Below are 103,503 nucleotides of genomic sequence, written 5' to 3' on the forward strand. Positions count from 1 at the left end.
ATCACGATCAGGTCGCCAAGCCGGTGCGTGGCGTTGGGCGCGCGGGGATCAGGCACCGCGCCAAAGTAGCTCTCAAGACAGGAAATGGCAGTCGCTCCTTCGCTCAACTGCCTCTCCAAAGAATCCTTTCTCAGCCTAAACTCAACCCCAAAAAACGCCATATGCGATTCCCCTGCCTGCCAGCCGGAGAAGTTTGAGACGCCGACATAGCGCAGCTTACCTTGGCGCACGAGGTCGTCCAGCGTCGACAGCACCTCCTCGACCGGTGTCGAGGCGTCGAAGGCATGGAGCTGCAAGAGGTCGATATAGTCGGTGCCGAGGCGCTTCAGCGCCACGTCGACGGAGCGGATCAGGCGCGACCGCGACGAGCCCCAGTCGGCCGGGCCGTCGCCCATCGGCAGGGACGTCTTGGTCGAGATCAGCACCGCGTCGCGGCGACCCTTGATGGCCTCGCCAAGCACCTCTTCCGAGGCGCCGTTCGAATAGACATCGGCCGTGTCGAAGAGATTGACGCCCGCCTCCAGGCAGATGTCGACCAGCCGGCGCGCCTCCTTGGCGTCGCTGTTGCCCCAGTGGCCGAAGAGCGGGCCGGAGCCGCCGAAGGTACCGGCGCCGAAGGAAAGCGCCGGCACTTTCAGGCCGGAGGCGCCGAGAGGTCGATAGTCCATGATTTTTCTCCTTGGGATGTCGAAGGCGGAATTCGGCCGCTCAGCCCTGCGCCGTGACCGGCTTGCCGATGGCGCGGCCGCGTTCGAGGCGCAGCGCCACGAGCACCACGCCGAGCGCGGCGAGCGGCACCAGGCCGGCAACGAGAGGGACGGCGCCGAGGCCGGGGCCGTGATCGATGACGAAGCCGCCGAGCCAGGCGCCGATGGCGTTGCCGAGATTGAAGGCGGCGATGTTGAAGGAAGACGCAAGGCCCTGGCCGGCGCCCTTGGCCTTCTCCAGCACCCACATCTGCAGCGGCGCGACGGTGGCGAAGGCGGCGGCGCCCAGCAGGCCGACGGCGACGACCGCCGCGACCGGCTGATGGATCGCCGCGGCCATGAGGAACAGCACCGCCGACAGCGCGACCAGAGTGCCAATAACCGTCGGCACCAAATGCCGGTCGGCGAGGCGTCCACCGAGCAGGTTGCCGGCGACCAGTCCGCCGCCGAAGACCAGCAGGATCGGCGACACGGCTCCCTCGGAAAAGCCGGTGACGCGGGTGAGGATCGGCGCCAGATAGGTGAAGGCGGCAAAGACGCCGACCCAGCTCAGCACCGTGGTCAAAAGGCCAAGCAGCACCGGCCGGCGGCCGAGCACGGCAAGCGTGCCTTCGGCGCTTTCCGCCTCGTCCGTGGCGGCCGGTTCGTCGCGCGGCACCAGCAATGCGATCACGGCGAAGGCGACGACGCCGACCAGCGTGACGGCGAGGAAGGCGGAGCGCCAGCCATAGGCCTGGCCGAGCCAGGTGCCAAACGGCACGCCGAGGATGTTGGCGACGGTGAGGCCGGTGAACATCAGCGCGATGGCCGAAGCCTTCCTGTTGGGCGCGACGAGGCTGGTCGCGACGACCGAGCCGACGCCGAAGAAGGAAGCGTGGGCGAAGGCGGTAAGCACACGCGCCGCCATCAGCGTCCAGTAGTCGGGCGCCAGCGCACAGGCGAGATTGCCGACGGTGAAGACAACCATCAGGGCAAGCAGCAGGGTCTTGCGCGGCAGACGGCCGGTCAAGGCGCCAAGCAGCGGCGCGCCGACGACGACGCCCAGCGCATAGCCGGAAATGAGCAGGCCCGCGGCCGAGATCGAGACGCCGAGATCGGCGCTGACATCGAGCAGCAGGCCCATGATGACGAATTCGGTGACGCCGATGCCGAAGGCGCCGGCGGTGAGGGCATAAAGAGCGAGAGGCATGGCTGCGGTCCGGTTGATCAGGAAGGGACGCCCAAAGTCCCGCGCCCCGGGCGGAAGATCGTGATCCGCCAAGCTGTGAACCAGCCTTGCGTCCGGCATATTTTCTGTGAAATAGATTCACGAATGGCGAGACCCGACATCAACCGCTCCGGCGAGATCGAGGTGTTCGTCCGCGTCGTCGAGGCGGGCAGCTTCTCGGCCGCGGCGCGGGCGCTGCGGATGACGCCGTCGGCGGTGAGCAAGCTGATCGCGCGGCTTGAGGCGCGGCTTGGCGCACGGCTCATCAGCCGCTCGACACGCAAGCTGCAGCTGACGCCGGAAGGGGCTGCCTTCCATGACAACGGCCTGCGCATCCTCGCCGATCTCGACTCGGCCGAGCGCGAAGCGGCGGCGGGTGCAGCGCCGCGAGGCCGGCTCAGGGTCAATTCCTATGTGCCGTTCGGCCAGCACCGGCTGATGCCGTTGTTGCCGCGCTTCCTGGAGAATTATCCCGAGATTTTCGTCGAAGCCGTGCTGACCGACAGTGTGATCGATCTTCTGGAAGAGCGCGCCGATGTCGCTATCCGCGCCGGGCCGCTACGCGAGTCACGCCTGGTTGCGCGCAAGCTCGGCCAGAGCCCGATGGTCCTGGTTGCGTCGCCTGCGTATCTTGAAGCACGCGGCACGCCACGCGCATTGTCCGACCTCGCTCGCCACAACATGCTGGCCTTCGGCTTCGCCAGGCATATCGAGGGCTGGCCCTTTGTCGATGCGACAGGCAAATCGATCATCATGCCGATTGTCGGAAACATGTCGCTCACCGACGGCGAAGCGATGCGGCGAACGACGCTGGCAGGAGCCGGCATAGCGCGGCTGGCGCGCTGGCATGTCGAGCCCGACATTGCCGCCGGACTGCTCGTGCCGTTGCTCGAGGAGTTCAATCCTGGCGACGAGGAGCCGACGCATGCCGTCTATGTCGGTCACGGCAAGCATCTGCCTGCCCGCGTCCGAGCCTTCCTCGACTTTCTCGCGGAGACCGTTCGTCTCTGAATGAGGAAAGAGGCGCGCGCCAATGGCACGCGGCTCTGACCTGTCTGCTCCAACGGAATTACGCCTTCGGCACGAACGGCGCCGGACGCCGGCCGGCGCCTTGCCGCTCCAGCATCCAGCCGGGATATTCGGCAGGCAGCGCGCTCACCTCATCGAGCCTGGCGAGGTCGTCGGCGTCGAGCTTCAAACCGGTCGCGGCAAGATTTTGCTCGAGTTGGTCCATGCGGCTGGCGCCAATGATGACGCTCATCACGAAAGGCTTTGCCAGGACATAGCCAAGCGCCACGGTGGCGACGCCGACATCGTGTTTTTTGGCAACCTCGCGCATGCCGGCGACCGCCGCCCAGGCGCGGTCCTCGTTGACCGGCGGGAAATTGAACGAAGCGCGGCGGCCCTCGCCGTTGCCCGGCGCGCCGGGACCGTATTTGCCGGAGAGCAGCCCGCCGGCCATCGGCGACCAGACCATCAGGCCGAGCTTCTCTTCGTTGATGAGCGGCACGATCTCGCGTTCGAGATCGCGGCCGGCGATCGAGTAATAGGATTGGATCGTCTCGAAGCGGGCAAAGCCCTTGCGCTCGGCAATGCCCAGCGCCTTGGCGATGCGCCAGGCCTGCCAGTTGGAGACGCCGACATAGCGGACCTTGCCGCTGGCGACGAGATCGTCGAGCGCGCGCAGCGTCTCGTCGATCGGCGTCACGGTGTCGGTGCCATGCAGCTGGTAGAGGTCGATATGATCGGTTTGCAGCCGCTCCAGGCTGCGGTCGACCGAATCCATGATGTGGCCGCGCGAGGAGCCGCGCTCGTTGGGCCCGTTGCCCATGGCGCCATGCACCTTGGTGGCGATGATGACGTCCGAACGCTTGACGCCGATGTCCTTGAGCGACTGTCCCAGCAGCTGCTCGGACTGGCCGAAGGAATAGACGTCGGCTGTGTCGAAGAAATTGACGCCGGCGGCGATCGAGCGGCCGACAATTTCATTGACGCCCTTCTGGTCGAGGCTGGCGATCAGGCCCCATTGGGCATTCTGGCCGGCGGCGCCGAAGGTCATTGTGCCGAGGCAGAGTTCGGAAACGAACAGGCCGGTGTTGCCAAGCTGGTTATAGCGCATGGTGAGCTTTCCCCAAGAAAAGGATTGAATGACATCGGGGAAATAGGAACGGACCGTTTCGTTTCAAGCGCGGGCGCAAAGAATATCGTCCGGTTGGCGGGTCGGTAACGAGATCGTGACGATTGCCAGGGCGCTCAGCTTTCCACCAAAGCGAGGATCGCGAAGGCAGTCATGCCGAATGCGACGGCGGCAAGGGGCAGCAGTATTTCGATCGTCGCCGTGCTGGCCTTCACGGGATGATCGCCAGTGTCGAACTCGCCTGCCATCCAGTCGGCGAGCGTCGTGGGTCTGCCGGCAGCGCTGATCCGGTGATGGCGCCAGACACGGCCGGCGATCGCCGGCAGCACGACCGACATGACGATGAATCCAGTTACGACGAACAGCAAATAGTCGTCGGCGCCGCTGCCCGCGAAGCCGATCCAGGCCGACAACGCATAGCAGGCCGCAAGTCCAATCATGGCGAAATAGACCCAGCGGTGCAGTCCGCGGGAGACTTGCCGGTTTTGCATGGTGTGCTGGCTGTGGCGTGTGGCGGTCATAGGGACCTCCTTTGCTATGAAAGGAGCCACTTGCTTCCTGTGCACGGAGCTAGCGCCAGGATTCTAGGCGACAATGCGGTGGTGTGACGCGGTCGGCCCAAGGAAAGGCCTACGCTTCCTTGAGGCGCTCCTTGCTACCGGCTGCCGAAGATCGCCGAGCCGACCCTGACGCTGGTCGCGCCGAAGGCGACGGCTGTTTCGTAGTCGCCGGACATGCCCATCGAACGCCTCGCGACAGCCGCTTCGCGAGCGAGCTTCTCCAGCAACGCGAAATGCGGGCCAGGATTCTCATCGGCCGGCGGGATACACATCAGGCCTTCGATGGCGAGGCCGTGCACGTCGCGGCAGCGCTTGACGAAGGCGACCGCGTCGCGCGGCTCGATGCCGGCCTTTTGTGGCTCGGAGCCGGTATTGACCTGGACGTACAGCTTCGGCGCGCGGCCTTGCCTGGCGATCTCCTTGGCAAGCTCCGCGGCGATCTTCTCGCGATCGACGGTCTCGATGACGTCGAAGAGAGCGACGGCTTCCTTGGCCTTGTTGGACTGCAGCGGGCCGATCAGATGCAGCTCCAGATCGGCAAATGCCTCTCTCAGCGCCGGCCATTTTCCCTGCGCTTCCTGCACGCGGTTCTCGCCGAAGACCCGGTGGCCTGCCTCGATGACGGGGCGGATGTCCTCGGCCGCGAAGGTCTTCGACACCGCCACGAGCGTGACGGCGCCGGCCGGGCGCTTCGCCTCGCGTTCGGCGCTCGCGATCCTCGCCTTGACCGCGTGAAGCTGCTCTACGGCGCTCGTCATGCCACTATCCTGCCCATAGTTTTAAAGCTCGCGCCGGCTCGCCGCAGTTGACGGGTCCGGCAATCCATGGTGAACACCGCGACGACATAGTCTCGGCTGCCGGCCTAGGCGTGTCGATATTCAGGTGATGCCGGCCTGCAAATGCCGGTTTCCTGCGCTTCCGGTGCTCACGTACTTTAAGTACGCTCCGCTCCGGTTCTCGGAACCCGCCATTTTCGGCTCGGCCTGACCTGAATATCAACACGCCTTAATCCAGCACCGCGCACCTGCTTTTAAGTGAAAAACATCCGATGGCAACCGAACGATACAATCCGCGCACCTCAGAGCCCAAATGGCAGAAGGCCTGGGCCGAAAAGAAGCTGTTCGAGGCCCGCAACGACGACCCGAAGCCGAAATATTACGTGCTCGAGATGTTCCCCTATCCGTCGGGCAAGATCCATATCGGCCACACCCGCAACTACACGATGGGCGACGTGGTGGCGCGCTACAAGCGCGCCAAGGGTTTCAACGTGCTGCACCCAATGGGCTGGGATGCGTTCGGCATGCCGGCCGAAAACGCCGCCATGCAAAACAAGGTCCACCCCAAGGACTGGACCTATGAAAACATCGCGGTCATGCGCGAGCAGCTCAAGATGATGGGCCTGTCGCTCGACTGGGCGCGCGAGTTCGCAACCTGCGACGTCGGCTATTACCATCGCCAGCAGATGCTGTTCCTCGACTTCGTCGAGAAGGGGCTGGTGACGCGCAAATCCTCCAAGGTCAACTGGGATCCGGAGGACATGACGGTGCTCGCCAACGAGCAGGTCATCGACGGCCGCGGCTGGCGCTCGGGCGCGCTGGTCGAGCAGCGCGAGCTGACGCAGTGGTTCTTCAAGATCACCGACTTCGCGCAGGACCTGCTGGACTCGCTCAACGGGCTCGAAGAGTGGCCGGAAAAGGTCAAGCTGATGCAGCACAACTGGATCGGCCGCTCGGAAGGGCTGCTGATCCGGTGGCCGCTGGCGGCGCCGGTCGGCGACATGAACGAACTGGAAGTATACACGACCCGGCCCGACACCATCTTCGGCGCCTCCTTCATGGCGGTCGCCGCCGACCATCCGCTGGCGAGAAAAGCCGCCGAGACCAATGTCGAGCTGGCCAAGTTCATCGACGAGGTCCGCCACATGGGCACCTCGGTGGCAGCGCTGGAGACGGCCGAGAAGAAGGGCTTCGACACCGGCATACGCGTCGTCCATCCGTTCGACGAGAACTGGACGCTGCCGGTCTATGTCGCCAATTTCGTGCTGATGGAATACGGCACCGGCGCCATTTTCGGCTGCCCGTCGGGCGACCAGCGCGACCTCGACTTCGCCAACAAATACGGCCTGCCGGTGATCCCGGTGGTGATGCCGGAAGACGCCGACGCAAAGACCTTCCAGATCATCGAGGAGGCCTATGTCGACGATGGCGTGATGATCAATTCGCGCTTCCTCGACGGCATGAAGCCGCAGAAGGCTTTCAACGAAGTCGCGAAGCTGTTGGAAGAAAAGACGATCGGCGGCCGGCCGATGGCGGAACGCAAGGTGAATTTCCGCCTGCGCGACTGGGGCATATCGCGCCAGCGCTACTGGGGCTGCCCGATCCCGATGATCCATTGCGAGCATTGCGGCGTCGTGCCGGTGCCGAAGGCCGACCTGCCGGTGAAGCTGCCCGACGACATCGAGTTCGACCGTCCGGGCAATCCGCTCGACCGGCACCCGACCTGGCGGCATGTGAAATGTCCGCAATGCGGCCGCGATGCGCGGCGCGAGACCGACACGATGGACACCTTCGTCGATTCGTCCTGGTATTTCGCGCGCTTCACCGCGCCCTGGGCGAACGAGCCGACCGAGCCGAAAGCGGCTGACGAATGGCTGGCGGTCGACCAGTATATCGGCGGCATCGAGCACGCGATCCTGCATCTGCTCTATTCGCGCTTCTTCACCCGCGCCATGCGCGAGACCGGTCACCTCGATCTGGCCGAGCCGTTCAAGGGCCTGTTCACGCAAGGCATGGTCGTGCACGAGACCTACCGCGTCGGCGGCCCGTCCAACAACGGACGCTGGCTGTCGCCAAGCGAGGTCAGGCTCGAGGACGTGGGCGGCAAGCGCCGCGCCGTCGAGATCGCCACCGGCGAGGAGGCGACGGTCGGCGCGCTGGAGAAGATGTCGAAGTCGAAGAAGAACACGGTGAGCCCCGAAGAGATCACCGACGGCTACGGCGCCGACACCGCGCGCTGGTTCATGCTGTCGGACTCGCCGCCGGAGCGCGACGTCGAATGGACCGACGACGGTGCGGCGGGCGCGCACCGCTTCGTGCAGCGCGTCTGGCGCCTGGTGCAGATCGCGGCCGAGCAGCTTGCCGGTGTGAAACCGGCGGCGGCGACGGATGGCGAGGCGGGCGCCGTGTCCAAGGCCGCGCACAAGATCCTGAAGGCGGTCGGCGACGATATCGAGAAGCTCGGCTTCAACCGGGCGATCGCGCGTATCTACGAGCTGGCCAACGCGCTGGCGACGCCGCTTGCCGACGTTGCCGAGGGCAAGGCCGATGCCCCGCTGAAAGGCGCCTGCCGCGAGGCGGTGGAGATCCTGGTGCATATTATCGCGCCCGTCATGCCGCATCTGGCGGAAGAGTGCTGGCAGGAACTCGGCGGCGGCGAGATGGTCGCCGAACGGCCCTGGCCGGTCTACGATCCTGCTCTGGTCGTCGACAACGAGATCGTGCTGCCGGTACAGGTCAACGGCAAGAAGCGGGGGGATTTGACAATTGCGCGCGACGCGGATCAAGGTGCCGTCGAAAAAGCGGTGCTGGCCCTCGACTTCGTGCAAAAAGCACTGGAAGGTAAGGCCCCGCGCAAGGTGATCATCGTGCCGCAGAGAATCGTCAATGTCGTTGCCTGATCCGGTGAAGTCAGAAGCGGCCCGCCTGCGCGGCCGCTTGGCGGTCTGCGGCATGGTCGCCGCGCTCGCGCTGGTCTCGGCCTGCACCGTGCGGCCGCTCTATTCCAACCAGCCGCTGTCGCCCGGATCGCGGCTCAGCGCGTCCGCCGAGCTCGGCTCGATCTCGATCAAGCCGGTCAATACCCGCTACGCGCAGCAGGTGCGCAACAATCTGATCTTCGCCTTCGGGCAAGGCTCGGGCGAGCCGGCCTCGCCGGCCTACACGCTCGATCTCGGCGTCACCGAGCTCGTCGAATCGGCGGCCATCGTGCAGGTGCAGACCCAGGAAGACGAGCCGACGGCGGGCACGGTCACGCTGACCGCCAATTACGTGCTGCGGGACACCGCGACCAACACGGTGATTGCCGTCGGCAAGCGCTCTATCCCGTCGTCCTTCGACCGGCCGCGCCAGGAATTCGCAGCCTACCGCGCGCAGATCGACGCGGAGAACCGCGCCGCGCGCGAATTGGCCGACCTTCTGCGGCTGTCGATCGCGCAGGACCTGGCCAAGCACGGCAAAAGGGCCTAGTTCCTCGCCGGGGATTGGCTGAAGCCTTCCGAACTTCGTCATCCTAGGGCGGAGCAGCCGCGAAGCGGCGTCGCGTAGACCCGAGGATCCATTCCGTTACCTCGGCCCGAAGGTGCAGCGGAGCAGAATTTCTGCACCGTTGCGACGCTAGTATGTCACGGAATGGATCCTCGGGCCTGCGCGCGTCGCTTCGCTCCTTGCTCCGCCCGTGGATGACGATCGCGATAGGCGTCCCGGCCAATCGCCAAGGCATGTGACTTGCCAAGGCATAGACACTTTGCCACGAAAAAGGCCGGTTGCCGGCCTTCTTCGCTACTTTTTGCCTTGCGCAATTCCCAGACGGAAAATCGTTACATACTTTTCCTGGAACTGTTCCGGCCTCAGCCGATCTTCTGGCCGGTCTTGGCCCAGTCGGCGAGGAAGGCGGCGAGGCCCTTGTCGGTCAGCGGGTGATTGACCAACGCCTTCAGCGTCGCCGGCGGCGCGGTGACGATATCGGCGCCGATCAGGGCGGCCTGCTTGACGTGGTTCACCGTGCGCACCGAGGCGGTCAGGATCTCGGTCTTGAAATCGTAATTGTCGTAGATGGTGCGGATTTCCGAGATCAGCTCCATGCCGTCCGAGCCGGTGTCGTCGATGCGGCCGACGAAGGGCGAGATGAAGGAGGCGCCGGCCTTGGCGGCCAGCAACGCCTGGTTGGCCGAGAAGCAGAGCGTCACGTTGACCATGCGGTTCATCTCGGTGCGGATGGTCTTGCAAGCCTTCAGCCCGTCCAGCGTCAGCGGCACCTTGATGGCGATATTCGGCGCGATCTTGGCCAGCACCTTGGCTTCCGCCATCATGTCCTCGTACTCGGTCGCCACGACCTCGGCCGAAACCGGACCCTCGACGATGTCGCAGATCTGCTTGGTGACGTCGATGATCTTGCCACCCGATTTCAGGATCAGCGACGGGTTGGTGGTGACGCCGTCGAGCAGCCCAAGATCGTTGAGCTCCTTGATTTCCTTGATGTCAGCGGTGTCGACAAAAAATTTCATGGCGGTCTCCTTGGGGATTGCCGGGCGCCAGCCAGGCAGATGCGAGGGTCCCCTTTGATCTAGACCAAAGTCAGGGCAAGGTCACGCCTGATGATGGAAGATTCGCCCTTTGTCGCAGCCGCGCCCGTGCTGGTGCCGATGCCGGCCGAACGGCCCTACACCTATGCCGTGCCGCCGGGCATGCGCGTGGTGCCGGGCTCGATCGTGCGCGTGCCGCTCGGGCCGCGCCAAGTCGCGGGCATCGTCTGGGATGGCGCCGTCGAAACCGTCGATGCGAAGAAACTGCGGCCGATCGAGGAGGTGTTCGACTGCCCGCCGATCGATAGGGCGATGCGCCGCTTCGTCGACTGGATCGCGCAATACACGCTGTCGGCTCCCGGCATGGTGGCGCGCATGCTGCTCAGGGCCCCCGAGGCTTTCGACCCGGAGCAGTGGATCGAAGGGCTGCAGCGCACGCTGGCCGAACCGGACCGGTTGACGGATGCGCGCCGGCGCGTGCTGGAGACGGCCGAGGGCGGACTTGCCTGGACGCGCTCGGGGCTGGCGCATGCCGCGGGCGTGTCCTCGACCGTCATCGACGGGTTGCGGGCACAGGGCGTGTTCGAGACGGTGATGATCCCGCCGCGTCCGGTGGTGGCGGCGCCTGATACCAGCCATGCCGTGCCGGAGCTGATGCCGGACCAAAATGTTGCGGCGGAGAAGCTGCGCGCGGCAATCGCGGCCGATACTTTCAATGTCACCCTTCTCGACGGCGTCACCGGGTCGGGCAAGACGGAAGTCTATTTCGAGGCGGTGGCGGCTGCGCTCGACAAGGGCAGGCAGGTGCTGATCCTTTTGCCGGAAATCGCGCTTACCCACGCCTTCCTGGAACGCTTCCAGGATCGCTTCGGCGCCAAGCCGGCCGAGTGGCACTCCGACCTGCCGCCCCGGATGCGCGAACGCGTCTGGCGGCAGGTTGCGGAGGGCGGCGTGCGCGTCGTCGCCGGGGCGCGCTCGGCGCTGTTCCTGCCGTTCAAGGAACTCGGCCTGATCGTCGTCGACGAGGAGCACGATCCCGCCTACAAGCAGGAGGACCGCGTCTTCTACAATGCGCGCGACATGGCGGTGGTGCGCGGCCATATCGGTGCTTTCCCGGTCGTGCTCGCCTCGGCGACGCCGTCGGTGGAAAGCCGGGTCAACGCCGGCCAGGGCCGCTACGGCCGGGCGGTGCTGTCGTCGCGCTTCGCCGAGGCGGCGCTCCCCGACCTGAAGTCGATCGACATGCGGCGCTCGCCGCCGGCGCGCGGCGGTTTCCTGTCGCCGGTCTTGCTGGAGCAGATGCAGCGCACGCTGGAGAGGAAGGAGCAGTCGCTGCTCTTCCTCAACCGGCGCGGCTATGCGCCGCTGACGCTCTGCCGGGTCTGCGGCCATCGCTTCGGCTGCCCGGTCTGCTCGGCCTGGCTCGTCGAGCACCGGTTTCGCGGCCAACTCGTCTGCCATCATTGCGGCCATAATGAGCGGCGGCCCGAGGCATGCCCCGAATGCGGCACGCTCGACCATCTGGTGGCCTGCGGCCCCGGCGTCGAGCGCATCGCCGAGGAGGTGGTGGCGCATTTCCCCGAAGCCCGCACCATCGTGCTTTCGTCCGACCTTCTGGGCGGCGTGCGCCGTCTGCGGCTCGAACTCGAGGCCGTCGCCAATGGCGAGGCCGAGATCGTCATCGGCACGCAACTCGTCGCCAAGGGTCACAATTTCCCCGGCATGACGCTGGTCGGGGTGGTCGACGCCGATCTCGGGCTCGCCAATGGCGATCCGCGCGCCGCCGAGCGCACTTTCCAGCTGCTCAGCCAGGTGACGGGGCGCGCCGGCCGCACCGGCAAGAAGAGCCTCGGCCTCTTACAGACCTACCAGCCGGACCATCCGGTGATGCGGGCGATCGTCTCCGGCGATTCGGAAGCTTTTTACGAGCGCGAGATCGCCGAGCGCGAACGGGCGGCGCTGCCGCCCTTCGGACGGCTCGCCGGCATCATCGTCAGCGCCGCGACACGGGGCGAGGCGGAGAGCCATGCGCGGGGGTTAAGGCGCGCGGCGCCGCAGGCTTCCGACCTCTTCGTGCTCGGGCCGGCCGAAGCGCCGTTGTCGCTGATCGGCGGGCGTCACCGTTTCCGCCTGCTGATTCAGGGCGAGCGGCGCGCCGACATGCAAGGCTTCATCCGCGCCATGCTGGCCGACGGGCCGAAGCCGCGCGGCTCGGTCAGGGTGCAGGTCGACATCGACCCGCAGAGCTTTTTGTAAGAATGGGGTGACTAATCGTCGCTCGGCGGGTCTTGCAGTATATTCCAACACCAAACACCAAGCGCCTCAAAATGCCTGATGTTTGCAGTTATCACGGTGAGCTCGTTGGTTGCCGCCGTGGCCGCGATCAATATGTCTGCTAGACCGGGATTCTTCCCTTGTGCAGAGGCTGCCTCCTCCATTTGACCCGCCCTTCGCGCTATATCGGCATTGACCTCTAGAATCTGATCAGCGAAGTCTTCAATGGTTTCATTGAGCCAGGCAGTGAGACCCTCGGCGCGTTTTGTGGCCCCGGCGCGGGCCAGCTTGCATATGCCTTTCTCGATTTCAGTGATCGCTATAACCGGTATGAAGAGTGCCTGCTTTGCACCTTGGGTCACGATCCAGGTGGCGACGTCTTTTGCAAGCGGCGGCCTTCCAGGCGCGAATGCCGATAAGATGGAAGTATCCACGAGATAGCCGCTCAAAGGTCGATATCCCGCGACGGCGACTCATTCCTTTCAAACTCGATTCCTCCCGGATAGGTCAGAAGGAATTCCCCGAAATTTCGACGCTCGACCGGATAAAGCTTTTGCAAGTCTTCGACCGAAACGATGGCGGCTGCTGGCTTACCATGCTTTGTGATGATGGTGGGCTCGCCGCCCTCCGCGGCCTCGACGAGCGCCGAGAACCCTGCCTTGGCTTCCCGAACTTGCATTGTTTTCACAGCAACCTCCTTGTGGTCTCATGTAGTCATAATATAGGAATTGCTGAGGAAAGGACAGCGCTATCATGAAAACCCTCGGCCTCATCGGTGGCATGAGCTGGGAATCGACCGCGATCTATTACCGCCTGCTCAACGAGATCGTGCGTGAACGGCTCGGCGGCCTGCGCGCGGCGAAGCTGCTCCTGTGGTCGTTCGATTTCGCCGAGATCGCCGAACGGCAGCATGTCGGTGACTGGGAAGGCGCCGGCGTCCTTCTCGTTGAAGCCGCGCGCAGGCTGGAGGCGGGCGGCGCCGAGGGCCTGCTGATCTGCACCAACACCATGCACAAGCTCGCCGACGCGGTGCAGGCGGCCATATCGATCCCGCTTATCCATATCGCCGACGCCACGGCGCATGCCGTCGTCGATGCCAGCGTGAGGCGGCCGGCGCTGCTCGCGACGCGCTTCACCATGGAGCAGGATTTCTACAAGGGTCGGCTTGCCGACAAATACGGCCTCCAGCCGGTGGTGCCGGACCAGGCCGGCCGCGACATGGTGCACCGGGTGATCTATGACGAGCTTTGCCAGGGCGTCGTCAAAGGCGAATCGAAATCCGCCTATCTCGACGAAGTCGGCCGGATGCGGCGCACCGACGACGTGGACGGCGTCATCATGGGCTGCACCGAGATCACCATGCTGATCGGCCAGGGCGATTTCGACGTTCCGGTGTTCGACACGACGCGGATCCATGCCGAGGCCGCAGTCGATTTCGCGCTCGCTTGATGCGCTGTACCTAATGTGCCCGCCATCCTCTGGCGCGGTTTCATTCCCTCGCTAGAATGCCGGTGTTTCAGAACAAGAAATACGAGGGGGATTTTATGGACTTCGCGTTTCCGTGGCCCGCGAGCCAGGGTGAATGGCTGGCCTGGTCGAGCGCCGTCGTGACCCTGGCCCTCGGCCTGTTCCTGTTCCTGGCGCCGGGGCTTGCCTTTCGCGCGCTGCGCCTGCAGCCAAGGCCTGAGAAAGCGGCGGCGATCGCCGAAGGACGCGGCCGCATGTCGGGCTTCTATCTCGGCGTCAGCCTGTGCTGCATCCTCCTGGCGCAGCCGCTGCTTTACATGGCGCTGGGCTTCTCCTGGCTGTTCACCGCCTTCGGCAGGCTCTTGTCGATGATGTCGGACGGCGCCAACACCCCTTTCAACTGGGTTTCGATCGTGGTTGAATTGGCATTGGCGGCGCTGCCGCTGGCCTTTGCCTTCGGCTTCGTTCCGTGAATTCGACGCTTGAGCTTGGCCTTCGCCGCCTGATGCGACAAAAGTGCCTGAAAACCATGCCGGACGATGCATTGCGGTCTTAAAAAGCCTGTGCTAGACGGCAATCGACTTTCGACCGGGGATAGCGGAAGCCGCGCCTCCGTGCTTGGAAAAATGCAGTAAGGTCAAAGATTTAGCCAGAGTTTTCGCTCGCGCCAACAATCTGCGGCCTGTCAGACAAGAGAAAAGACGGTCCGTGGCCCAATCGTCATCGCCAATCTCAGCTGTCGCCGAACGCTACGCAGGCTCGCTGTTCGAGCTCGCGCTGCAGGACAATTCAGTCGCCAAGGTCGAGGCCGACCTCGGCGGCTTCGAGGCAATGCTCAATGACAGCGACGATCTCTCGCGGCTGATCAACAGCCCGGTGTTTTCCAGCGAGGACCAGGCAAAGGCCATTGCCGCCATCGCCGACAAGGCCAAGATCACCGGCCTGGTCGGCAATTTCCTGCGCGTCGTGGCCAAGAACCGCCGCCTGTTCGCGGTGCCCGGCATGATCAAGGCGTTCCGCCGGATCGCCGCCGACCATCGCGGCGAGACGTCCGCCGAGGTCACCTCGGCGCATGCGCTGACGACCGCGCAGCAGGATGAACTCAAGGCGGCGCTGAAAGGCATCGCCGGCAAGGACGTGGCCATCGCCATGACCGTCGACCCGTCGCTGCTCGGCGGGCTGATCGTCAAGATGGGCTCGCGCCAGATCGATACGTCGCTCAAAACCAAACTCAATTCGCTCAAGCTTGCACTGAAAGAGGTCGGCTGATGGACATCCGCGCCGCGGAAATTTCCGCAATTCTGAAAGACCAGATCAAGAATTTCGGCAAGGAGGCCGAGGTCTCCGAAGTCGGTCAGGTTCTGTCCGTCGGTGACGGCATCGCCCGCGTCTACGGCCTCGACAACGTCCAGGCCGGCGAGATGGTCGAGTTCCCGGGCGGCATCCGCGGCATGGCGCTGAACCTCGAAGCCGACAATGTCGGCGTCGTCATCTTCGGTGCCGACCGCGACATCAAGGAAGGCGACACCGTCAAGCGCACCGGCGCCATCGTCGACGCGCCTGTCGGCATGGGCCTGCTCGGCCGCGTCGTCGACGCGCTTGGCAATCCGATCGACGGCAAGGGCCCGATCAAGGCAACCGAACGCAAGCGTGTCGACGTCAAGGCGCCCGGCATCATCCCGCGCAAGTCGGTGCATGAGCCGATGTCGACCGGCCTCAAGGCCATCGACGCGCTGATCCCTGTCGGCCGCGGCCAGCGCGAGCTGGTCATCGGCGACCGCCAGACCGGCAAGACCGCCATCATCCTCGACACGATGCTGAACCAGAAGTCGGTGCACGACAACGGCCCCGAAAAGGAAAAGCTCTACTGCGTCTACGTCGCCGTCGGCCAGAAGCGCTCGACCGTCGCGCAGTTCGTCAAGGTGCTGGAAGAGCGCGGCGCGCTCGAATATTCGATCATCGTCGCCGCCACCGCGTCCGATCCGGCGCCGATGCAGTTCCTGGCGCCGTTCACCGCCTGCACCATGGGCGAATATTTCCGCGACAACGGCATGCATGCGCTGATCAGCTACGATGATCTGTCGAAGCAGGCCGTCGCCTACCGCCAGATGTCGCTCCTGCTGCGCCGCCCGCCGGGCCGCGAAGCCTATCCGGGCGACGTCTTCTACCTGCATTCGCGCCTGCTCGAGCGCGCCGCCAAGCTCAATGACGACAACGGCAACGGTTCGCTGACCGCGCTGCCGATCATCGAGACGCAGGCCAACGACGTGTCGGCCTACATCCCGACCAACGTGATCTCGATCACCGACGGCCAGATCTTCCTCGAGACCAACCTGTTCTTCCAGGGCATCCGCCCGGCGGTGAACGTCGGCCTGTCGGTGTCGCGCGTCGGCTCCTCGGCGCAGATCAAGGCGATGAAGCAGGTCGCCGGCTCCATCAAGGGCGAGCTCGCGCAGTATCGCGAAATGGCTGCCTTCGCGCAGTTCGGCTCCGACCTCGACGCGGCGACGCAGCGTCTGCTCAATCGCGGTTCGCGCCTGACCGAGTTGCTCAAGCAGCCGCAGTTCTCGCCGCTCAAGGTCGAGGAACAGGTCGCGGTGATCTTCGCCGGCGTCAACGGCTATCTCGACAAGCTGCCGCTGAACCAGGTCGGCAAGTTCGAGCATGGCCTGCTCAGCCACATGCGCTCGGCCGGCAAGGACGTGCTCGACGCTATCCGCAAGGAGAAGGCGCTGTCGGACGATTTGCGCGCCAAGCTCAAGGCCGAGATCGACGCCTTCGCCAAGACCTTCGCCTAACAACAAGCCGGACGCACGGGATCAGGTTTGAAGCATGCCTTCATTAAAAGACCTTCGTAACCGTATCGCCTCGGTCAAGGCGACGCAGAAGATCACCAAGGCGATGCAGATGGTCGCCGCGGCGAAGCTGCGTCGCGCGCAGGAAGCGGCGGAAGCGGCGCGCCCCTATTCCGAGCGCATGGGCGCGGTTCTGGCCAACATCACCCAGGCGATCGGCGGCGGCGGCGATGCCCCGGCGCTGATGACCGGCACCGGCAGGGACGATGTGCATCTGCTCATCGTCTGCACGGCCGAGCGCGGCCTGTGCGGCGGCTTCAACTCGCAGATCGCGCGCCTCGCCCGCGACCACATCCGCCGGCTTCTCGCCGACGGCAAGCAGGTGAAGATCATCTGCGTCGGCAAAAAGGGCTATGACATCCTGCGGCGCGATTACGCTTCGATGATCCTCGAACGCGTCGACCTGCGCGAGGTCAAGACACTCGGCTTCGTCAATGCCGATGCGATCGCGCGCAAGATCATCCACCTCTTCAACGAGGGCGGCTTCGACATCTGCACGCTGTTCTATTCGCAGTTCAAATCGGTGATCAGCCAGATCCCGACGGCGCAGCAGATCATCCCGGCGGCACAGGCTTCGGCCGTCGCCGAAACGGGCAACGGCGCCACCGCTGTCTACGAATACGAGCCGGAGCCGGGCGAGATCCTCTCCGACCTCATCCCGCGCAACATCGCCGTGCAGATCTTCCGCGCGCTTTTGGAAAACGCGGCCGGCGAGATGGGCGCCAAGATGAGCGCGATGGATAATGCGACGCGCAACGCCGGCGACATGATCAACAGGCTGTCGATCACCTACAACCGCCAGCGGCAGGCGCAGATCACCAAGGAACTGATCGAGATCATTTCGGGCGCCGAGGCGCTCTAATCGCGCGCCGCGCGGGACACCCGGCGGACGGCGTGAACAACGGATAGACGAAAAGGGCAAAGACGATGGCGAAAGCAGCTACCCCGAAGACCGCCGCCAAGGCGGCAGAGGTCCCCAAAGCGGCGACGAAGGCCGCTCCGGCCAAGAAGGCGGCCGCTCCGGCCAAGGCAGCAGCCCCCGCCAAGGCGGCAGCGACCGCCAACGCGCCGGCCTTTGCGGCCGAGCGCGTCGGCGCCGCCGGCAAGGTCCGCCAGGTCATCGGCGCCGTCGTCGACGTGCAGTTCGAAGATCACCTGCCGGCCATTCTGAACGCGCTTGAAACCGACAATGTCGGCAACCGCCTGGTGCTTGAGGTCGCCCAGCATCTCGGCGAGAACACCGTGCGCTGCATCGCCATGGACTCGACCGAAGGCCTGGTCCGGGGCCAGGACGTCTTCGACACCGGCGCGCCGATCTCGGTCCCGGTCGGCCCGGGCATGCTCGGCCGCATCATCAACGTCATCGGCGAGCCGGTCGACGAGGAAGGCCCAGTCGACGGCGTCGAACTGCGCTCCATCCATCAGCCGGCTCCGGCCTATGTCGACCAGTCGACGGAAGCGCAGATCCTGGTCACCGGCATCAAGGTCCTCGACCTGCTGGCGCCTTACGCCCGCGGCGGCAAGATCGGCTTGTTCGGCGGCGCCGGCGTCGGCAAGACCGTGCTGATCCAGGAACTGATCAACAACGTCGCCAAGGCGCATGGCGGCTTCTCGGTGTTCGCCGGCGTCGGCGAGCGCACCCGTGAAGGCAACGACCTCTATCACGAGTTCATCGAATCGGGCGTCAACAAGAAGGGCGGCGGCCAGGGCTCGAAGGCAGCACTTGTCTACGGCCAGATGAACGAGCCGCCGGGCGCGCGCGCCCGCGTCGGCCTGACCGGCCTCACCGTCGCCGAATATTTCCGCGACCAGGGCCAGGACGTGCTGTTCTTCGTCGACAACATCTTCCGCTTCACCCAGGCTGGCTCGGAAGTGTCGGCGCTGCTCGGCCGTATTCCTTCCGCCGTGGGTTACCAGCCGACGCTGGCCACTGACATGGGCGCGCTGCAGGAACGCATCACGACGACGACCAAGGGCTCGATCACCTCGGTGCAGGCCATCTACGTTCCGGCCGACGACTTGACCGACCCAGCGCCGGCGACATCGTTCGCCCACCTCGACGCCACCACCGTGCTGAACCGCGCGATCTCGGAAAAGGGCATCTATCCGGCCGTCGATCCGCTGGATTCCACCTCGCGCATGCTCGACCCGATGGTCGTCGGCGAGGAGCACTACCAGGTCGCCCGCCAGGTGCAGTCGATCCTGCAGCGCTACAAGTCGCTGCAGGACATCATCGCCATCCTGGGCATGGACGAGCTGTCGGAAGAGGACAAGCAGACCGTGGCCCGCGCCCGCAAGATCGAGCGCTTCCTGTCGCAGCCGTTCTTCGTCGCCGAAGTGTTCACCGGTTCGCCGGGCAAGCTGGTCGACCTCGCCGACACCATCAAGGGCTTCAAGGGCCTTTGCGCCGGCGACTACGATCACCTGCCGGAAGCCGCCTTCTACATGGTCGGCGGCATCGATGAGGCGGTCGAGAAGGCACAGCGCCTCGCGGCTGAAGCGGCATAGGAAAGCGAATAGGGAGTAGTGAGTAGTGAGTAGAGAATAGCGGTGTGATCCGGGCGGTTGCCTGCCTTCACTACTGACTACTCACTATTCCCTACCTGCTAAGTTTTACATGGCTGAAGCTTTCAAGTTCGAACTGGTCTCGCCGGAGCGGCTGCTCGTTTCCGAGCAGGTGGAGTCCGTGGTCATTCCGGGCGCCGAAGGCGAGATGACCGTGATGGCGCGGCATGCGCCGGTCATGACCACCATCAAGCCTGGCGTCGTCACGATAAAGACCGCGGGCGGCAAGGAAGAGCGCTTTGTCGTGTTCGGCGGTTTCGCCGACATCCTGCCTTCCGGCTGCACGCTTCTTGCCGAATCGGCGACGCATGTGAACGACATCGATCGCGCCGATCTGGCTCGCCGCATCCAGGAGGCCAAGGAAGACGCGGCCGACGCAAAGGACGACGAGAGCCGCAGCAAGGCGGAGCAGTTCCTCAGCCAGCTCACCACGCTGGAAGGCGCGCTGCTGCCGGCCTGACGACCCGAAGAGCGGTTCCCTATTGAGTGGTTTGTTGCGTAGGGTGCGCGTCGGCGATTTCAAATCTCATTGAGCTTTGTTACCCTCAGAGAACAAATTCCCGGGGGCGTTGTCGTGCTTGGCTTAGACCTTAAAACTTGGCTGGGGTTTGCTTTTGTCGGTGCGCTGGTATCGACCATTGGGTCGATTCTTGGCATCGTTATAAAGGAGTACTTCTTTTCCAGATCCTTTGAACTGTGGAAGCAAGATCGGGCTCTTGAGCAAATCTATCAAAAGTACCGTGATCCTCTGAGGCTCTCCGCGCGAGAACTCGGACACCGCCTAGTCGAAATCTGTGACACCTATCCCACGGTATTTCTATCGCAACGAGTCTTCGATTCACGGCCGTTGAGACAGGAAAGAAACAGTGACCAGGACCCGTATTACCAGCGTTACAAATTTGTCAGTACTCTGTATCGCCTCTGTGCGTTCTTGGGGTGGCTAGAGCTATATCGTCAAGAGCTTACGTTCTACCAAGCTTCGGGAAATCGACATACCGCCAAGGTTGACGAATCTTTGTCCGCTATAAGGTCCGCTTTTGCAGACGGACACATTAATACAGCTAGCGACTGGGATAGCTGGCGTGACACGCTTGTCTTTCGTGAAGAATTGCGCGCAATCGGGGAATCGATGATTGAGAGTAGAGGTTCGAACCGATCGGTTATAGGATATGGGTGCTTTGTCGACCTAATAAATAGCGACAACCTGAGTTCGACGAAGTCATGGTCGCTGGTTGTTCTCAACTTTTTGCTGAATTTGGAGGACGGCGGTAAGGATTTCAGGAAGATCCGACTACAGCGTATTCTCTGTCACGTTGTTGATTTTATCGGCCTTATTGACAAGCGCGGCCTTGATGAGCGGCTAAAAGGTGCTCGTAAGAAATGGAGCGCTGCCTGACGTTTCCTTCTAAGCGCGCCCTGCCGGAAACCATTGCTGGTCCTGCACCATGATCATTCGCTCTCCAAATCAAGTGCGGCGAAGGCAAGAGCCGGACCGCCCTGCTTGAAATGGACGAGATGTGTGGCGACAAATTCGATCAATTTCCGCCGTTCCGGGTGACCCTTGGCAAAGCCGGCGAGATCGAACACCGCCGCCGTCATTTCTGCCGTCGGCAGATTGCGGCCGAACAGGTCGCCGAGGGCGGCATCGAGCGGATCGGTGAAGTGGCCCTCGGGCAAAGTCTTGCCGCGAGCGGCGCAGGCGGCGATCCAGGCGGCGACAACCAGCGACAGATATTCAGGAAGCAGCCCGGCTTCCAGCCTCGCAAGGGCGGAGGCGACGATGCGTTGCGGCAGCTTCTGGCTGCCGTCATTGGCGATCTGCGCAGTGCGGTGGGCGAGCGCCGTGTTGGAAAAGCGCTCAGCGAGCTCGGCCGTATAGGCGCTTGTGTCGAGCCCGGCATCCTGCGGCAGGGTTGGAATGGCCTCGGCCCAGAGCCAGTCGACGAACTGCCGGATCGACGGATCGGCAAAGGCGCGATCGACGGTGGCGTGGCCGCTGAGCAGGCCGAGATAGGCGATGCCCGAATGCGCGCCGTTGAGCAGCCTCAGCTTCATGTCCTCGAACGGGCCGACATCCTCGACCATGGCGACGCCGAATTTCTCCCAGGCCGGCCGCCCGGCGGGAAAGCGGTCCTCGATCACCCATTGCCGGAACGGCTCGGTCATCACCGGCCACGCGTCATCGAGGCCGAGTTCGCCGGCGATGCGGGCGCGATCGGTATCCGTCGTCGCCGGCACGATGCGATCGACCATGCTTGACGGGAAGGCCACGTCGTCGGCGACATGGCGCGCGAGGTCGGCATCGCCCTGACGGGCGGCCCCGGCATCGCCCTGGCGGGCGAGCCGTAGATCCCGGAGCTTCGCATATTCGATCAACAGCCGGTGCAGCGTGGCGCCGTTGGCCGGCAGGTTGTCGCAGCAGAGCACGGTGAAGGGGGGTATGCCGGCGACGCGCCTGCGCGCGAGCGCCTCGGCCAGAAAGCCATGCGCCGTCTTCGGCGATCCGGGGTTGGCGAGGTCGTGGACAATATCGGGATGCGCGCTGTCGAGCGTGCCGTCGGCCGCCCTGAGATAGGCCTTTTCGGTGATGGTGAGTGTGACGATGCGGATGCGCGGATCGGTCAGCGCGGCGAGCACCGCGCCTGGGTCTTCCGGGGCGACGAGCAAGGACTGGATCGAGCCGACGACCTGCAGCCGTTCGCCGGCGCTGTCCCTGATTGCCAGCGTGTAGAGCCCGTCCTGCGGCTTGAGCGCATCGCGCGTGTCGGGACTGCGCAGCGAGACGCCGACGATGCCCCAATCGCTCTCGCCGTCCGCCAGGCAGGCATCGACATAGGCGGCCTGGTGGGCACGGTGAAAGGCGCCGACGCCAAGATGGACGATGCCGGGCGCGACGGACTTGCGGTCGTAGCGAGGCACCACAACTTCGGGCGGCAGCTCCGCAAGGGTAGCGTTGGACAGGCGGCCGCTCATGGAAGCCAGTCTCCGATCGGAAAACGACGGCAGCGACGTAACACCCACTGTCACCGTACACAATGGCCGTACTCATTTGGAAAGTCATCATACAACTGCATAATATTTGTATGTTGACATTATCTCTGACCGATCTACCAATAGCGAAGCCTGGGAGGAGCCGCGTGGCCGCATTGACCGATCCGGACCTGCTGTTCGCGCCGGAAACGCGATCATTGGCGCGCGACCTTTACGCGGGTGTGAAGGACCTGCCGATCGTCAGTCCGCACGGCCACACCGACCCGCGCTGGTACGCGCTCAACGAACCGTTTCCCGATCCGGCGCAGCTCTTGATCGTGCCGGACCATTACATTTTCCGCATGCTGTTCAGCCAAGGCGTGCGGCTGGAGGAGCTCGGCGTGCCGACGCTCGACGGTTCGCCGGTCGAGACCGACGGCCGGGCGATCTGGCGGCGCTTCGCCGAACATTATTATCTCTTCCGCGGCACGCCGACACGGCTCTGGCTCGACCATGTGTTCGAACATCTGTTCGGCATCGAGGAGCCGCTCACCGCGACCAGCGCCGACCGCATCTACGATACGATAGCCACGCTGCTCCAGCGCGACGACTATCGGCCGCGCGCGCTGTTCGAACGCTTCAACATCGAGGTGATCGCGACGACCGAAGGCGCGCTCGACGATCTCAAATGGCACCGGACGATCCGCGACAGCGGCTGGAACGGCCGTGTCGTCACCGCCTACCGGCCGGACGCCGTGGTCGATCCCGATTTCGAAGGGTTTGCTTCCAATCTCGATCGCCTCGGCGAGATCACCGGATGCAACACCGGAAGGTGGTCCGGCTATCTCGATGCGCATCGAAAGCGCCGCGCCTATTTCAAGGAATTCGGCGCGACCTCGTCCGATCACGGCCATCCGACGGCCGAGACCGCCAATCTTTCCGACGCGGCGGCCGAAGATCTGTTCAACCGCATCCGGAGCGGCTCCGAGGATGAGCGCGAGCGAAAACTGTTCCGAGCCCAGATGCTGACCGAGATGGCCAAGATGAGCCGCGACGACGCCCTGGTGATGCAGATCCATCCTGGATCATGGCGCAATCATTCGCCTTCTGTTTTCCAGAGATTCGGCCGCGACAAGGGCTTCGATATCCCGACCCGGACCGATTATGTGACGGCGCTGAAGCCGCTGCTCGACTGCGTCGGGCTGGAGCGCGACCTCACAATCATCCTGTTCACGCTCGACGAGACGAGCTATGCGCGCGAGCTTGCGCCGCTCGCCGGCGTCTATCCGGCGCTCAAGCTCGGGCCGGCCTGGTGGTTCCACGACAGCCCGGAAGGCATGCGCCGCTTCCGCGAGATGACCACCGAGACGGCCGGCTTCTACAACACCGTCGGCTTCAACGACGACACGCGCGCCTTTCCGTCGATCCCGGCGCGCCACGACGTCGCGCGGCGTGTCGACTGCGCCTTTCTGGCGCGGCTGGTCGCAGAGCATCGCCTCCGGGAGGAGGAGGCGCATGAGCTGGCGCGGGAGCTTGCCTACTCGCTTGCCAAGAAAGCGTACCGGCTCTGAGCCAGGGCATCCGTGATTTTTGAAGGGAGGAAAGAACATGTTGCGTATTTCGAGATTGCTGGCGGCGACATTCGCCATCGGGTCCTTGATGATCGGCACCGCGCGGGCCGAAACCGTCCTGCGCTCTTCGGACACGCATCCGGACGGCTATCCGACAGTCGAGGCGGTCAAATATATGGGCGAACTGATCAAGCAGCGCACCAACGGGCGCTATTCGATCGAGGTCTATCATTCGGCGCAACTCGGCGAGGAAAAGGACACGATCGAGCAGACCCAAGCCGGCGTCATCGACCTCGATCGCGTCTCCATGGGGCCGTTCAACGGCATTGTGCCGGAAACCGCTGTGCCGTCGTTGCCCTACATCTTCCGCTCGGTCGAGCATATGCGCCATGTCATGGACGGGCCGATCGGCGACGAGATCCTGAAGGCCTTCGAAGCGCATGACCTTGTCGGACTCGCTTTCTACGATTCCGGCGCGCGCTCCTTCTACAACACCAAGAAGGACATCGCCTCGATGGCAGACATGAAGGGCATGAAGTTCCGCGTCATCCAGTCGGACGTCTTTGTCGACATGGTGAACGCGCTCGGCGCCAACGCCACGCCGATGGCCTACGGCGAGGTCTATTCGGCGCTGCAGACCGGCGTCATCGACGGCGCCGAGAACAACTGGCCGAGCTTCGAATCCGCCAAGCACTACGAGGTCGCCAAGCACTACACGCTGGATCAGCACCAGATCGTGCCGGAGGTGCTGGTGATGTCGAAGGCAAGCTGGGACAAGCTCGCGCCGGAAGACCAGGCGATCGTGCGCCAGGCGGCCAAGGACAGCGTCGTCAAGATGCGCGAGCTGTGGGACGCGCAGGAAAAGAAGTCACGCGACATCGTCGAGAAGGCCGGCGTCAAGGTCAGCGAGATCGACAAGCAGCCGCTGATCGACGCCATGAAGCCGGTCTACGACAAATATCTGTCGACTCCCGAGCTCAAGGACCTCGCCGCCCGTATCCAGGCGACGAAATGACCGGGATGGGCAACGGGCCCGGTGGCACGGAGGTTTCCGCGCTGCCATCCAGCCGGTCGGGTCCGAAAGGGTTCTGGCTGCGGGTGGAACGGACCCTTTCCGGGCTTGCGCGGTTGGCGTTATGGGTAAGCGGCACCGGGCTGACGCTGATGACTGTCATCATCTTCTGGCAGGTTTTCTCGCGCTACATGCTGAACCGCTCGCCGAGCTGGACCGAATCCTCATCCGTGCTGCTCATGGGCTGGTTCATCTTTCTCGGCGCCGCCGTCGGCGTGCGCGAGCGCACGCATCTCGGCTTCGACGTGCTGCTCTATGTCTTGCCTGCCTCGGCCAAGGCGGTGCTGCGCAGCATTTCCGATCTCGTCGTGCTGGCCTTCGGCGCCGGCATGATCGTCTATGGCGTACAGCTGGCCAGGCTGACCTGGAACACAGTGATGCCATCGCTCGCCTTGCCTGGCGGCGTCAGTTTCCTGCCGGTCATCCTGGGTGGCGGGCTGGTCTGCCTGTTTTCACTCGAGCGGCTGGCGGGGCGCTTTGCCGGGCTGCCGGTCGATGCCGACATCTACGCAACCGGCGAGGAGCTTTGAACCATGGCGCTGATCGTGCTTTTCGGCACTTTCGTCTTCCTGCTGGTTATCGGCACGCCGATCGCGTTCTGCCTCGGCGTCGCCAGCTTCGCGACGATCCTCACGATCGGCCTGCCACCCGTCGTGGTGTTCCAGCGGCTCAATTCCGGCGTCAGCGTCTTTTCGCTGATGGCCATCCCGTTCTTCATCTTCGCCGGCGACCTTATGGTTCGCGGCGGCATCGCCGCCCGCCTGGTGGCATTGGCCGGGTCTCTGGTCGGCCATCTGCGCGGCGGTCTGGGCCAAGTCAACATTGCCGCGTCGACCATGTTCGGCGGTATTTCCGGTTCGGCGGTGGCCGATGCCTCAGCGGTCGGCGGGCTGATGATCCCGCAGATGAAGGCGCGCGGCTACGGCGTCGACTATGCCGTCAACATCACCTCAGTCGGCGCCATCATTGCGCTGCTGATCCCGCCGTCGCACAACATGATCATCTATTCGATCTCCGCCGGCGGCCGCATCTCGATCGCGGATCTGTTCACCGCTGGCGTTCTGCCGGGGCTGTTGCTGGCCTTGTCACTGATGGTCACCGCCTATCTGGTGGCAAGCCGGCGCGGCTATCCGACGGAACCGTTTGCCGGTTTCGGCCGGGCCTTGCAGTTGCTTGTCGCCGCCATTCCCGGGCTGATCCTGATCGGCATCATCTTTGGCGGCGTCCGATCCGGTATCTTCACCGCCACCGAAAGCTCGTGCATTGCCATCGTCTATGCTTTCCTGGTGACATTGATCATCTACCGGTCGATGAGCTGGAACGATTTCGTCACCGCGACCACCGCGGCGGTGCGCACGACAGCGATGGTGCTGATGATTATCGGCTGCGCCGCGGCCTTCGGCTGGCTGCTGGCCTATCTCCGGGTCCCGGCAGCGCTTGTCGCGTTTTTGCAGTCCGTGTCCGACAACAAGCTGGTCATACTGCTTCTGATCAATGTCGTCCTGCTTATCCTCGGCACATTCATGGACATGTCGCCGCTCATCATTATCACCACGCCCATCTTCCTGCCGGTGGTCATGGCCTATGGCGTCGATCCCGTGCATTTCGGCGTCATCCTGATCCTCAATCTCGGCATCGGCCTTTGCACGCCGCCGGTCGGCGCGGTGCTGTTCGTCAGTTGCGCCATCGGTCGCATTCCCATCTGGACGGCAATGCGCTCGATCTGGCCGTTCTATGGAGCGGCCTTCGCGGTGCTGATGCTTGTCACCTACATACCGGAAATCTCATTGTGGCTGCCGAGCCTGTTCCATTAGGAGGGCACCACGTGTCCCAAACAGTTGCCGACCTCAGGGTCGAACGCAAGCCGAAGCTGTCGGAGACAGTGGTCGCGGCGATCCGCAAGCAGCTCTTGGCAGGCGAGGTTCCGCCCGGACAGAAGCTGCCAACCGAAGGCCAGCTGACGGAGACTTTCGGCGTCAGCCGCACGGTCATCCGCGAGGCGCTGGCCAAGCTTGCCGCCGATGGCATGGTCGAAGCGCGGCAAGGCGCCGGCGTCTTCGTCAGCGAGCACATCTCGACGACCTTCGGCGTTTTGGCCGCCGACATGGGAGCCAAGGATTCGGTCGCGCTCAACGTGCTCGAGGTCCGCCTCGCGATCGAGATCGAATCGGCGGGCCTAGCCGCCATCCGACGCAACGCCGCCCAGGAGGCCGCGATCCAGGAGGCCTTCTTCGAGTTCGAGCGGCTGCTGCTCGCCAGCCAGCCGACCGGCCCGGCCGACCTCGCCTTCCACCGCACGATCGCCAGCGCCACCAACAACCCGTTCTATGTCGAGATGCTCGATGTGCTGGGACGCCGCGCCATTCCCTGCGACGTGACCTCGCCCTGGTCGACAGAGCTCGTCCAGTCGGACGAGTACCAGCGCGGCCTGCAGCGCGAGCACCTCGTCATCCTCAATGCGATCTCGGCGGGCGATGCCGAGGCCGCGCGCGAGGCGATGCGCACGCATCTGACCCGCAGCCAGCAGCGCTACCGCGAGCGGCTGCAGGCCAGACAGGCCTATTATGCCAATTCGCTGAAAGCGGCATCGACCGAGTGACCGTCAGACAAGGCCTAGAAATGGACCAGACACACACCGAATTTTCCTCGCGCTTCGCCATCGATCCTATCGCCGCCGCGGCCATGGGGACCGACGAGCTGCGCCACCATTTCCACGTCGAGGGGCTTTTCCAGCCGGGCCTTGTCAGCCTGACCTACACGCATTACGACCGCATGATCGTCGGCGGCGCCATGCCGGTCGACAAAATCCTGCCGCTCGAGGCGATCAAGCCGACCGGAACCAAGGCTTTCCTCGACCGCCGCGAACTGATCGCCGTCAACATCGGCGGCGCGGGGACCGTCATGGCCGACGGCCTGCCTTACGAATTGGCGGTGCGCGACATGGTCTATCTCGGCATGGGCACTGAGCAGGTGTCGTTCGCCTCGGCGGAGCCCGATAAGCCGGCAAAATTCTACCTGCTGAGCGCGCCGGCGCATCGGACCTATCCCAGCCAGTTGATCCGCATCGGCGACGCCAGGCGGCTCGACCTCGGCAGCCAGGCGACCAGCAACGAACGCTCGATCTTCCAGTTCATCCACGCCGACGGCGTCAAGACCTGCCAGCTCGTCGTCGGCATGACGCAATTGGCGCCTGGATCGGTGTGGAACACCATGCCCTGCCATGTGCATGACCGGCGCATGGAAGCCTATCTCTATTTCGATCTGCCGGAAGGGCAGCGCGTCTTCCACTTCATGGGCGAACCGGACGAGACGCGCCACATCGTCATGCGCAGCGAGGAGGCGGTGCTGTCGCCGGGCTGGTCGATCCATTCGGGCGCCGGCACATCCAACTACGCCTTCATCTGGGCGATGGCCGGCGACAATGTCGACTATACCGACGTCGACCAGGTGGCGATGGATCAATTGCGGTGAGCGATCTTTCCGCCTTCAGCCTCACGGGCAAGCGCATCCTGGTCACCGGCGCCAACACCGGCATCGGGCAAGGCATCGCCGTGTCGGTCGCGCGCGCCGGCGGCGTGGTCGTCGGCGCAGGCCGCTCGGCGATGGACGAGACGGCCGGGAAGGTCGCTGCGGCGGGTGGCAGCTTCGAAGCGGTACGGGCCGATCTCGGCGATCCGGCCGAGGCAGTTGCGATGCTCGACCGCGTCTGGGGCGAGAGCGGCCCGCTGGACGGCCTCGTCAACAATGCCGGCATCATCCGGCGCGCCGACGCGGTCGACCTCAGCGAAGCCGACTGGGACGAGGTGATGGACGTCAATTTGAAGACGGTCTTTCGCCTCTGCCAGGGTTTCGCGAGGCGCGTGCTTGCCGAGCCGGGGCGGCGCGGCAAGATCGTCAACATAGGCTCGGTGCTGAGCTTCCAGGGCGGCATCCGCGTTGCCTCCTACACGGCCTCGAAGCACGGCGTGCTCGGCCTCACAAGGCTGCTCGCCTGCGAATGGGCGGCAAAAGGCATCAACGTCAACGGCATCGCGCCGGGCTATATCGAGACCAACAACACCGAAGCCTTGCGCGCCGATCCCGACCGCAGCGCCGCGATCCTCGGGCGCATCCCGGCCGGACGCTGGGGCCAGCCCACCGATATCGGTGACGTGGCGGTGTTCCTGCTCGCGCCGGCGTCGGACTACGTGCACGGCGCGGTCATGCCTGTCGATGGCGGCTGGCTGGCGCGATGACAGTTTCCTGCTCCTTTCGAATGGACGTTGAGTGATGACCGATATCTTTTCCCATGTAGGCGAAAAGGCCTGGGAGCCGACGCCGGACGGCAACAGGCGACGCGTGCTGGTGCACACCGATGAGTTGATGATGGTCGAGTTCGCCTTCGACAAGGGCGGCATCGGCGCGCTGCATTCGCATCCGCACGTCCAGGCAAGCTATGTCGCCGAGGGCCGCTTCGAGGTCACCATCGACGGCCGATCGGAGATCCTCGAACCAGGAGGCAGCTTCATCGTGCCGTCCAATCTCGTGCATGGCGTCAAGGCGCTGGAGGCCGGGCGGCTGGTCGACAGTTTTGCGCCCTGCCGAGCCGATTTCCTGGGCTAGATCGTGATGGCGTTTCGTTGAATCGCCGTCACGATCTAACTCTTTGCTGGAGCATGATCTTTCTCCGAAAACCGGTTCCCACTTTTCGGGATCATGCTCTAGAGCGTTTCAGCGTTTCACGGAAACGCCGGACTGCACCGGAGCGGCTTCACGCCTTTCCGGCACCGGCGCGGCCGCCGCGTGGTCGCGGCAGCCTGCCGCGAGCAGGCGATGCGCGGCATCGAGTATGGCCTCGACCGGCGTGTCGGCGACATTGGCCGAACGGCCTCGCCTGGGCGCCGTGACGACCTCGACCGTATTCGAAAGCGGCCGCCAGCGCTCCATATTGGCGCCGTTGTTGACGATCACCGCCGGCGTCATGACGGTGGCCATGAGATGCGCCAGCCCGCCCTCCATGCCGATATAGGCGACCGCCATCTCGCCCAGCGCCAGCAGGAGATCGTCGAAGCCTGCGACGTCCGGCGCGAGTTCCGGGCTGGCCACTTGGAGGCGGCTTTCCCTTGCGACCAGAGCCTGCGGGGTCGGTCCGCTGCCGGGGGTCGCCAGATACAGCACCCGGTAGCCGGCACCGATGAGATTGCCGGCGACGGCCACCACTTGATTTTCGCTCATGCACTTCCTGCCCTGGGCATTGCCGCCAAGCAGGACGAGCGGACGCCCGCAACCGTCCCGCAACTGGCGCGCCCGCGCGCGGGCGGCGTCCGGAACATCGAGCCTGTGATCGAAAGGCAGATGCCGGCCCGCCAGGCGCTCGATGAGCCGGTGATAGCGCCAGGCATTGTGTTCCGGCCGCAGCGTCAATCGCGTGCCCCAGCGCAGCGACAGAAGATGGCCGGCAAAATTCGCTTCATAGCGGATGCCCCGGCCCGCGAGTTGCAGAGCCGTGAGCATCAGGCCCGGCACGCCGGTCCGCAGATCGACGACGATGGCCCTCCGGCCGCGCGGCGCGAATTCGGCGAGGATGGCGGAAAGCGGCGTCTTCGTCCTGAAGTCATCGACGAGATGCGCGACATGCTTGCGCAACGCCTGCGAGAGCGATGAACCGCGCATGGCGCCGTAGACGATATGGCTTTGCGGAAAGGCCGTTCTTGCCGCACGCAGGGCCGGAATCCGCAGCAGGCCGTCGCCAAGCGCGTCGTTGCGGGCATAGAAGATCAGCATGGGCGCGGACGAATCCATCGTGACGGCGAATTCCATTGATGTGTGATGCCGCAGAAGCTGGATCGCAAGAATTCTTGCAAGAAAAATCAGCACCCCCGGCTGAAATCCCGCAAGAACATGCCTGGTTTCTTGTATAAGGAAAAGCTTGGCTTTGTCATCCCGCCGGCGGGGACCGGGTTGGCGATGTCAGGCTCGACATGGCCCGGGGGTTCCGGCTTCAAACAAGGCTATTTCGGCCAATGAACCGAGGGCGGCTGGGGCAAGTCGTTCCACGCGATGGGGGTGGATATGCCAAAACTCGGGGCGGCCGTCGGTTTTCTGATGGTCCGGTCAAGCAGGGAGCTTGATCGCCTTGTGACGGCCGTCAAAATTCGCTGGCGGTCGAGGCCGAATGCGTGGGCCGCGCGGGCCAACAAGATATTCATAGCCGGGTGCGCGCGCAGCGGAACGACCCTGACGCAACGCATCATGAAAAGCTTCGAGGACACTTTCGTCTGGCCGCCCGAGGCGCGGCACACGAAATTCTATCTGCTGGACCGCCGGGAAAACAATCTGGTCGTCAAGCGCGATTCCCGGGCCTTCGCCCACCTTGCAAAATTGCCTGCCGACATCGGTCTCGTCTATTGCGTTCGACATCCTTTGGATGTGCTCACCAGCGTGCATCCGCAGACCATGGGGGAACGTCGATTTCACACCACGGCGGACCGCTGGGTGCTGGAATACGCGCTGCTGAGCCTGAGAAAGGCGCAGCCGGCGCGCGATATTCTCTACGTGCGCTACGAAGACACGATCGCCGGCCCGGACGCCGTGCAGCGAATCGCAGATCGGTTCGGGCTCCGCCCGAGAGTGCCGGTGACCGGGGACGGGCAGCGCCCTATCCACGCGCGCTCGCTGCGCAAGTGGGAGCGCAACGAAGACTATCGCGCCTATCTTCAAGGTCAGCTGTCACCGGCCGTTCTTGGACCCATGCATGCCTTCTGTCGCGAATTCGGCTACGACATGCCTGCCTGGACCGGCGCTACCGGGTGAAGCATTTCAGCGCTGCTGCAGCGCCAGGCGTATGCCGAGCGCGCAATAGATGCCGCCGACCGCCTTGCCCTGCCATTTCAGCACTGCCGGATTGCGGCGCAGTAAGGAACCCAGGCCGCCCGCGCTGACGGCGAAGACGACCGTGCTGAAGAGCCCGAGCAGGACAAAGATGATGCCCAGCGTCATCAGCTGCAGCACCACGAAACCGGATTGCGGGTGCACGAATTGCGGCAGGAAGGCCAGGAAGAACAGCGCGGTCTTCGGATTGAGCACTTCGGTCAGGATCGCCTGCCGGAAGGCCCTGCCCGCCGAGACGGGCAACGACCTAGCCGACGGATCGGCTGGCGCCTTTTCGAAAATGGCGCGGATGCCGAGGTAAACGAGATAGGCCGCGCCGATATATTTGACGATGCTGAACAGCGTCGCCGAAGCGGCGATGACGGCCGAGATGCCGACGATGGCCATGATGGTGTGGATCACATCGCCTGCGGCGACGCCGGCGCCGGTGGCGATGCCGACCTTCGTGCCCGAACTCGTCGCCCGCGCGACCGTGAGCAGCGTCGCCGGCCCCGGGACGAGGACGAAGCCGAACACGACCGCGATATAGGTGATGAGCGTGACGGGGTCGATCATGCGAGGGTTCCTTTGCGCCAGCCGCCGCCCTTCATCGGGCGGCCTGGCGTCATAGCACCGCAGAACGGGCCGGCGAAACTCCGGCGGCGATGCCGGCGTCGCCGCGAAGCGGAACGGCCTGGCGGCCCGTCAGGCTTCGACGATTTCATCACAGCGTCCTCGCCTTGGCGGTGCGTGTTCGGGCAGGCCCAGGCTTTGGCTTCCGTTTTAACGCACGCCGTTGTATCGAAACGACAAGGCCGAACGATGCCGGACCGGCCATCGCCAAGGCGCCTGCCGCGCGCGGCGGCGGCAGGATCAATCCTTGAAGGGGGCTGGCTTGGAAGAGCAAGCGACACGTGACACCCAGCGAAACCGGGCTGGAACGTGCAGGCTCCACAACAGGCTGGCTGGTCGTCGGAACGGAACCGGCGACCGGAAGCAGCCCGCCGCATGATCGCGCAACCCGTTCTCACCGCAAGGCGGCATGGGCTCATCGTGACGCCGGACATGTTGCCCGGCGGCGATGGGATCAACATCAACGGACCGTCGCTGATCGGCATGCCCGACTGGGCGCCCGGGCGGCTCGGCGCCTATTATCTCTATTTCGCCGACCACAATGGCTCCTATATCCGCCTCGCTCACGCGGATTCGATCGAGGGTCCGTGGCGCATCCATCCCGGCGGGGTGCTGTCGCTCGATCAATGCCCCTTCATCGAAGGCCACATCGCGTCTCCCGACGTTCACGTCGATCAGCGCCGGCGTCGCTTCATCATGTATTTTCATGGACCGGCAAAAGGCAGGGAAGGCCAGATGAGCTTTGCCGCGACATCCGGTGACGGCCTTCATTTCAATCCGCTTTCCGAGCCGCTCGGGCCTTCCTATGCCCGGTTCTTCCACCACGGCCAATGGTGGTACGGTCTTCTCGGGACAGGGGCCGTCACCGTCTTCCGCTCCAGGACCGGCATCTCCGATTTCGAACGGGGCCCGGCCGTTCTTCACGGCATGAACCGTCTCCCCGTCCCACGGCATCTGGCGCTGCAGAAATCCGGTCGCTGGCTGCGGGTCTATTACACGCGCAGGGGCGACGCGCCGGAACGGATCCTTCACGGCACGATCGATCTCGCCGAGGACTGGCGAAACTGGACGGTGCGGGGTGAGACCGAACTGCTGCGGCCGCAGATGGATTTCGAAGGGGCGGGCTTGCCGGTCCGTCACAGCCGGGAAGGCCCTGCCAAGGGCAGGGAGAACGCGTTGCGCGACCCCGCCATTTTCGAAGAGGACGGGCGAAGCTGGCTGCTCTACGCCGTCGCCGGGGAGAGCGGCATCGCCTTGGCCGAGATCATTTCGAGGGACGTTCCTGCCAAAGCAGTCCGGACGCCGGCGACCACTCTGCGGCGTGGCGCAAGACGGCTGTTCTGGCGCTTGCGCAAGGCTGCGCCCTGGCTGCCCTCGGCAATGACGTCTCGCAAAAGAATCTTCATTGCCGGCTGTGCCCGCAGCGGAACCACGCTCAGCCGTCGCTTGATGGGGTGCTTCGACGATATCTATGTCCATGCGGACGAAGCGCCCTACCGGACGCTGCTCGAACTGGATCGGCCCGAATTCAATCTGGTCGTCAAACGCACCTATGAGAGCCATAAGGACATCGAGCATTTGCCGGACTCGATCGGGTTGATCTATTGCGTGCGGCATCCTTTCGACGTGCTCACCAGCTCTCATCCCGAGACTGTGAACGAGCGGCGCTTTCATGTAACGACCGAGCGCTGGGAGGCGGAGTATGACGGATTGATGCGCCTTAGAAAAGCTCAGCCTGAAAGAGCCGTTTTCCATCTGCGCTACGAGGACTTGATCGCTGAACCCGATATCGTCCAGGGCAGGATCGCTCGGTCGTTCGGTCTTTCACCGGTCACTCTGTACAGCCGGGATGCGGACAATCCGATACGGCCGACGTCGCTGAAAAAATGGGAGCGCAATGAAGAATTCCGGACCTATCTGCACGGGCTGCCGGCGGCGTTCCTCGCCCGCGTGGAAAGCTTCTGCCGCGAATTTGGCTACGACATGCCGGCCGACGCCTTGAACGCGGGAACGGCGCGGTGATGCCGGCACAGGCAGCGGGCCTGCGGGCCGAGGACCACAAGCGGCGCGTCCTGAAGGATGTGTTCGGCTTCGACGATTTTCGCCCGGGGCAGGCGAGCGTGATCGAGGCGTTGCTGGCCGGGCGCCATGTGCTGGCGGTCATGCCGACGGGCGCCGGCAAGTCGCTCTGCTACCAGGTTCCGGCGCTGGTCAAGGGCGGGCTCACCATCGTGGTGTCGCCGCTGGTGGCGCTGATGCAGGACCAGGTCGCCGCCTTGCGCCTTGCCGGGGTGGCCGCCGACACCATCAATTCCTCGCTCGACCGCGACGCCAATGTCGCGGCCTGGCGCCGCGTCGCGTCCGGACAGACGCGGCTGCTCTATATGGCGCCGGAGCGGCTGATGACGGAGCGGATGCTCGAAGCCCTGTCCCGGCTCGATATCGGCCTGATCGCCATCGACGAGGCGCATTGCATCTCGCAGTGGGGCCCGGCCTTCCGGCGCGAATATGAGGACCTGTCGCGGCTGCGCGGGCTGTTTCCGCAAGCGCCCATCATCGCGCTGACGGCGACGGCGGACGAGGCTACCCGCGCCGACATCGAAGCGCGGCTGTTTGCCGGGCGGGCCGAGACCCTGGTGCTGGGCTTCGACCGGCCCAACATCAAGCTGGCGATAGAGCCCAAGCAGGACAGCAAGCGCCAGCTGCTGCGCTTCATCGAGCGCCACCAGGGCAAGAGCGGCATCATCTATTGCCTGTCGCGCCGCAAGACGGAGGAAATGGCGGCCTTCCTGGACAAGAACGGCGTGCGCGCGCTCGCCTATCATGCCGGCATGAGCAAGGACGCGCGGGAGGCGAACCAGAACGCGTTCATGAGCCTCTCCGGCGTCGTCATGGTGGCGACCATCGCCTTTGGCATGGGCATCGACAAGCCCGATGTCGCCTATGTCTTCCACACCGACCTGCCCGGCAGCCTGGAGGCGTATTACCAGGAGATCGGCCGTGCCGGACGCGACGGCCGGTCGGCGGAAGCCCACATGCTCTACGGTGCCGGCGACATCCGCACGCGGCGGATGTTCATCGACGACGAGGACACCTCGCCTGAGCACAAAAGACGTGCGCATCGCCGGCTCGACATGCTGATCGGCTATTGCGAGACGGCGCAGTGCCGGCGCCAGGTGCTGCTCGGCTATTTCGGCGAGGAGGCGCAGGCCTGCGGCAATTGCGACAACTGCCTCGACCAGGCGCCGCGCGCCGATGGCGGGACGGAGGCGCGGATCATCCTCGCGGCGGTCGCGCAGAGCGGCGAGCGCTTCGGCGCCGCCCATGTCATCGACATCCTGCTCGGCCATGAGACCGAAAAGGTGTTGGCCAGGGGCCATCAGAAGCTCGCCAGCTTCAAGACCGGCATCGTGCACAGGAAGCCGGTCTGGCTGTCGCTCATCCGGCAACTCGTCGCCGGCGGCTTCCTGATGCCGGATCCCGACGGCCATGGCGGTCTCGCCATCTCGGAAGCTGGCCGCGCGCTCGGGCGTGGCGAGGTTGCGTTCGAGTATCGTGTCGAGGGCCGGGACCGTCTCGCGCGCGGCAGGAAGCGGGCCGCGCAGGGTTCCGCCATGGGCGGCGAGGGCGTGGACACTTCCTTGCTGGCCGCGCTCAAGACGTTGCGGCTGCGGCTCGCCAAGGAACGCCAGGTGCCGGCCTATGTGGTGTTTTCCGACCGCACCCTGATCGACATGGCCGAGCGCCGTCCGCGCGACATCGACGATTTCGCCGAAGTCAACGGCGTTGGTGCAGCCAAGCTCAAGGAGTTCGGGGAGGCGTTCTTGAGTGCGATCGCGGCGCACCCGTCAGAAAGCTGACAAGACGTATATCTCAGCCTACTGCCGCCGGAGTCTGCCGCTCAACCCACGCCTTGGATGGCCTGAACCATGGCATTTGCGGCTTCAACGGACTGGAGGCCAGCTTCGCGCACCAGCGTGCGCCAGGTGAAGAAGCTCAGCGCCACGCGCAGCATCGCTCGCTGGCTGCCGCCAAGGCCTTCGCCGAGCACTCCCTGGCAGGTCGCGAAATACGGAACGATGCTCGTCTCGACAGCCTCCCGGGTTGGCGGGTGATGTTCGGCGTCGCGCAACACGCTGGCCACCACGCTTTCATTGCGCCCGTACCATTCGTAGATCGCCAGCAGCGCGATCCTCATCCGTTCGCCTGGATCGGCCACAACTCGCCACGGCTCCGGGCTCGGCAGCGGATGCGTCTCCATGTGCGTGCTCGAGCAGGCCTGCAGCAGGCTGCGCTCGTCGGGAAAGTGGGCGTAGAGCGTGTGTCGCTGAACGCCGGCACGCTCGGCGACCAAGCTGAAGGTCGTTGCTGCGGGACCAACGCTACCGTGCAGGTCGATCGCAGCTTCGACGATGCGCCGCCGGGTTTCCGCCTGCTGCTCGGCACGGCGTTTTAGGGTGTATTTGCGGGTCATGTATTTAAATGCACACGTATGTGCACCCATTGTTGACAGGGCTCTAATATTTCGCTACACACATATGTACTTCGATTTTGGTCGAAGTCCAGCCCGGGATCAACCGGGAGAGGGAACGCAACCATTGTTTTGCAGGAGATTCCATGGAAACGAAAATCGACGAAATCGCCGAGGGCATCTACCGCCTATCGACCTATGTATCGGACATCGCTCCGCCCGTCGGCTTCACCTTCAACCAGTTCCTGGTCATGGGCGATGAGCCGCTCATGTTCCACACCGGTCTGCGGAAGCTGTTCGCGCTCAACCGCGACGCGCTTGCACGTATCATCCCGCCGGAGCGTCTTCGCTGGATTGGATTTGGCCATTTCGAATCCGACGAATGCGGCGCCATGAACGAGTGGCTCTCCGTTGCGCCGCAAGCAACGGCCGCGCACGGACAGACAGGCGTTTACGTGTCGCTCGACGATTTCGCGGATCGTGCGCCGCGGGTGCTGAAGGATGGCGAGGTGGTGGACATCGGCGGCGGCAAGCGCGTGCGCTTCATCGATACACCGCACACGCCGCATGGCTGGGACGCTGGCGTCATGTACGAGGAATCGACCGGCACCCTGCTCTGCGGCGATCTGTTCACCCAACTCGGCAACGACCGCGCGCTGACCGACGGCGATGTTGTCGGCCCGGCGATCGCCGCCGAGGATCTGTTCAAATACTCGGCACTCAATCCCGGCATGGGCACGACGATCCGCGAGCTTGCCAAGCTCGCGCCACGCACTCTGGCGCTCATGCACGGTCCGTCATTTTCCGGCGACGGGGCTGCGGCCCTGCGGGCGCTTGCCGACGACTACGACCGCCGTGTCTCGGCTCAGATGGCCGAAGCCATGCAGAGGCTGGCAGCATGAGCGCGCTCGTAGAGGGTACAAAGACGGACTGCCGGATCACCGGCGTTTGCGGCCGGCAGGAGCGCACCTGCCCGAACGCCGGCTTCGTATGCCGCATCCTGCTTCGGGCTCAGGATGTCAGTCCTGCGAAGGGCGCCGCGCGAATGCGTAGCCTGAAATGAATGAGCGGCCTCCTTCGCCAAGGCTTCGGAGGCCATCTTCGCGAAGGATCGCCAATCAGCTGGCGAGGCAGCATTTCTTGAATTTCTTGCCGCTTCCGCAAGGGCACGGATCGTTGCGCCCGATGTCGCGCCAAGGGTTGGTGGCTGGTGTGACGCTGGAGAAGGCCTGGTCCAGCCACGAGGCTTGCCCATCCTCGTCCTCGTCAAGATCGAAATCGTCGTCGCCAAACTCTAAGCCGTCGTCATCGTCAAGGCCGCGGGTCCAATCCAGCGCCACAAGGACATCCTCGATATAACTCAGACTGGCGCGATCGAACCGGCCAATGTCGCCGGGTTGCTGCTCGGCTTCCCGCAGGTCGTTTTCGAAATCACTGCGTTCAAGCGCATCTTCCGGGATACGGCCCTCGTCCCAAGCGCTGTAGACAAGCGGAACGAGGTCTCGCAGGTCAAGCATCGCGATGGCTTGCAGCCAGCCGACCCACGCGTAATCCCAGTCGTCGGCAAGCCTCTCCCTGTAGAACCGTTCCACGAAATCCCTTGTCCGGTCGCGCTCGATGCGACCTTCCCAGGTCAAAAAGGTCACCGCGCCAAACGCCGCGTCGCGAATGAATTCGTCGGCGGAGCGGTCGGCAATGATGCCGAACAGCGCTTCGGCGTCGCCGTCGAATACGCCTACGATGATGCGCGACAAGGTTTCGGTTATGGCGTCGCCAAGCAGCCGGTCGGCTTCCTTCCCAGGGCGGCGCAGCAGACGCAGCAAAGGTTGGCATGCCTGGGTGTCACGGGCGCCGCCGAGGATATACACGCCCCTGAAGAGCAGCATCTCTTCATCGTCCGACAAAGGCTGTCCGTTGGCGGCGCGTTCAAGGACGGCGCGCAGCGCAGGCGCTGATTCTTCTATCCTGATCGTGCAGACCGCGATTGCGAGATTCGGCACCTCGCGTTCGGTCGCCACGGCATGGAGATAGCGGTCTATCGGATACAGCTCGAAGTCGCTGCTGTCGTCGGAAAGCAGCTTTTCCAAATCTTCTTTTTTCATCGCGTCCAGTCGCGTCGATGGAGCCCTGGCTAGGCGGCGTGCTATCGATTCCCCAGCCACACACTTGTGTCAATCATGAGAGCGACGATGAGCGAATACCAATACTACGAATTCCAGGCGGTCGATCGTTCCTTTAGCAATATGGATCGCCAGGGGCGCTTCCTCGAACGTTTGACGTTGCTGGGATAGATGGCGCTTCCCTGAGAAAGACGAACGGTCATCAACGCTCTGGGATCCGTAGGACGCACGCCTGCACCGTCGGATTCAGGCTGGGTCACTGGAGGGTGTCCTCCCGGACAGCTGCACAGACGCGAGCGGACTACCGGCGACGCCCCGAGGCGGGATGCCCTTCGGAAGCGTCGTCCGTTCCGATGCCGTCGATATCATCAACAGGCGATTGTGCCGCTCCATGCCCAGACACGCCAGTCGCGCCCCCGATGGCCGGCAGTCTCACGACAAAACGCGGCTGAAGCAATGCGGATCGCTCGGCGGGCGATCGATGGCTGTGGCCGCCGAGCTGCCGCTCCGACGTCTCTGGCGAATAGCCCCGGTGCCCGCGGGCCACCGCTCAGCCCTCGCCGAGCTTGTTGGCGAGCTCCGCCTGGATCTGGCGCAAAACAACGGAGGCGGTCTCGAGCTCTTCGTCGCCGATCAGCGAGACCAGCTCGTGCCTGAGCTCGGCAAGCACCGCGTTGATGGTTTTCATCCTCGCCTCACCTTCCTTGGTCAGCGACACGATCTTGGCCCGGCGGTCGCTTGGATCCTCCCGTCTCGCGACAAGGCCTTCCGCCACCAGAAGGTCGATAAGACGGACCAGCGAAGGACCTTCGAGGCCGGCCTGTTCGGCAACCGCGCCTTGGCGGGCTTCGCCGCCCAATTGCCACAGCGCCAGAAGGGGCATGGCCATGGCGTGGGACAGGCCGCACCGATCCAGCCGCTCGTTGGCGGTACGGCGCCAGAGGCGCGCCACGTTGGTTATGATCTGGCCGATCGTTTCGCGGCTTCTGGACCGTCCATTTTCCATTGCTAATCGTTCGCATACAATCTATTAGGATGCAATCTATATCGGCGAGACAACACGATCGATCCGTTGTATCCGGACAGATCCGTTCTCACCAAGTCTCCGTTCTCAACACGGGGGACCGGCCTCGGCCCGTTCCCCCAAAGGTGTTTTCGATGTCCGTTGCCTTCGACGCAGTGCCAGCAGCTTTCCCCGCCAATCCCCGCTCCAGGGTGATCCTGGCGAGCCTCATAGGCACCACGATCGAGTTCTACGATTTCTATGTCTATGCCACGGCGGCGGTGCTCGTGTTCCCGCATCTGTTCTTCCCCGCCGGCAACGACACGACGGCGCTGCTCGCTTCCTTCGCGGTGTTCGGCGCGGCCATGATCGCGCGGCCGCTGGGCGCGATCTTCTTCGGCCATCTCGGCGACCGGCGCGGCCGCAAGATCACGCTGGTCGGCGCGCTGCTCACCATGGGCCTGGCGACATTCCTGATCGGCCTGCTCCCGACCTATGCGAGCGCCGGATGGCTGGCGCCGGCCCTGCTGGTGGTACTGCGCCTCGCTCAGGGGTTTGCGCTCGGCGGGGAGTGGAGCGGCGCGGCGCTGGTCGCGACCGAGAACGCGCCGAAGGGCAAGCGCGCCGTCTACGGCACTTTTCCGCAATTGGGCGCGCCGATCGGCTTCATCATCGCCAACGGCCTGTTCCTGATCATCGCCGCCGTGCTGCCCTCGGACGACCCCTCGCGGCCGTCCCTGGCCTTCCTGTCCTGGGGCTGGCGCATCCCATTCCTGTTTTCGCTGATCATGGTGGCCATCGGCCTCTGGGTGCGGCTGAACCTCGTCGAAAGCGCCGCCTTCGACAACGCCGTGCGCGCCGGCAAGGTCAGGAAGGTGCCGTTGGCCTCGGTCGTCAACACGCATTGGAAAGAGCTCGTCCTCGGCACGTTCTACATGCTCGCCACCTATGTGCTGTTCTACCTGATGACGACGTTTTCACTGAGCTACGGCCGCGCCGCGCCCTCGGCCGCCGTGCCCGGCCTCGGCTACGGCTACACGACCTTCGTTCTGATGATGATCATCGGCGTGGTCTTCTTCGGCGTCTTCACCATGGTCTCGGGGCCCTGGGCCGATCGCTGGGGCCGGCGCCGCACGCTGATCTGGATCACCATCGCCATCGCGATCTTCGGGCTGTCATGGGTGCCGATGCTGCATGCCGGCACCGTCGGCGTCATGGCTTGGCTGATCATCGGCTTCAGCCTGATGGGCATGACCTTCGGCCCGATGGGAGCGCTGTTGCCTGAACTTTTCCCGGCCAATGTGCGCTACACCGGCTCGGGCATCTCCTACAACGTATCGTCCATCCTCGGCGCCGCGGTCGCGCCTTTCATCGCCGTGGCGCTGTGGAGCACGGGCGGCGGGCCTCTCTGGGTCGGCGTCTATCTCTCGGCCATGGCGGTGCTCACGCTGGTCGCCCTGCTGATCGGGCGCGAGACCAAGGATGTCGACATCAACCGCTAGCCAACCGTGGCGCCCGCCAGTGAGCAGGCGGGCGCGAGAGCCAAACCCATGACGCTTCCCTCCTGGCAGGACTGGCTGTTTTCGATCAAGGCGTTCCTCGCCTCGATGCTGGCGCTCTATATAGCGCTTTCGTTCGACCTGCCGCGGCCATACTGGGCCATGGCCGCCGTCTATGTGGTGGCCAATCCGCTTGCCGGCGCGACCTCGTCCAAGGGGCTCTACCGCGCGCTCGGCACGCTGATCGGCGCGGCCGGGGCCGTCCTGCTGTTGCCGACCTTCGTCAATTCGCCGCTCTTGATGAGCATCGCCGTGGCGCTGTGGACAGGGGTTCTGCTCTACATCTCGATGCTCGACCGCACGCCGCGCAGCTATGTCTTCATGCTCGCCGGCTATTCGCTGCCGCTGATCGCGCTGCCGGCCGTCGACGCGCCGCAGACGATCTTCGACATCGCCTCGGCGCGCAGCCAGGAGATCATCCTCGGCATCGTCTGCGCCAGCGTGGTCGCGCAGCTGGTATTCCCGATCGGGCTGTCTTCCCTGATGTCGTCGCGTATCTCCACTTGGCTAGGCGACGCCGCCCAGTGGGCCGGTGAGATCCTGCGCGGCGAGGGCACTGCGCGGCCGGCGCCTGCGGTCCGGCAGAAGCTGGCATCCGACATTTCCGGCTTCGACATCCTCATCAGCCAGCTCGGATACGATCACCAGACGCACGGGCTTACGCGGCAGGCGCGGCAATTGCGCGGACGTCTCATGCTGCTGCTTCCCCTGCTTTCCTCGCTCGATGACCGGCTTCATGAACTGAGATCGCAGGACCGGGCGCTGCGCGACGATCTCATCGCCCTGCTCGACGACGTCGGGTGCTGGCTGCAGGGCGTGGCCGATCCGGATCGCGCCGTCGCGCTGCGTTCGCGCATCGCCGATCTGCGCCCGCCCGCCTATGCCGTCGACTGGAGGAGCCTGATCCTAGACAGCGCGCTCGCCCGGCTGCGCGAGATCGTCGATGCCTGGCACGATTGCCTCGTCCTGAAGAAGCAGATCGCGACCGGCGAATCCAACGGTGAAAAGCTTGCTTTCCGCCGGCGCCGGACCTTCTCGCGCACCCGCCATCACGATTATGGAATGCTGTTCTTCTATGCCGCTTCGGTGATCGTCGCCGTCCTGATTGCCTTCGCCCTGTGGATCTACTCGGGCTGGGCCGAAGGCTCCGGATTCGTGCTGATGGTGGCGGTCGCCTGCTCGTTCTTCGCGGCGACCGACCGGCCCGCGCCGCTTCTCCTGTCGATGTTCATCTGGTGCACGGCGAGCCTTGTGGTCACCGCGGCCTATCAGTTCGCCATCCTGCCCTCGATCCAAAGCTTTCCGTTGCTGGTTCTCGTGCTGGCGCCGCCGTTCCTTGTGCTCGGCACTATCATTCCAAGGCCTCAGCTCAACATGCTGGCGATGCTGCTCACCGTGAACACGGCGTCGTTCATCGCGCTCAGCGACAGGTTTTCCGCCGATTTCACCTCCTTCGCGGGCGGCGGGCTCGCAGCCCTGGCCGGCGTCGGTTTCGCGCTTGTGTGGACGCTGGTGGTCCGGCCTTTCGGCGGCGAGATCGCCGCCCGGCGACTGGTGCATGCCGGCTGGTCCGACCTTGCCCAGCTTGCCGCGGGCGAGCGCGCCGAGGACCAGCGCAGGCTCGCGGGGCGCATGCTGGATCGCCTCGGGCAACTCGTTCCCCGGCTCGCATCCATGGAAAACAAGGAGCTGTCGACGATCGACGGCTATGCCGAAATCAGGCTGGGGCTGAACATCGTGGAGCTGCAGCGGCTGCGCAACCGGCTCACCTCGGACGAAAGGACAGCGGTCTGCGAGGTTCTGTCCGCCATTGCCGTGCTGTTCAAGGAGCGGCTCCGGCTCGGCGAGCCTGTTGCGGCGTCACCGGGGCTGCGCGAGCGCATCGACGCCGCGCTCGCCCTCGTCGCGGGCCGTCAGGCCGCGCCTGCGCGGCGATCCGTCGACGCGCTGGTCGGGCTGCGGCGCGCGCTGTTCCGAAACGCCGCGCCGCCCGTTCATTCGACAGTGCCGGAGCCGATGCTCCTGGTAGCGGAGTAGGTCACATGCAGAACGATATCAGCATTGGCGGTGTCTACCTGCCGGGGCTTCTGGTCACGATGCTGGCGGCCTTCGTCGTGGCCCGGATCGTCTGGCAGGTCCTGTCATGGACCGGCCTCTATTCGCTCGTCTGGCACCGGGCGCTTTTCAACCTCGCGCTGTACATCCTCATCCTCGGGGCAATGTCCTCGCTCTCAAATCGGCTGTTCTCATGAAATACCGTCTTCTTCGATTGACCGGCAGGGTCCTCGTCACGGCCGCCGTCGTCGCCGTCGCCTGCGTCGCCGCCTGGAAGCTGTGGGACGACAACATGAACGCGCCATGGACGCGCGACGCGCATGTGCGCGCCGATGTCGTCGGCGTCACGCCGGATGTTTCAGGTCTCGTGGCCGAGGTTCTGGTCAAGGACAACCAGGCGGTCAGGAAGGGCGACGTGCTGTTCCAGGTCGACCGCCAGCGCTTTGCCGTCGCCCTCGCGCAGGCGCAGGCAGTGGTCGAAGGCCGGCAGGCGACGCTCGACCAGGCGAGGAGAAATCTGGAACGTCTTAAGCGCCTGACGGCCTCGGCGGTCAGCGTCCAGCAGATCGAGGAGGCGCAATCGAGCGTGGCCGAGGCGGAGTCGGAAAGCCTGCAGGCAAGCGCTGCGCGCGACCTGGCGCAGCTCAACCTCGACCGCGCGGAAGTCAGGGCGCCGGTCAACGGCATCATCACCAATCTCAGCCTTCGCCCTGGCGACTATGTCACGACGGGCGCGGCCACGATGGCGCTGGTCGACACCGACACGGTCCGCATCGACGGCTATTTCGAGGAGACGAAACTGCCGCGCATCGAGGTCGGCGCCAGTGCGTCGATCAGGCCGATGGGATGGAAGTCGTCGCTTTCGGGCCACGTCGCAAGCATAGCCGCCGGCATCGAGGACCGCGAGCGCACGTCCGGGACGCTGCTGGCGGACATCAACCCGACCTTCACCTGGGTGCGGCTGGCGCAGCGCGTTCCGGTGCATATCGTGCTCGACGGCGACGCCGCCACCAAGGCGAGGCTGGTCGTCGGAACCTCCGCGACAGTGACCATCGACCGGGCGGCGGCCGACTGAAGGCGAGAGGTCAAATCATCGAACGGATCGAGGGAATAAGGGAGGGGGCTAACGCCAAAGGCAGACCTTGACCTCATTTCCAACATAGCAGGCGCCTTCGCGGTGAAGCTCTCTCCAATCTTGTCCGTCGCCATGGGTGTCGCGAATATCCCCGTTCGCATAGCCTGCCCAAAGATCGCCGTCCTTGTAGACAACGGCCCAGTAATCCTTGGACATTTCGCCCGCCCCGCTATGCGTGTCGGGATAGTCGATGCCGGCAAAGACCTGATGAGTCCCTGGATGTTGAAATCGCCGCCCTGCTCGATCTGATAGGAGCATCTTCCGGAGATGCGGGTCTCGCCGTGAACAACCAGCAGGCAGCGGCCCCATTTGTAACCGCTCGGTAGACGATGCTGTGCAGCGTGCGAAGGCGAAACGGAAAACGCAATTGCCAGCGCAACCGCGATGGTTCGCCCAGTCAACGGCCGATCCGAAGAGCGACCGGACACCGTTGGATTCCGCCCAGAGTGCATGTCGAACGATCCTTCGCAGGATGATCCCCTGAGATATATTATCGACCATGGTCGGATTTCTGGCACGCGACTGTGTGCTGCTTCACGACCCGGGTATGGATCGATCGAAACGCGTTGGTCTGGACTCGAGGCGTTCTTAAGTCGGGCGAGCCCTCCTTCGCTAAAGCTTCGGAGGGCATCCTGCTTCGCGCCGAAGACTGCGCTGATCCCGCGAAGCTCGGAGAGCGAAGCAGGATGGCGGAGAGGGAGGGATTCGAACCCCCGATACCCTTGCGAGTATGCCGCATTTCGAGTGCGGTGCATTCGACCACTCTGCCACCTCTCCGCGAGGTCATGGTCGGCCGTTGCCGGCGCGGCGCAGTAGATAACGGCTGACTGCTTCGGTTACAAGGCCCTATTCGACCTATTTCCAGCTTCCGCGAAAAGCGGCGGAGAGGGGACGGGCCGATATTTGCCGGCAACGTTGCTCAATGTATCTCCAGGAGCAGCCTGCTTGCCTTGACTCCGGCGCAACCTTCGGTTAGGGACAGCCCGCATTCGGCGTGGAGGCTCTTCCGCGCCGCTTGTTTTTTGAACCCGCAGACTGACAAAAAGACGGCCGAACCGCCTGACGCGGTTCATCGAGGCCGACCGAACAGCGAAAGGCAAAAAATGTTCGCAGTCATCAAAACGGGCGGCAAGCAGTATCGCGTCGCCGCCAACGATCTCCTGAAGATCGAGAAACTCGAAGCCAAGGTCGGCGATATCGTCGAGATCGGCAACGTGCTCGCGCATGGCGAGGGCGAGAATGTCACCTTCGGCGCACCGTTCGTCGATGGCGCTCTGGTCACGGCGGAAGTCGTCGAGCAGGGCAAGAACCGCACCGTCATCGCTTTCAAGAAGCGCCGCCGCCAGAATTCGCGCCGCAAGATCGGCCACCGCCAGCTTCTGACCACCGTCAGGATCGCCGAGATCCTGCTGGGTGGCGCCAAGCCGTCGAAGAAGGCCGCCGCCAAGCCGGAGGCCAAGGCCGAGGCAAAGGCTCCCGAAGCCAAGGCGGAGGTCGCCGCCGAGGCGAAGGCCGAAGCCGCGCCGAAGGAGCCGAAGGCCAAGAAGGAACCCAAGGCAGAGGCCGCTCCGAAGGAAGAGGCTAAGGCCGAGACCGTCGCCGCGCCGCTGTTCAAGGCGCCGAAGGGCGAGCCGGACGACCTGACCGTGATCAAGGGCATCGGCCCGGTCGCGGCGAAGGACCTCGCCGAGCAGGGCATCGTCACCTTCGCGCAGCTCGCCAAGCTCACCGACAAGGATGTCGCCAAGATCGACGAGCACATGCCCTTCAGCGCCGACCAGATCAAGGACTGGCGCGAGCAGGCCAAGGAACTGGCGAAGAAGTAATTCTTCCGGCGACGATCGTCGCCGGTACGGGACTTGAAACGGAACGCGAACGCGTTCATAAGACCATTCAAGCGCCTCAGGGCGCATCGGAGTTAGTCAAATGGCACACAAGAAAGCTGGCGGTTCGTCGCGCAATGGTCGCGATTCGCACTCCAAGCGTCTGGGCGTGAAGAAGTTCGGCGGCGAAGCCGTCGTCGCCGGCAACATCATCATCCGCCAACGCGGCACGACCTGGCATCCGGGCACCAATGTTGGCATGGGCACGGACCACACCCTTTTTGCGCTCGACGCCGGCGCAGTCACCTTCAACAAAAAAGCCAACGGCCGAACCTACGTATCGGTGAACCCGATTACCAAAGCAGCGGAGTAGCCGGTTCCGCACCATAACACCGGCGCCCATCTCGGGAACCGGTGTCTGGCCAGGCCAGGAAAAGGATCAGGAGAGATGGGCTTGCCCTCTCTCCTTTTTCATTTTTCTTTGCCCTGGAGGACTAAATGGTTGCCGAAGCGGAAGATACCGAAGACGAAAGTTACGCGATCGATTGCCCGGTGCTGGCCACCGAGCGGCTGGTCATGCGCGCCCCGCGCGAGAGCGATCTCGAGCAACTCGTCACGCTTGCCGACAACCGGCATGTCGCCGAAATGCTGGCCCGCATGCCGCATCCCTACGGCGAAGCCGAGGGCCGCACCTTCCTTGCCATGGCGGCGTCGCGTCGCGCCGGCATCGTCTATGCGCTCACCCTTGCCGGCACCGGCACCTTCGTCGGCTGCGCGGGCTTGAACACCACCGATCGCGGACTGGAGCTCGGCTACTGGATCGGCGAACCCTACTGGAAGCGCGGTTATGCGACGGAGGCCGCGCATGCGCTGGTCGACCTCGCGTTCCAGAACACTTCGATCCAGGTGCTGCATGCCTCGACCCGGGTGATCAATCCGGCCTCGCGCCGGGTCATCCACAAATGCGGCTTCCAGTATGCCGGCCAGGGCATGCTGAACTCGATCGTCGCCGGCCAGGTGCCGGTCGAGCGGTATCGGCTCGACAGGAAGACGTGGACCAGTCTGCGCAACTGGGTCCACTTCTAGGCATATTGAAATTCAGGTGAGGCCGGCCTGCAAATGCCGGCTTCCTGCGCTTCCGGTGCTCACGTACTAAGTACGCTCCGCTCCGGTTCTCGGTAGCCATCATTTTCGGCTCGGCCTGACCTGAATAGCAACACGCCTAGGCGTCGGCGCTCGAAGGCGACTCAGCTCAGTTCGGCCCAGAGCGGCAAATGATCGGAGCCGACAGCGTCCCGGTCGGACCACAGGCGCTGCAGCGACTTGGCCAACGAGGCGCTGGTGAAGACATAGTCGATGCATTTGTAGCGGCTTTTGTCGCCGGGGCGGTCGGGGTCGACCCAGGTGACGAGATCGGCGACGGCCAGGCGCTGGGCGACGTCGACGGCGAGATCGGCGGTCAACGGCATGCCGAACTCATGGTCCGGGCGGCCCGCGAGCTCGACATATTCGGGCGAGCCCGGCAGCATGTTGAAGTCGCCCATGACGATGAAGGCTTCCGGATAGGGCAGGTCCGGCAGGCCGATCTCGGGAATGCCCGACAGGCCGCCGCCTTCCAGCGCATAGTTCAAGAGGCGCTGGCGCAGGAAACGGATCTGGCCCTGGCGCTCGACCGGGCTGCGGTGGTCGAGATGGGTGGAATAGAAGCGGATGAAGCCGAGCGGCGTCTCGATCAGCGCCTCGAGCGCGCCGCGCTGGAAGTTCATGGTCTCGAGGCTGCGGCTGCGCGGCAAAAGGAGATTGCGCGACAGATGGATGGGCGTCTTCGACAGCACCATGTTGCCGAGCTGGAAACTGGTCGAGACGGCGCGGCCGTTCTCCAGGCGCGAGCCGATATTGACCTCGAAATTGCTGCCATAGGCGGCAAAATAATCGGGCAGCGCCTCGCCGATCTCGGCCACCATGTCGCGATCGCCGTTGCGCGGATTGTTGCGGGTCACCTCCTGCAGCGCGATCACGTCGGCACCGCGTACCGCATCGGCGATGCGGCCAAGATCGTATTTGCCGTCGAGGCCGATGCCGAACTGGATGTTGTAGGTGACGACCTTCATTCGAGCATTTCCCCAACCCTGGCTCGCGAACAGTGCTACTGCGTCCTTTGCAAAAGAGCATCAGGCGCTTTAGTCGCAAAACAGCCTCGCCCTTCGTCCCGCCTTGGTTTAGAGCAATCCCGCAAGGCCACCAGCAGAAACTTGAAACGCAGATGAAATTCCTCGACCAGGCAAAGGTTTACATCCGCTCCGGCGATGGCGGCGCCGGATCGGTGTCGTTCCGGCGTGAAAAATTCATCGAGTTCGGTGGACCGGACGGTGGCGACGGCGGCCGCGGCGGCGATGTCTGGATGGAAGCGGTCGACGGGCTGAACACGCTGATCGACTATCGCTACCAGCAGCATTTCAAGGCCAAGACCGGCATGCACGGCATGGGCCGCAATATGACGGGCGCCAAGGGCGCCGACGTGACGCTGAAAGTGCCGGCGGGCACGCAGGTCTTTGCGGAGGACAATGAAACGCTGATCTGCGACCTGACGATCGTCGGCCAGCGCTTCCTGCTCGCCAAGGGCGGCAATGGCGGCTTCGGCAACCAGCATTTCAAGACCTCGACCAATCAGGCGCCACGGCGCGCCAATCCCGGCTTGCCCGGAGAGGAGCTGAGCATCTGGCTGCGGCTCAAACTGATTGCCGACGCCGGCCTGGTGGGCATGCCCAATGCCGGCAAATCGACCTTCCTTGCCGCCGTCACCGCCGCCAAGCCGAAGATCGCCGACTATCCTTTCACCACGCTCTATCCCGGCCTCGGCGTCGCCCGCATCGACGGCCGCGAATTCGTGCTGGCGGATATTCCCGGGTTGATCGAGGGCGCGCATGAAGGGGTCGGCATCGGCGACCGTTTCCTCGGCCATGTCGAGCGCACGCGCGTATTGCTTCACCTGGTCTCGGCGCAGGAGGAAAATCCCGGCAAGGTTTACAAGACCGTGCGCGCGGAGCTCGATGCCTATGGCCATGGGCTGACCGACAAGGTCGAGATCGTCGCGCTCAGCCAGATCGATATCCTCGACGCGGATCAGCGCAAGAAGAAGACCGCCTCGCTGAAGCGCGCCGCCGGCCGCGCGCCGCTGCTTGTCTCGGCCGTCACCGGCGAAGGCGTCGAGGCAGTGCTGCGCGCGCTGATGGCGGTGGTCGCGGAAGCGCGCGATGCCGTTCCGGCTCCTGTCGACACGCGCTGGCGATAAGACCCATGAAATCACTGAAATCATACCGGCGCATCACCGTGAAGATCGGTTCGGCGCTGCTCGTCGACCGCGCGACCGGCCTGAAGCGCGACTGGCTGACCTCGCTTGCCGACGACATTGCGGCGCTTGCCAATACCGGCGCGGAAGTGCTTGTCGTATCCTCAGGAGCCATCGCGCTTGGCCGCACCATTCTCGGCCTCGGCAAACGCGCGCTGAAGCTCGAGGAGAGTCAGGCCGCCGCTGCGGTCGGCCAGATCGCGCTTGCCGGCGCCTGGTCGGACGCGCTCGGCAAGGACGGGCTGAAGTCGGGCCAGATCCTCTTGACGCTTGGCGACACTGAAGAACGCCGCCGCTACCTCAACGCGCGCGCGACGATCTCGACCCTGCTCAAGATGAAGGCGGTGCCGGTCATCAACGAGAACGATACGGTGGCGACGTCGGAAATCCGCTACGGCGACAACGACCGGCTGGCGGCGCGGGTGGCGACGATGATGGGCGCCGATCTCTTGGTGCTGCTTTCCGATATCGACGGGCTCTACACGGCGCCGCCGGCTAAGGATCCGCAAGCAAAATTCATCCCCGTGGTCGACCGCATCACGCCGGACATCGAGGCGATGGCGGGCGTGGCCGCATCCGAGCTGTCGCGCGGCGGCATGCGCACGAAACTCGACGCCGGCAAGATCGCCAACGCCGCCGGCACCGCCATGATCATCACCTCGGGCACCAGGCTGTCGCCGCTGATGGCGATCGAGCGCGGCGAGCGCGCGACCTTCTTCAAGCCGAGCGCCAATCCGGTGAAGGGTTACAAGACCTGGATCGCCGGGCAGCTCGAGCCGGCAGGCCGGCTCACGGTCGATGCGGGCGCCATCGGCGCGCTCAAATCGGGCAAGTCGCTGCTGCCGGCGGGCGTTAAACTGGTCAGCGGCAACTTCTCGCGCGGCGACACGGTGGCGATCCTGTCGCCCGAGGGCCGCGAGATCGCGCGCGGCCTTGTTGCCTATGATGCCGCCGATGCCGTAAGGATCGCGGGCTTGAAGACGGCCGAGATCGAAAACGTGCTCGGCTACGAGGCGCGCTCGGCGATGATCCATCGCGACGACCTTGTGGTAAGCGTCGGCGGCGACCAAGTATTGGCCGACGACTAGAGCATCGGCCGACGACCGAGCGGAGGGATGAACCATGCTGAAGCTGCATGAAAAATCCGGCGAAGACACCGTGGCGCTGATGGCCGATATCGGCCGCCGCGCCCGCGCCGCCGCGCGACCGTTGGCCGTCGCTTCCACCAAGGCCAAGAATGCCGCGCTCGTCGCCATGGCCGATGCCATCCTGCGCAACGAGCAGGCGATCCTCGACGCCAACGCCATCGACATGTCGAATGGCGGGGAGGCCGGGCTGTCGGGCTCCTTCATGGACCGCCTGAAGCTCACCCCCTCGCGCATCAAGGCGATGGCCGACGGCATACGCGAGATCGCCGCGCTCAAGGACCCGGTCGGCGACGTCATCGCCGAATGGGATCGGCCGAACGGCCTCCATATCGAGCGCGTGCGCACGCCGCTCGGCGTCATCGGCGTCATCTATGAAAGCCGCCCCAACGTGACGGCGGACGCCGGCGCGCTTTGCCTCAAGGCGGGCAATCCGGTGATCCTGCGCGGCGGCTCGGATTCGAACAATTCGTCGTCGGCGATCCATGCCTGCATGGTCGAAGGGCTGAAGGCCGCCGGCCTGCCGCAGGATGCCATCCAGCTGGTGCCGACCACCGACCGCGCCGCCGTCGGCGAGATGCTCAAAGGCTTGAGCGGCAATCTCGACGTCATCATCCCACGCGGCGGCAGAAGCCTGGTCGGACGCGTGCAGAACGAGGCGCGGGTGCCGGTCTTCGCGCATCTGGAAGGCATCTGCCATCTTTATGTCGACCGCTCGGCCAAGCTCGACATGGCGGTAAAGATCGCCGTCAACGCCAAGATGCGGCGCACCGGCGTATGCGGCGCCGCCGAGACCTTGCTGGTCGACCGCGCGGTGGCCTCCACGCATCTGGTGCCGATCCTCGAAGCGCTGCGCGCCGCCGGCTGCGAGATCCACGCCGATGCCGAGGTGACGGAAGCCTTTGCCGACGCCAGCCCGGCGACCGATGCGGACTGGGTGACGGAATATCTCGACGCCATCATCGCGGTGAAGCTGGTCGACGATGTCGCCGGCGCGATCGAGCATATCGAGACCTTCTCGTCGCACCACACCGAGGCGATCGTCGCCGAGGATGCGCAGGCGGTCGAGAAATTCTTCAACGAGATCGACTCGGCGATCCTTTTGCACAACGCCTCGACGCAGTTCGCCGATGGCGGCGAGTTCGGCATGGGCGCCGAGATCGGCATCGCCACCGGCAAGATGCACGCGCGCGGGCCGGTCGGCGTCGAGCAGCTCACCTCATTCAAATACCGCGTGCGCGGGTCTGGGCAGGTGAGGTCTTGACGCTTGCCGCTAGAGCGTGAGCCTTTGCGCCAAGGCCCCCCCCTCTGGCCTGCCGGCCATCTCCCCCTCAAGGGGGGAGATTGGCAGCTTCGGCGCCGGCGCTCGGCTTGCAACGCCGGCGATTGGCGAAAGCATAGGCAACATCTGATCTCCCCCCTTGAGGGGGAGATGGCCGGCAGGCCAGAGAGGGGTGCCTAGCACCATGCTTTCGTCCCCTCAGCCCATCGTCCCCGCCCGCTACCTCCGCATGCCGCACGCCGCCAAGGGCCTGACCGTCGGTCTGTTCGGCGGTTCGTTCAACCCGCCGCATGCCGGTCACGCGCTGGTCGCCGAGATCGCGCTGAGAAGGCTCGCGCTCGACCAGCTGTGGTGGATGGTGACGCCCGGCAATCCGCTGAAGAGCGCCCGGGAACTGGCGCCGCTCGCCGAGCGCATCGAGCTGTCCGAAAAGATCGCCAGGAATCCGAGGATCAAGGTCACCGCCTTCGAGGCGGCGCAGCACGTGCGCTACACCGCCGACACGCTTGCGCTGGTCAAGGCGCGCAACCCGGGCGTCGATTTCGTCTGGATCATGGGCGCGGATAGCTTGCGCGACTTCCACCGCTGGCAGCGCTGGCGCGAGATCGTGCTGACTTTCCCGATCGCGGTCATCGATCGCCCGGGCGCCACGCTCTCCTTCCTGTCGTCGGTGGTCGCCAAGACCTTCGACTATGCCCGCGTCGACGAGGGCGACGCGCCGCTGCTTGCCCGCATGCCGGCGCCGGCCTGGACTTTCATCCACGGTCCGCGCTCCTTGCTGTCTTCCACCGCGATCCGCAAGGCGGCGAAGGGGTGAGCGCACTCCTTCTCCTGCAAGGGGAGAAGGTAAGTCCGGCCATGTCGCTTTTGCGGCGGCTTTTTGCCTGTTCGTAGGTCAAGTTTGCGTGGACATGCTGAAGCAGAATCAATCCGCGAACGATCCCAGTCGCGCCGCGCAATCGGCGCCACTGATCGCCATTGCCAGCGTCATCGTGTCGATGGCGCTGATCGCGATCGGCAACGGGCTGATGTTCGCCTATATCCCGGTGCGGCTCGGCGCCGACGGTTTCGACCCGACCTGGGCAGGGCTGATCGTCACCGGGCTTTCGGCCGGCGGGCTTGCCGGCTGCATCCTGACCGGGCCGCTCGTCAAGCGAGTGGGCCACGCCCGCGCCTTCATGGTGCTTTCGGCGCTGATCGCGCTTTCCAATGCCGCGATCGGCGCCGGGCCGATCCCGTTGCTCTGGATCGCGGCCCGGGCGCTCTACGGCTTCGCCATTTGCGGGCTGTTCATCGTCGCCCAGAGCTGGCTGAACGACGCCTTGCCGAATTCGATCCGCGGCCGGATCATGGCCGTGTTCTACGTCGCCTATATTGGCGGATTGGGCGTTGGCTATGCGACGCTCGCCGCGATCGACATCCATACAGCCGCCGCCGCGCTGATCGGCATCACCTTCACCGCGCTTTCCATTCTGCCGGTCGGCATGACGCGGCTTGCCCAGCCGCCGGCGCCGCAGGCCGCGTCGGTGGCGCTTCGCCGCGCCTGGCGGATCTCCCCGGTCGGCGTCGCCGGCATGCTGGCGGTCGGCGGCTTGTCGATGATCGTTTCCGGTTTTGCGCCGATCCATGCCACCGCCAAGGGCTACAGCCAGGCCGACGTGGCGCTGCTGTTGTCGGCGATGCCGGTCGGCACGCTGATCCTGCAGATCCCGCTCGGCTGGATTTCCGACCGCACCGACCGTCGCTACGTGCTGGCGGGCGCGGCGGCGCTCGCGACCGTCGCCAGCGTGCTCGCCATCGTCTTCGACGGCGGCGCGCTGATGGCGCTGGTGGTGATCTATCTCATCTGGGACGGGGCGTCGGAATCGATCTACGCGCTCTCCAGCGCGCATGCCGCCGACCGCGCCGGCAAGGACGAGCTTCTGGCGCTGTCGAGCTCGATGCTGTTTGCCTGGTCGCTGGCCGGCTTCATCGTGCCGGGCATCGTGACGGCGCTTTCCGCCGTCTTCGGCACCGCGACCTTCATCTATGTCGGCATCGTCATCGCATCGGCCTTCTGCCTGTTCGTGCTGTGGCGCGTGATGGCCGGCCGGCCGACGCCCGCGGCCACAAGCGGCAGTTTCGCGCCGATGTCGGCGCAGACGCCCTTGCCGGTGGAACTTGCCTTCGCGCCGGACGAACAGCAGCGACACGTCAAGGATTGACAAGCTGCGCATCTTCGCGACTTTTTGGCCCAAATTCGAGCAAGATCAGAGATGTCGAAGAGCTATAATCCCGCGGCGGTGTGGAAGCCTTTTGGCGCGTTCTCCATGGTGAAAATCCATGAGGGCGGGCAACTCGTTCACCTAAAAGGCCAAGTTTCGCTTGACCGTGAAGGGCAGATTGTCGGGAAGGGCGATATGCGGGCTCAGGTCCGCCAAACCCTCGAAAACATCAAGGCCGTGCTCGCGGCCATCGGTGGGGAGATGGCCGATATCGTATCGCTGGCCCAGTATACGACCGACATAGAGCGGTTCATGGCGTCGGGAGACATCCGCAAGGAGTTCTTTTCAGAGTCCTATCCCGTAACGACAACCGTCGAGATCGTGCGACTTTATCATCCGGACTTGCAGATCGAAATCACGGCAATAGCCGAGATACCTCGAAATCGGTTCAGAATGCCGGCAGATTGAAAATCGCTGTTGCGAGGCTACTGCTTGCGCGCCTCCGGCGCCGGCATTTCCGGCGGCGGCAGCGGGATCGAGATGCCTTCGCTGTCGAAAGCCTGCTTGGCGCGCTTGGTCATGTCGGTCTGGGTCGAGAAATAGTCGGCGGCCGACGTCCAGTAGCGCAAGGTGAGCGAAACGGTGGTGTCGCCGAGATTTGCCACGAAGGCGATCGGCGCCGGTTCGCGCCGGATGCGCTTTTCGGCGCCGGCGATGGCAAGCAGCGTCTTTTGCGCGCGGTCGATGTCGTTCCAGGAGCCGATGCTCAAGCTCACGTCGGTGCGGCGCACGCCGTTGCGGGTGAAATTGCGCACCGGCTGGTTCCACAGCGTCGAATTGGGCGCCAGCACATAGACGCCGTCGACGGAGCGCAGCTTGGTGGCGAAGAGGCCGATCTCCTCGATGGTGCCGGCAATCGAGCCGACCTCGACATATTCGCCGATGCGGAAGGGCCGGAGCGCCAGAAGCATGATGCCGGCGGCGATGTTCTGCAGCGTGCCTTGCAGAGCCAGCCCGATGGCCAGGCCGATTGCGGCTATTGCCGCGATGATGGAGGCGGTCTGCACCCCGAACTGGCCGAGCACCATGATGGTGACCAGGATCAGGATGGCGTAGCGGACGATCTTGGAGAAGAAATGACGCAAGGTCGCGTCGAAGCCGTGGATATGGCCGAGGCCGGCGGAGATCGAGCGCTCGGCGACACCAGCGACGAAATAGCCGACAACCAGCAGGATTATGGCGCCGATGGCCGAGAAGGAATAGGAAACGATCAGCGTGCTCAGCTGCGCAAGCCCGGCCTGGATGGTGATGAGGGCGCTTTGCGGGTCGGTTGGCATGGATGAAGTCCCCATTGGTCAGTGAGCCGATAACCTATGCAAAGCGCAAAGGGTTCCGATTTTTTCGGGACGACGGAGCCTGCCAAGCAGAGCCGCGTTGGCGCGGGCAGGGCGCGCCCGTCTTGAAACTGCAATGGAACTCTGCCTATCTATGTGGTGTCACCTTTTGCATGGTGATTTGGTTGTTCTTGTTGGGAAAGGAAACACACTGAGAACAGCACTGCGGAAGAAGGCTGACATCATGCCTTCGCCGGCAGGGATCAGCGGAAACGACGCCGCGTCCCTCGCCATCGACACAGTCCTTGCCAGTCTGGAAGACTCCAAGGCCGAAAACATCGTCTCAATCGACATCCAGGGAAAATCGAGCCTCGGCGACTACATGGTCATCGCCTCGGGCCGATCGCACCGTCATGTCTCGGCTGTCGCCGATCACCTCCTCAAGGCGCTGAAGGATGCCGGCCTCGGCACGGCGCGCGTCGAGGGGCTGGCGGGCGCCGACTGGGTCCTGATCGATTCGGGCGACATCATCGTCCATGTCTTCCGCCCCGAAGTCCGCGAATTCTACAATCTGGAAAAGATGTGGCAGGCGCCGGATCTCGAGGAAGAGACCTTGCACTGAGCCTTGATCCGTGTGCCGTGAACCGTCACGGTGCGCGTTAAGACAAGCTCGCCGGGGCGAGGATGAAGATCACCGTTCATGCCGTGGGCCGGATGAAGACCGGCCCCGAGAGAGAGCTCGTCGACCGCTATTTCGAGCGCTTTTCGAAGAGCGGGCCCGCAGTCGGGCTGGAATTTGCCGGCATTGTCGAGGTTCCCGAGAGCCGCGGACAGAGCGCCGACGAGCGCCGCCGCGAGGAAGCCCAGAGGCTGCAGGCCCAGTTGCAGCCGGGCACTGTTCTCATCCTGCTCGACGAACGCGGCAAGTCGCTCTCCTCGGAGGACCTGGCCGCCCGCATCGGCCAGTTGCGCGACGGCGGCCGCAAGGCGCTCGTCGTCGCCATCGGCGGCGCCGACGGCCATGACAGATCCTTGCGCGAGCAGGCGGACCTGGTGCTGTCGTTCGGCGCGCTGACCTGGCCGCACCAGCTGGTGCGCGTGATGCTGGGCGAGCAGCTCTACCGGATCGCCACGATCCTTTCCGGTCATCCGTATCATCGATCGTGAATAACGGCATCGGCCGAAAAGCTGGGGATTGCCGGCCTGCGCCGCGATTTCCGCCTCAATCGCGCGGCAACCGGGTTATTGGGCGCTTCCAACATGGTTGATGGTTCGTTAACGAAGCGGCGGATACAGTCGAGGCCTGATGTCTGAAGGCTGGAATTCCAGAACGCGCGCTTGGCGCAGCCGCTGCGGTTTGACCCTTGTCGCCGCCGTGGTCACGCTCGGGCCGGTCCGGGCGGCCGAAAATTCGCTCGACCTTGCACCCGATCCGGATCAGAGCCGGGCCGAATACGAGCAGGTTTCCAAGGAGATTACCTTGTCGTCGGAGCGGCTGGGCAAGCTCGCCGCCGACATCGCCTCGGTGCGGAAGGACTATGCCTCGATCACCGCGGCGCTCATCCAGTCGGCGATGACGGAGCAGAAGCTCGGCCAGGATATCGAGGATATCGGCGCCAAGCTCGAAGGGCTGAAGGCCGAGCAAGGAAAACTGCGCGCCTCGCTCATGGCGCGGCGCGACGTGCTGGCCGAGGTGTTGGGCGCCCTGCAGCGCATGGGGCTCAATCCGCCGCCGGCGATCCTGGTCAAGCCCGAAGATGCGCTGTCGTCGGTGCGCAGCGCCATCCTGCTCGGCGCCGTCGTGCCGGAATTGCGCCAGCAGACCGACAGGCTGATGGCCGACCTCAAGGAGCAGACCCGGGTGACTGCCTCGATCGAGGCAGAACGGGCGAGACTCACCACCGCCGTCACCGACCAGACGGCCGAGAAGAAGCGGCTCACCATGCTGCTCGAAGCCAAGAAGAAGCTGCAGGCCGACACCCAAACGGCGATGGCGGTCGAACAGCAGCACTCGCAGCAGCTGGCGGCGAAGGCGAGCAGCCTCAAGGACCTGATCGCCTCGCTCGAAGCCGACAAGGCGCGCAAGGGGCAGGACCAGGTCAAGGCGGGCGAGCGGAAATCGACGGACAACGACACGACGGCCTCGACCACCGAGCTCGCCGCGCTGCCGGTGCCGGAGGCCAACCGCCTCACCGGATCGGCGCCGTTCTCGGCATTGCAAGGCCAGATCGCGCTGCCTGTCATCGGCAAGATCAAACTGCGTTTCGGCGCCGACGACGGCAATGGCGAGGCGATGCAGGGCGACATGGTTGCGACACAATCGGGAGCCATCGTCACCGCGCCGGCGGATGGAAACGTGCTTTATGCGGGGCCGTTTCGCTCCTATGGTCAACTCTTGATCCTCAATGCGGGCGACGGTTATCATGTCGTCCTGGCGGGGATGAGCAGAATCAGCGTCGCGACCGGACAGTCGGTGCTCGCAGGAGAGCCGATCGGCGCGATGGGAGAGGCCCGGGTGGCAAGCACCTCGGCCTCGCGAAATGGAAATGCGGCGCTGGAACTCTATGTCGAGTTCCGCAAGGATGGAAAACCCGTCGATCCGGCCCCATGGTGGGCGGACCGATTTTCTGGAAGGACGTGAAATGATGCGGAAACTGTCGCTTCTGTTTGCCGGCGCGCTGATGGGCGCATCGGCAATGAGCCTGGTCTACGGCGCACCGGGTTCGGCGGCGAACGCTGCGGGTTCGGAAACCTACAAGCAGCTGGCGATCTTCGGCGACATCTTCGAGCGCGTGCGCGCCAATTACGTGACGCCGCCGGACGACAAGTCGCTCGTCGAGAACGCCATCAACGGCATGCTGGCCTCGCTCGACCCGCACTCCTCCTACATGAACGCCGAGCAGGCGCAGGACATGCGCGTGCAGACCAAGGGTGAGTTCGGCGGCCTCGGCATCGAGGTCACCATGGAGAACGACCTCGTCAAGGTCATCACGCCGATCGACGACACGCCGGCCGCCAAGGCGGGTGTGCTGTCAGGCGACTACATCGCCAAGATCGACGGCGAAGAGGTGCGCGGCCTCACCCTCAACGACGCGGTCGAGAAGATGCGCGGACCGGTCAACACGCCGATCAAGCTCACCATCCTGCGCCAGGGCGCCGACAAGCCGATCGAAATCACGGTGGTGCGCGACGTCATCAAGGTCAAGGCGGTGAAGTACCGGGTCGAGAACGACATCGGCTACATGAAGATCACCTCCTTCACCGAGAAGACCTATGATGATCTCGAGAACGCCATCGAGAACATCAAGAAGCAGGTGCCGAACGACAAGCTGAAGGGCTACGTGCTCGACCTGCGCCTCAATCCGGGCGGTCTGCTCGACCAGGCGGTCAGCGTGTCGGATGCCTTCCTCAAGCGCGGCGAGATCGTGTCGACCCGCGGCCGCGATCCGAAGGACGTCACCCGCTTCGACGCCAAGCCGAAGCAGGTCGACGACATCAACGGCAAGCCGATGATCGTGCTGGTCAATGGCGGCTCGGCGAGCGCCTCGGAAATCGTCGCCGGCGCGCTGCAGGACCTGCGCCGCGTCACGGTGGTCGGCACGCAGTCCTTCGGCAAGGGCTCGGTGCAGACCATCATCCCGCTCGGCGAGAATGGCGCGCTGCGGCTCACCACGGCGCTCTATTACACGCCGTCGGGCAAGTCGATCCAGGGCAAGGGCATCACGCCCGACATCAAGGTCGACCAGCCGCTGCCGCCGGATCTGCAGGGCCGCGACCTGACCCGCGGCGAATCCGATCTCAAGGGCCACATCAAGGGCGCCGACGAGAGCTCCACCGGTTCGGGCTCGGCTGCCTATGTGCCGCCGGATCCGAAGGACGACCTGCAGCTGATTTATGCCGAGCAGCTTCTGCGCGGCGAAAAGACCGATCCGTCGTTCCCGCCGAATCCGGACAAGGCCGTGCTGAACCAGTAATGCGGTCCGGCTCTGGCCGGCTGCGCGAAGCAATGCAATGCTGCCGGGGCCGCGAGGTTCCGGCAGTTTGATTCGGGGACCGCGGTTGGGGCGCCACGCGTCTGGGGTATCGCGCCAGCGATTGCGAAGTTTACGCGAGATGTCACGAAAAAGTGACCCTGGCGGGCTTCCGGGGAAACACGACTTGGCTGAGATCGGCAAGGACATCGAACGCCCGCTCGGACAGACGCTCCGGCCTCAGCGCAAGGCCTCGCGCGGCATCGGCTCCGGCTCGCTCGTCGCTGTGCTGGCCGTGCTTGCCGTGATCGGTGTTTCCGGCGCTATCGCGCTGCGTGAAAAGCCGTTCCGCAAGCCGGAAGAAGTGGCTGTTTCGACGCCGAAGGTCACCGCTGCGCCTGCGGCGGCAGCGGCGCCCGCGCCGGCTCCGGTAGCCGCGGCGACGCCACAGGCCAGCACGCCGATGAAGAGCGGCGGCCCGCAGATCATCCACGTCCAGACCGAAGAGGGCGACGGCCCGCCCAAGGCGGCGATCGTGATTCGCGATCCGTCGACGCTCGGCCAGAACCTCAAGGTCGCCCATATCCCGGACAGGGCGCTGATCGAGGCCAGCGACACCGGTCCGCTGCCGATGCGCTCCGCCGACGGCAGGCGGCCTTTCGACGTCTATGCGCGGCCTTGGTCGGGCGCGCGCGGGGCACGGGTGGCGATAGTCATCGGCGGACTCGCCGTCTCGCAGACCGGCACGCAAGCCGCGATCGCCAAGCTGCCGGCAGAAGTGACGCTGGCTTTCGCGCCGCAAGGCAACAGCATCGGCCGCTGGATGCAGGCGGCAAGGCAGAGCGGGCATGAAATCGTCATGCAGGTGCCGCTCGAGCCGTTCGATTATCCGAATGTCAATCCCGGCCGCAACACGCTGACGGTGTCGGCCAGCCCGGACGAGAACCTGAAGAGCCTGCACTGGGCGCTGTCGCGCACGACCAACTATACCGGGGTCATGAACTATATGGGCGCGCGCTTCTCGACCGACGCCTCGGCGATGGAACCGTTCATGGCCGAGCTAGGCAAGCGGGGGCTCGCCTATATCGACGACGGGTCGTCCGCCCGTAGCGTTGCGCCTGACCTTGCGCTCAAGGACGGCGTGCCGTTCGTTGCCGGCGACATGGCGATCGATGCCGTGCAGGACCGCGGCGAAATCCTCAAGAAGCTGGACAGCCTGGAAGCCACGGCGCGGGCCAAGGGCAGCGCCGTCGGCATCGGTTCGGCCTTCGATATCACCGTCGACACGGTGACGTCCTGGATTGCCGAAGCGAAGAAGCGCGGCATCGAGATCGTGCCGATCTCGGCGGTGGCGATCGATCCGCAAAAAGGCTAACCCTACCCGCCTCGCCGAAGTCAATCCTCAAAGACGGCTGGAACGCTGACCCATGGCCAAGAAGATCGATCCTGAAACGCTGCCTTACCGTCCGTGCGTCGGGCTGATGATCCTCAACGGAGCAGGCCTGGTCTGGGTCGGGCACCGCATCGCCGAACCGGACAGCGAGTTCGCCGGCACGACGCAACTCTGGCAGATGCCGCAAGGTGGCATCGACAAGGGCGAAGAGCCGATCGAGGCCGCGGGCCGCGAGCTCTACGAGGAAACCGGCATGCGCAGCGTGTCGCTGCTGGCCGAGGCGCCGCGCTGGATCAATTACGACCTGCCGGAGCATCTGGTCGGCGTCGCCTTCAAGGGCCGCTATCGCGGCCAGACGCAGAAATGGTTCGCCTATCGCTTCGAGGGCGACGAAAGCGAGATCGAGATCAATCCGCCGCCCGGCGGCCATACCGCCGAATTCGACGAATGGGCCTGGCGGCCGATGCGGGATCTGCCGGAGCTGATCGTGCCGTTCAAGCGCAAGGTCTACGAGCAGGTCATCGCAGCATTCCAGCATCTCGTCCGCTGAGCGGTCGTCCGCCCCGGTTGTCGCGCCGGCCCTGTGGCCGTATTGATTGCCGATGCAATGAGCGGGGGTCGCCATGAACGACGACACCGGACGCGGGTTTCCGGCACATGATTCAAGCAGCGGTTCGACGGTGAGCAAGGCGGCCGCCGGCGCGATCCTGACGATCGACCTCGGGGCCATCCGGGAAAACTACCGCCGGCTAAAGGTGCGACTCGACGGCGTTCGCTGCGCGGGCGTGCTCAAGGCTGACGGCTACGGGCTTGGCGCCGCGCAAGTGGCATCGGCGCTGGCGAAGGAGGGCTGCGACATCTTTTTCGTCGCGCTGCTCGGCGAGGGCATCGCGCTGCGCAAGGCGATCGGGCCCGGGCCCGACATCTTCGTGCTGAACGGGCTGCCTCCGGGTTCTGAACCGGAAGCCGCGGCGGCTCGGCTTTGGCCGGTCATCAACAGCGCCATGCAACTGAAGGCCTGGCGCGAGATCGCGCGAGGCATGGGCCAAAGCCTACCTGCCGCGATCCAGGTCGACAGCGGCATGGCCCGGCTCGGCATGGCGCCGGCGGAAGTCGAGGCGGTCGTGGGCGAGGCCGGCGCCTTCGACGGCGTCGACATCCGTTTCGTGATGAGCCATCTCGCCCGCGCCGACGAGCCGCAACAGGCGGCGAACGAGAAGCAGCGACGCGAATTCGAATTGCTGCGCAATATGCTGCCCGCGGCGCCCGCCTCCCTGGCCAACTCGTCTGGGATCTTTCTCGGACCGGCCTACCACTACGACCTTGCCCGCCCGGGAGCCGCGCTCTACGGCGTCAATCCGACGCCCCATGCACCCAATCCGATGCTGCCGGTGATAGGGCTGCAAGCCAAGGTGGCGCAGACGCGGCGGGTCGGCGCGGGCGCGGGCATCGGCTATGGCCACACCCATCAAGCCGAGGGGCCGCTTGGGCTGGCGACCATTTCGCTGGGCTATGGCGACGGCTGGCACCGGCGCGCCGCTTCGGCCGCCTGGTTCGAGGGCGTGCGGTTGCCGTTCATCGGGCGCGTGTCGATGGACTCGATCGTCCTCGACATTTCGGCGCTTCCGGCCGGCCGGCTCAGGGAAGGCGAGCTCGTCGAGCTCATCGGTCCCTCGCAAAGCGTCGACGACGCGGCCGGCCACGCCGGCACCATCGGCTACGAGATATTGACCAGCCTGGGTGCGCGCTTTCACCGCCGCTACCTAGGAGCTTGAGACAGGCGCCTTGCTTGACAAGCCGGGGCTTCTCGGCAAGGTTCGGAGCATGAGCAACCTCGCTTATACCAAAACCTGCTTCAGGGTTTGCCCCATCGCGGGAGCGTAGCCCCGACGTGGCCGCCAATGCCGGCGGCCGCGTGAACCGGGGCGTTTAATTCCAGACATTTTCATCGAGCCGGCGGCCTTTGCGGCCCGGCTTTGTTCGCCGCCTTCGACGTGGCGGCTTGCGCGCATTCGCTTCGCCGATGCGCCAGCATATGAGGTATGCCATGCCCACAGCAACGCAATCGCGTTCCACCATCCTTGTCAGCGCGGCGGAACACGACCGGCTGAGCAGTCTCGCCAAGGCCTTTCTCAACCGCACGCCCGATATGGCCGAGGACCTGCTTGCCGAGATGGACCGCGCCCGGGTCGCCACCGAGGCGGCAATGCCCGCCGACGTGGTGCGGATGGGCTCGACGGTGACGCTTCAGAATCCGGAAGGAAGCCTTCAGACGGTGACGCTGGTCTATCCGGCCGAGGCCGACATCGCCGAAAGACGCATATCGGTGCTGACGCCGCTTGGAACCGCGCTGATCGGCGCGCGCGCCGGCCGCACGGTCTCCTGGCGGAGCCGCGACAGCCGGGTTCTCTCGGCAACGATCGACGCCGTCGAACAGACGCGGAGGGCGCCATGACCAGGGCCGTCTACCGGCTGACGGCCAAGGACTTCGCGGTGATCGAGGCGATGCTGATGCGCCGCCGCGCGTTTGCCGATCCGATCGCGCCGATGCTCGAACGCAAGCTCGCCGAAAGCCGCGTCATTGCGACGGGAGCCGTCGATCCCGACCTTGCCACGCTCAACAGCCGGGTGATCTTCCGCGTTGGCGGCGGTTCACTTCAGACGCGGACGCTGGTGCAGGCCGAAGCATCCGCTCCCGTCGGCTCCGGCCTGCCGGTCGCCACGTGGCGCGGCCTTTGCCTGCTTGGCATGAAAGCGGGCCAATCGGCGCTGGCCGAGCGGCCCGACGGCCCTGCCGAGGAGATCCTTCTCGAGGATGTGGCCTATCAGCCGGAGGCCGCGCGGCGAGCGGCGCAGGATCGCGCCGCCGAGCGACCTCGCCACGGCCTCAAGCTGGTCCACAGCACATCCGCCGGTGACTGGGCCCTTGGCGGGCGCGGCAAAATCCGGCAGACAGAAGGGGACGATCCGGGCCCTTCCGCGGCATGATCGGCCTTTGAGGGAGCATGGAATGAAAGTCATCGTGCTGGGCGGCGGCGTGATCGGAGTCACCACCGCCTACTTCCTCGCCGAGGCCGGTCATGAAGTGACCGTCTACGATCGCCAGCCGGGGCCGGCGCTCGAAACCAGCTTCGCCAATGCCGGCGAAGTATCGCCGGGCTATGCCTCGCCCTGGGCCGGGCCCGGCATCCCGGTCAAAGCCGTCAAATGGCTGTTGATGAAACACGGACCGCTGGTGGTGCGGCCGGCCTTCGACCCGAATATGTGGACGTGGCTCCTCAAGATGCTGCGCAACTGCACGGCCGAGCGCTACGCGCTCAACAAGTCGCGCATGGTGCCGCTTGCCGAATACAGCCGCGACACGCTGAAAGCGCTGCGCGAGGCGACGGGCATCACTTACGACGAACGCAGCAAAGGCACGCTGCAGCTCTTTCGCAAACAGAAGCAGCTCGACGGCACCGGCGGCGACGTCGAGGTGCTGAAGAAATATGGCGTGCCCTATGAAATCCTCGATCGCGACGGCTGTACCGCGGCCGAGCCGGCCCTTGCGGCGGTGCGCGATAAATTCGTCGGCGGCCTCAGGCTTCCGGGTGACGAGACCGGCGACTGCAAGATGTTCACCGACAAGCTCGCAGAACTCTGCGTAGCGCGCGGCGTGACCTTCGAATACGGCTCGACCATCCGGCGCATCGTCAGGAACCGCAATCGCCTCACCAATGTGCTGACCGATCGCGGATGGAGATCCGCGGACGCCTTCGTGATGGCGATGGGCAGCTATTCGGCGCAGTTCATGCGCTCGCTGGGGCGCCCAATTCCGGTCTATCCGGTCAAGGGCTATTCGATCACCGTGCCGATCAGCAATGCCGAGGCAGCACCGGTGTCGACCGTCATGGACGAGACCTACAAGGTGGCGATCACCAGGCTCGGCGACCGCATCCGCGTCGGCGGCACGGCGGAGATTTCGGGCTATGATCTTCGCTTGCAGGAATCGCGCCGCCGCACGCTCGAACACTCGGTCGGCGATCTCTTTCCCGGCAGCGGCGACCTCAAGGCGGCGAGCTTCTGGTGCGGCTTGCGGCCGATGACGCCGGACGGACCGCCCTTGATCGGGCAAAGCGAGGTCGCCAACCTCTTTCTCAACACCGGCCATGGCACGCTCGGCTGGACCATGGCTTGCGGCTCGGCCAAGGTGCTGGCCGACATCATGTCGAACCGGGTGCCGGAGATCAACGCGCGCGACCTTAGCCCGGAACGCTACCTCAAACCTATCTGACGGGCTTTGCAGCTGCTTCGGCGGGGCTCGCGTCAGAATGCCTGCCGGACCCAGGTGTCGCTGAACAGCAGCCGGTAGGCCCAACCGATGGTGACATTGGTGGCGACCGGGCGCGAATGGGCGAGGTAATCGTCATAGACCGGCTTCATGCGGCGGTAGAAAGCCGGATCGAGCACGACCATGCCGTTCTCCGAGTCATGGAAGAAGCTGCGGTTGTTGAGGTTGACCGAGGAGATGGCGACCAGCCTTTCGTCGATCATCATGATCTTGGAATGCAGCACGACATCCGGCGCCTTGAACTCGCGGATGTCGATGCGGTCGCCATATTTCTCGACGAACAGCTTGTTGAGCGCGGTGAGGAATCGCCCGCCGATGTCGCCCTTGAGGTCGATACGGCCGACGACGTCGATCTTCACGCCCCTGGCCAGCGCCCGGTCGAAGGTCCGAGCGATATCCGGCGTCAGGTTGAGATAGGGATTGACGATCTCGATGCGATGCTCGGCGGTGTCGATCAGTTCGACGAAATAGGCCTCCAGCGCGTGCCCGTCCTCGTAGGGAACGGAAATGAAATGCCGCGCCACGCCGCGCGGGCTTCCACCGGGAACCGGAATGGAAAACGGCCGCGACAGGTTGGTGTCAGCGTCGCGCAGCCAGATTGTCGACAGATGCGCGGCCAGCGTCTCGACGGTCGCCGGGTCGGCGATCTCGATGTCGAAATCGCTCCAGTTGGAATAGTAATTCAGCGAGAAGCCGTCGGTCTTGCCGTATTGCTCCAGGTCCGGATAGCGGGTCAGGTCGACGGGCTTGTGGAACAGGAAGCCGTCATGGATGTTGCGCCCGCCGATGATGACGCGCGAGCGACCGGGCTCTTCGGCCAGCGTCGCCAGCATCTTGATATGGTGAACCTTGTGCAACTGCGAGATCTGCTCGTCGAACGGCGCGCCGTGGTCCGCCTGCCAGCGATATTCCTGTAATTGGACGTTGGGGAACTCAGCCGCCAGCCGGTGCAGCAGCGCGTCGTCCTTCTCACGCTCCAGCACGTCGGTCACCAGGATGCGCACCTTGGTGCCAAGTGCTGCGTGATGGCGGATCAGCCGCTCCATGATGCGGCCGGAGAAATCCGCCTTGAACTCTAGCGACGACAGATAGATCAGCCGGAGTTTCGGCGCGCTTGAGAAATCGAGCGGCAGTTCGGGGTCGGCCTTGTCGATGGCGCTGTCGGGCAGCGTCCTGCCGAGCAGGGCCTCGACCTTGGCGTTGAAGCCGTCGCGCGATTTGCGCAGCAGGGTCGGCGACCCCAGCGCCAGCGCGCAGGTCTGCGACAGCCAGCGGCTGGCATAAAAGACGCGGTCGAGTTCCTCCATCCCCGCCGGGTCGGGCACCGGGCAGCGGTCGTAGCGGCTGTCGAGCCCCGCGATCCAGGGATCGGCGGTCTCCTCGCGCAGCAAGGTCAGCGGCGCGCCGGCCGGCGCCAGGGTGGAGCCGACGCGTAGATCGCAGCGGGTCAGCGCCTGGTCCGGAAACAGGCTGACGGAGGTTTCGGCGACGGGCAGGCTTAGATGGAATGGAGAGGCCGCTGCGACGGTGATGGATCGCCCCGACGCGCGGATCGCGAGCGGGCCGTTGCAGGTGCCGCCGATGTCGACTTGCAGGTGCCCCGCCTGGCGCAGCACGATCTCGACCGAGCGCGCCTGCAGGCCGGAGAAGCTGAAGGTCTTGGGCGCCGAGGGCCGCGCGGCGGCATCGAGATAGAGCGTCTGGCGCGACATGCGCCAACGGCCGGTGAACCGGCCTTCGCCCGGCTTGCCTCGTGTCGGCGCCAGCTCGGTGTCGTCGAGCGGTTTGGCGAGCCGTTGCAGCGTCGGATAGGTCGTGTGGAAGCCGCTGTTCTGGACATCGCGCCAGTCGCGGCCGAAACGGCCGGTGCCGTTGGCGCGGTCGAGCGCATCGAGGCGGCTTTGGGCGAGCAGCGCCTGGAACTGCTTGTCATAGGCGCTGTTGCCGTCGCCTGCGAAGTAGTGGGCTCCGGCTATCTCGGCGCCGCTGCTGTCTGCCGAGACCGGCAGGCGGCCGCAGGCGCCGTCGCCCGGAAAGAAGGCGCAGGCCGAATGCCCAGGCATGCCGGCGCAACCGGCAAGCGCTGCCAGCGCCAGTCCAAGCAACGCCCTGGTTATGGCCGACCCGAGCTTCATCCAGTTGCCCCGTTCATGGCCTTGAGCTGGGCCGGATCACGTGGCGGCATGAAACCTTGCGGAAAGATCCTGCAGACCGGAAACGCGAAGGTGGCGATCAGCAATTCTGCCTCGTTTCGCATTTTGCGCGGCGCCGTCCGGTCGTCGCGGATATTCCTCGCGGAGGCGACGAGCGTGCCGTCGCAGTCGCAATGATTGTGCCGGGCAATGTAGCAGGCGTCGTGGACCTGGCAGGCGGCGTCGAGACGGTCGACCGGCTTTGCCGACAGATCGCCGGTGCGCGTGCCCGGGCCGCAATAATTGCCGATGACGAAAGGCGAGGGGCGCGCCATGGCGTAGCGGATCGGCTTTGGCAGCTCCGCTTCCGGAACCTTGGTCCAGGGGTTGGCGCAGTCCGACAGAAAAATCAGCGGCAAAATGGCAAGTACGGCTCGCATTTCTCCGCCGGCGTTCCGAAGATTGTCCCCCTTGCGCCCGGTCATGACATGGCCAGGCGCGCTGGTGCCACAGTGGCTGAATTTGTGGCGGAGGCAAGGCGGCAACGACCAACTGCCTGTGATAGGATCGGCCGCGGCGAGGGGACTTTGGGATGCGTCTTTTTCTTTTGGCGACGGCGGCCGCATATCTGACCTGCGCCACGGCGGCGCTTGCCGCGGACAAGACCGTTCGCGACAAGGAGCACGGCTTTTCGCTGACCTATCCCGAGGAATGGACGAGCGAAACCACCTTTGGCAATACCATGCGGCTCAAGGTCAAATCTGGCGAAGAAGGCCTGACCTGCAGGGTGTCGCAAAATCTCTACGACCCGACCGCCCCGGACAATCCGCCCGATCCCAGGGCATTCATCGAGAAGGAGTGGTCGGCGGAAAACTGGCAGACCATGATCGGCGTCGCTTATCAGTCGGCCGGCTTCAGCCAGGACCGGCTGACGCATTTTCCTGACGGCTATCCGGTGCGGATCGCCGACATGGATTTCCACTACGCCGACGACAATGTCAGCTTCTACGGCCATTCCCGCATCGCGCTGACGCTGCGCAGCTCGCATTACGGCTTCGTCGATTGCGGGGTCACGGGCGACAGCGCCGACGAGGCGGCGCGCAAATGGGCGCCGCTTGCGGACGAAGCCGGGAAAGTGGTGAGTTCGTTCGTGCTCGACGCGGATTAGACAAAAAGACCGCGCTCGCGTTCCACCACTTTGGTGATGAAATTGGCGACGAGCTGGACGCGGCGCAGCGGCCTCACCGATTCATGATAGACCAGCCAGTAGGCGCGGCGGATGGGCGCGACGATGTCGACGGACACAAGCTCCGGCATCGAACGGGCGACGAAAGTGTGCAGGATGCCGATGCCGGCGCCGGAGCGCACCGCCTCGGCCTGGCCGAGCGCCGAGGAGATGGCGAAGCTGGTGCGCCATTCGGGGCTGAACTCGGCGGCATAGTCGAGCGACGGGCTGACGATGAGGTCCGGCACATAGCCGATCAGCGTGTGCCGGCCGAGTTCGGCCGGCACTTTCGGCAGACCGTTGGCTTCGGCATAGGCGCGGGAGGCGAAGAGGCCGAGCGTGTAGTCGACCAGCTTGCCCGCCACCAGCCGCCCTTCGCTCGGCCGCTCGACGGTGATCGCGATATCGGCCTCGCGCCTGGACAGCGAGAAGGAGCGCGGCACCGGCACCAACTGGATGGTGAGCTCACGATGCAGCGCGGTCAGTTCGCCCAGCCGCTTGGCCAGGAAGGCGACGCCAAATCCATCGGGCGCGCCGATGCGCACGGTTCCCGAAACATCGTCGCCCTCGCCGGCAATCGTCGAGCGCGCGGCGATCATGTCGCCTTCCATGCGCTCGGCTATGTCGAGGAAGCGCTCGCCGGCCGGCGTCAATTCGCTGCCGGTGGTCAGGCGGCGGAAGAGCTTTGTCCTCAGCGCTTCCTCGAGCGCGGCGATGCGGCGCGAGACGGTGGCGTGGTTGAGCTCAAGGCGCTTGGCCGCGCCGAGGATCTGCCCGGCGCGCGCCACGGCCAGGAAGATGCGGACGTCATCCCAGTTCATAAGAAATCCCCGACGACAGCGCACCTGTCATTTGCGACAATTAATGCACACTCCATTGTCGTTGTCTATTTTCCGCACAACGGTTGCGTTTTGGCTCGCGTTGCCATCGCCGCCGCAAAGGCGGACAATGCGTCAATCACCAAACAAGGGAGAGAAGGCATGATCGAATACGGTCATTTCATCGGCGGCAAGCGTGTCGCCGGCACCAGCGGCCGCAAGCAGGATGTGATGCAGCCGATGGACGGCTCCGTGCGCGGCACGGTGGCGCTCGCCTCGCAGGCGGAACTGCGCGCCGCGGTCGAGAACGCCAAGGCGGCGCAGCCGAAATGGGCCGCCACCAACCCGCAGCGCCGCGTGCGCGTGCTGATGAAATTCCTCGAGCTGGTCGCCCGCGACTATGACGAACTGGCCGACATACTGGCGCGCGAGCACGGCAAGACGATCGCCGACGCGCGCGGCGACATCCAGCGCGGCCTCGAAGTGGTCGAGGTCTGCATCGGCGCCCCGCACATGATGAAGGGCGAGTTCACCGACGGCGCCGGTCCCGGCATCGACGTCTATTCGATGCGCCAGCCGCTCGGCGTCGTCGCCGGCATCACGCCGTTCAATTTCCCGGCCATGATCCCGCTGTGGAAGATCGCGCCGGCCATTGCCTGCGGCAACGCCTTCATCCTGAAGCCGTCGGAGCGCGATCCGGGCGTGCCGATCCGTATCGCCGAACTGTTCATCGAGGCCGGCCTGCCTGCCGGCATCCTCAACGTCGTCAACGGCGACAAGGAAGTGGTCGACGCCATCCTCGACGATCCGGACATCAAGGCGATCGGCTTTGTCGGCTCGACACCGATCGCGCACTACATCTATTCGCGCGGCACCGCGGCCGGCAAGCGCGTGCAGTGCTTCGGCGGCGCCAAGAACCACATGATCATCATGCCCGACGCCGACATGGACCAGACGGTCGATGCGCTGATCGGCGCCGGCTACGGCTCGGCCGGCGAGCGCTGCATGGCGATCTCGGTGGCGGTGCCTGTCGGCAACGACACCGCCAACCGGCTGATGGAGAAGTTGGTGCCGCGCGTGGAAAGCCTGAAGGTCGGCCCGTCGACCGATTCGGCGGCCGATTTCGGCCCGCTGGTGACGGCGCAGGCGCTAGAGCGCGTGAAGGGCTATGTCGATATCGGCGTCAAGGAAGGCGCCAAGCTCGTCGTCGACGGCCGCGGCTTCAAGATGCAGGGCTATGAGAACGGCTATTATATGGGCGGCTGCCTGTTCGACAACGTGACGGCCGACATGCGCATCTACAAGGAAGAGATCTTCGGGCCGGTGCTATCGGTGGTGCGCGCGCCGCGCTACGAGGACGCCATCAAACTCGCCAACGACCACGAGATGGGCAACGGCGTCGCCATCTTCACCCGCGACGGCGATGCCGCGCGCGACTTCGCCAGCCGCGTTCAGGTTGGCATGGTCGGCGTCAACGTGCCGATCCCGGTTCCGATCGCCTATTACACCTTCGGCGGCTGGAAGGCGTCGTCCTTCGGCGACCTCAACCAGCACGGTCCGGACGCCTTCCGCTTCTACACCAAGACCAAGACGGTCACGTCGCGCTGGCCGTCCGGGATCAAGGACGGTGCGGAATTCGTCATTCCGACGATGAACTAGCCGGACGGTTTCCTTGTTTGCGCGTCCTCGCCACTTCGTGGCTGCGGGCGCGCGGCGAGGCATCAAGGACGGCGCGGAATTCGTCATCCCGACGATGAACTGAGCCCGGACAGGTCGTCCAAGCCAACATTGGGGAGGCGCGGTGCAAGCCGCGCCTTCTTTTTGTGGATGCAGGTGGAATGCTGCGGCTTTCGTCCACCAGCCTTGCACTGTCCAGATCACGCCGCCAAAGGCGAAGCGCAACTTCAGGTGCATGAATTCTGATGCATCGCGCGAGGAGAGCATCCGCACCTTCTAATAATTCCATCGCCGTGTGATGGAACCAACAGACCACCCTCCGTCTTAGGCTGTATTCCTGCCATGCGTGCAGGCAAATCAAACAGCGCCGGTGGCAGCCGGGGTTCGCGTCTGGCGCGAGGAGGTGTCAGATGACACGATTTCTTATGGCGACAATGCTGGCGGCGGCGGTGGTCACCGGTGGATCGGCGTCGGCGAACGCGGCGGCGCAATGCGCTCCGCGCGCCGACATCATCAAGGCGCTCGGCGACAAGTTCCACGAAAGCGAGGCCGGGCGCGGTCTGATCAATCCTAACGTCGTGCTCGAGATCTTTGTGTCGGATCAGGGCAGTTGGACCGTGCTTGCCTCCGACACCAAGGGGCAAAGCTGCATCCTTTCCGTGGGCGAGGGCTGGGACAGCCCTACGATCGCGGCAGCCATGCCAGGCGCATGAGAAATTCGCCGTAGAGTGTCCGCTCCCGGGTTGGTTGCGGGCGGCTCAGGCGCTGTCAGCGCCCCCGCTTGTTTACGGAGCGAAGCTTCACCATATCGAATCCAGGGAGTCATGATCTCCCTGGGACAGACCGGAAACCAGAAGGAGCGACGTGATGAAGACGTCCAATCCGGCCTGGAGCCTTCCGGCACACTGAGGCGGCCGAATGTGCCTCCCTTGCCGGAATGCGAAGGCGAAGGAGGTGCCCCCCCATGGCACGCGATTTTTCGTTTCGATGGGTCAAGCTTGCAGTCGTTGGCGCCCTGATGGCGCTATCGGCTATCCCGGCGCGGGCGCAAGTCATCTGTGGCGGCCATGACTATCTGGTTGCGAGGCTGGCGGAAGCATTCGAGGAGAAGCGGCTGGGATATGGCGTGGCCGGTCAAGCCGCCCTCTTCGAAGTGTACGTCTCGGCAAGCGGAACCTGGACCATCCTGATGACCGACGTCAAAGGCCAGAGTTGCATCCTGGCGGCGGGCGACGGGTGGGAAGACACGCAGGGCCACCGCGGTCGGGCAGCCGGGCGGCTGAGGACGCCTCGGGCAGGCGCTGACCCCGCTCAGCGCGTGGCGGCCACCTCGGCATGACCGCGCAGCAGCGCCATCAGTTTCTTGGCGTCCTTGGCGGCGCCTTCCTCGTCGCCGTCGAGGATGGACCGGATCAGCGCCACGTGGTGCTCTGCTGATTCGGCCAGCCCGGTGTCGGCCTTGTAGCGATACCAGAAGCGGCGGCTGTGCGTCTGCAAGGGGGCGGCCACGCGCGCCGCGAAAGGGTTGTCGGCGGCGATTGCCAGCGCTTCGTCGAGCGCCTTGTCGGCCTGGATGAAGGCAAGCACGTTGCCGGAGATCACCGCCTTCTGCATGGCCAGGGCCGCCTCGTGGAACAGGTCGGCGGCCTCGCGGGTGACGAAGCGTGCGGCCGAGCGGGCGAGCACCACCTCGATGCCGCGCCGCGCATCCAGCACCCGCAGCCAGTCGCCGGCGTGAAGCGGCGCGACCGCGATGCCAGCGCGGGGTCTTATGTCGAGAAGGCCTTCCCAGGCGAGCCTCTGGATCGCCTCGCGCACGGGGGTGCGTCCGAGACCCAGCCGCTCGATCAGTGCGCCTTCGGTGACGAAGCTCGACGGCGCCAGCTCGAGCGTGACGATCATGTGCTCCAGCGCGCGGTAGGCCTTGGTCGCCGCCGGCTCGAAGGTCGCGTTCGTGTCAGCGGATATCAGAGGGGAGATCAATGGCAGGCTCCTGATATATTTTTCATATATCATAGTGGATTCAGCATTGACGAGCCAGCTTTTAATAGATATACGACTGATATATCAATCGGAGAAACAAACCATGTGGACCGGAGTTTTCCCCGCCGTCACGACCAAATTCACAGCCGACGACCGACTCGACCATGCCGAGATGGAGCGCTGCTACGGACTGCAGATGGAGGCCGGCTGCGACGGCATCATCGTGTGCGGCTCGCTCGGCGAAGGGCCGATGCTGTCGCCGGACGAAAAGATCGAAGTGCTGAAGACGGCGCAGAAAGTCGCCGGCAAGAAGCCGGTGCTTTTGACCGTCAACGAGCCCGGCACGCGCGAGGCGGCTGTTATCGCCAAGCGCGCCGCCAAGGAAGGCGCCGATGGGCTGATGGTGGTGCCGAGTCCGATCTACCACACCGACCCGCAAGAGACGGTCGCCGCCCTTCGTGCAGTTGCGGAAGCCGGCGACCTGCCGGTGATGATCTATTCCAACCGGCTCGCTTATCGCGTCGACGTGACCGTCGAGCTGATGGAGGAGCTGGCGTCGGACAAGCGTTTCGTCGCCATCAAGGAATCGTCCGACGACATCCGCCGCTCGACCGAGATCATCAACCGGTTCGGCGACCGCTACGACCTCTTCACCGGTGTCGACAATCTCGCCTTCGAGGCGCTGTCGGTCGGCGCCATCGGCTGGGTCGCCGGCCTCGTCACCGCCTTCCCGCGCGAGACGGTAGCGATCTACCAACTGATGAGAGAGGGCCGCCGCGAGGAAGCGCTGGCGATCTACCGCTGGTTCCGGCCCTTGCTCGACCTCGATGTCTCCACCTATCTGGTCCAAAACATCAAGCTTGCCGAAGTGCTGGCGATCGGTACCAATGACCGTGTGCGCATGCCGCGCCAGCCGCTGTCGGGCGAACGCCGCAAGGCGGTCGAGAAGATCGTCCGGGATGCGCTGGCGGTGCGGCCGAAGCTGCCGTCGTTCCAGAACTCTCCTCGATCGACGGAAAAGCTGGTGGCGGCCGAATAAGGGAACAGCCTTCACGTGCAGAAAAATTCCGAGGAGGGGCGCCGCCCCTCATCCGCCCTTCGGGCACCTTCTCCCCGTGAACGGGGAGAAGGGGAAGACATCGCCATCATCGGTGGCGGCATCGTCGGTATCTGCGCCGCGACCCTGCTGTCTGAAGCGGGTCGCGGCGTTACCGTCTTCGATCGTACCGGCATCTGCGAGGAGACGAGCTCCGGCAACGCCGCCGCTTTCGCCTTCTCCGACGTGCTGCCGCTGGCGCATAAGGGCATGATCCGGCAATTGCCGAAATGGCTCGCCGACCCGCTCGGACCTTTGGCCATCCCGCCGGCCTATCTGCCCAAGCTGCTGCCCTGGCTGATCCGCTTCTGGCGCGCGGGCGCCGCCAAACACTACGAAGCGAGCCTGGCGGCGCAGGTCGGTATGATGAAGCTCGCCGAAGCCGAATGGATGGGACTGCTCGACCGCTCCGGCACGCGGCCGATGCTGCGCGAGGATGGTTCGCTGGAATTCTATGAGAGCGAGGCGGAGTTCCGTGCCTCGCTGCCCGGCTGGGCCGAGCGCGGGCGTTTCGGCATCGGCTTTCGCCATGTCGAGGGCGAGGAAATGGCAGCGCTCCAGCCAGGTCTGGCGCCGCGCTTCGTCAAGGGGACCTTCGTGCCAGGCTGGAAAACGGTCGCCGATCCCAAACTGCTCGGCAAGGCGGTCTGGGCCTATGCGGAGAGGCTCGGCGCCCGTTTCGAGCATGCGCGTATCGAACGCGTGGAAGCGGACGCAAACGGCGCCACGATCGTCCTGGCCGACGGCACCAGGCGGAGGGCAAGGAAACTCCTGATCGCCGCGGGCGCCTGGTCGCATCTCCTGGCGAGGAATCTCGGCGACCGCATTCCGCTCGAAACCGAGCGTGGCTACAACACGACGCTGCCGGTGTCCGCCTTCGACGTGAAGCGGCAGCTGATCTTTTCCGGACATGGCTTCGTCATCACGCCGCTGGAGACCGGCCTGCGCGTCGGCGGCGCGGTCGAGCTCGGCGGCATCGAGCGGCCGCCCAACTTCGCGCGGTCGAAGGCAATGCTGGAGAAGGCGAAGCGTTTCCTGCCCGGGCTCGACCCGTCGGGCGGACGCGAGTGGATGGGTTATCGCCCGTCGCTGCCGGACTCCTTGCCGGTGATCGGCGCGGCGCGCGCGCCGAATGTCTTTTATGCCTTCGGGCACGGCCATCTCGGCCTGACCCAGTCGGCGGCGACCGGCCGCTTGATCCGCGATCTCGTTGTCGGGCAGACTCCGCCGCTCGATCTCACCCCATTCCGTCCAGAGCGTTTCTGAAAAGAGAATATGATGGCCAAGAAATCCTTCTTCTGCATCGACGGCCACACCTGCGGCAATCCGGTGCGGCTGGTCGCCGGCGGCGGGCCATTGCTCGAGGGCTCGACGATGATGGAGCGGCGGGCGCATTTCCTCGCCGAATATGACTGGATCCGCACCGGGCTGATGTTCGAGCCGCGCGGCCATGACGTGATGTCGGGCTCGATCCTCTATCCGCCGACGCGCGAGGACTGCGACATCGCCATCCTGTTCATCGAGACCTCGGGTTGCCTGCCGATGTGCGGCCACGGCACCATCGGCACAGTGACGATGGCGATCGAGCATGGGCTGGTGAAGCCGAAGACGCCGGGCGTGCTGAGGCTCGACACGCCGGCCGGCCTGGTCATCGCCGAATACAAGCAGGTCGGCGAATATGTCGAGGAGGTGCGCATCACCAACGTGCCGTCGTTCCTCTATGCCGAAGGCCTGACCGTCGAATGCCCGGTGCTCGGCGAGATCAACGTCGACGTCGCCTATGGCGGCAATTTCTACGCCATCGTCGAGCCGCAGCAGAATTACCGGGACATGGCCGACTATTCGGCGGGCGACCTCATCGCCTGGAGCCCGGTGGTGCGGCAGCGCCTCAACGAGAAATACTCCTTCGTGCATACGGAGAATCCCGGCATCAACCGGCTGTCGCACATGCTGTGGACCGGCAAGCCGAGGCATGCCGAGGCCGACGCCCGCAACGCCGTGTTCTATGGCGACAAGGCGATCGACCGCAGCCCTTGCGGCACCGGCACCTCGGCACGCATGGCGCAGCTCCATGCCAAGGGCAGGCTCAAGCCCGGCGACAGTTTTGTCCACGAATCCATCATCGGCTCCCTGTTCAAGGGCAGGGTCGAAAAAGAGGTCAGCGTCGCCGGCAAGCCGGCGATCATCCCCTCGATCGGCGGCTGGGCCCGCATGACCGGGCTGAACACGATCTTCATCGACGACCGCGATCCGTTCGCGCACGGCTTCGTCGTCACCTGATACGATCAGGGGCATGCGCTTTGGCTTCGCTTTCCGCTTTCGCCGTCACCTGATCGCGGAACCAGTTGGCGAATTGACTTCGGCCGCTGAGGGCCGAGCCGACATCGTCAGAAAATAGGGCTTGTCGTCATCGATCGCCACCCGAGGGGGCCGAAAAGCACAGTCTCAATGGAGAGGGAGGCTCTGCTTGCTGAAACGTCGCTTCAAGGCTTTTCTATTTCGGCGAGACGCCTTCCGCCGAAGGCGTCTCGCCGTCACATGGCCGTCACAGATGGCGCAAACCTCACCCAACGGAAGCCGCGGCGGTCGAAAAAGCAGCGCCTCGGTTCTTGCAAGAATTCTTCTCATCAAATTATTTTGACGCCGATTTCTTCGACATGAGGCCCATCATAAGGTTGAATCGTCAAAGACATTGCGTTGTGCCAATGCTACGGTCCGCGATAGTCCAGGGGTCGGGCGCAAAAAAACGGGCAATCGGACGGCGTGCTTCCAAACCACGCAGAGCGATTGAAAAATCACGTTGCAATCCGGGCTCGAAACTTTACGACTAGGGGAAATACGAAAAGGAATGCGTCCTGAAAGGCGACATTCCAGGGGAGCCGCATAAATATGCAGTACTTCGTCCAGCAGCTTATCAATGGGCTGACGTTGGGATCGATCTATGGCCTGATCGCGATCGGCTATACGATGGTCTATGGCATCATCGGCATGATCAATTTCGCCCATGGCGACATCTTCATGGTCGGCGCCTTCACCGCGCTCATTGTCTTCCTGATCCTTGGCGCATTGTTCTATTCGGTGCCGGTCGTGGTGGCGCTTCTGATCATGATGATCGTGGCGATGCTGCTCACCAGTCTCTACAACTGGACGATCGAAAAAGTGGCCTATCGGCCGCTGCGCGGATCGTTCCGGCTGGCGCCGCTGATCACCGCCATCGGCATGTCGATCGCGCTGTCCAATTTCGTGCAGGTCACGCAAGGCCCGCGCAACAAGCCGATCCCGCCGATGGTGTCGCAGGTTTACACGATCGACGGCATCAGCATCTCGCTGAAGCAGATCATCATCGTGCTGGTCACCGCCGCGCTGCTGGTGATCTTCTGGTATCTCGTCAACAGGACGGCGCTCGGGCGGGCGCAACGCGCCTGCGAGCAGGATCGCAAGATGGCGGCGCTGCTCGGCATCGACGTCGACCGCACCATCTCCATCACCTTCATCATGGGGGCCGCCCTTGCCGCCGTCGCCGGCACGCTGTTCCTGATGTATTACGGCGTCGTGGTGTTCTCGGACGGCTTCGTGCCGGGCGTGAAGGCCTTTACGGCAGCCGTGCTGGGCGGCATCGGCTCGCTGCCCGGCGCGGTGCTCGGCGGACTGCTCATCGGCTTCATCGAGAGCATGTGGTCGGCTTATTTCTCGATCGACTACAAGGACGTCGCCGCTTTCTCGATCCTGGCGATCGTGCTCATCTTCCTGCCCTCCGGCATCCTCGGCCGGCCTGAAGTCGAAAAGGTCTGATCTCATGGCCGTTACCGTGTCTTCGGAGCGCGACACCGTCGCTACTCCAGTCCAGCGCGCTTTTCGCGAAGCGCTCTATGCAGGCGCCATCTCGCTTGGCCTGTTCGTGCTGTTCATCGGTCTCAGGACAGACCAGAACATCAGCAACGAACTGATCCTGGTGCAGCGCTGGGGCCTGCTGGCCATTGTGGTCATCGCCACTGCCCTGGGCCGCTTCCTGTATATCGCCTATGGCCAGCCCTTCGTGGCCAGCCTGAAGATCGCCGACATCGACACAGGCCTGCTGCCCGACACCATGGCGGCACGATTCTTCAGGACGCCTTACTTCATAGCAGCGGTCGTTGTCGCAGCCTTGCTGTTTGTGCTGGCCGGCTCGCTTGACGGGCTGCTCGGACCCGACCTTGCCGGCTACGCACGCTTCGTGCGGGCGCTGGCGATCATCTATGCCATCGCCTGGGTAATGTATTATTTCCGGGCCTTCATCCACGCCCACTTCTCGGCGTTGGGCATCAGCGCGCTGGCGCTCTATCCGATCGTCGTCGTGCTGGTGCTTGCGCTGATGACAGGATCGATGGCGGGAGGCTTTCAGGGTTCTCTGAAGTGGGTCGACAATTTCGGCATACAGATCCTGATCTATGTGATGCTGGCCTGGGGGCTGAACATCGTCATCGGCCTCGCTGGTCTGCTCGATCTCGGTTATGTCGCTTTCTACGCTGTCGGCGCGTATGCCTACGCGCTGCTGGGCACGCATTTCGGCCTGTCGTTCTGGATCCTGCTTCCGGCCGCCGGCTGCATGGCCGCCTTCTGGGGCGTCATGCTCGGCTTCCCGGTGCTCAGGCTTCGGGGCGATTATCTGGCGATCGTGACGCTGGCCTTCGGCGAGATCATCCGCCTCGTCCTGATCAACTGGCGCGAAGTGACCAACGGCTCGGCCGGCATTTCCGGCATTCCAAAGGTCTCCTTCTTCGGCCTGATGTCGTTCAACGTCTCTGATCCGAACTACATCGCCAAGGTGCTGCACATCGCCACATCGAGCGCCTATTACAAGATCTTCCTTTACTATCTGATCCTCGGACTCTGTCTTTTGACCGCCTTCGTTACCATCAGGCTGCGCCGGTTGCCGGTCGGCAGGGCGTGGGAAGCGCTACGCGAGGACGAGATCGCCTGCCGCTCGCTCGGCATCAACACCACCACCACCAAGCTGACGGCGTTCGCCACCGGCGCCATGTTCGGCGGCTTCGCCGGCTCGTTCTTCGCCGCACGGCAAGGTTTCGTCAGCCCTGAATCCTTCGTCTTCCTGGAATCGGCGATAGTCCTTGCCATCGTCGTGCTCGGTGGCATGGGTTCGCTGGTCGGCATCGCCGTAGCGGCGCTGGTGATGATCGGCGGCACTGAAGCGTTGCGAGAACTCGACTTCCTGAAGCGGGTCTTCGGTCCCGATTTCACGCCTGAACTGTACCGCATGCTTCTGTTCGGCATGGCCATGGTCATCGTCATGCTATGGAAGCCGCGGGGCTTCGTCGGCAGCCGAGAACCGACAGCCTTCCTGAAGGAGCGAAGAGCGGTTTCAAGCTCCTTCACCAAGGAGGGTCACGGCTGATGAACGCGACCCCTTCCTCGAAAGACTTCATCCTGCAGGTCGAGCATCTGTCGATGAAGTTCGGCGGCCTGGTCGCCATCGGCGACCTGTCGTTCCAGGCCAGGCGCGGCGAGATCACGGCGCTGATCGGGCCGAACGGCGCCGGCAAGACCACGGTGTTCAACTGCATCACCGGCTTCTACAAGCCGTCTGAGGGCATGATCACTCTCAACCGGAACGACGGCTCGACCTATCTGCTCGAGCGCCTGCCCAACCACGAAATCCCGGCGCGCGCCAAGGTGGCGCGCACTTTCCAGAACATCCGCCTGTTCTCGGGCATGACGCTGCTGGAGAACCTTCTGGTCGCGCAGCACAACAAGCTGATGAAGGCTTCGGGCTATACGCTTCTTGGCCTCTTCGGCTTTCCGAGCTATCGCCAGGCCTCGGCCGAGTCGATCGAGCTCGCGAGGCACTGGCTGGAGAAGGCCGATCTCGTCGACCGCGCCGACGATCCCGCCGGCGACCTGCCCTATGGCGCGCAACGGCGCCTGGAAATCGCGCGCGCCATGTGCACGGGGCCGGAGCTTCTGTGCCTCGACGAACCAGCCGCCGGCCTCAATCCGAAGGAATCGGCGGCGCTCAACGAGCTGTTGATGGGCATCAAGAGCACCGGCACCTCGATCCTGCTCATCGAGCACGACATGTCGGTGGTGATGCAGATCTCCGACCATGTCGTCGTGCTCGAATACGGCCGCAAGATCTCCGACGGCAATCCGCAGTCGGTGCGCACCGATCCGCGCGTCATCGCCGCTTATCTCGGCGTCGACGACGAGGAGGTCGAGACCGTGCTGACCGAAGTTGGCGACGAGGACGTCATCGAGCAGCTCGATACCGGGCCGGATGCGGCACACGGACCGGGCAATTCCGCTTCGATGATGGCCGGGCCGGTTTCCGACAGCGTCGAACACGCCGACGAGGGCGAGCGGGTCACGGTGTCGAAGGGTGCCTCGAAAGCGGCGCAGGTCGATGCGCGCGCCGCGGCGATCGCCAGCAAGCCGATCGCGGCTCCGGCAGCGCCGAAGCCGGCGGCGAAGAAACCGGCCGCAAAAGCGCCGGCGAAAAAGGCAGCCGCAAAGGCCCCGGCCGCGAAAGCCGGCGGCATCTCCAATCGCCTCGACGCGCCGCGCGGCGGCAAGGCGGACAGTCTGATCCGCATCAAGGGCATCGGTCCGGTCAACGAGCGCAAGCTGAACGAGCACGGAATCTTCCATTTCGACCAGATAGCGGCCTGGAAGAAGGCCGACATCGAGGCGGCGGAGGCCTATCTCGCCTTTGACGGGCGTATTGCCCGCGAAGACTGGATCGGCCAGGCGAAGACGCTGGCGAAGGAAGTGGCGGCCAAGCCCGCGACGCGTGGAGGGCGTAAATAATGGCCGGCACAACGCTGCTCGACATCAAGGGTGTCGAGACCTACTACGGCAACATTCGCGCGCTGAACGGCGTCGATGTCAGCGTCAACCAGGGTGAGATCGTGGCGCTGATCGGTGCCAACGGCGCCGGCAAGTCGACGCTGATGATGACCATCTTCGGCGCGCCGCGCGCCCGCACCGGCACCATCACCTTCGCCGGCACGAACATCACCAAGATGCCGACGCATGAGATCGCACGCCTGCGTATCGCCCAGTCGCCGGAAGGACGCCGCATCTTCCCGCGCATGACGGTGATGGAAAACCTGCAGATGGGCGCCAGCCTCGACAACCTCAAACATTATGACGAGGACGTCGAGAAGGTGTTCACGCTGTTCCCTCGGCTGAAGGAACGCATCGGCCAGCGTGGCGGCACGCTGTCGGGCGGCGAGCAGCAGATGTTGTCGATCGGGCGCGCCCTGATGGCGCGGCCGAAACTGCTTCTGCTCGACGAGCCGTCGCTTGGTCTCGCGCCGCTGATCGTCAAGCAGATATTCGATGCCATCCGCGAGCTCAACAAGACGCAAGGGTTGACCGTGTTCCTGGTCGAGCAGAACGCTTTTGGGGCGCTCAAACTCGCCACGCGCGGCTATGTCATGGTCAACGGCAATGTGACGATGAGCGGCACCGGCAAGGAACTGCTCGCCAATCCGGAAGTGCGCGCCGCCTATCTCGAAGGCGGACATCACTGAGATCGAGGACATCAATCATGCAAGGCATTATCTACGAAGAAGCCTCGATCTGGCAGTTCCTGTTCGTCACCTGCCTGCTTGGCGGCTGGGCGGCATGGATGACCGGCAAGGCCGCCGCTCAGACTTGGAGCACCTACGTTCAGCTGTTCTTCTACATGCTCGGTCTCGGCATCGGCATCAGGTTCATCCATCACGCCTTGTTCGACGGCACGATGTTCTCACTGCATTACTATATCATCGATACCATCGTGCTGATGATATTGGGCTTCCTCGGCTATCAATACACGCGCACCAACCAAATGGTCACACAGTATAACTGGCTCTACGAAAGAGCTTCCTTATTAAGCTGGAAACCGAAAGGTTGACGTTCACCATTACGCCGTTTCCGGCATGAATCGGCGTGACAAGTGCCTGAAAATCGGCATTCTATGCTTTCTGCGATAAGGGTGGGCATCGCATGAAAGTATCATCCACGCCCACTCCGTAAATGGGAGCGTTTCAATGAAAAAATCACTCTTGTCCGCCGTTGCGCTGACCGCGTTCGTCGCGTTCAGCGGCAGCGCGTGGGCCGCTGACATCCTGATCGGCGTCGCCGGTCCGATCACCGGCCCGAACGCCGCGTTCGGCGCACAGCTGCAGAAGGGCGCGGAACAGGCGATCGCCGACATCAACGCGGCGGGCGGCGTCAATGGCCAGCAGCTCAAGCTCGAGATCGGCGACGACGTCTCCGATCCCAAGCAGGGCATCTCGGTCGCCAACAAGTTCGTCGCCGACGGCGTCAAGTTCGTCGACGGCCATTTCAACTCCGGCGTCTCGATCCCGGCCTCGGAAGTCTACCAGGAAAACGGCATCCTCGAGATCACGCCGGCCGCGACCAACCCGAAGTTCACCGAGCGCGGCATGTGGAACACCTTCCGCACCTGCGGTCGTGACGACCAGCAGGGCAAGGTGGCCGGCGACTACATCGCCAAGAACTTCAAGGATGCCAAGATCGCCATCATCCACGACAAGACGCCTTATGGCCAGGGCCTCGCCGACGAGACCAAGAAGAACCTCAACGCCAACGGCATCACGGAAGTGTTGTACGAAGGCGTGAATGTCGGCGACAAGGACTTCTCGGCCCTCATCGCCAAGATGAAGGAAAACGGCGTTACGCTCATCTACTGGGGCGGCCTGCACACCGAAGCCGGTCTGATCATCCGTCAGTCGGCCGATCAGGGCCTGAAGGCGCCGCTGTTCTCGGGCGACGGCATCGTCTCCAACGAACTGGCTTCGATCGCGGGCGACGCCGTTGCCGGCACGCTCAACACCTTCGCTCCGGATCCGCGCAAGAATCCGGCCGCCAAGGAAGTGGTCGAGAAGTTCCGCGCCAACGGCTTCGAACCGGAAGCCTACACGCTCTACTCCTATGCCGCGGTGCAGATCATCGCCCAGGCCATCGCCAAGACCGGCTCGGCCGACGACGCGCAGAAGGTTGCGGAGACGATCAGGGCCAATACCTGGAAAACCGCTATCGGTGACATCGGCTACGACGCCAAGGGCGACATCACCCGTCCTGATTATGTCATCTATGAGTGGAAGAAGGGCGACGACGGCAAGTACAGCTACTTCGAGAAATAAGCCGGCAAACCCTAAAGCAGGTCGTGAGATCTGCTTTGGCCTACGTTTCGGAAATGCCCGGCGCTCGCGCCGGGCATTTTCGTTTGCGGGTGGGCCGACCGGAAGCTCCGCGCCGCGCGCTCGGGAACGCCCGTCGGCCGCCCGCTGACGGTGTTCGAAGAACGGCAATAACAGTTTGACGCAAACAAGCGACTTAAATCGTTTTAGGTGTCGCTCAAATTTGTTTGCACTGCAGCATTTTCACGCTAATCATTGCGCCGGTTCATCTTCCCTTACGCTGCTGGAGCCCAGTCCTTGGCCATCACGAAGATCCTCGTCGCCAACCGGTCCGAAATCGCCATCCGCGTGTTCCGCGCGGCCAACGAGCTCGGCCTCAAAACCGTGGCGATCTGGGCGGAGGAGGACAAATATTCGCTGCACCGCTTCAAGGCCGACGAGAGCTACCAGGTCGGGCGCGGACCGCATCTGGCCAAGGACATGGGGCCGATCGAAAGCTACCTGTCGATCGAGGAGGTGATCCGGGTCGCCAGGCTGTCGGGCGCCGACGCCATCCACCCCGGTTACGGCCTGCTGTCGGAAAGCCCGGAATTCGCCGAGGCCTGCGCCGAGGCTGGCGTCACCTTCATCGGCCCGAAGCCGGAAACGATGCGCCGGCTGGGCAACAAGGTCGCCGCGCGCAACCTGGCGATCGAGGTCGGCGTGCCGGTCGTGCCGGCAACCGATCCGCTGCCCGACGACATGGACGAGGTCAAGAAGCTCGCCGCGACGATCGGCTATCCGGTGATGCTGAAGGCCTCATGGGGCGGCGGCGGCCGCGGCATGCGCGCCATCCGCGCCGAGGCCGACCTCGCGCGCGAGGTCATGGAAGGCAAGCGCGAGGCCAAGGCGGCCTTCGGCAAGGACGAGGTCTATCTCGAAAAGCTGATCGAGCGCGCCCGCCATGTCGAGGTGCAGGTGCTGGGCGACACCCACGGCAACGCCGTGCACCTGTTCGAGCGCGACTGCTCCATCCAGCGCCGCAACCAGAAGGTCGTGGAGCGCGCGCCGGCGCCCTATCTCAGCGAAGAGCTGCGCCAGGAGCTTTGCGGCTATGCGCTGAAGATCGCGCGCGAGACCAGCTATATCGGCGCTGGCACGGTCGAGTTCCTGCAGGACGCCGACACCGGCAAGTTCTATTTCATCGAGGTCAATCCGCGCATCCAGGTCGAGCACACCGTCACCGAGCAGGTAACCGGCATCGACATCGTCAAGGCGCAGATCCATATCCTCGACGGCTTCGCTATCGGTACGAAGCAATCGGGCGTGCCGGCGCAGAAGGACATCAGGCTGAACGGCCACGCGCTGCAGTGCCGCATCACCACCGAGGATCCGGAGCACAATTTCATCCCGGACTACGGCCGCATCACCGCCTATCGCGAGGCGGCCGGCTTCGGCATCCGGCTCGACGGCGGCACCGCCTATTCGGGCGCGGTCATCACCCGCTTCTACGATCCGCTGCTCGAAAAGGTGACGGCCTGGGCGCCGACGCCCGGCGAGGCGATCTCGCGCATGAACCGGGCGCTGCGCGAGTTCCGCATCCGCGGCGTCGCCACCAACCTCACCTTCCTCGAAGCGATCATCAACCACCCGCGCTTCGCTGACAATTCCTACACGACCAGGTTCATCGACACGACGCCGGAACTGTTCGAGCAGGTGAAGCGGCAGGACCGCGCCACCAAGCTGCTCAACTACCTGGCCGATGTCAGCGTCAACGGCCATCCCGAGACGCGCGGCCGGCCGATTCCGAAGGCGAATGCGGCCGCGCCAGTGGTTCCCTATCTCAACGGTCACGTCCCGGATGGCAGCAAGCAGAGGCTCGATGCGCTCGGCCCGGAGAAATTCGCGGCCTGGATGCGAGAGCAGCGACAGGTGCTGGTCACCGACACGACGATGCGCGACGGCCACCAGTCGCTGCTCGCCACGCGCATGCGAACGCATGACATCGTCGGCATCGCCGGCACTTACGCGCGGGCGTTGCCGCAGCTGCTTTCGCTGGAATGCTGGGGCGGCGCCACCTTCGACGTCGCCATGCGCTTCCTCACCGAGGACCCGTGGGAGCGGCTGAGCAAGGTGCGCGAGGCGGCGCCGAACCTTCTGCTGCAGATGCTTCTGCGCGGCGCCAACGGCGTCGGCTACACCAACTATCCCGACAATGTCGTCCAGCATTTCGTCCGCCAGGCGGCAGCCGGCGGCGTCGATCTGTTCCGCGTCTTCGACTGCCTGAACTGGGTGGAGAACATGCGGGTCGCCATGGACGCGGTCGGCGCCGAGGGCAAGCTGGTCGAAGCGGCGATATGCTACACCGGCGACATCCTCGATCCGGCGCGCGCCAAATACGACCTCAAATACTATGTCGGGCTGGCCAAGGAACTGGAGGCCGCCGGCGCGCATATCATCGCCGTCAAGGACATGGCCGGCCTGCTGAAGCCGGCCGCGGCGCGCGTGCTGTTCAAGGCGCTGCGCGAGGCGACCGACCTGCCGATCCATTTCCACACGCACGATACGTCAGGCCTCTCGGCGGCGACGGTGCTGGCGGCGGTGGAGAGCGGCGCCGACGCCATCGACGCGGCGATGGATTCCTTCTCCGGCAACACCTCGCAGCCCTGCCTCGGCTCGATCGTCGAGGCGCTGAAGGGCACAGAGCGCGATCCCGGTCTCGATCCGCAGTGGATCCGCCGCATCTCCTTCTATTGGGAAGCGGTGCGCAACCAGTACGCCGCATTCGAGAGCGATCTCAAGGGACCTGCCTCGGAAGTCTACCTGCACGAAATGCCGGGCGGCCAGTTCACCAACCTCAAGGAACAGGCGCGCTCGCTTGGGCTGGAGACGCGCTGGCATGAGGTCGCGCAGGCCTATCACGACGTCAATTTGATGTTCGGCGACATCGTCAAGGTAACGCCGTCGTCCAAGGTGGTCGGCGACATGGCGCTGATGATGGTCAGCCAGGATCTCACCGTCGCCGATGTCGAGAACCCGGCCAAGGACATCGCCTTCCCGGATTCGGTCGTGTCGATGCTGCGCGGCGATCTCGGCCAGTCGCCGGGCGGCTGGCCGTCGGCGCTGCAGAAGAAGGCTCTGAAGGGCGAGAAGCCGATCACTGTCCGGCCCGGCTCGCTGCTGAAAGCAGCCGACCTCAAGGCCAGCCGCAAGGACATCGAGACGAAGCTCGACCGCAAGCTCTCGGAATACGAGTTCGCGTCGTGGCTGATGTACCCGAAGGTGTTCACCGACTTCGCCGCGGCGCAGGAGACCTACGGGCCGGTGAGCGTGCTGCCGACGCCGACCTATTTCTACGGCATGAAGTCGGAAGACGAGATCTTCCTCGATATCGAGAAGGGCAAGACCCTGGTGGTTCGCTGCCAGGCGTTCGGCGATGTCGACGACAAGGGCATGGTCACCGTGTTCTTCGAGCTCAACGGCCAGCCGCGCCGCGTCAAGGTGCCGGACAGGGCGCATGGCGCGTCCGCCGCCAAGGCGCGCCGCAAGGCCGAGCCCGGCAATGAGGGGCATGTCGGCGCGCCGATGCCCGGCGTCGTGTCGGCGCTTGCCGTGGCGGCCGGACAGGCGGTCAAAGCTGGCGATGTGCTGCTATCGATCGAGGCGATGAAGATGGAAACCGCGCTCCACGCCGAACGCGACGGCGAGATCGCCGAGGTGCTGGTCAAGGCCGGCGACCAGATCGATGCGAAGGATCTCTTGATCGCCTTCAAATGAGGTGTGTCGATATTCAGGCGAGGCCGGCCTGCAAACGGCGGCTTCCCTGCGCTTCTCGGTATCCGCCATTTTCGACTCGGCCTGACCTGAATATCGGCGCACCTTAAGATGTGCCCAGCCGTCCACAGCCGCTCGACAAGTGTCTTGACCCGCCGCGTCCGCTCGGGCAGGGAACCCGCTCCAATTCGCCGTGGCGGGAATCGCCATGGCACCAGAAGACGCGGAGAGAAAAATGGCCGACGAAATCACCGAGACCAGCCAGACTGTAGCCGCCGGCCAGCTGCGCACCATCATCGAGCGCATCGAGCGGCTCGAGGAAGAAAAGAAGACGATCTCCGACGACATCAAGGATGTCTATGCCGAGGCCAAGGGCACCGGCTTCGACACCAAGGCGATCCGCACGATCGTGCGTCTGCGCAAGAAGGACCAGGCCGAGCGCCAGGAAGAAGAGTCGATCCTGGATCTCTACAAGGCCGCCCTCGGCATGGCGTAAGCCTCATGGCCGGAGGCCGGCCATGAACGAATTCGACTTCGGCGGCCGTCGCGCCTCGGAGTTCCGCCATCGCGGCTTTTGGGCGCTGTTCGCCGAACGGCACCCGCAAGAAAGGGGAAGGCTCGCGCGGCGCGGGCCGTGGTTCTGGCAGCGCGGGCTGCCAGACTTCGCCCTGGTCCTTTCGATGTATGTCGCGCCGGCGCAGAACCATGTCGGCGTCTTCTTCGGGCGCAATGAGAAGTTCGGCGCCACGGAGTCCTGGTCGCGGCTGAAACCGTTCCAGCCGGCGATCGAGGCCAGGCTGAAGCTCAGGCCCGAACAGAGCTGTGAGGGTCTCGGCATCAACTCGATGTGGCGGGTGAACTGCTACGCCGAGGACAACTGGCCGGCCATGACCGACTGGCTGGTGAGGGAATGCTCACGCTTCGAAGAAGCCGTTGTCGAGGTGCTCGGAGACGGAGGCCTGCCGTAAGATTGACTGCCTACCGCTGCGCTTACGCGCCTTCAGCTCGCCGCCGCCCATCGCGGCCGATCTCATCCAGACGCTGCTGCAGGGCCAGGTGATCGAGCGATGTTATCGGCAGGTTCGTGAACAGCGCGATGCGGTTGCCGACCATGCGATAGGCCTCGGCGAAAGCGAAATGCTGCTCGGCTTCAGTGCCACTGGCCTTGGAGGGATCGGGGACAGCCCAAAGCGCGGTCATCGGATGGCCTGGCCAGACCGGACAGCTTTCATTCGCTGTGGTGTCGCAGAGGGTGAAGACGAAGTCCATCTCCGGTATGTCCGGCCCTGAAAATTCGTCCCAGCTCTTCGACCGGGCAAACGACGTGTCGTGGCCCATGCTCTCCAACAACTGAATCGCATGGGGATGGACGGTGCCTTTCGGTCGCGAGCCAGCAGAATAGCCCTTGAAGCGGCCCGCCCCGAGCTTGTTAAGTATGGCTTCGGCCATGATCGAGCGGGCCGAATTGGCATTGCAGAGAAAGAGAACGTTGTAGACCTGATCGCTCATTCCGAACTCCTGGGTGTTGCGGCGAAAACGACAGAATACGATATGGGTCACGTGTCTGTGATCGTACAGGTTTTGGCGGCGGATTCTGCGGCATCAGCATCAAATTTCGCAGCATCATCCCGCCGAAACCCCCGGCGCTCCGCTCAACGAGGCTTGATTGATGGGTGACTTCGACTCCACGGGCGTGACAGCGCTAATCGATCACAAAGCCGGCTTCTTGCGCTCACGCTGGAGGGGCGAAGCGCCGCTCGACCGGCTGTTCTGGCGCGACATGCTGCTTGTCGGGACGATCTTGAGCGTCGCCTCTTCGGCGCTGGCGCTGGTCCTGCTTGGGCTGAAGCTGCCGCTCTGGCTGGTGCTGGCGGTGCATTTCCTCCCCGTTCCCTACACCATCTTTCTGACGGTCGCCGTCTGGCGGACCGCGGAGAAGACCGGGGGTTTCAAGGCGCAACTGATGATGCTGGGTTCCGCGCTCTGGCTGATCGCGACGGCCATCGTCTAAAGCGCGTCGCGTCGAAACGGATTCACACAACGCGCTTTAGGTCGTTGCTTGATGCATGTCGTTGTCGCAAAACCGAGGTCACTTTTGCGCGACATACATTAGAGCATGAAAAAGGGCGGCCGAGGCCGCCCTTTGCGAAGTCATTCCCGAGGCTTCAAGCTGCCGGCTCGAAGCGCAGCGCCACGCCATTGATGCAATAGCGCAGGCCGGTCGGCGGTGGGCCATCCTCGAAGACATGGCCGAGATGGCTGCCGCAGCGCGCGCAATGGCATTCGGTGCGGACCATGCCGTAGCTGCGGTCGACGGTGGTGTCGATCGAGCCCGGGACCGGATCGTTGAAGCTCGGCCAGCCGGTGCCGCTCTCGAACTTCAGCTTGGATTCGAACAGCGGCTGGTCGCAGCCGACGCAGTAGAAGGTGCCGGCGCGCTTCTCGTAGAGCAGGGCGCAGCTGCCGGGGCGTTCGGTGCCGTGGTTGCGCATCACGGCATATTGCTCCGGCGTCAGCCGGGCGCGCCACTCGGCATCGGTGCGGGTGACGGGATAGGCGTGGGTGTCCATGGAATCTCCTCGGCCTTGGCGGCTCGTTGTTGCTTGCAACGGGTATTCGTCGGAACATAGGCATTTGTTACAAACGCCGCCAGTGAAAGCGAGCTAGTGCTTGCGCGACAACTGTCTTGTCGCTGCCTCAAGCCCGGCCAATGTCAGCGGGAACATGCGGCCGCTGAAGATGTCGCCGATCAACTGGATCGAATGCGTGTAGCGCCAGTTCTTCTCGGCTTCCGGGTTTAGCCAGATCGCGTTCGGCCATTGCCGCAACAGGCGGTCCAGCCACACACTTCCGGCCTCCGGATTCCAATGCTCGACCGAGCCGCCTGGGTGCACGATCTCGTAGGGGCTCATCAAGGCGTCGCCGACGACGATCACCTTGTAGTCGGGCCCGTATTTGTGGATGAGGTCGAAGGTCGGGATCGTCTCGGCCTGCCGCCGCCGATTGTCCTTCCAGACGCGCTCGTAGAGGCAGTTGTGGAAGTAGAAATATTCGAGCTGGCGGAACTCGGCGCGCGCGGCCGAGAACAGTTCCTCGACGCCGCGTATATGGTCGTCCATCGAGCCGCCGACATCGAAGAACATCAAAAGCTTCACCGCGTTGCGTCGCTCGGGCCGGGTTTTGACGTCGAGATAGCCGTGCTCGGCGGTGGCGTGGATGGTGCCGGGAAGGTCGAACTCCTCCTCGGCGCCCTCGCGCACCCAACGGCGCAGCCGCTTCAGCGCCACCTTGATGTTGCGGGTGCCGAGTTCGACGGTGTCGTCGAAATTCCTGAATTCGCGCTTGTCCCAGACTTTTACCGCGCGACGATGGCGGCTTTCATCCTGGCCAATGCGCACGCCTTCTGGGTTGTAACCATAGGCGCCGAAGGGCGAGGTGCCGCCGGTGCCGATCCATTTCGAGCCGCCCTGGTGGCGGCCCTTCTGTTCCTCGAGGCGCTGCTTCAGCGTCTCCATCAGCTTGTCGAAGCCGCCGAGCGCTTCGACCAGCTTCTTTTCCTCCTCGGTCAGATGCTTCTCGGCCAGCCGGCGCAGCCACTCTTCCGGGATGTTGGCGACATCGACGGCGTCGGGACCGCCGAGCGCCTCGACGCCTTTGAAGACATGTGCAAACACCTGGTCGAAACGGTCGATGTGGCGCTCGTCCTTCACCAGGGCCGAGCGCGCGAGGTAGTAGAAAGCTTCGACGTCATAATCGACGAGCCCGGCTTCCAGCCCTTCCAGCAGCGACAGATATTCCCTGAGCGAAACGGGAACCCGCGCGGCCTTCAGTTCGAGGAAGAAGGGGATGAACATCGGCCCCTTATAGCAGATCGTACTCGATGAAGCCCGTCCGCCTTGCCACATGGTCGTAGAGCCGGCGCGCCGTGGCGTTGGTCTCGTGCGTCATCCAGTAGACGTTCTTCACGCCGATCTTTCCGGCCTCGTCTTGCACGGCTTTGATCAGCGCGGCGCCCACGCCCTTGCCGCGCACCTCGGGGTCGGCGAACAGGTCCTGCAGGTAGCAGTTGTTTTTCTCGGACCAGCCGGAGCGGTGATAGAGATAATGGGTGAGGCCGACGGCCTTGCCGTCGAGCGTGGCAATGAAACCCTTCGGCTCGAACTCGCCATCCGTGAACAGGCGCTTCCAGGTGATCGCGTAGACCTCTTCCGGCAGCTTCGTCTCGTAGAAAGTCAGATAGTCGGTCCAAAGCCGGCGCCAGTCGGCGTGGTCGGACTGCGCGAGCGGGCGGATGATGATCTCGGACATTTTTTCCTCCAACATTTTGACCCGAAGCTGCGGCAGCGGCCGCTCGGCGGCAACGGTCCACGGACGGGAAAGCGCTATTGCTGCCGGCTTACTGCTGCCGTCTGGCCATAAAGGCCAGGCGCTCAAACAGGTGCACGTCCTGCTCGTTCTTCAACAGCGCGCCGTGCAGCTTCGGCAGCATGTTCTTCGGATCGGCGCGCAGATCCTCGGGCGCGATGTCGTCGGCGACCAGCAGACGGATCCAGTCGAGCGCCTCGGAGGTAGACGGCTTCTTCTTCAGGCCCGGCACCTCGCGGATCTCGTAGAACTGCGTAAGGGCCGCCCGCACCAGATTCTGCTTGATGCCGGGGTAATGCACCTCGACGATGCGGTGCAGCGTGTCGATGTCGGGGAAGCGGATGTAGTGGAAGAAGCAGCGGCGCAGGAAGGCGTCCGGCAGTTCCTTCTCATTGTTCGAGGTGATGATGACGATCGGCCTGAACTCGGCGCGGATCGTCTCGCCGGTCTCGTAGACGAAGAACTCCATCCGGTCGAGTTCCTGCAGGAGGTCGTTGGGGAATTCGATGTCTGCCTTGTCGATCTCGTCGATCAAAAGCACGACTTTCCTTTGCGCCGCGAAGGCGTCCCACAACTTGCCGCGCTTGATGTAGTTGGCGATGTCGTTGAAGCGCTCGTCGCCGAGCTGGCTGTCGCGCAGCCGCGAGACGGCGTCATATTCGTAGAGGCCCTGCTGTGCCTTGGTGGTGGACTTGACGTTCCATTCGATGAACTCGAGCCCTAGCGCCGATGCCACCTGGCGGGCGAGCTCGGTCTTGCCGGTGCCGGGCTCGCCCTTGACCAGCAAGGGCCGTTCCAGCGCGATCGCGGCGTTGACCGCGACCATCAGATCCTTGTCGGCGACATAGGCCGCGGTGCCTTCGAAACGCATCTTTTCTCCTGTCCGTGCGGCGGGACCGTAAGGAGGCTGGACGGGCCGCGCAAGGGCGGTTGCGGAAGAGCTCCCTATCAGGATGGTCTGCAAGACGAATTACGCGCGAATGGTTGCCCGTTTCACTGGCGCTCGGCTAACCATCGGCCTATATTTGTCTCCGGCGGTCTGCGCTTCCCGGCAGGAGAAACTTATCCCCGGGGCCTTATCGATCCTTAGGGAGCTGTCCCTGGGAAGACCCGTGGGTTTTCTCACACGGCGCCCACCTACTTTGTAGGCACCCGGGATCGACCTCTCCACCGGTTGTGTGGATCGTCACTCTCCCGTTTTCGGGAGACATGCGGTAGAAAACGTCGCTCCTGAAACTCCATTCAAATCTGACCTTTTCTAGCCTCGGCGCATGTCACCTTCCAGAGACCTGAAAAAACAGCTTCGCAAGGAAGCGCTGGCGCGCCGCGATGCGCTCGACGAATTCTGGCGGGTGGAAATCGCGCTTGAAATGGCCGAGACCGCGAAGGAAAAAATCGACTTCGAGCCCGGCCGGGTCGTCTCCGGCTTCTGGCCGATGCGCTCGGAGGTCGATGTGCGGCCGCTGATGTTCGCGATGCGCGAAAAGGGCGCCAGGCTCTGCCTGCCGGCAATTCTCGACAAGACCACGATCGTCTTCCGCGAACTGGTGCGCGGCGCGCCGATGGTCGAGATGGGGTTCGGCACCGTCGGGCCGCATGAAGAGGCGGAAATGCTCGACCCCACGCTCATGCTGGTGCCGCTCGCCGCCTTTGACGCCCGCGGTCACCGCATAGGCTATGGCGCCGGCTATTACGACCGTGCCATCGCCAGGCTGGCCGACAAGGGCATCGTGCCCAGGCTGATCGGCATCGCCTTCGACTGCCAGGAAGTGCCGCTGGTGCCGAACGAAGACCACGACGTCATCATTCAGGAAATACTGACCGAGAGCGGGTTGCGCCGCTTCGATATCGCTTAAAGCGCGTCGCGCTGAAACGAATTCAGGCGCGCTTTAGATTTTGTCGGTCGCCCCAAAAGCGCTGCGCTTTTTTGGGCGACATGCATTGAACTGTCGCGACCTGCTTAACGCGTTTCCAACAAACGTCGGCTATATTCCTGAAAAATAGTCCAGCTCGACGGGGTCGTGGTGTTTATTCTTGCGCGCTATTTGCTGATGCCGTTCGCGTTGATCTCGGCGATACTATTTTTGATGGCATTGCACATCATAGGAACTGCCCTGCACCACCAGTCCGCCTGGCAGCGGACGGTCGCCACCGTAACGGATGTCAGTCCTTACAGCGAAATGCAGGCGAACGGCCTCAAAACGGACGGCATCAATGTCGCCTTGGCTTACGTCGCCAACGATGCGCCGATGACATGGTCCGGCAAGGGCAAGGACATCGGCCTCTACAAGGCAGCCGAGGGCGACCAGATGGAATTCTACTACGATCCCGCCGGTCCAGCGAACCTTGATACGGCCGCGATGAAGGGATGGCGCGGCGGGCTGCTGCTGTTTGCCGTCACCGGCGGGTTCGCCGCTTTCTATCTCTGGTTCTTCTGGTTGCGAGGACGGAACGCACCGCCGGCCTTGCCGATCCCCTCGGCTACCCGCGTCTCGGGCGCGAGCGCAACGCCGGCCGAACAGCAACGCGCCACCTTTGGGCGGCGTTAGGACCTCGGTGCCGCTTGCCTAGCGTCCACAGCTCTGGATAGAAGTGGCTATGAGACTCCTCTTCCTCGGCGACATGGTTGGCAAGACGGGACGCACGGCGGTTTGGGAACAGCTGCCAGGGCTGATTTCCGACTTCAAGCTCGATTTCGTCATCGTCAATGGCGAGAACGCCGCCGGCGGCTTCGGCATTACCGAAGAAATCTTTCGCGAAACGCTCGCGGCGGGCGCGGATGTCGTCACCACCGGCAACCATGTCTGGGACCAGCGCGACGCGCTGATCTTCGCGCCGCGCGAGGAGCGCTTCCTGCGGCCTTCGAATTTTCCCAAGGGCACGCCGGGGCGCGGCTCGGGCGTCTACATCGCCCGCAATGGCGCCCGCGTGCTGGTCGCCAACATCATGGGCCGCGTCTTCATGCACCCGGAACTCGACGACCCGTTCCAAGCCGGTGAGCGTGAGCTGGCCGCCTGTCCGCTCGGCGAGCAGGCCGATGCGGTCATCGTCGATTTCCACGCGGAGGCGACCTCGGAGAAAATGTGCTTCGCGCATTTCGTCGACGGCCGCGCCAGCCTCGTGGTCGGCACGCATACGCATCAGCCGACTGCCGACCATCAGATCCTCAATGGCGGCACCGCCTATATTTCGGACGCCGGCATGTGCGGCGACTATGACTCCTCGCTTGGCATGGACAAGGAAGAGCCGCTCAACCGGTTCCTGTCGAAAGTGCCGAAAGGCCGGTTCGAGGCGGCATCCGGGCCTGCGACGCTCTGCGGCGTCGGCGTCGATATTTCCGACCGCACCGGGCTTGCCGAAAAAATCGCGCCGTTTCGTCGCGGGCCGCGGCTGGAAGAAACGGCGCCGTCCTTCTGGCCGTGACATTGATATAGGTGCGCAGAGTACCTAATTGCCGGCAACACTGCTCTAGATCGTAGAGGGGACGACCTCCATGCAGCTTGTCGAATTTCTGGCGCCGCATTTTCACTTTGTTTCCGATCCGACCGCATGGGTCGCGCTTTTGACCCTGGTGGTGCTCGAGGTCGTGCTCGGCATCGACAATTTGATCTTCATCTCGATCCTGACCAACAAGCTTCCGGAAGCGCAGCGCGCCCGCGCGCGCCGGCTCGGCATCTCGGCGGCGCTGATCATGCGCCTCGTCCTGCTCGCCACCATCTCGATCATCGTGCAGCTGACGGCGCCGGTGTTCACAGCCTTCGGCCACGGCTTTTCCTGGCGCGACCTGATCCTGATCGCCGGCGGCCTGTTCCTGGTTTGGAAGGCGACCAAGGAGATCCATCACACGGTCGACCCGCAGGACCATCAGGATACGATGGTGGGCACGCTGCAGATGAGCCTTGCCGGCGCGATCTTCCAGATCCTGCTGCTCGACCTCGTCTTCTCGATCGATTCCATCATCACCGCCGTCGGCATGACCGACGAGATCGCCATCATGTATATCGCGGTGATCGTGGCGGTGAGCGTGATGATGCTGGCGGCGACGCCGCTCGCCAATTTCATCGCCAAGAACCCCTCTATCGTCATGCTGGCGCTGGGCTTCCTGTTGATGATCGGCATGACGCTGATCGCCGACGGCATGGGCTACCATGTGCCCAAGGGCTACATCTACGCCGCCATGGGTTTTTCAGCCCTGGTCGAGGGCCTCAACATGCTGGCACGGCATCGCAAGAAGCAGGGGTCGGGCGAGGGGCATTAGGCCGAAATGCTCTTGGGGTGACGGTCGCCGATCAGGCCGAGCGTCAGGCCCTGTTCCAGCCATGCCTTGGCGCCGGCGAGCACCAGAGAGAAGCCGCCGGTCGAGTCGATTGCCTGCTTGACCTGCTCGTCGGCGGAGCCGGCGAAGCCGAAATTGCGGACCTCGAGGAAGGTCGCCTCATCGGGCATTTTGGTGAAGGTCCAGACGACGGTGGTCGGCGGATCGCTCCATTGCATGACGATCTTCTCGTTGGGGACGATCTCGCTGACCTCGACCCTGGTCGAGACCCCGTACATGCGCCACTCCCACTCGACCGTCTTGCCTTCGTCCAGTCGTCCGCTCGAATGCGTGAACCAGAATTTCGTGGTGATCGCCGGATCGACGATCGCCTCGAAGACGTCGGCGACCGGCCGCCGGATCAGCATGGCGGTTTCGGCGGTGGGGGCGCGCTTCAATTCCACAGTACCCTCCTCGATGTCAGGGCAAGTTGATCTGCCAGGAGATGCCAAACCGGTCGTTGAGCCAGGCGAAACGCTGGCTGAAGCCGTAGTTGCCTGGTGGCATCAGAAATCCACCATCCTTGGAAAGAACGCCGACGATCCGCTCCAGTTCCTGCCCGGAAGAACAGTCGACAAAGAAGGAGAAGGACGGCGTGAAAGTGAAGGCGTGATGGACGGGGCTGTTGTAGATCCTGACCTCGACGCCGCCGACCAAAGCGCGCGCCAGCTTGAGCGTTCCCTCCGCCCCATCCTCGCCCGAACCGTAGCGCGCGATGTCGAGGACACGGCTATCGGGAATGGTCCCGCAATAGAGGGTCATGGCCTCCTCGCCGTTTCCCTCGAACATCAGGAATGGTGTTGCTTTCGTCATCGGGGCGACCTCCTCCTGCTGGATATCGGGACGTGACGCAGGCTCAGATGTTGGTCTCGTTGGCCGGCTCGCCCTTCATCTCGCTGCGGTAGTAGCCGTCGCGCAGATTGATGCCGTATTCGAGATAGGCCTTCATGCAGGCGAGCATCTGCGACCAGCCCTCGCAGTTGATGTAGGACTTCTTCAGGCCGACTTCGCCTTCGCGCCAGCCTTGCTCGGCGATGGTGACGAAGGTGCCGCCGTCCTCCAGCGGCTCGAAATTCATCTCGATGCGGGTCTTGTAGGCGGGTTTGCCGTCGGTATCGGTGGCGTCCCAGCGCAGCACGATGCGCTTGTCCTTCGTCACTTCGTCGACCTCCACCGGCACCATCTTCCACCAGGTGACGGTGGTGCCGGCGACAAGCGGAGCGGAGGCGCCGCCAATGGTGGTGAAATAACCGCTGAGCTTCGTCGGGTTGACGACGGCGTCGAAGACCTCGGCGACGGGTTTGCCGATGCGTCCGGAAATCCTAAATCCAAGCGACATATCCACAGCTCCTTCCTTGCTTGCCAAAACGATATGTTATAGAAACATAACATGTCAAGCGAAACCGTGGACGATCATGTTTTCAAGGCCTTGGCGCATTCGCGCCGGCGCGAATTGCTGGATCGGCTGAAGGACCAGCCGCAGACCACCGGCGCGCTATGCGGGGCTTTTCCGGACATGGACCGCTGCACGGTGATGATGCACCTGAAAGTCCTGGAGGAGGCCGACCTGATCGTTGCCAAGCGTGAGGGGCGCGAGCGCTGGAACCATCTCAATGCGCTGCCGATCAAGCAGATCCACGACCGCTGGATCAGCCAGTATGCCGGTCACGCCATCAGCATTCTCGACCGGTTGAAGTCCGATCTGGAGGGGTGAGCGGGCCGGTTCAACGTCGGAGTGACGGCGCGGCTGGACGAATTGAGCCGATTTATCTATAAGCCGGCCATTCCGACAAAGAGCGCCGCGTGCCTTCGCAGGCATGTCCGGGACGTTCTGAAAGATTGAATTCGAGCATTTTGCCGAAGACGAGGTGATGACACCCCGCTTCGAGATGCTCTAGCCGAACACGACAGGGGTGCCATGGCTGGCCATTCGCAGTTCAAGAACATCATGCACCGCAAGGGCCGCCAGGACGCGGTGCGGTCGAAAATGTTTTCCAAGCTGGCGCGCGAAATCACCGTCGCAGCCAAGAGCGGGACGCCCGATGTATCGATGAACCCGCGCCTGCGCCTGGCCGTGCAGAACGCCAAGGCGGTGTCGATGCCGAAGGACAACATCCAGCGCGCCATCAACAAGGCGTCGATGGGCGATGCCGAAAACTACGAAGCGGTGCGCTACGAGGGCTACGGTCCCGGCGGCGTCGCGCTGATCGTCGAGGCGCTGACCGACAACCGCAACCGCTCGGCCTCCAATGTGCGCGCCGCCTTCACCAAGGCCGGCGGAGCGCTCGGCGAAACCGGCTCGGTGTCGTTCATGTGGAACCGCGTCGGCGAGCTCTACTATCCGGCCTCGGCCGGCAGCGCCGACAAGGTCATGGAAGCGGCGATCGAAGCCGGCGCGGATGACGTCGAGTCCGACGAGGAAGGCCACACCATCTATTGCGCCTTCGAAAACCTCGGCGACGTGTCCAAGGCGCTGGAAGCCTCGCTCGGCGAAGCGGAATCGGTAAAGCCGATCTGGCAGCCGCAGAACAACGTTCCGGTCGACGAAGAGCGCGCGCAGTCGCTGATGAAGCTGGTCGCCACCCTCGAGGACGACGACGACGTGCAGAGCGTCTACGCCAATTTCGAGGTCGACGACGAGACCATGGCCAAGCTCAGCGCGGCCTGAGCCAAGTCGCCATGAGCGAGAAGCCGCTTCCCACCATCCGCATCACGTACTGCACGCAATGCCACTGGCTGCTGCGCGCCGGCTGGATGGCGCAGGAACTGCTCTCGACCTTCGGCACCGATCTCGGCGAGGTGGTGCTGGTGCCGGGAACTGGCGGCATTTTCACCATTTCCTGCAACGACGTGCTCATCTGGGAGCGCAAGCGCGACGGCGGTTTTCCGGATGCGGCGAAGCTGAAGCAGTTGGTTCGCGACGTCATCGACCCAGAGCGTGACCTCGGCCACGCCGATCGCAAGGATCATAAAAAAGACTCCGCCTGAGCCGGAGCCTTTTGCATTCGCGGGTTGCCGTCTTCAGGTCAATGCCATGATGAAGCAGGCCATTGCCGCGATGGCGGTGATGGTGCGGACGTGATTCCATATCACCCACTCATTCAGATGGTTCGCCCACACGGCGGCGCCGTTGGCGCTCGCAGGATCGACGGCGGCGAGTGCGTCGTTGAGCGGCACGTTGAAGATCATGGTCACGATCGGATTGCCCACGAAATAGAGCACTGCGCCGGCAAGCAGCCAGTACGAGCCCGACTGGCTCCAGCCGAAGAAAACGCCGGCAATCAACACCAGGCAGATGAGCCCGGTGCCGAACAGCGCCGTCATGAAGGTCGGGGTGATCACCGTGATGTTGATCGAATTCATCGCGGCGATGCCGCTCGGGACGGGCAGTCGGGCAAGGGCCGCCATGACGAAATTCGAGAAGGCAAAGAAGACGCCGCCGACGACGCCCGAGCCGATCGCGGCGATGAAGGTGAGGGTGGGAAGAAGTTTCATCATCTCAGTTGCTCCAGATGCCGGGTTTTGCTCGATTCCAAAATGCGAGTAATCCTCACATTTGCAAAACGTGATAAACCCTCGTATTTTGTGAGTCAAGTCAGTTTTCGAGAAATCGCCCGGACAGAGCCATGGATGAAAAAGTTACCGCCAAGCCGGACCAGGCGGCCATTGCTTCGCCGCGCCGGTCGCCTACGCAGCAGCGCAGCCGCGAGCGGGTCGAGCGCATGCTCGCGGCCGCCTCGGCGCTGATTGCCGAGCAAGGCAGCGATGCCATGCGCATGGGCGAGGTGGCGGAAAGGGCTGGGGTGTCGATCGGCTCGCTCTACCAGTTCTTCCCGGACAAGCGGGCGATCGTCTGGGCGCTTGCCGAGCGCTACACCGCCGAAAGCCAGGCCTGCATTGCGACGGCGCTCAAGGATGTCCGCGATGCCGAGGGAATGAAACGGGCGTTTTCGGAGCTGGTGGACATCTACTACCAGTTGTTCCTGGCCGAGCCGGTGATGCGCGACATCTGGTCGGGTACGCAGGCCGACAAGGCGTTGCGCGAACTGGAACTCGCCGACAGCCGGGCCAATGCCGAATTTTTGGTCGCGGTGCTGAAGCGGCTGCGTCCCCATGCCGATCCAGTGGAACTGGAAACGACGGCGTTCCTCGTCTGGCAGATGGGCGAGGCCGCGGTGCGGCTGGCGATCTCCGTCGACCGCGAGGAGGGCGACAGGCTTGTCGCGGCCTACAAGCGCATGGCGCTTAAGGAGTTTGTGGGGGAGTAGCGGCTAAGGCGATTTGCGAAGACGACGGCGGGAGCGTCTCTCTCCCGTCTCTATACGAGGAAGGATGCCGGCAGGCAGGTGAGGGGCGGCGCCGACCTATGACATTGGCGTCGTCGAAAAAGCGCACTGTCATCGAATTCTGAATTTCTCGCACCTTGGCCGGCCAATCGCCGAGGCTAGCGCTGCCCCTCATCCGCCCTTCGGGCACCTTCTCCCAGTAGAACGGGGAGAAGGAAGAAATGCGGCCAATAAAAAACCCGCCTCGAAGGCGGGTTTTCAAAGTCTGCCGATGTATCCGGCTTAGAGGCCGAAGCCTTCGAAACGCTTCTTGAACTTCGACAGGCGGCCGCCGCGGTCGAGCAGGGTCTGCTGGCCGCCGGTCCAGGCCGGGTGGGTGGTCGGGTCGATGTCGAGGTTCATCGTGTCGCCTTCCTTGCCCCAGGTCGAACGGGTCTGGTATTCGGTGCCATCGGTCATGACGACCTTGATGGTGTGGTAGTCGGGATGGATATCGGCCTTCATTGTCGTGTTTCCTGGCTGCCGGCGCTGCTGACGGGCCTAAAGGCCTGCGTCGATGCGCCCCTTTTTAAAACTCGAAGCCGCAGCTAATGAAAAGCCACGGCTTCTAAAACGGTCGGCGAGCCTATACATCAGCCGGAATTGAATCACAAGGCCGCGGCGAGCGCATATTGAAGCGCGGTGCCGGCAAGCGGCCAGAGGAAACGCTCATGGCGGAAATCGGTGGCAGCGCAAGCGAGCGCAGACGCTCGGTCCGGCCGCTCCGCAGCCTTTTTCCCTATGTCACCCGCTACCGGAAGCTCGCCTTCGGCGCCATCATCTCGCTGATCGTGGCGGCGGTGACGACGCTGGCTTTGCCGATGGCCGTGCGGCGCATGATCGACCACGGTTTCCAGGCCGCGGGCTCCACCTTCATCGCGGAGTATTTCGCGGCACTGGTTCTGATGGCCGCGCTGCTCGCGGCCGCTTCGGCCAGCCGCTACTATTTCGTCATTACGCTCGGCGAGCGGGTCGTCGCCGACATCCGCCGCGACGTTTTCTCCCATGTCACGACGCTGTCGCCCGCCTTTTTCGATCGCTCACATTCGGGCGAGATCGTGTCGCGGCTTGCCGCCGACACAACGCAGGTGAAGTCGGCGGTCGGCGCCACCGCCTCGGTCGCGCTGCGCAACGTCATCCTCGGCCTCGGCGCGGTGGCGATGATGGTCGTCACCAGCCCGAAACTCTCCGGCCTGGTGATCGCGGCCATTCCGGTGATCGTGCTGCCGCTCGTCGCCTTCGGCCGCTCGGTGCGCCGCAAGTCCCGGCAAGCGCAGGACACGCTCGCCGAGGCCACCGCCTATGCCAGCGAGCAGATCGGCGCCGTGCGCACGCTGCAGGCCTTCACCAACGAGAAGCTGGTGACCGGCCGCTTCGCCGCGGCGGTCGACGCTGCCTTCGAGGCGGCGCGGGCCTCGGTGTTCGCGCGCTCGTTCCTGACCTTCTTTGCCATCTTCATGATCTTTTCCTCGGTGGTCGCGGTGCTGTGGTTCGGCTCGCGCGACGTGCTTGCCGGCACGCTGTCGGCCGGCACGCTCGGCCAGTTCCTGCTCTATTCGGTGTTTGCCGCCGGCGCGCTCGGCGCGTTGTCGGAGGTGTGGAGCGAGCTGTCGCAGGCGGCGGGCGCCGCAGAGCGGCTGACCGAGATCCTGGCCGAGACGCCGGCGATCCAGCGGCCTGCCGACCCCGTTCCGTTGCCGGCCATGGCCAAGGGCGCGATCGGCTTCGACGACGTCTCCTTCTCTTATCCGGCGCGGCCGGACCGTGCCGCCGTGCATGGCCTGAGCTTCCAGGTGAAACCCGGCGAGACGGTGGCGATCGTCGGGCCTTCGGGCGCCGGAAAAAGCACCGTCTTCTCGCTGATCCTGCGCTTCTACGATCCCGAGAGCGGCCGCGTCGTCCTCGACGGCGTCGACGTGCGCGAGGCCGATCCGGCGGCTGTCCGGCAGCGGATCGCGATCGTGCCGCAGGACGTCACCATCTTCGCCGCGAGCGTTCGCGACAATATCGGCTTCGGCAGGCAGGGCGCCAGCGACGCCGAGATCGAGGCCGCGGCCAAGGCGGCCCTTGCCGACGAATTCATCGCCAGGCTCGACAACGGCTATGACAGCCAGGTCGGCGAGCGCGGCGTGACGCTGTCCGGCGGCCAGCGCCAGCGCATCGCGATCGCCCGCGCCATCCTGCGCGACGCGCCGATCCTTCTGCTCGACGAAGCAACCTCGGCGCTCGACGCCGAAAGCGAGACGCTGGTGCAAAGAGCGCTGGAGCGGCTGATGCGCGGTCGCACCACCATCGTCATCGCGCACCGGCTGGCGACGGTGCTGAAGGCCGACCGCATCCTGGTCATGGACGGCGGGCGCATCGTCGAGGAAGGCACGCATCAGAGCCTGGTGGCCAAGGGCGGCATCTACACGCGGCTCGCGAAGCTCCAGTTCGAGACCGGAGCCAGCGCCTTCAAGGGCGCGGCGGAGTAGAGCAATCTTAGGGCGCGCTCGCCAATCGGCGAGAAGCACAATGCTGCCTAAATGTTTCGTTTTGGCAAAATGGCGCTGGTCGGCTGTCACCAATGTTGCGGCGCGATTGATTGCCATGGCGTGGTAAACGCAGTCGTTGAGCGTTGGATAGCCGCAGGGCTCAGCTGCGTCGCGATCTCCTGCGTTTTGGCCAGCTCGCCCATGTCCGGTTCCAGAAGCTGGAAACCGCCTTCCCGCAGCCCGGCGATCAGCGTTGCGACCATAACGAAGGATTGCTCATAGTGAAGCGCGGCAGATAGTGACTCGTAAAGTAAGATGCTGGGGGCGGCCATGGCGCGACCGTCTGCGATGTTTTTCGCGAACAGGTTTCGCGCCTGTTCGCTACCATCCTCGTCCCGAAAGCGTTTGATGAAAATCGACGCGTCGACAATAATCACTTTTTCCGGCCTTCGAGGATGTCCTCTGGTCGGCCGTCCATCTCCTGGCGAATTCTACGCAGCACGTCGGTCGAGCTTTCGCCGCCTGTCGAGCCCGGTTTCAATTCCCGGATCATCTTTAAAGCGCGCTCCTTTGCGGCATCTTTCAATGCCTTTGCGATTGCCTCCTCGACGAAACGGGATCGCTTGTTTTTCGGAACTTGGTTCTCGAGCGTCTCCTTGACCGCGCTGTCGATAGAAAACGTAGCGCGTTCCTTAGGACCTGAAGCGTTCATCTGCGCACCTCGTGGTCATAAGATATAGCAGCACGAAATCGTACGCAAATGGGCGATGAGCTCATTCTAGGCGGTGGTGACGATTTAACTATTTGAGCCAGATGGCGATAGCGGCGAGTTTGACGAAGCCCATGAAGTTGGC

107 protein-coding genes, 1 tRNA gene and 1 other RNA gene are annotated in these 103,503 nt (G+C 64.1%); 75 read left to right on the plus strand and 34 right to left on the minus strand.

What is annotated here, in order from left to right; genetic code table 11:
- Together FJ414_RS21935 and FJ414_RS21940 are read right to left on the minus strand one after the other, a co-directional pair.
- Nucleotides 1-668 (minus strand): aldo/keto reductase (locus FJ414_RS21935; RefSeq protein ID WP_246672474.1); only part of this gene is annotated, 668 nt, incomplete at its 3' end.
- Nucleotides 669-708: 40 nt separating this feature from the next.
- Nucleotides 709-1,896: an MFS transporter gene (locus FJ414_RS21940; RefSeq protein ID WP_140646455.1), complete on the minus strand. Its 1,188-nt coding sequence runs from the start codon at nt 1,894-1,896 to the stop codon at nt 709-711.
- 123 nt (nt 1,897-2,019) lie between these two features.
- On the opposite strand from FJ414_RS21940, the gene FJ414_RS21945 reads away from it, so the two are divergent.
- A complete protein-coding gene (locus FJ414_RS21945) occupies nt 2,020-2,925 on the plus strand; it encodes a LysR family transcriptional regulator (protein WP_140646457.1) in 906 nt (301 codons plus the stop codon).
- A 58-nt stretch (nt 2,926-2,983) separates the two neighbouring features.
- On the opposite strand, the gene FJ414_RS21950 is transcribed toward FJ414_RS21945, so the two are convergent.
- The 3 genes from FJ414_RS21950 to FJ414_RS21960 form a co-directional block, all read right to left on the minus strand.
- Complete coding sequence (locus FJ414_RS21950) at nt 2,984-4,033, minus strand: aldo/keto reductase (protein ID WP_140646459.1); 1,050 nt, start codon at nt 4,031-4,033, stop codon at nt 2,984-2,986.
- A gap of 134 nt (nt 4,034-4,167) precedes the next feature.
- The gene (locus FJ414_RS21955) at nt 4,168-4,572 is read right to left on the minus strand and encodes a hypothetical protein (protein WP_140646461.1); all 405 of its coding nucleotides are present in this window, start codon (nt 4,570-4,572) and stop codon (nt 4,168-4,170) included.
- Nucleotides 4,573-4,706: 134 nt separating this feature from the next.
- On the minus strand, nt 4,707-5,369 hold the full coding sequence (locus tag FJ414_RS21960; RefSeq protein ID WP_140646463.1) for a YggS family pyridoxal phosphate-dependent enzyme: 663 nt from the start codon (nt 5,367-5,369) through the stop codon (nt 4,707-4,709).
- A gap of 290 nt (nt 5,370-5,659) precedes the next feature.
- Here FJ414_RS21960 and leuS point away from each other — a divergent pair, with 290 nt between their 5' ends.
- Together leuS and lptE are read left to right on the plus strand one after the other, a co-directional pair.
- Nucleotides 5,660-8,287 carry a leucine--tRNA ligase gene (gene leuS, locus FJ414_RS21965; RefSeq protein WP_140646465.1) on the plus strand — a complete coding sequence of 876 codons (2,628 nt, stop codon included), beginning with the start codon at nt 5,660-5,662 and terminating at the stop codon, nt 8,285-8,287.
- The gene (gene lptE / locus FJ414_RS21970) at nt 8,274-8,855 is read left to right on the plus strand and encodes an LPS assembly lipoprotein LptE (protein ID WP_140646467.1); all 582 of its coding nucleotides are present in this window, start codon (nt 8,274-8,276) and stop codon (nt 8,853-8,855) included. Before leuS ends, lptE begins: the two co-directional genes overlap by 14 nt.
- Nucleotides 8,856-9,235: 380 nt before the next feature.
- Here the strand turns inward: lptE and fsa are convergent, their stop codons facing one another.
- Nucleotides 9,236-9,892 (minus strand): fructose-6-phosphate aldolase, encoded by a 657-nt coding sequence (gene fsa, locus FJ414_RS21975; RefSeq protein WP_140646469.1) that lies wholly within the window; start codon nt 9,890-9,892, stop codon nt 9,236-9,238.
- A gap of 90 nt (nt 9,893-9,982) precedes the next feature.
- Between fsa and FJ414_RS21980 the strand changes: the two genes are divergently transcribed.
- Nucleotides 9,983-12,166 (plus strand): primosomal protein N', encoded by a 2,184-nt coding sequence (locus FJ414_RS21980; RefSeq protein WP_140646470.1) that lies wholly within the window; start codon nt 9,983-9,985, stop codon nt 12,164-12,166.
- An 11-nt stretch (nt 12,167-12,177) separates the two neighbouring features.
- Here FJ414_RS21980 and FJ414_RS21985 read toward each other — a convergent pair whose 3' ends face one another.
- Both FJ414_RS21985 and FJ414_RS21990 read right to left on the minus strand, forming a co-directional pair.
- On the minus strand, nt 12,178-12,633 hold the full coding sequence (locus tag FJ414_RS21985) for a type II toxin-antitoxin system VapC family toxin (protein ID WP_140646471.1): 456 nt from the start codon (nt 12,631-12,633) through the stop codon (nt 12,178-12,180).
- The gene (locus FJ414_RS21990; protein ID WP_140646473.1) at nt 12,630-12,872 is read right to left on the minus strand and encodes a type II toxin-antitoxin system Phd/YefM family antitoxin; all 243 of its coding nucleotides are present in this window, start codon (nt 12,870-12,872) and stop codon (nt 12,630-12,632) included. Before FJ414_RS21990 ends, FJ414_RS21985 begins: the two co-directional genes overlap by 4 nt.
- 65 nt (nt 12,873-12,937) lie before the next feature.
- On the opposite strand from FJ414_RS21990, the gene FJ414_RS21995 reads away from it, so the two are divergent.
- From FJ414_RS21995 to FJ414_RS22030, 8 genes are all read left to right on the plus strand, one after another.
- Entirely contained in the window at nt 12,938-13,633 is a 696-nt protein-coding gene (locus FJ414_RS21995) for an aspartate/glutamate racemase family protein (RefSeq protein ID WP_140646474.1), read from the plus strand.
- A gap of 95 nt (nt 13,634-13,728) precedes the next feature.
- Nucleotides 13,729-14,124 carry a DUF4345 family protein gene (locus FJ414_RS22000; RefSeq protein WP_140546140.1) on the plus strand — a complete coding sequence of 132 codons (396 nt, stop codon included), beginning with the start codon at nt 13,729-13,731 and terminating at the stop codon, nt 14,122-14,124.
- A gap of 235 nt (nt 14,125-14,359) precedes the next feature.
- Complete coding sequence (locus FJ414_RS22005; RefSeq protein WP_140646476.1) at nt 14,360-14,920, plus strand: F0F1 ATP synthase subunit delta; 561 nt, start codon at nt 14,360-14,362, stop codon at nt 14,918-14,920.
- Nucleotides 14,920-16,449 carry a F0F1 ATP synthase subunit alpha gene (gene atpA, locus FJ414_RS22010; protein ID WP_140646477.1) on the plus strand — a complete coding sequence of 510 codons (1,530 nt, stop codon included), beginning with the start codon at nt 14,920-14,922 and terminating at the stop codon, nt 16,447-16,449. The genes FJ414_RS22005 and atpA overlap by 1 nt, the downstream gene beginning before the upstream one ends.
- A 34-nt stretch (nt 16,450-16,483) precedes the next feature.
- On the plus strand, nt 16,484-17,368 hold the full coding sequence (locus FJ414_RS22015) for a F0F1 ATP synthase subunit gamma (protein WP_140646479.1): 885 nt from the start codon (nt 16,484-16,486) through the stop codon (nt 17,366-17,368).
- Between the two features lie 65 nt (nt 17,369-17,433).
- Entirely contained in the window at nt 17,434-19,014 is a 1,581-nt protein-coding gene (atpD, locus tag FJ414_RS22020; RefSeq protein ID WP_140646481.1) for a F0F1 ATP synthase subunit beta, read from the plus strand.
- Nucleotides 19,015-19,123: 109 nt separating this feature from the next.
- On the plus strand, nt 19,124-19,531 hold the full coding sequence (locus FJ414_RS22025; RefSeq protein WP_140646482.1) for a F0F1 ATP synthase subunit epsilon: 408 nt from the start codon (nt 19,124-19,126) through the stop codon (nt 19,529-19,531).
- Nucleotides 19,532-19,600: 69 nt separating this feature from the next.
- Nucleotides 19,601-20,467, plus strand: a complete 867-nt coding sequence (locus tag FJ414_RS22030) for a hypothetical protein (RefSeq protein ID WP_140646484.1) — start codon at nt 19,601-19,603, stop codon at nt 20,465-20,467.
- A gap of 53 nt (nt 20,468-20,520) precedes the next feature.
- Here the strand turns inward: FJ414_RS22030 and FJ414_RS22035 are convergent, their stop codons facing one another.
- A complete protein-coding gene (locus FJ414_RS22035) occupies nt 20,521-22,044 on the minus strand; it encodes a mannitol dehydrogenase family protein (protein WP_140646485.1) in 1,524 nt (507 codons plus the stop codon).
- Between the two features lie 164 nt (nt 22,045-22,208).
- On the opposite strand from FJ414_RS22035, the gene uxaC reads away from it, so the two are divergent.
- The 8 genes from uxaC to FJ414_RS22075 are packed head-to-tail and all read left to right on the plus strand — an operon-like array spanning nt 22,209 to nt 29,286.
- Nucleotides 22,209-23,612: a glucuronate isomerase gene (uxaC, locus tag FJ414_RS22040; protein ID WP_140646487.1), complete on the plus strand. Its 1,404-nt coding sequence runs from the start codon at nt 22,209-22,211 to the stop codon at nt 23,610-23,612.
- Nucleotides 23,613-23,649: 37 nt separating this feature from the next.
- Complete coding sequence (locus FJ414_RS22045; RefSeq protein ID WP_140646489.1) at nt 23,650-24,627, plus strand: TRAP transporter substrate-binding protein; 978 nt, start codon at nt 23,650-23,652, stop codon at nt 24,625-24,627.
- Nucleotides 24,628-24,632: 5 nt separating this feature from the next.
- A complete protein-coding gene (locus FJ414_RS22050) occupies nt 24,633-25,214 on the plus strand; it encodes a TRAP transporter small permease (protein ID WP_140646567.1) in 582 nt (193 codons plus the stop codon).
- Between the two features lie 3 nt (nt 25,215-25,217).
- Nucleotides 25,218-26,498, plus strand: a complete 1,281-nt coding sequence (locus FJ414_RS22055) for a TRAP transporter large permease (protein ID WP_140646490.1) — start codon at nt 25,218-25,220, stop codon at nt 26,496-26,498.
- 11 nt (nt 26,499-26,509) lie between these two features.
- The gene (locus FJ414_RS22060) at nt 26,510-27,283 is read left to right on the plus strand and encodes a FadR/GntR family transcriptional regulator (protein ID WP_140646491.1); all 774 of its coding nucleotides are present in this window, start codon (nt 26,510-26,512) and stop codon (nt 27,281-27,283) included.
- Nucleotides 27,284-27,303: 20 nt separating this feature from the next.
- On the plus strand, nt 27,304-28,155 hold the full coding sequence (kduI, locus tag FJ414_RS22065) for a 5-dehydro-4-deoxy-D-glucuronate isomerase (RefSeq protein ID WP_140646493.1): 852 nt from the start codon (nt 27,304-27,306) through the stop codon (nt 28,153-28,155).
- Nucleotides 28,152-28,919 (plus strand): 2-dehydro-3-deoxy-D-gluconate 5-dehydrogenase KduD, encoded by a 768-nt coding sequence (gene kduD, locus FJ414_RS22070; protein ID WP_140646495.1) that lies wholly within the window; start codon nt 28,152-28,154, stop codon nt 28,917-28,919. The genes kduI and kduD overlap by 4 nt, the downstream gene beginning before the upstream one ends.
- Nucleotides 28,920-28,953: 34 nt before the next feature.
- Nucleotides 28,954-29,286 (plus strand): cupin domain-containing protein, encoded by a 333-nt coding sequence (locus FJ414_RS22075; protein ID WP_181181675.1) that lies wholly within the window; start codon nt 28,954-28,956, stop codon nt 29,284-29,286.
- Nucleotides 29,287-29,394: 108 nt separating this feature from the next.
- Here FJ414_RS22075 and FJ414_RS22080 read toward each other — a convergent pair whose 3' ends face one another.
- The gene (locus tag FJ414_RS22080; protein WP_140646500.1) at nt 29,395-30,483 is read right to left on the minus strand and encodes a glycosyltransferase family 9 protein; all 1,089 of its coding nucleotides are present in this window, start codon (nt 30,481-30,483) and stop codon (nt 29,395-29,397) included.
- Nucleotides 30,484-30,492: 9 nt separating this feature from the next.
- On the opposite strand from FJ414_RS22080, the gene FJ414_RS22085 reads away from it, so the two are divergent.
- Entirely contained in the window at nt 30,493-30,690 is a 198-nt protein-coding gene (locus FJ414_RS22085; protein ID WP_140646501.1) for a hypothetical protein, read from the plus strand.
- A 45-nt stretch (nt 30,691-30,735) separates the two neighbouring features.
- The gene (locus FJ414_RS22090) at nt 30,736-31,476 is read left to right on the plus strand and encodes a sulfotransferase (protein WP_140646502.1); all 741 of its coding nucleotides are present in this window, start codon (nt 30,736-30,738) and stop codon (nt 31,474-31,476) included.
- Nucleotides 31,477-31,482: 6 nt separating this feature from the next.
- Here the strand turns inward: FJ414_RS22090 and FJ414_RS22095 are convergent, their stop codons facing one another.
- On the minus strand, nt 31,483-32,109 hold the full coding sequence (locus FJ414_RS22095; protein ID WP_140646503.1) for a LysE family translocator: 627 nt from the start codon (nt 32,107-32,109) through the stop codon (nt 31,483-31,485).
- 666 nt (nt 32,110-32,775) lie between these two features.
- On the opposite strand from FJ414_RS22095, the gene FJ414_RS31890 reads away from it, so the two are divergent.
- Nucleotides 32,776-34,188, plus strand: a complete 1,413-nt coding sequence (locus FJ414_RS31890; RefSeq protein ID WP_246672475.1) for a sulfotransferase — start codon at nt 32,776-32,778, stop codon at nt 34,186-34,188.
- Nucleotides 34,188-36,026 carry a DNA helicase RecQ gene (gene recQ / locus FJ414_RS22105; RefSeq protein ID WP_140646504.1) on the plus strand — a complete coding sequence of 613 codons (1,839 nt, stop codon included), beginning with the start codon at nt 34,188-34,190 and terminating at the stop codon, nt 36,024-36,026. Before FJ414_RS31890 ends, recQ begins: the two co-directional genes overlap by 1 nt.
- A gap of 41 nt (nt 36,027-36,067) precedes the next feature.
- Here recQ and FJ414_RS22110 read toward each other — a convergent pair whose 3' ends face one another.
- Nucleotides 36,068-36,640 (minus strand): TetR/AcrR family transcriptional regulator, encoded by a 573-nt coding sequence (locus FJ414_RS22110; RefSeq protein ID WP_140646505.1) that lies wholly within the window; start codon nt 36,638-36,640, stop codon nt 36,068-36,070.
- Nucleotides 36,641-36,783: 143 nt separating this feature from the next.
- Here FJ414_RS22110 and FJ414_RS22115 point away from each other — a divergent pair, with 143 nt between their 5' ends.
- Nucleotides 36,784-37,539, plus strand: coding sequence for an MBL fold metallo-hydrolase (locus FJ414_RS22115; RefSeq protein ID WP_140646506.1), 756 nt, complete (start codon nt 36,784-36,786; stop codon nt 37,537-37,539).
- Between the two features lie 216 nt (nt 37,540-37,755).
- Here the strand turns inward: FJ414_RS22115 and FJ414_RS31555 are convergent, their stop codons facing one another.
- On the minus strand, nt 37,756-38,739 hold the full coding sequence (locus FJ414_RS31555) for a DUF1186 domain-containing protein (protein ID WP_181181676.1): 984 nt from the start codon (nt 38,737-38,739) through the stop codon (nt 37,756-37,758).
- A gap of 568 nt (nt 38,740-39,307) precedes the next feature.
- Nucleotides 39,308-39,763 (minus strand): MarR family transcriptional regulator, encoded by a 456-nt coding sequence (locus FJ414_RS22125; protein ID WP_140646507.1) that lies wholly within the window; start codon nt 39,761-39,763, stop codon nt 39,308-39,310.
- A gap of 152 nt (nt 39,764-39,915) precedes the next feature.
- On the opposite strand from FJ414_RS22125, the gene FJ414_RS22130 reads away from it, so the two are divergent.
- The 4 genes from FJ414_RS22130 to FJ414_RS22145 are packed head-to-tail and all read left to right on the plus strand — an operon-like array spanning nt 39,916 to nt 44,449.
- Nucleotides 39,916-41,262 carry an MFS transporter gene (locus FJ414_RS22130; protein WP_140646508.1) on the plus strand — a complete coding sequence of 449 codons (1,347 nt, stop codon included), beginning with the start codon at nt 39,916-39,918 and terminating at the stop codon, nt 41,260-41,262.
- A gap of 48 nt (nt 41,263-41,310) precedes the next feature.
- Complete coding sequence (locus tag FJ414_RS22135; RefSeq protein ID WP_140646509.1) at nt 41,311-43,356, plus strand: FUSC family protein; 2,046 nt, start codon at nt 41,311-41,313, stop codon at nt 43,354-43,356.
- 5 nt (nt 43,357-43,361) lie between these two features.
- Entirely contained in the window at nt 43,362-43,571 is a 210-nt protein-coding gene (locus FJ414_RS22140; protein ID WP_140646510.1) for a DUF1656 domain-containing protein, read from the plus strand.
- Nucleotides 43,568-44,449, plus strand: coding sequence for an HlyD family secretion protein (locus FJ414_RS22145; protein ID WP_140646511.1), 882 nt, complete (start codon nt 43,568-43,570; stop codon nt 44,447-44,449). The genes FJ414_RS22140 and FJ414_RS22145 overlap by 4 nt, the downstream gene beginning before the upstream one ends.
- Before the next feature lie 48 nt (nt 44,450-44,497).
- Here FJ414_RS22145 and FJ414_RS31560 read toward each other — a convergent pair whose 3' ends face one another.
- Together FJ414_RS31560 and FJ414_RS22150 are read right to left on the minus strand one after the other, a co-directional pair.
- Complete coding sequence (locus FJ414_RS31560) at nt 44,498-44,665, minus strand: hypothetical protein (protein ID WP_181181677.1); 168 nt, start codon at nt 44,663-44,665, stop codon at nt 44,498-44,500.
- A 531-nt stretch (nt 44,666-45,196) separates the two neighbouring features.
- Nucleotides 45,197-45,286 (minus strand) — tRNA-Ser (locus FJ414_RS22150).
- Between the two features lie 326 nt (nt 45,287-45,612).
- Here FJ414_RS22150 and FJ414_RS22155 point away from each other — a divergent pair.
- From FJ414_RS22155 to FJ414_RS22165, 3 genes are all read left to right on the plus strand, one after another.
- Entirely contained in the window at nt 45,613-46,335 is a 723-nt protein-coding gene (locus FJ414_RS22155; RefSeq protein ID WP_140646512.1) for a 50S ribosomal protein L21, read from the plus strand.
- 100 nt (nt 46,336-46,435) lie between these two features.
- A complete protein-coding gene (gene rpmA / locus FJ414_RS22160) occupies nt 46,436-46,705 on the plus strand; it encodes a 50S ribosomal protein L27 (protein WP_140646513.1) in 270 nt (89 codons plus the stop codon).
- 125 nt (nt 46,706-46,830) lie between these two features.
- On the plus strand, nt 46,831-47,418 hold the full coding sequence (locus tag FJ414_RS22165; protein WP_140646514.1) for a GNAT family protein: 588 nt from the start codon (nt 46,831-46,833) through the stop codon (nt 47,416-47,418).
- A gap of 161 nt (nt 47,419-47,579) precedes the next feature.
- Here the strand turns inward: FJ414_RS22165 and FJ414_RS22170 are convergent, their stop codons facing one another.
- On the minus strand, nt 47,580-48,443 hold the full coding sequence (locus tag FJ414_RS22170; RefSeq protein ID WP_140646515.1) for an endonuclease/exonuclease/phosphatase family protein: 864 nt from the start codon (nt 48,441-48,443) through the stop codon (nt 47,580-47,582).
- A 152-nt stretch (nt 48,444-48,595) separates the two neighbouring features.
- Here FJ414_RS22170 and obgE point away from each other — a divergent pair, with 152 nt between their 5' ends.
- The 6 genes from obgE to FJ414_RS22205 all read left to right on the plus strand — a co-directional run bounded on the left by obgE (nt 48,596) and on the right by FJ414_RS22205 (nt 54,780).
- The gene (gene obgE / locus FJ414_RS22175) at nt 48,596-49,624 is read left to right on the plus strand and encodes a GTPase ObgE (protein ID WP_140646516.1); all 1,029 of its coding nucleotides are present in this window, start codon (nt 48,596-48,598) and stop codon (nt 49,622-49,624) included.
- Nucleotides 49,625-49,629: 5 nt separating this feature from the next.
- On the plus strand, nt 49,630-50,769 hold the full coding sequence (proB, locus tag FJ414_RS22180; RefSeq protein WP_140646517.1) for a glutamate 5-kinase: 1,140 nt from the start codon (nt 49,630-49,632) through the stop codon (nt 50,767-50,769).
- A gap of 34 nt (nt 50,770-50,803) precedes the next feature.
- Nucleotides 50,804-52,090 carry a glutamate-5-semialdehyde dehydrogenase gene (locus FJ414_RS22185; RefSeq protein ID WP_140646518.1) on the plus strand — a complete coding sequence of 429 codons (1,287 nt, stop codon included), beginning with the start codon at nt 50,804-50,806 and terminating at the stop codon, nt 52,088-52,090.
- Between the two features lie 202 nt (nt 52,091-52,292).
- Nucleotides 52,293-52,925, plus strand: a complete 633-nt coding sequence (locus tag FJ414_RS22195; RefSeq protein ID WP_181181678.1) for a nicotinate-nucleotide adenylyltransferase — start codon at nt 52,293-52,295, stop codon at nt 52,923-52,925.
- Nucleotides 52,926-53,019: 94 nt separating this feature from the next.
- Complete coding sequence (locus FJ414_RS22200) at nt 53,020-54,312, plus strand: MFS transporter (RefSeq protein ID WP_140646520.1); 1,293 nt, start codon at nt 53,020-53,022, stop codon at nt 54,310-54,312.
- A gap of 51 nt (nt 54,313-54,363) precedes the next feature.
- Nucleotides 54,364-54,780: a RidA family protein gene (locus FJ414_RS22205; RefSeq protein ID WP_140646521.1), complete on the plus strand. Its 417-nt coding sequence runs from the start codon at nt 54,364-54,366 to the stop codon at nt 54,778-54,780.
- Between the two features lie 17 nt (nt 54,781-54,797).
- Here the strand turns inward: FJ414_RS22205 and FJ414_RS22210 are convergent, their stop codons facing one another.
- The gene (locus FJ414_RS22210) at nt 54,798-55,649 is read right to left on the minus strand and encodes a mechanosensitive ion channel domain-containing protein (protein WP_140646522.1); all 852 of its coding nucleotides are present in this window, start codon (nt 55,647-55,649) and stop codon (nt 54,798-54,800) included.
- A 241-nt stretch (nt 55,650-55,890) separates the two neighbouring features.
- Here FJ414_RS22210 and rsfS point away from each other — a divergent pair, with 241 nt between their 5' ends.
- The 10 genes from rsfS to FJ414_RS22260 all read left to right on the plus strand — a co-directional run bounded on the left by rsfS (nt 55,891) and on the right by FJ414_RS22260 (nt 65,283).
- Nucleotides 55,891-56,268, plus strand: coding sequence for a ribosome silencing factor (gene rsfS / locus FJ414_RS22215; RefSeq protein WP_140646523.1), 378 nt, complete (start codon nt 55,891-55,893; stop codon nt 56,266-56,268).
- Nucleotides 56,269-56,330: 62 nt separating this feature from the next.
- Nucleotides 56,331-56,813: a 23S rRNA (pseudouridine(1915)-N(3))-methyltransferase RlmH gene (gene rlmH, locus FJ414_RS22220; protein WP_140646524.1), complete on the plus strand. Its 483-nt coding sequence runs from the start codon at nt 56,331-56,333 to the stop codon at nt 56,811-56,813.
- Nucleotides 56,814-56,952: 139 nt separating this feature from the next.
- On the plus strand, nt 56,953-58,287 hold the full coding sequence (locus tag FJ414_RS22225) for a murein hydrolase activator EnvC (protein ID WP_140646525.1): 1,335 nt from the start codon (nt 56,953-56,955) through the stop codon (nt 58,285-58,287).
- Nucleotide 58,288: 1 nt separating this feature from the next.
- Complete coding sequence (locus tag FJ414_RS22230) at nt 58,289-59,620, plus strand: S41 family peptidase (protein ID WP_181166921.1); 1,332 nt, start codon at nt 58,289-58,291, stop codon at nt 59,618-59,620.
- Nucleotides 59,621-59,804: 184 nt separating this feature from the next.
- On the plus strand, nt 59,805-60,992 hold the full coding sequence (locus FJ414_RS22235) for a divergent polysaccharide deacetylase family protein (RefSeq protein WP_140646526.1): 1,188 nt from the start codon (nt 59,805-59,807) through the stop codon (nt 60,990-60,992).
- A gap of 52 nt (nt 60,993-61,044) precedes the next feature.
- A complete protein-coding gene (locus tag FJ414_RS22240) occupies nt 61,045-61,560 on the plus strand; it encodes an RNA pyrophosphohydrolase (protein WP_140646527.1) in 516 nt (171 codons plus the stop codon).
- 73 nt (nt 61,561-61,633) lie between these two features.
- On the plus strand, nt 61,634-62,785 hold the full coding sequence (gene alr, locus FJ414_RS22245) for an alanine racemase (protein WP_140646528.1): 1,152 nt from the start codon (nt 61,634-61,636) through the stop codon (nt 62,783-62,785).
- 272 nt (nt 62,786-63,057) lie between these two features.
- A complete protein-coding gene (gene rnk / locus FJ414_RS22250) occupies nt 63,058-63,465 on the plus strand; it encodes a nucleoside diphosphate kinase regulator (RefSeq protein WP_246672476.1) in 408 nt (135 codons plus the stop codon).
- Nucleotides 63,462-63,998 (plus strand): nucleoside-diphosphate kinase, encoded by a 537-nt coding sequence (locus FJ414_RS22255; protein WP_140646529.1) that lies wholly within the window; start codon nt 63,462-63,464, stop codon nt 63,996-63,998. Before rnk ends, FJ414_RS22255 begins: the two co-directional genes overlap by 4 nt.
- Entirely contained in the window at nt 63,925-65,283 is a 1,359-nt protein-coding gene (locus FJ414_RS22260) for a D-amino acid dehydrogenase (RefSeq protein WP_348640018.1), read from the plus strand. The genes FJ414_RS22255 and FJ414_RS22260 overlap by 74 nt, the downstream gene beginning before the upstream one ends.
- Nucleotides 65,284-65,315: 32 nt before the next feature.
- On the opposite strand, the gene FJ414_RS22265 is transcribed toward FJ414_RS22260, so the two are convergent.
- A complete protein-coding gene (locus tag FJ414_RS22265) occupies nt 65,316-67,475 on the minus strand; it encodes a phosphatidylserine/phosphatidylglycerophosphate/cardiolipin synthase family protein (RefSeq protein ID WP_140646531.1) in 2,160 nt (719 codons plus the stop codon).
- Nucleotides 67,472-67,912 (minus strand): hypothetical protein, encoded by a 441-nt coding sequence (locus tag FJ414_RS22270; RefSeq protein ID WP_140646532.1) that lies wholly within the window; start codon nt 67,910-67,912, stop codon nt 67,472-67,474. The genes FJ414_RS22265 and FJ414_RS22270 overlap by 4 nt, the downstream gene beginning before the upstream one ends.
- A 152-nt stretch (nt 67,913-68,064) precedes the next feature.
- Between FJ414_RS22270 and FJ414_RS22275 the strand changes: the two genes are divergently transcribed.
- On the plus strand, nt 68,065-68,640 hold the full coding sequence (locus FJ414_RS22275) for a hypothetical protein (RefSeq protein ID WP_140646533.1): 576 nt from the start codon (nt 68,065-68,067) through the stop codon (nt 68,638-68,640).
- On the opposite strand, the gene FJ414_RS22280 is transcribed toward FJ414_RS22275, so the two are convergent.
- Nucleotides 68,637-69,518 (minus strand): LysR family transcriptional regulator, encoded by an 882-nt coding sequence (locus tag FJ414_RS22280; RefSeq protein WP_140646534.1) that lies wholly within the window; start codon nt 69,516-69,518, stop codon nt 68,637-68,639. The genes FJ414_RS22275 and FJ414_RS22280 overlap by 4 nt on opposite strands.
- Before the next feature lie 159 nt (nt 69,519-69,677).
- Between FJ414_RS22280 and FJ414_RS22285 the strand changes: the two genes are divergently transcribed.
- From FJ414_RS22285 to FJ414_RS22295, 3 genes are all read left to right on the plus strand, one after another.
- On the plus strand, nt 69,678-71,174 hold the full coding sequence (locus FJ414_RS22285; RefSeq protein ID WP_140646535.1) for a CoA-acylating methylmalonate-semialdehyde dehydrogenase: 1,497 nt from the start codon (nt 69,678-69,680) through the stop codon (nt 71,172-71,174).
- Nucleotides 71,175-71,602: 428 nt separating this feature from the next.
- The gene (locus tag FJ414_RS22290; RefSeq protein ID WP_140646536.1) at nt 71,603-71,905 is read left to right on the plus strand and encodes a hypothetical protein; all 303 of its coding nucleotides are present in this window, start codon (nt 71,603-71,605) and stop codon (nt 71,903-71,905) included.
- A 251-nt stretch (nt 71,906-72,156) separates the two neighbouring features.
- Nucleotides 72,157-72,531, plus strand: a complete 375-nt coding sequence (locus FJ414_RS22295; protein ID WP_181181679.1) for a hypothetical protein — start codon at nt 72,157-72,159, stop codon at nt 72,529-72,531.
- Here FJ414_RS22295 and FJ414_RS22300 read toward each other — a convergent pair.
- On the minus strand, nt 72,504-73,208 hold the full coding sequence (locus FJ414_RS22300) for a GntR family transcriptional regulator (RefSeq protein WP_226892092.1): 705 nt from the start codon (nt 73,206-73,208) through the stop codon (nt 72,504-72,506). The two genes, FJ414_RS22295 and FJ414_RS22300, sit on opposite strands and share 28 nt — an antisense overlap.
- A gap of 70 nt (nt 73,209-73,278) precedes the next feature.
- Between FJ414_RS22300 and FJ414_RS22305 the strand changes: the two genes are divergently transcribed.
- The 12 genes from FJ414_RS22305 (at nt 73,279) to FJ414_RS22360 (ending at nt 88,138) form a co-directional block, all read left to right on the plus strand.
- Nucleotides 73,279-74,214, plus strand: coding sequence for a dihydrodipicolinate synthase family protein (locus FJ414_RS22305; RefSeq protein WP_140646537.1), 936 nt, complete (start codon nt 73,279-73,281; stop codon nt 74,212-74,214).
- A gap of 15 nt (nt 74,215-74,229) precedes the next feature.
- Nucleotides 74,230-75,537: an FAD-binding oxidoreductase gene (locus FJ414_RS22310; RefSeq protein ID WP_181181680.1), complete on the plus strand. Its 1,308-nt coding sequence runs from the start codon at nt 74,230-74,232 to the stop codon at nt 75,535-75,537.
- Nucleotides 75,538-75,549: 12 nt separating this feature from the next.
- Nucleotides 75,550-76,551, plus strand: a complete 1,002-nt coding sequence (locus FJ414_RS22315) for a 4-hydroxyproline epimerase (protein WP_140646538.1) — start codon at nt 75,550-75,552, stop codon at nt 76,549-76,551.
- Nucleotides 76,552-77,160: 609 nt separating this feature from the next.
- A complete protein-coding gene (locus FJ414_RS22320; protein ID WP_140646539.1) occupies nt 77,161-78,063 on the plus strand; it encodes a branched-chain amino acid ABC transporter permease LivH in 903 nt (300 codons plus the stop codon).
- Nucleotides 78,064-78,067: 4 nt separating this feature from the next.
- Entirely contained in the window at nt 78,068-79,663 is a 1,596-nt protein-coding gene (livM, locus tag FJ414_RS22325; RefSeq protein ID WP_140646540.1) for a high-affinity branched-chain amino acid ABC transporter permease LivM, read from the plus strand.
- Nucleotides 79,663-81,072 (plus strand): ATP-binding cassette domain-containing protein, encoded by a 1,410-nt coding sequence (locus tag FJ414_RS22330; RefSeq protein WP_140646541.1) that lies wholly within the window; start codon nt 79,663-79,665, stop codon nt 81,070-81,072. The genes livM and FJ414_RS22330 overlap by 1 nt, the downstream gene beginning before the upstream one ends.
- Nucleotides 81,072-81,800 (plus strand): ABC transporter ATP-binding protein, encoded by a 729-nt coding sequence (locus tag FJ414_RS22335; RefSeq protein WP_140646542.1) that lies wholly within the window; start codon nt 81,072-81,074, stop codon nt 81,798-81,800. Before FJ414_RS22330 ends, FJ414_RS22335 begins: the two co-directional genes overlap by 1 nt.
- Before the next feature lie 17 nt (nt 81,801-81,817).
- Nucleotides 81,818-82,165, plus strand: coding sequence for a DUF6867 family protein (locus FJ414_RS22340; protein WP_140646543.1), 348 nt, complete (start codon nt 81,818-81,820; stop codon nt 82,163-82,165).
- Nucleotides 82,166-82,301: 136 nt separating this feature from the next.
- Nucleotides 82,302-83,420 (plus strand): branched-chain amino acid ABC transporter substrate-binding protein, encoded by a 1,119-nt coding sequence (locus tag FJ414_RS22345; protein ID WP_140646544.1) that lies wholly within the window; start codon nt 82,302-82,304, stop codon nt 83,418-83,420.
- 294 nt (nt 83,421-83,714) lie between these two features.
- Nucleotides 83,715-87,173, plus strand: coding sequence for a pyruvate carboxylase (pyc, locus tag FJ414_RS22350; protein WP_140646545.1), 3,459 nt, complete (start codon nt 83,715-83,717; stop codon nt 87,171-87,173).
- Nucleotides 87,174-87,405: 232 nt separating this feature from the next.
- Nucleotides 87,406-87,666, plus strand: coding sequence for a DUF2312 domain-containing protein (locus tag FJ414_RS22355; protein ID WP_095767239.1), 261 nt, complete (start codon nt 87,406-87,408; stop codon nt 87,664-87,666).
- 22 nt (nt 87,667-87,688) lie between these two features.
- Entirely contained in the window at nt 87,689-88,138 is a 450-nt protein-coding gene (locus tag FJ414_RS22360) for a hypothetical protein (RefSeq protein ID WP_140646546.1), read from the plus strand.
- A gap of 22 nt (nt 88,139-88,160) precedes the next feature.
- On the opposite strand, the gene FJ414_RS22365 is transcribed toward FJ414_RS22360, so the two are convergent.
- Nucleotides 88,161-88,679: an arsenate reductase ArsC gene (locus FJ414_RS22365; protein ID WP_140646547.1), complete on the minus strand. Its 519-nt coding sequence runs from the start codon at nt 88,677-88,679 to the stop codon at nt 88,161-88,163.
- Nucleotides 88,680-88,839: 160 nt separating this feature from the next.
- Here FJ414_RS22365 and FJ414_RS22370 point away from each other — a divergent pair, with 160 nt between their 5' ends.
- Complete coding sequence (locus tag FJ414_RS22370; protein ID WP_140646548.1) at nt 88,840-89,181, plus strand: hypothetical protein; 342 nt, start codon at nt 88,840-88,842, stop codon at nt 89,179-89,181.
- A gap of 154 nt (nt 89,182-89,335) precedes the next feature.
- On the opposite strand, the gene msrB is transcribed toward FJ414_RS22370, so the two are convergent.
- The 4 genes from msrB to FJ414_RS22390 all read right to left on the minus strand — a co-directional run bounded on the left by msrB (nt 89,336) and on the right by FJ414_RS22390 (nt 92,406).
- Nucleotides 89,336-89,740, minus strand: coding sequence for a peptide-methionine (R)-S-oxide reductase MsrB (gene msrB / locus FJ414_RS22375; protein WP_140646549.1), 405 nt, complete (start codon nt 89,738-89,740; stop codon nt 89,336-89,338).
- A 93-nt stretch (nt 89,741-89,833) separates the two neighbouring features.
- Nucleotides 89,834-91,024: a VWA domain-containing protein gene (locus tag FJ414_RS22380; RefSeq protein ID WP_140646550.1), complete on the minus strand. Its 1,191-nt coding sequence runs from the start codon at nt 91,022-91,024 to the stop codon at nt 89,834-89,836.
- Nucleotides 91,025-91,031: 7 nt separating this feature from the next.
- Complete coding sequence (locus tag FJ414_RS22385) at nt 91,032-91,478, minus strand: GNAT family N-acetyltransferase (protein ID WP_140646551.1); 447 nt, start codon at nt 91,476-91,478, stop codon at nt 91,032-91,034.
- An 88-nt stretch (nt 91,479-91,566) separates the two neighbouring features.
- Nucleotides 91,567-92,406, minus strand: coding sequence for a MoxR family ATPase (locus FJ414_RS22390; protein WP_140646552.1), 840 nt, complete (start codon nt 92,404-92,406; stop codon nt 91,567-91,569).
- 162 nt (nt 92,407-92,568) lie between these two features.
- Here FJ414_RS22390 and ssrS point away from each other — a divergent pair.
- The 5 genes from ssrS to FJ414_RS22415 all read left to right on the plus strand — a co-directional run bounded on the left by ssrS (nt 92,569) and on the right by FJ414_RS22415 (nt 95,793).
- A non-coding RNA gene (ssrS, locus tag FJ414_RS22395) (6S RNA) lies at nt 92,569-92,724 on the plus strand.
- An 82-nt stretch (nt 92,725-92,806) separates the two neighbouring features.
- The gene (locus FJ414_RS22400) at nt 92,807-93,391 is read left to right on the plus strand and encodes a 5-formyltetrahydrofolate cyclo-ligase (protein WP_140646553.1); all 585 of its coding nucleotides are present in this window, start codon (nt 92,807-92,809) and stop codon (nt 93,389-93,391) included.
- A 195-nt stretch (nt 93,392-93,586) separates the two neighbouring features.
- Nucleotides 93,587-94,084, plus strand: a complete 498-nt coding sequence (locus FJ414_RS22405; RefSeq protein WP_281405804.1) for a DUF3592 domain-containing protein — start codon at nt 93,587-93,589, stop codon at nt 94,082-94,084.
- Between the two features lie 49 nt (nt 94,085-94,133).
- Nucleotides 94,134-94,958 (plus strand): YmdB family metallophosphoesterase, encoded by an 825-nt coding sequence (locus FJ414_RS22410; protein ID WP_140646555.1) that lies wholly within the window; start codon nt 94,134-94,136, stop codon nt 94,956-94,958.
- 70 nt (nt 94,959-95,028) lie between these two features.
- Nucleotides 95,029-95,793: a TerC family protein gene (locus tag FJ414_RS22415; protein WP_140646556.1), complete on the plus strand. Its 765-nt coding sequence runs from the start codon at nt 95,029-95,031 to the stop codon at nt 95,791-95,793.
- Here the strand turns inward: FJ414_RS22415 and FJ414_RS22420 are convergent.
- The 3 genes from FJ414_RS22420 to FJ414_RS22430 are packed head-to-tail and all read right to left on the minus strand — an operon-like array spanning nt 95,790 to nt 97,189.
- The gene (locus FJ414_RS22420; RefSeq protein ID WP_140646557.1) at nt 95,790-96,254 is read right to left on the minus strand and encodes an SRPBCC family protein; all 465 of its coding nucleotides are present in this window, start codon (nt 96,252-96,254) and stop codon (nt 95,790-95,792) included. The two genes, FJ414_RS22415 and FJ414_RS22420, sit on opposite strands and share 4 nt — an antisense overlap.
- 16 nt (nt 96,255-96,270) lie before the next feature.
- The gene (locus FJ414_RS22425) at nt 96,271-96,663 is read right to left on the minus strand and encodes a VOC family protein (protein ID WP_140646558.1); all 393 of its coding nucleotides are present in this window, start codon (nt 96,661-96,663) and stop codon (nt 96,271-96,273) included.
- A 43-nt stretch (nt 96,664-96,706) separates the two neighbouring features.
- Complete coding sequence (locus tag FJ414_RS22430) at nt 96,707-97,189, minus strand: SRPBCC domain-containing protein (RefSeq protein ID WP_140646559.1); 483 nt, start codon at nt 97,187-97,189, stop codon at nt 96,707-96,709.
- Between the two features lie 51 nt (nt 97,190-97,240).
- Between FJ414_RS22430 and FJ414_RS22435 the strand changes: the two genes are divergently transcribed.
- From FJ414_RS22435 to FJ414_RS22445, 3 genes are all read left to right on the plus strand, one after another.
- Nucleotides 97,241-97,564 carry a helix-turn-helix domain-containing protein gene (locus FJ414_RS22435; RefSeq protein WP_140646560.1) on the plus strand — a complete coding sequence of 108 codons (324 nt, stop codon included), beginning with the start codon at nt 97,241-97,243 and terminating at the stop codon, nt 97,562-97,564.
- A 204-nt stretch (nt 97,565-97,768) separates the two neighbouring features.
- Nucleotides 97,769-98,518, plus strand: coding sequence for a YebC/PmpR family DNA-binding transcriptional regulator (locus FJ414_RS22440; protein ID WP_140646561.1), 750 nt, complete (start codon nt 97,769-97,771; stop codon nt 98,516-98,518).
- 11 nt (nt 98,519-98,529) lie between these two features.
- Entirely contained in the window at nt 98,530-98,838 is a 309-nt protein-coding gene (locus FJ414_RS22445) for a SelT/SelW/SelH family protein (RefSeq protein ID WP_140646562.1), read from the plus strand.
- Between the two features lie 33 nt (nt 98,839-98,871).
- On the opposite strand, the gene FJ414_RS22450 is transcribed toward FJ414_RS22445, so the two are convergent.
- The gene (locus FJ414_RS22450; protein ID WP_140646563.1) at nt 98,872-99,348 is read right to left on the minus strand and encodes a DUF1772 domain-containing protein; all 477 of its coding nucleotides are present in this window, start codon (nt 99,346-99,348) and stop codon (nt 98,872-98,874) included.
- 128 nt (nt 99,349-99,476) lie between these two features.
- Between FJ414_RS22450 and FJ414_RS22455 the strand changes: the two genes are divergently transcribed.
- Nucleotides 99,477-100,118 carry a TetR/AcrR family transcriptional regulator gene (locus FJ414_RS22455; RefSeq protein WP_140646564.1) on the plus strand — a complete coding sequence of 214 codons (642 nt, stop codon included), beginning with the start codon at nt 99,477-99,479 and terminating at the stop codon, nt 100,116-100,118.
- Between the two features lie 300 nt (nt 100,119-100,418).
- On the opposite strand, the gene rpmE is transcribed toward FJ414_RS22455, so the two are convergent.
- Entirely contained in the window at nt 100,419-100,640 is a 222-nt protein-coding gene (rpmE, locus tag FJ414_RS22460; protein ID WP_027166741.1) for a 50S ribosomal protein L31, read from the minus strand.
- A gap of 206 nt (nt 100,641-100,846) precedes the next feature.
- Between rpmE and FJ414_RS22465 the strand changes: the two genes are divergently transcribed.
- On the plus strand, nt 100,847-102,649 hold the full coding sequence (locus tag FJ414_RS22465) for an ABC transporter transmembrane domain-containing protein (protein ID WP_140646565.1): 1,803 nt from the start codon (nt 100,847-100,849) through the stop codon (nt 102,647-102,649).
- 86 nt (nt 102,650-102,735) lie between these two features.
- Here FJ414_RS22465 and FJ414_RS22470 read toward each other — a convergent pair whose 3' ends face one another.
- Both FJ414_RS22470 and FJ414_RS22475 read right to left on the minus strand, forming a co-directional pair.
- Nucleotides 102,736-103,086: a hypothetical protein gene (locus FJ414_RS22470; RefSeq protein ID WP_181181682.1), complete on the minus strand. Its 351-nt coding sequence runs from the start codon at nt 103,084-103,086 to the stop codon at nt 102,736-102,738.
- Nucleotides 103,083-103,361 (minus strand): hypothetical protein, encoded by a 279-nt coding sequence (locus tag FJ414_RS22475; protein WP_140646566.1) that lies wholly within the window; start codon nt 103,359-103,361, stop codon nt 103,083-103,085. The genes FJ414_RS22470 and FJ414_RS22475 overlap by 4 nt, the downstream gene beginning before the upstream one ends.
- Between the last annotated feature and the right edge of the window lie 142 nt (nt 103,362-103,503).

Origin of the sequence: Mesorhizobium sp. B3-1-6, from assembly GCF_006439555.1 — a bacterium.
GTDB lineage: Bacteria > Pseudomonadota > Alphaproteobacteria > Rhizobiales > Rhizobiaceae > Mesorhizobium.

Excerpts from the sequence above, each read along its gene's own strand:
- FJ414_RS22330 (WP_140646541.1), top strand. The coding sequence starts at position 79,663 with ATGAACGCGACCCCTTCCTCGAAAGACTTCATCCTGCAGGTCGAGCAT.
- FJ414_RS22285 (WP_140646535.1), top strand. The coding sequence starts at position 69,678 with ATGATCGAATACGGTCATTTCATCGGCGGCAAGCGTGTCGCCGGCACC.
- FJ414_RS22320 (WP_140646539.1), top strand. The coding sequence starts at position 77,161 with ATGCAGTACTTCGTCCAGCAGCTTATCAATGGGCTGACGTTGGGATCG.
- FJ414_RS22385 (WP_140646551.1), bottom strand. The coding sequence starts at position 91,478 with ATGTCCGAGATCATCATCCGCCCGCTCGCGCAGTCCGACCACGCCGAC.
- FJ414_RS22255 (WP_140646529.1), top strand. The coding sequence starts at position 63,462 with ATGACCAGGGCCGTCTACCGGCTGACGGCCAAGGACTTCGCGGTGATC.
- obgE (WP_140646516.1), top strand. The coding sequence starts at position 48,596 with ATGAAATTCCTCGACCAGGCAAAGGTTTACATCCGCTCCGGCGATGGC.
- FJ414_RS22015 (WP_140646479.1), top strand. The coding sequence starts at position 16,484 with ATGCCTTCATTAAAAGACCTTCGTAACCGTATCGCCTCGGTCAAGGCG.
- FJ414_RS22200 (WP_140646520.1), top strand. The coding sequence starts at position 53,020 with ATGCTGAAGCAGAATCAATCCGCGAACGATCCCAGTCGCGCCGCGCAA.
- FJ414_RS21945 (WP_140646457.1), top strand. The coding sequence starts at position 2,020 with ATGGCGAGACCCGACATCAACCGCTCCGGCGAGATCGAGGTGTTCGTC.
- FJ414_RS21980 (WP_140646470.1), top strand. The coding sequence starts at position 9,983 with ATGATGGAAGATTCGCCCTTTGTCGCAGCCGCGCCCGTGCTGGTGCCG.
- FJ414_RS22370 (WP_140646548.1), top strand. The coding sequence starts at position 88,840 with ATGGGTGACTTCGACTCCACGGGCGTGACAGCGCTAATCGATCACAAA.
- kduI (WP_140646493.1), top strand. The coding sequence starts at position 27,304 with ATGGACCAGACACACACCGAATTTTCCTCGCGCTTCGCCATCGATCCT.
- FJ414_RS22090 (WP_140646502.1), top strand. The coding sequence starts at position 30,736 with ATGCCAAAACTCGGGGCGGCCGTCGGTTTTCTGATGGTCCGGTCAAGC.
- FJ414_RS22000 (WP_140546140.1), top strand. The coding sequence starts at position 13,729 with ATGGACTTCGCGTTTCCGTGGCCCGCGAGCCAGGGTGAATGGCTGGCC.
- FJ414_RS31560 (WP_181181677.1), bottom strand. The coding sequence starts at position 44,665 with ATGTCCAAGGATTACTGGGCCGTTGTCTACAAGGACGGCGATCTTTGG.
- FJ414_RS22135 (WP_140646509.1), top strand. The coding sequence starts at position 41,311 with ATGACGCTTCCCTCCTGGCAGGACTGGCTGTTTTCGATCAAGGCGTTC.
- FJ414_RS22050 (WP_140646567.1), top strand. The coding sequence starts at position 24,633 with ATGGGCAACGGGCCCGGTGGCACGGAGGTTTCCGCGCTGCCATCCAGC.
- FJ414_RS22115 (WP_140646506.1), top strand. The coding sequence starts at position 36,784 with ATGGAAACGAAAATCGACGAAATCGCCGAGGGCATCTACCGCCTATCG.
- FJ414_RS22360 (WP_140646546.1), top strand. The coding sequence starts at position 87,689 with ATGAACGAATTCGACTTCGGCGGCCGTCGCGCCTCGGAGTTCCGCCAT.
- rlmH (WP_140646524.1), top strand. The coding sequence starts at position 56,331 with ATGAAGATCACCGTTCATGCCGTGGGCCGGATGAAGACCGGCCCCGAG.
- FJ414_RS22265 (WP_140646531.1), bottom strand. The coding sequence starts at position 67,475 with ATGAAGCTCGGGTCGGCCATAACCAGGGCGTTGCTTGGACTGGCGCTG.
- lptE (WP_140646467.1), top strand. The coding sequence starts at position 8,274 with ATGTCGTTGCCTGATCCGGTGAAGTCAGAAGCGGCCCGCCTGCGCGGC.
- FJ414_RS22225 (WP_140646525.1), top strand. The coding sequence starts at position 56,953 with ATGTCTGAAGGCTGGAATTCCAGAACGCGCGCTTGGCGCAGCCGCTGC.
- FJ414_RS22110 (WP_140646505.1), bottom strand. The coding sequence starts at position 36,640 with ATGACCCGCAAATACACCCTAAAACGCCGTGCCGAGCAGCAGGCGGAA.
- rpmE (WP_027166741.1), bottom strand. The coding sequence starts at position 100,640 with ATGAAGGCCGATATCCATCCCGACTACCACACCATCAAGGTCGTCATG.
- FJ414_RS22275 (WP_140646533.1), top strand. The coding sequence starts at position 68,065 with ATGCGTCTTTTTCTTTTGGCGACGGCGGCCGCATATCTGACCTGCGCC.
- FJ414_RS22125 (WP_140646507.1), bottom strand. The coding sequence starts at position 39,763 with ATGGAAAATGGACGGTCCAGAAGCCGCGAAACGATCGGCCAGATCATA.
- FJ414_RS22430 (WP_140646559.1), bottom strand. The coding sequence starts at position 97,189 with ATGTCGCTTGGATTTAGGATTTCCGGACGCATCGGCAAACCCGTCGCC.
- FJ414_RS22475 (WP_140646566.1), bottom strand. The coding sequence starts at position 103,361 with ATGAACGCTTCAGGTCCTAAGGAACGCGCTACGTTTTCTATCGACAGC.
- FJ414_RS22140 (WP_140646510.1), top strand. The coding sequence starts at position 43,362 with ATGCAGAACGATATCAGCATTGGCGGTGTCTACCTGCCGGGGCTTCTG.
- leuS (WP_140646465.1), top strand. The coding sequence starts at position 5,660 with ATGGCAACCGAACGATACAATCCGCGCACCTCAGAGCCCAAATGGCAG.
- FJ414_RS22080 (WP_140646500.1), bottom strand. The coding sequence starts at position 30,483 with ATGGAATTCGCCGTCACGATGGATTCGTCCGCGCCCATGCTGATCTTC.
- FJ414_RS22365 (WP_140646547.1), bottom strand. The coding sequence starts at position 88,679 with ATGAGCGATCAGGTCTACAACGTTCTCTTTCTCTGCAATGCCAATTCG.
- FJ414_RS22405 (WP_281405804.1), top strand. The coding sequence starts at position 93,587 with ATGCCGTTCGCGTTGATCTCGGCGATACTATTTTTGATGGCATTGCAC.
- FJ414_RS22165 (WP_140646514.1), top strand. The coding sequence starts at position 46,831 with ATGGTTGCCGAAGCGGAAGATACCGAAGACGAAAGTTACGCGATCGAT.
- proB (WP_140646517.1), top strand. The coding sequence starts at position 49,630 with ATGAAATCACTGAAATCATACCGGCGCATCACCGTGAAGATCGGTTCG.
- FJ414_RS22315 (WP_140646538.1), top strand. The coding sequence starts at position 75,550 with ATGGCCAAGAAATCCTTCTTCTGCATCGACGGCCACACCTGCGGCAAT.
- FJ414_RS22345 (WP_140646544.1), top strand. The coding sequence starts at position 82,302 with ATGAAAAAATCACTCTTGTCCGCCGTTGCGCTGACCGCGTTCGTCGCG.
- FJ414_RS22230 (WP_181166921.1), top strand. The coding sequence starts at position 58,289 with ATGATGCGGAAACTGTCGCTTCTGTTTGCCGGCGCGCTGATGGGCGCA.
- FJ414_RS22415 (WP_140646556.1), top strand. The coding sequence starts at position 95,029 with ATGCAGCTTGTCGAATTTCTGGCGCCGCATTTTCACTTTGTTTCCGAT.
- fsa (WP_140646469.1), bottom strand. The coding sequence starts at position 9,892 with ATGAAATTTTTTGTCGACACCGCTGACATCAAGGAAATCAAGGAGCTC.
- FJ414_RS21960 (WP_140646463.1), bottom strand. The coding sequence starts at position 5,369 with ATGACGAGCGCCGTAGAGCAGCTTCACGCGGTCAAGGCGAGGATCGCG.
- recQ (WP_140646504.1), top strand. The coding sequence starts at position 34,188 with ATGCCGGCACAGGCAGCGGGCCTGCGGGCCGAGGACCACAAGCGGCGC.
- livM (WP_140646540.1), top strand. The coding sequence starts at position 78,068 with ATGGCCGTTACCGTGTCTTCGGAGCGCGACACCGTCGCTACTCCAGTC.
- FJ414_RS21995 (WP_140646474.1), top strand. The coding sequence starts at position 12,938 with ATGAAAACCCTCGGCCTCATCGGTGGCATGAGCTGGGAATCGACCGCG.
- FJ414_RS22075 (WP_181181675.1), top strand. The coding sequence starts at position 28,954 with ATGACCGATATCTTTTCCCATGTAGGCGAAAAGGCCTGGGAGCCGACG.
- FJ414_RS22400 (WP_140646553.1), top strand. The coding sequence starts at position 92,807 with ATGTCACCTTCCAGAGACCTGAAAAAACAGCTTCGCAAGGAAGCGCTG.
- FJ414_RS22210 (WP_140646522.1), bottom strand. The coding sequence starts at position 55,649 with ATGCCAACCGACCCGCAAAGCGCCCTCATCACCATCCAGGCCGGGCTT.
- FJ414_RS22240 (WP_140646527.1), top strand. The coding sequence starts at position 61,045 with ATGGCCAAGAAGATCGATCCTGAAACGCTGCCTTACCGTCCGTGCGTC.
- FJ414_RS22335 (WP_140646542.1), top strand. The coding sequence starts at position 81,072 with ATGGCCGGCACAACGCTGCTCGACATCAAGGGTGTCGAGACCTACTAC.
- atpD (WP_140646481.1), top strand. The coding sequence starts at position 17,434 with ATGGCGAAAGCAGCTACCCCGAAGACCGCCGCCAAGGCGGCAGAGGTC.
- FJ414_RS21950 (WP_140646459.1), bottom strand. The coding sequence starts at position 4,033 with ATGCGCTATAACCAGCTTGGCAACACCGGCCTGTTCGTTTCCGAACTC.
- alr (WP_140646528.1), top strand. The coding sequence starts at position 61,634 with ATGAACGACGACACCGGACGCGGGTTTCCGGCACATGATTCAAGCAGC.
- FJ414_RS22450 (WP_140646563.1), bottom strand. The coding sequence starts at position 99,348 with ATGATGAAACTTCTTCCCACCCTCACCTTCATCGCCGCGATCGGCTCG.
- FJ414_RS22045 (WP_140646489.1), top strand. The coding sequence starts at position 23,650 with ATGTTGCGTATTTCGAGATTGCTGGCGGCGACATTCGCCATCGGGTCC.
- FJ414_RS22305 (WP_140646537.1), top strand. The coding sequence starts at position 73,279 with ATGTGGACCGGAGTTTTCCCCGCCGTCACGACCAAATTCACAGCCGAC.
- FJ414_RS22155 (WP_140646512.1), top strand. The coding sequence starts at position 45,613 with ATGTTCGCAGTCATCAAAACGGGCGGCAAGCAGTATCGCGTCGCCGCC.
- FJ414_RS22445 (WP_140646562.1), top strand. The coding sequence starts at position 98,530 with ATGAGCGAGAAGCCGCTTCCCACCATCCGCATCACGTACTGCACGCAA.
- FJ414_RS22025 (WP_140646482.1), top strand. The coding sequence starts at position 19,124 with ATGGCTGAAGCTTTCAAGTTCGAACTGGTCTCGCCGGAGCGGCTGCTC.
- FJ414_RS22295 (WP_181181679.1), top strand. The coding sequence starts at position 72,157 with ATGGCACGCGATTTTTCGTTTCGATGGGTCAAGCTTGCAGTCGTTGGC.
- FJ414_RS22355 (WP_095767239.1), top strand. The coding sequence starts at position 87,406 with ATGGCCGACGAAATCACCGAGACCAGCCAGACTGTAGCCGCCGGCCAG.
- rpmA (WP_140646513.1), top strand. The coding sequence starts at position 46,436 with ATGGCACACAAGAAAGCTGGCGGTTCGTCGCGCAATGGTCGCGATTCG.
- rsfS (WP_140646523.1), top strand. The coding sequence starts at position 55,891 with ATGCCTTCGCCGGCAGGGATCAGCGGAAACGACGCCGCGTCCCTCGCC.
- FJ414_RS21940 (WP_140646455.1), bottom strand. The coding sequence starts at position 1,896 with ATGCCTCTCGCTCTTTATGCCCTCACCGCCGGCGCCTTCGGCATCGGC.
- FJ414_RS22055 (WP_140646490.1), top strand. The coding sequence starts at position 25,218 with ATGGCGCTGATCGTGCTTTTCGGCACTTTCGTCTTCCTGCTGGTTATC.
- FJ414_RS22465 (WP_140646565.1), top strand. The coding sequence starts at position 100,847 with ATGGCGGAAATCGGTGGCAGCGCAAGCGAGCGCAGACGCTCGGTCCGG.
- FJ414_RS22455 (WP_140646564.1), top strand. The coding sequence starts at position 99,477 with ATGGATGAAAAAGTTACCGCCAAGCCGGACCAGGCGGCCATTGCTTCG.
- FJ414_RS22390 (WP_140646552.1), bottom strand. The coding sequence starts at position 92,406 with ATGCGTTTCGAAGGCACCGCGGCCTATGTCGCCGACAAGGATCTGATG.
- FJ414_RS22095 (WP_140646503.1), bottom strand. The coding sequence starts at position 32,109 with ATGATCGACCCCGTCACGCTCATCACCTATATCGCGGTCGTGTTCGGC.
- FJ414_RS22290 (WP_140646536.1), top strand. The coding sequence starts at position 71,603 with ATGACACGATTTCTTATGGCGACAATGCTGGCGGCGGCGGTGGTCACC.
- FJ414_RS22085 (WP_140646501.1), top strand. The coding sequence starts at position 30,493 with ATGCCGCAGAAGCTGGATCGCAAGAATTCTTGCAAGAAAAATCAGCAC.
- FJ414_RS22195 (WP_181181678.1), top strand. The coding sequence starts at position 52,293 with ATGCTTTCGTCCCCTCAGCCCATCGTCCCCGCCCGCTACCTCCGCATG.
- FJ414_RS22185 (WP_140646518.1), top strand. The coding sequence starts at position 50,804 with ATGCTGAAGCTGCATGAAAAATCCGGCGAAGACACCGTGGCGCTGATG.
- FJ414_RS22130 (WP_140646508.1), top strand. The coding sequence starts at position 39,916 with ATGTCCGTTGCCTTCGACGCAGTGCCAGCAGCTTTCCCCGCCAATCCC.
- FJ414_RS22380 (WP_140646550.1), bottom strand. The coding sequence starts at position 91,024 with ATGTTCATCCCCTTCTTCCTCGAACTGAAGGCCGCGCGGGTTCCCGTT.
- FJ414_RS22440 (WP_140646561.1), top strand. The coding sequence starts at position 97,769 with ATGGCTGGCCATTCGCAGTTCAAGAACATCATGCACCGCAAGGGCCGC.
- FJ414_RS22340 (WP_140646543.1), top strand. The coding sequence starts at position 81,818 with ATGCAAGGCATTATCTACGAAGAAGCCTCGATCTGGCAGTTCCTGTTC.
- FJ414_RS22035 (WP_140646485.1), bottom strand. The coding sequence starts at position 22,044 with ATGAGCGGCCGCCTGTCCAACGCTACCCTTGCGGAGCTGCCGCCCGAA.
- FJ414_RS22410 (WP_140646555.1), top strand. The coding sequence starts at position 94,134 with ATGAGACTCCTCTTCCTCGGCGACATGGTTGGCAAGACGGGACGCACG.
- rnk (WP_246672476.1), top strand. The coding sequence starts at position 63,058 with ATGCCCACAGCAACGCAATCGCGTTCCACCATCCTTGTCAGCGCGGCG.
- atpA (WP_140646477.1), top strand. The coding sequence starts at position 14,920 with ATGGACATCCGCGCCGCGGAAATTTCCGCAATTCTGAAAGACCAGATC.
- FJ414_RS22145 (WP_140646511.1), top strand. The coding sequence starts at position 43,568 with ATGAAATACCGTCTTCTTCGATTGACCGGCAGGGTCCTCGTCACGGCC.
- FJ414_RS22270 (WP_140646532.1), bottom strand. The coding sequence starts at position 67,912 with ATGCGAGCCGTACTTGCCATTTTGCCGCTGATTTTTCTGTCGGACTGC.
- FJ414_RS22205 (WP_140646521.1), top strand. The coding sequence starts at position 54,364 with ATGTCGAAGAGCTATAATCCCGCGGCGGTGTGGAAGCCTTTTGGCGCG.
- FJ414_RS22300 (WP_226892092.1), bottom strand. The coding sequence starts at position 73,208 with ATGATATATGAAAAATATATCAGGAGCCTGCCATTGATCTCCCCTCTG.
- FJ414_RS22425 (WP_140646558.1), bottom strand. The coding sequence starts at position 96,663 with ATGACGAAAGCAACACCATTCCTGATGTTCGAGGGAAACGGCGAGGAG.
- FJ414_RS22170 (WP_140646515.1), bottom strand. The coding sequence starts at position 48,443 with ATGAAGGTCGTCACCTACAACATCCAGTTCGGCATCGGCCTCGACGGC.
- FJ414_RS22435 (WP_140646560.1), top strand. The coding sequence starts at position 97,241 with ATGTCAAGCGAAACCGTGGACGATCATGTTTTCAAGGCCTTGGCGCAT.
- FJ414_RS31555 (WP_181181676.1), bottom strand. The coding sequence starts at position 38,739 with ATGAAAAAAGAAGATTTGGAAAAGCTGCTTTCCGACGACAGCAGCGAC.
- FJ414_RS22280 (WP_140646534.1), bottom strand. The coding sequence starts at position 69,518 with ATGAACTGGGATGACGTCCGCATCTTCCTGGCCGTGGCGCGCGCCGGG.
- msrB (WP_140646549.1), bottom strand. The coding sequence starts at position 89,740 with ATGGACACCCACGCCTATCCCGTCACCCGCACCGATGCCGAGTGGCGC.
- FJ414_RS21955 (WP_140646461.1), bottom strand. The coding sequence starts at position 4,572 with ATGACCGCCACACGCCACAGCCAGCACACCATGCAAAACCGGCAAGTC.